Consider the following 101,382-nt stretch of genomic DNA (forward strand, 5'->3'; position numbering starts at 1 on the left):
AGATGACCCAAGCCAGAAGTTAGGGAGTAAGCAAAAGCAAAGGGGGAGTAGAGTGGGTAGCTATGCACAGAGCCACCCACTCTACTCCCCCTTTTATCATAAAGCTCTCGTTTCAAAAACTTTACATTTTGTAAAGCAGCGCAATACCAAACGAGAGCGAGGTCAGGATCAAACCCACCATGAAGATGGTGTAGCTGATGCGCAGGAGCCGGTATTTACGGGTTAGCACGTCACCGAGGTAGTAGATGTCGGTTACCATGTTGGTGTACAAGGCCTCTTTGTCGCTCATGATCTGGTTCATTCCGGAGTGGAACGAGTCGAGGCTAAGCTTGCTGAAGTTGCCGAAGAAGAGCAGGTTCACGCGGCGGTTGGTGGCAATCTGGGGGCTTTTCTTCAGCCATTTAAAGCTGGTAACGTCGGGCTGCGCGCACAGAATAGCCGTCACGACCGAGCCCAAAGCCGTAGCCAGCAGCAAGCCGATCGGGATGGTAAGCACCGGGTTGTTGACGATGGTGGGGCTGAGTACTCCCGACTTGGTACCGGCCTTGGCCCCGAGGTAAGTAATGATAACCGAAAGCAGCACCGCGTTCAAGCTAATCATCATGTTGGCTTTCTTGTCGGCCATGTCCGAAAGCTTCATGTGGTTGCTGTACATGGTCCGGAACATGGTTTCGACGCCGCGCTTGGGCTCGGCGAACGTACCAGTGGCTTCTTCCTCCTTCTTTTTCTTCTTTTTCTCGGTTTTCTTGAGCAGGTCGCGTTGCTCTTTCACGTTAGCCTTGAACTGCTCCTGGTACCGGGCCTTGGCCGCTGGCGTCAGAAACTTGGCCGACGATAGAAAGTCGAGTTGCGACTCGGCCCATTCCACATTGGAGTAGGTTTTGCCCAGCGTGGTTTCCCACTCGGCACGCAGCAACTCGGCGTTGGCAAAAAACTCCTCGCGGCCCATGCCGCTCATGTCGGCGTCTTTGAGCAACTGTTGCAACTCGGTTTCGCACACTTCGTTGCGGTGCGTGCCCCGAATCGTGTCTTTGATTATTTGAATGCGCGGTTCGGGGTAGCCTTGCTGGCGCAGCCAGTTTTCGGCCAACGCCATACTGCGGTATTCGTGACCGTCGTTAATTTCAATGTAGCCGGTATCGTGAAACCAGGCGGCCAGCAACAGCGCCTCCTGGTCGGGGGTGTCCAGGCCTGAGTCTTCGCCGAGGGTGCGCGCCTCTTTCACTACCGAAATAGTATGCTTCAGAGAATGATAAACGAGCTGAGGTGGAAGCTTCTCTTCCATCAGCTTGGTGACAAAGGCTTTCGCCTGCTTTAATATTTCAGATCGTTCGGCCTTAGCCGGTTGGAGCGTTATAGTAGGTTCCATTTCAAGGGCGGGGAGTGAGCGGCGGTAACGGGGCAGCAGCCCTAACCGACTTTGAACGCGAATTGTACATGGAGGTTTTTATACGGTTATCTCAACCGTGCATCATACGTTTGCGTAGGGCAGGCATTCCTGGCTTGCTGAAGCCTGTCCTGAGGCAGCCGTTTCAGTAAGTTACTCGTATTTCTGATAACTGCGCCCGCTAGTGCTTGGTTTATGCACTAAGCTCTAAGCTTGCATTCTTTCTCCATTGCCTCTATATGAAGCGTTTTTTCTTGTCTTGTGGTTTGGTCTGGATGCTGGGCAGTGCCACTGCATGGGCTCAAAAACCCACGCAGACCCCACATCCTGTCCGTCCCAACTATACCAGGGGTGCTGAAAACTGGAAATCAAAAACACCGCCCGACAGTTCCCGAATTACGTATTCGGTGTTTTTGATTGGGGATGTCGGCAAGCCCGAGTCCTCGGAGAAAGGTGGCGAGCCTTCTCTCAACTTCATGCGCAAGCAGCTGCTGGCGGCCGGCGCAAAAAGCACGGCCATCTACCTCGGCGATAATATCTACGAAAACGGCATGCCCGAAGAAGGCGCCTCCGACCGCAAGGAATCCGAGCGCCGCATCGTCGATCAGCTGAACGTGCTGCGCAACTACGACGGCGAGAAGTATATGATACCCGGCAACCACGACTGGAAGCAGGGCAAGAACGGCGGCGTAGAGCAAGTGAACCGCGAGCAGCGCTTCGTGGAAAACTTCATGACCAACGATTCGGTGGCCTTCTCCTATACCGGCGACTTTTTTATTCCGCGCAATGCGTGTCCGGGACCGTTCGAGGTGCGCTTGCAGGATAATCTGGTGATGATTGCCATCAACTCGCAGTGGTTTTTGCAGGGTGAAGGCGAGCGGCCCTACGGCGCCAACAGCGGCTGCGGCGTAGCCAACGAAACCGACTTCTTCACGCAGCTGGAAGACATTATTGAGCGCAACAAAGACAAGAATATTATGGTGATTGGCCACCATCCTATTCAGTCCGACGGTATTCACGGCGGCTACTTCACTGTGGCCGACCACCTGTTCCCGCTGTCGATTGTCGCGAAATACGCGTTTATTCCGCTGCCCGTTATCGGGTCGGTGTATCCGTTTGCACGCAAGTATGGCGGCGTAAGCCAGGATATTCCGCACCCGCTCTACCAAGCCTATAAAAAGGGGCTGGAAGACATTTTTGCCAAGCACCCCAACATCATCTACGCCTCGGGGCACGAGCACAACCTGCAGTACTTCCGCATGCCCACTTACCACCAGATAGTGAGTGGGTCGGGTTGCAAAACGCAGCACACCCGCAGCGGCAACGGCGCCAGAGCCACCTTCTCGGACAAGGAAAAAGGCTTGGCGCGGGTGAATTACTACGACGACGGCCAAGTCTGGGTGGAGTACTGGATTCCGAATAACCGCGGCGAAACGGCCCGCCTCGTGTACCGCACGCCGCTGTATGCGCAGCCCGTAGCTGCCACCGAAGCCGCGCCGGTAGTCCCGGCCGGGCCGCGCCCCAACTTCAAGGACAGCACCATCACGCTGGCTATCAACAAGCGCTACGCCGACCGCAGCAAGCTGCACCTTGCCTTGTTTGGCGACCATTACCGCCAGGAGTGGGCCACGCCCGTGAAGTTTCCCGTGCTCGACTTAGCCACCGAGCAAGGCGGCCTTACGCCCTACAAGATTGGCGGCGGCAAGCAAACAGCTTCGCTGAAAGTGCGCAACGAGGAAGGCCGCAACTTCACCATTCGTAGCCTCAACAAAGACCCCTCGGCGGTGTTGCCCGAAGCCTTGCGCTCCGGGGCGGCGGCCGATATTCTGCAAGACCAGATTTCGGCGCAGCATCCGTACGGCTCTATTGTTGTACCGCCGCTGGCGACGGCTGCCGGCATTCTGCACACCAACCCTGAGTTGCGCTACATTCCGCAAGACCCCCTGCTCGGGCAGTACCTCGACCGTTTCTCGAACACGCCCGGCGCTATCGAAGAAGATGCCAAAGACGACCAAAGCAACGTGGCCTCCCTTGGCAATGCCGAGAACCTGGTGGGTACCGACAAAGTGTTTGAGCGCCTCGTAGACGACAACGACAACCAGGTTAACGAGAAGGCCTTTGCCCGCTCGCGCCTCTTCGATATGTGGATTGGCGACTGGGACCGGCACGAAGACCAGTGGCGCTGGGCCGAGAAAAAAGACAAGGAAGGTGACCGGACATTTACGGCCGTGCCCGAAGACCGGGACATTGCCTTCTTTAAGGGCGACGGGCTATTTCCGTACCTGGCCTCGCGCAAGTGGGCCATCCGCAACTTCCAAAACTTTGGGGCCGACTACGCCGACTGGAAAGGCCTGAACCTGACGGCCCTCAGCAACGACCGGGTGTACTTGGCTTCCGTTACGAAAGAGCAGTGGGTGAAACAGGCGCAGGAGTTGAAAGCGTCCCTCACCGACGACGTGATTGAAAAGGCGTTCCGGCAGCGGTGGCCCAAGCAGATCTACGACCTGCACGGCCCCGAAATAGTAGCCAAGCTGAAAAGCCGCCGCGACCTGCTGCCCGAAGTAGCCGCCGACTACTACGAAATGCTTAGCAAGGTGACGGAGGTGAAAGGCTCCAGCAAGCGCGAAAAATTTGTGGTGGAGCGCCTGGCCGACGACAAGACGCGGGTAACCGTTCAGAAAATAACCAAGGAAGGTGAACTAGGCAAGAAGCTCTTCGACCGCACCTTCGACAACAAAGTAACCAAGGAGCTGCGCCTCTATGGGTTCGAGGGCAACGACATCTACGACGTGAAAGGCGACGTGAAGCGCGGCACGAAACTGCGCATCATTGCCGGTACCGACAAAGATTCGATTACCGACCACTCCAACGTGGCCGGCTTCCGCCACTATACCCACGTGTACGACGCCGATACCGGCAACGTGATAACGCCCGGCAAAGACACCCGCCTGCGCACCGAACCAGGCATCGACGTGAGCCGCTACGACGTGCACACCCGCTCCGACCGCAAAGACTACACCCTCAACTACTTTGGCCCAACGGCCTACTTCGGCTACAACATCGACGACCGCCTGTTTATAGGGGGCGGCGCGGTGTATCGGACCTACGGTTTTCGCAAAGAGCCATATTCCTCTGAGCAGAGCTTGGCAGCCAACTACTCGCCTTCGCAAAGCGCTTACAACGTGCGCTACCTAGGGCACTTTGTGGATGTGATTGGCAAGTACGATTTGCGCGTGAATGCGCAGCTCTACGGGCCGCAGCTGCTCTACAACTACTTTGGCTTAGGCAACGATACCCGCAATATTCTGGCTGGCACCGATGACGACCGCAACCGCGACATAAACCAGACCTATCGGGTGCGCTTCTCGCGGCTGTATGTGTCGCCGATGCTGGAGCGGGATGTCTTTAGCTTCCTCAAGTTTGGTATCGGTCCGCAGTACGACCAGTTTCGGGTATCGTCGGACCAGATTGGTAGCGAAATAGCAAATAGCCTCGATGCCGACGGCAATGGCCAGCCCGGCACCACCTCCGCCGGCATTCGCGCCTCCGACTTTCAGTTGAACCGTTACGTAGGGGGCCGGGCGTATTTGAACATCGATGCCGCCTCGTCGCCCAAGAATCCGCGGATTGGCTTGCGCTGGTACAACTCGGTGGAATACAACAAGCAAATCAACGCCGAGAAGCTGACCTACGGGCGGCTGGCTTCGGAATTCCGCTTCTATCTGAGCCCCAACTTCCCGTTCCAATTAACTTGGGCCGGGCGCATCGGCGCGAGTCGCAACCTCGGCGACTATCGTTTCTACCAGGCCAACACCCTGGGTGGTACCACCAACTTGCGTGGCTACCGTCGCACGCGCTATTCGGGCCGGTCAAGTACGTATGCCAACGCCGAGGTGCGTATCCAGCTCTTCGAGTTCAACGCCTATCTGCTGCCCGGTAAGTTTGGTATCATGGGCCTGGCCGACGCGGCGCGGGTGTACTCGCGCTACGACATCAAAACGGGCCTCGATGCCTACCACACGGCATATGGTGGTGGCGTGTGGGTTGATATTCTCAAGCAAGCCGTCATCAACGTAACGTACTCACGAGGTGAAGAAAACCTGGTGTTCATAGGGTTCGACTTCTTGTTCTAATAAGGATGCGAAAAGCGGAGTGCGGAATTGGAGTCACCGGATTTCTGCACTCCGCTTCACACGTTCTGGTCTTGGTCTTCGTTTAGCGTTTCACTACCTGTTGAACGCTAAATTGCCCAAAGATCTTAATCAGGAAAAGCACCAGTCGGGTCAGACTAGCTTCTTCCTTTCGTAGAAATGCAGCGGCCTGCTGCAGCGCAAGGAACGGCTGGTTGAAAGCAGCCTTTTTGCCGCATCATGCGTTAACACTAAACAGCGCGGAGTTTTCAATTTTCCACCTTGGAGCGTATGTCCTTTACTCTAACATTTCGGGCTCAGTTGGGGCGCAAAGTCGCTTTTATTGGGTTTGGCGGCATGCTGCTCACTGTACCACCAGCGGTGGCGCAAGTAACGCCACCCGCTTCGCCCACGCCGGTGTTTCCGGCCCCAGCTCCGGCGCCCACCGACACCCTGGCCGCCGACCAAGTAGGGCGCGACCAGGAGTTTGCCACGCCTTCGGTCGTGAATCAGGGGCCGAGCAAAGGCATCATTTTTCACTACGAACGAATGCCGCGCTTCGGCGTGGCATCGACGGCTAAGGTGGCAAACTTGCCTAACTATTCGGCCGATGCCGAAAAGAATGCCCGACTTATTTTTAAAGGGTATGTGCCCATGCTCAACCGCCCCCACTTGAAGCTGATTCTGGGCTTCAACTACGAGCGGGAAGAGTTTGAATTCCACAACGCTCCCACCACCTACGAACTTTACGACAACATCGAGGACAAAGGCCTCAAAACAGTAGGGGCGCAGCTCGCCGTTATTCGGCCGGTAAATGCGGTGAACTGGTACATCTTCCGGATCAAAGGCGAGCTAAGCGGCGACTATACCTCAAGCGAGCTGAACGTAAAAGACTACCTGCGGGTATCGTCGGAGTTTTTGTACGGCTGGAAGCGCAGCCCCGAGTTTTCGTGGGGAGTGGGTGTGCAGTTTGGCTACACGTTTGGCCGGTTCAGCCCGTATCCGGCCATCCTCTACAACCGCACCTTCAATTCGCGCTGGGGTCTGGAAGCCATTTTCCCGGCCCGCGTAGCTGCTCGCTACAACGTCTCGCCTCGCTCCATCCTGACGGCTGGCTACACCGTCGACGGGTATAACTACATTATCAAGCTGCGGGACCCACTGGAGCGGCGGCTGGGAAACGGCCAGCTAGAGCCCGGTATCAAGCCCCTTCGTACGCTGGAGCTTCGCGAAACGGAAGTGAAGCTACGGGGTCGTTGGGAGCGGGAGTTGTATGACTTCATCTGGCTAGGCGTGGAAGGTGGCTACCGCTACAACTACGCCTTCGACGCCTTCGACCGCACCAACAAAGACCGGGAGAAAATTATCGATAGCCAATTCGACTGGGCTCCGTACGCCAGCCTCGAAATCTTTATCGTACCCACCAAAGGGCTGCTTGGCCTCTTCGGCGTTGGTCGGTAGAAAGCAAATGCGCTCAAGGGCTGACTGAAAACTAGCCAGCAACTGTCCTTTCAACGCAGGAGGAATCTGAGGCTAACTCGTTCAATGAGTAAGCCAGATTCCTCCTGCGTCGGAATGACAGTTTCTAGTTGGGTAAAATCGACTGTTGCTGTTTCCAATAAATTTCAGAGAGGCTTGCCTGATGCAGGGGCGAAAGCGCAGCCTTGCGTTTAAGTGTCTACTGGAGTTTAGTCGTTCGTCATTGCAACGCAAGGCTGCATCTTCATCAGGCAGGTTCCAACAGATTTTCAACCTTACTCTTGAGCAGGCTTCGGCTTGCTGCGTTTGCGGCTTAGTTTCTTCAGGTACGCATACGTTTCGTTCTGGGATCTTACGCGGGGTGCGTCGGGGTTTTCCGCCCCAATGAAGTTGTTTTGCCAGTCCCTGGATTTCACGTTGTCGTGGCGCTGGAGGTCGAGCAGGTGGCGGATTTCGGCGCGCAGGTCTTCCTGAAAAATAGGGAAGGCAACCTCCACCCGGCGGTCCAGGTTACGGGCCATCCAGTCGGAAGAGGCCACGTAGATATGCTCTTTGCCCCCGTTGCCGAACACGTAGATGCGGGCATGTTCGAGGTATCGGTCTACTATACCTTGCTGGCTGATGTTGGTGCTTTGGCCTTCCAAGTTGGGTATGAGGCAGGATATTCCCCGAATCAGTAGTTCCACCCGCACGCCGGCTTCACTGGCATCGTAGAGCTTCAGAATCATGCGCTCGTCCTGCAAGGCATTCAACTTCAGAATGATATAAGCATCCTTGCCTTGCTTGGCAAGCTTTATCTCGTGGTCGATTAAGGCATTGAGTTGCTCTCGTAGCTCGAACGGTGCCACCAGCAAGTGCTTGAAGCTGCCGGCCTTGTTCTGGCGGTCGTAGAAGTAGCGGAATACCTCAGCCACTTCGCTGGTCAGGCGCGGGTCGACGGTGAACAGGCCGTGGTCGGCGTAAATCTTGCTGGTGTTTTCGTTGAAGTTGCCGGTGCTCAAGTAGGCGTAGAGGCGGTTGTGGCCTTCTTCGGCGCGGGTTATGAGGGCGAGCTTGCTGTGTACTTTCAGCTCGGGAATCCCGTAGATGACATTGGCGCCGGCTTTTTGCAGCTTCTCGGCCCAGTACATGTTGCTTTCCTCGTCGAAGCGGGCTTTTAGCTCCACTACCACCGTTACCTGCTTGCCGTGCTTCACCGCTTTCAGTAGGGCTTTGGCTACCTCGCTCTTGCTGGAAACCCGGTAAAGCGTGATGCTGATGCCACTAACCAGCGGATCGTTAGCGGCTTCGAGTAGGAAGCGGGTGACGTAGTCGAACGACTGGTAGGGCAAGCTTAGCAGATGGTCGCGCTCGGCAATGGCCGGCAGCATGGGTCCGGTGCGGGGTAGCGTGGGGTGAGGTAGGGGCGGATGCTCCTCGTACACCAAGTGGTTTAAACCCAAATCAGGGAAGCCGAAAAAGTCGCGGAAGTTGTGGTAGCGGCTGCCCTCTACCAGTTCTTCGGCGCTGATGCCGGTTTTCTGCATCAAGGCGCGCATCGCTTCTTTGGGCATCGCCGGGTCGTAGAGCAGGCGGGCGGGGTAGCCAGTTTCGCGCTTCTGCAAGCTGCTCTTGATCTTCGCCATCAAGTTGCCCGACACTTCCTCCTGAATATCCAACTCCGCGTCGCGGGAGAGCTTAATAGAGTGTACTTGCAGCTTGTTGAACTTCGGAAACAGCGTGTGGGCGCAGCACCGCACCACATCGTCCAGAAACATCACGTAACGTTCCTCGCCCTGGCTAGGCAAGACCACAAAGCGGCTACCGTGCCGCTTGACGGGCAGCTCCATCACCAACACCCGCTCGTCGGCAGTGGGTTTTTTCTTTTTGGCGCCGCCTTCCGTTGGCTCGGTAAGGTAAAACGTGAGGTAAACGGTTTGGTCTTTCAGGAACAGGTGGTGCAGGTTGTCGTCGAGGATGACCGGCGAGAGAAGGTCCTGCACGTGCTGCTCGAAATATTGATGCACCCACTGCCGCTGCTCGTCGCTTAGGTCGTGCTCTGATATCAGGTGAATGTGCTGCTCGCGCAAAGCGGGTTGCAGGCTGTTGCGAAACGTTTCGCCGAACTCCTGCTGCTGGCGCCGCACTTCTTCCAGTAGCTCCTTGAGCTGCGCGGTGGGGTCGTCGGCGAGCTTGGCGCGGGTTTTCTTTTTAAGCTTCACCAGCCGCCGCAGCGTGGCCACGCGCACCTTGAAGTACTCGTCGAGGTTGCTGGAGAAGATAGCCATGAACTTGAGGCGCTCTAATAGCGGAACCTCAGGGTTCTGCGCTTCCTGCAGCACACGGCGGTTAAAGGCCAGCCAACTCAATTCCCGATTTAGCAGCACTGGTTTTTCAGCGGCTTTCTTTTCGATTTTTTCCATGATCAAGAAAAACCATCACGTACAAGAGCGTCCTCCTTTATCTGGTGTCCCGAAGCAAACTCTTCCTACTGATCGGCGCTCAGTGCTGGCGGGCGTTGTCGCTCTCGAACAGCTGCTTACCCATTGGTTGGAAGTAGCTTAGTCTGCTCGGCGAAGCTGCAACAATTGTGCTCTTTACGTGGTAATCGGCAATTTGAATTGACTTTTCAGTTGTTATTCACCTAATCTGCCGGCTTATTCGATTTCGCGCGGCTTGTCGCGCGGTCGGTCGAAGAAGTAAAACTCGGTGTTCGACTGATCTAGCTCAACCCATTTATGCACGTTAACGTGCAGGCACACAATACCCGCCGTAGGCATCTCCTCGTGCAGGGCCCCCGGCGAGAGCAAGTTGGCGAAGTCGGAAATCGTGTTGTTGTGCCCTACCAGAAGTACCGAGTTAGCTTTGTCGGGGCAGGAGCGCACCACGTCCAGCAAAGTGTGCACATCGGCATGATAAATCTCGGGGCGCACCACAATTTGCTCGTGGGAGTAGTTCAGTTCTTTGGCCACCAAAGCGGCCGTCGTGAGGGCCCGCACTGCCGCCGAGGAAAGCAGCAAGTCGAGCTGGATATTACGTTTGGCCAACGCCTGGCCCATGCGGGGTGCGTCTTCGCGGCCCCGGCCATTGAGGGGGCGTTGCTCATCCGTTAGGTCTTCGAAGCTCCAGCTGGATTTGGCGTGGCGCATCAGGTATAGGCTTTTCATGCGGGCAGGGTAAGATATAACTCGGAAGCAGGCCTCTTTACTATGAGGTTTGCAAAATGGTTATTTTAGGCGTGGAGCACAACAAAGAAGCTAATTCTAGTTGGTTGTTTATCGGCCCATAAAAAGCAGCGGGAACCAAGCCAACGCATTCCTGCACCAGGCGATAGTGCGGACCTAACCAAGGAATAAACTCCTGGTTAAGAGGCGTTTGGAGGACGCACAAATAGAAAAGCCCGCCAGATAGGCGGGCTTTTCAGGTAGGTGAACGAGGAAAATGGTGGGTGCTAAAAACCGGCTATGCTGCAACACAGTTCAGTTCTGGCAGTGAGTAAGCTAATCTTTCTGGAAACGTTGACGGATTGTTTGCTGGCCGTCCGACATAACCACTTGGTACAGCCCCTGGGGCAAGCTGGCCACTGTTACACGGCCTTGCCCGTCGTAGCGGGCTTGCTTCATTTCGTAGCCACTGAGGTCATATACTTTCACGCTCCAAGTAGTGGCTTGCTTCTCCGGTACCGACACGTTCAGGGTTTGGGTAGCGGGGTTAGGATAAAGGCGAACTTGCGCTTGGCTAGCCGTAGCCAACTGGCGTGGCGCCGTGGCGCCCGGCGAACTTAGCAGCGAAGCACGGCTGCCGCCGGCGCCAAACACGGCGTTCATCCGGGCAGACTGGCCCACCGAAAACATGTACATGCACGCATCGTCGGTGTAGTCCATGTAGTTCATCGACATATCACCTTGGTTGTTGCAGGTAACGTGTGGGTATGTAGGGCAGCCGTAGTTGCTGGTTTGCTGGGTAGGCGTATCGTTTACAAGGTCGTTGCCGCAGGAGGCGTCGCCCCAAATGTGGCGCAGGTTCAGCCAGTGCCCCACTTCATGAGTAGCGGTCCGCCCTTTATCATAAGGAATTGCCGAGCCACCAGGCAGCGACGAATACAGCACTACTACCCCGTCGGTTTTGGCGGTGCCGCCCGGAAACTGCGCGTAGCCAAGTAGCCCGCCACCTAAGTTGCACACCCACAAATTGAGGTATTGGCTAGCGGGCCAGGCATCGTCGCCGCCGCGCTTCGAGTTCTTCACCGCATCATTGGTGCTGAACGACGATACTTTGGTTTGCACGTGCAGGATACCCCCCGTCGAAGCTCCCGTCGGATCTTGCTGCGCGAGAGCAAATTGGATGTTGGTGTTGGCCGCCAAGCCTGCAAAAGCTGACGGAACCAAATTGGCATCGGAATTAGCTTTAGCGAAGTCTTTGTTTAATACGTCGATCTGGGCTCTTACTTGCGTGTCGCTCACGTTCTGAGCCGCAGTGTTGTAGAGCACATGCACTACTACCGGAATAGTAACAACGCCTCCTACTGCCCCCTTCCCTTTAGCCGCCAGATTAGCTTCAAAAGCTCTAGTTTGCTCTTCTACCGCAGCCATGCGCTTAGCCAGGGAGGGGTCGGCAGCCATTTGTGCTTTCAGCACCTCCATAGTTGCACATTGCTTGCCTGGGGTAGCCCGCGTATTGTCAAGAGCTAAATTGAAGTTCTGCGCAAAGGCAGAAGAACTCAGACCCATGAAAGAGAGGGCCAATGCGTAGAAAGTTGATTTCATACTCGCGATTTTGTTGGTTTTGGATGGTGGAGGAGGGATAATAGGAGGGAATATATTAAGAATATGTTAATTTATAGTGTATAGGATTGTGATATCTTGAAAAAGATACATAGTGTATCTTTCTATTTGAATAGCAATTGGTTGCTCGGCGGTATGTGTCATGACTGGCAAAGCGCAAATCATTAGTCCATACTTGAGCGCCTCACAGAGCCGGGCAACAACCAACTGCCAGCAAAGCTGCCTTGACGCAAGCAACGCGTCCGCTTCGTCGAATGAGCACAAAAAAGCCCTGGCAATTATGCCAGGGCCAATTAGCACCGCATAGAAGCAAGAGCTACTCGCCATCTACATGATCTATGATTGTGTTGGGGTAACGTTGGTAATGAATTTTGGCCACGTGGCGCGTAATCAAGGCGCGTAGCTCATCGATATTCTCGCGCTCTGTGGCCGAAATGAAAATAACAGGGTCGTGCATTTTAGCCATGTACGTGTCTTGCAGCTGCGCCAGCGTCGGACGGCTGGGCGCGTCTTCATCCTCGTTCATGCCCTCGAAGCCGGCCTCGCGCTCGGTTTCCGTATCGGTGCGGTACTGATCAATCTTATTGAACACCAGCAGCATAGGCTTGTCGGCCGCTTCAATATCCTTGAGCGTTTCGTTCACCACCTCGATCTGGTCTTCGAAGGTGGGATGCGAAATGTCCACGACGTGCACCAGCAAGTCCGCTTCCCTGATTTCGTCGAGGGTGCTCTTGAAGCTTTCGATGAGGCGCGTGGGCAGTTTGCGGATAAACCCGACCGTGTCGGAGAGCAGGAAGGGAATGCTGTCGAAGGAAATCTTGCGCACCGTGGAGTCGACGGTGGCGAAGAGCTTGTTTTCGGCAAACACATCGGAGCGGCTGAGCATGTTCATGATGGTGCTCTTGCCCACGTTGGTATACCCCACCAACGCCACCCGCACTACACCCCCGCGCGACTTGCGCTGGGTATGGCTTTGCTTGTCGAAGTCCTTGAGTTTTTCCTTCAACAGCGCTATCCGGTCACGCACCACGCGCCGGTCAGTCTCGATTTCCGTTTCCCCCGGTCCGCGCTGGCTCACACCACCGCCTCGTTGCCGGCTCAAGTGAGTCCACAAACCCGTCAGGCGGGGCAGCAGGTACTGGTACTGCGCCAGCTCTACCTGGGCCCGCGCGGTAGCCGTCTTGGCTCGCGTGGCAAAGATATCGATGATGAGCAGTGAGCGGTCCACGATTTTCACTTGCAGCTCCGCCTCCAGGTTGCGGAGCTGCGAAGGCGATAAATCATCGTCGAAAATAACCACGCTAATGCCCGCGTGTGTCACGTAGGCCTTGATTTCGGCCAGCTTGCCTTCGCCCACAAACGTGCGGATGTCGGGCTTGTCCAGGCGCTGCACGAAGCGTTTCTTGACTTCGACGCCGGCGGTTTGCGCCAGAAACTCCAGCTCATCCAGATACTCCTGGGTGCGGGCATCGAGTTGGCGTTTGTCGGGTACGGCAACCAGCACGGCAGTTTCTTGCTGCTGGGCGGTGTCGTAAGTGCCCGTGTTTGCGTTACGGGTGGGCTGGTTGCCGCGGGGAGCGTCGGTGGCACCGGGGTGGCGGGTGCTATTGGTTTGCTGGCGCCCGCCGGAGTTAGATTTCTTCGCCATAAATTAAAATGCAGGCAAAAATTGAGAGGAATGAGAGGTGTGGGTTGGGCGAAGCAGGAGAGTTGGCCTCACTTGCCGACGTAAGACTGCCAGTCAGAGCCCGCTCGGCACCTTAAGTTATGGATTATGCCGGGTAGCTGCCACATTGGTGGATGTTCTGGTTTTACGCAGAAGTTGGATGCCCGGATAACAAAGTAAGCAGACAACCGATATTTTGGGGTAGCCGCCTGCCGCCGCGGAAGGCGCCTCGCTGCTGGTAACGGAGGCTCACGCACCGCCTTCAGCGGCGGGCATAAGCGTAATAATGAAATAACATTATAAATACTAGATATAGTCCTATCTTAGGCGCACACCCGGCTTCCCCTTACCACCTCTTGCACATGCTCCCCTGCCCCGGCCTTTAATGGCCCGGCAGCGGCATGTGCTTTTTTGTTTCTTCTGCTTTCTTCTTTTCTATCCCTATGCGCAAACTCTTGCTCTACGCCAGTTTCCTGCTGCTCACCCAATGCTCGAAGTGCAAGGACAACGACCCCACGCCCGAAGCGCAACTCCCACCCGCCACCCAGACCGGGGCCGGCACCTTCGGCTGTCTGCTCAATGGGGAGCCCTGGACGCCCAAGGGTAATGATGGCCGCGAAAACTTCCGTATCACTTACGACCCTGGCTACGCGGGGGGCAGCCTCTCAATACGCGCCTACCGCTACCCCGCTCCCAGTAATACTGGACCTCATCAATATATCAATTTGGGCGGTGACCGAATTAGTCAAACGGGTTCTTACCCGCTGGTATTAGTTGGAGATAGAAAGGTCTTCTACACTGACACAGGCAAGACCTTTCCCTGTGATTATTATGGAGAGGTGCCTGATGTAAGTTACCGCCGCGGTACCCTCACCATCACGCGCCTTGACTTGCAAGCCGGCGTCATTTCCGGCACCTTTTCCTTCACGCTTTATAAACCCGGCTGCGACTCCATCAAGGTCACACAGGGACGCTTCGACAAAAGACTGTAAGCCTGCTTTTCCTTCCACCATTATCCTTTATCCCTCTTATCATGAAACATGCGTATCTGTTTACCTTCCTGCTGGCCCTGCTACTAGGCAGGCCCGTTGCCTTGCGCGCCCAGGCCCTCACCGACGACACGCGCCAGCAGCTCGATTATCTTTTTGCCCCGCTCGACAAAACACAGGTGCCTACCGGCTTCCTGATCGAGTACGGCTTGCCGCTGGCCCCGCTCGACCCCTTCAACGGCACGCTCACCGACAGCAGCCTGACCAACCCGGCCGGCTTCCGCTTCCTCTACGCTAGTGCCTACTCGGCCCGTGCCAGCGGCTCTAATCCGCTGCCCACCCTGCAAACCCTTAACGCCCGCGTTGAGGCTGCCACCGCTACGGCCGGCACTGCTATTCCGCTGCTCGTGCAGCGCATCGACTATGCCACCGTCCGGCCCGATGCCTTTGATCTTAACCTGCTCAGCTACCAGAACGGTCAGATTTACGATGTGCCCGAACGAACAAAATCCCCGTATCTGCTTCGCACTCTGTTTGCCGCCGCGCCTGCTCGCGCTACCGCTCCCACCGGCGACGTATCATTCATGTTCCAGCCCGACCTGCACATTCAGAGCGGCGGCGGCACGGTGCAGGCTCTGCGTATCGACTTCGGCGATGGCCGGGGCTACGTGGCTGCCGCCTGGAATCAGCCGGTGACAGCCAGCTACGCCACGGCCGGCACCAAGCGTATCAAGGTGCGCGTAACTTATGCCAGCCAACAGTACACTATCTCCAATTCGACCAGTCCTATCCAGCAAGCCGCTCCGCAGGCCCTGCCCAGCTACGAAAGCCATTTCGATATAGAAGTGGCTCAGCCCGCCGTGGCTTGCACCACCTGCCGCTACGCCGTTCCGGGCTCGGTGATTGACATCGACCCAGTGCCGGGCGTGCATTCCGGGGCCAAGGTATCCATCCGCTACGGCGGCAGTCATACCCAGCTTATCCGCCCTTTTATTGTAGTAGAAGGTTATGACAAGCATTTCATCGCGCCGGCTATCTCGCCCGAAAACTATGACGTTAGCAAGTTCTTAGAGGAAATAGAAATAGCGAACGGCTTCAACTTCCGCGATGCGCTGGACAACACAGGCGAGTACGACTTGGTGTTTATTGACTTCACCAACGGCACGGATGACCTGCTGCGCAACGCGGTTATCTTCGAGGACGTGCTCGACCGAGTGGAAACGCTGAAAGTAGTGAACCCCGCCACCAATCAGCGCGAAGACAACGTGGTTATGGGCATGAGCATGGGCGGCCTGATCAGCCGCTACAAGCTGGCCGAGATAACCAAGGCCGGCCGGCCTACTCACACTCGGCTGCTACTGTTGCAGGATAGCCCCCAGCGCGGTGCCAACGTACCGCTGGGCCTGCAGGCCACCATTCGTCAGGCCAACTTCCCATTAGGTTCGTCTACGACCGCCGACATGATACCGGCCTTAAAGCAAGCGCTACTGCTACTCGACGAGCCTGCCACCCGGCAGATGCTGGTGCATAGGGCTACCGATGCTACCGGCGGTTTCGAGGCCAACAGCTTTCTGGATGGCGCTTACCGGGGCATGGTCACTTTCTCGGCTACGGGTGCCCAGCCCACCTACCGAGTAGTGGCTGCCAGCCAGGGCTCGCAGTGCAACCAAATTTTATTTGGCTCCTACACCGAGCTGTTTCACGCTGACGGGCGGCTATTCCTTTCGCCTTTTCCTTTGATTAGCCGCTACAGCTACGAAACGCAGGTAATCGTTAATGCCCTGCCTTCGGGCGGACAGTCGCGCCGGGTTTCCTATATGCAGTTGAAAAGGCGTCTTCGTTTATTGGGTTTTATTTATAGGTCAACCACCACCAGCGTCTCGTATGCCTGCCCCAGCGGGTTGTTGGCTTGGGATGGGGTGTCCCCGGCCGGTGGTACCGAGCCGGTGAGCGGCACGCCCGGCGGCCTCAACAAGCCCTTCGGGGGTAGTTTTTTAATTTTCTTAGATGCTACGCTCAATGTGGCGGCGGTAGAGCGGTTTAGCTTTGTGCCTACGGCCAGCGGCCTGGATGCGGAAATTATCAATCAGGCCAGCCTGTTCGGCAGCTACAGCAATGGCGTAGCACCAGTGAGCCGCTTGCAGGTTGCCGCTTTTGTCGCGCAGGAATCCTACCAGGCCAACGGCACCACGTACTTCAACCAGCCCACTTAGCTTTCACTGCCCGCAACGGGGAGTGGATGTTCAACGAGATGCAGGACGTCAACAACACGCTGCCTAACCCACAGGATTGCTCCTCGGAGTGCGGCCCGCCACTCGTCATTACGGGACCAACCAGCGCCTGCGGCACCGTCACGTATTCCGCGCCCTCTTTCGCGGGGGCTAGCTACTCCTGGACTACCAGCCCGGCCGGGGCCTTTTCGCCGGCCACCGGCACCGGCCCCACCTTCACTACTACGGCCATCGGCCCGGCCAATGCCCAGGTAGCCGTATCAGTCAATAGCCCTTGTCCGAATACCAGTTTCAACGCCTCGGTGCCCGTCGCGGCCTGTGCCCCGTTCGAGGTGGCCATTACCAATCTGGTGTACACCTCTGCCTGCTTCTCCAGTTCGGGCCGCAACAACAATGCCCAGTGGACCGGGCAGGCCAGCGGTGGCACTGGGCCCTACACCTACAGTTGGTACGTGGACTACGCAGCCAATACGGGCGGTAATTTCCAGGGACAGTTTGCCGGCAGTGGTCCGGTGTTTAGTTTGTGCATGAACAACCGCACCTACGTGACCGTGCAGGTTCGCGCTACCGATGCTACCGGCCAAACGGTCAGCTCGTATGAGTACTACGGCCAGAATCAGGGTCGGGGCACGAACGACGTGCTATACCCCAACCCAGCCGATGGCTATGTAGAAGTAGCCAGTGAAATACCGGATCCAGCCCTACCAACCTTACAGCCGGCTAACGCACAACGTAGCACGCCATCCGAGCCCATACAGGTAACCGTCTACAATGGCCAAGGGCTAGTCGTGCTTCGCTCGAACTCTATCATGGCCGCCAGGCTTCACCTGGATACGCGGGCATGGCAGTCGGGGCTGTATCAGGTGGTAGTGCGTCAGGGTAAAACTCAAACCCGCCGCCAACTCAGCGTACAGTACTGAGAATTTATTGGAATAAACTAAAACTCCAGTCTATGCCCCATCCGGTTTCGTACCGGGTGGGGCATCGATGTTGATTGTATTACATCAACGCAAATAGCCTTACGCGCTGAGTTTGTTGCATGGGCGAACAAATTACTGGCTTTCTACTTCAGCGTCAGGGAGTAAGCTACTATCTGCTGGATCTGGGCGGTGGTAAGCTTGTCTTTGAAGGCGGGCATCTTGCCTAGTCCTTGCATGACCATGTACACGCGGCCAGTGGTATTGAGGTTGCTTTTGCTAAGGTCGTGCGCGCCGTTCAGGCCCAAGCGTCCATTGGCGCCATGACACACCGCGCAGTTTTTAGTGAATAAGGCTTTGCCATCGGCCAGTACGCTTTCCCCGTCATCTTCGGGCTCGGCCGGGGGCGAGGCAATAGCTGCACTGGCGGTAGCGGCTCGCAGGGCATCGGCTTCCGCCTCCGAAAGGCCGGGTTCGTCGTCGGCCAGCGTGTCGACGGGCGGGGCGGCATCGGGTGTGGGCGTGGTTTCGGGGCGGCCTAGGGGAACAGCGGCGGTAGAGCGGGTGGGGCGGCGTAAGGTAAGGCTACCGGCATCGGCCACCCCGTACAGGTACAAAAGGCCTAGTAGCATACAGGCCACGCCTGGCTTGTACTGGCGGCGCATGGCGGCAATAGCCAACGGCAACAGCACCAAAGTCAGAACGAGCTCCACCCATAGCCAGCGAGGAGCCGCGCCCGGGTACTGCGCCACCAGCCATATTCCCGACCCTAAAATAAGTAACCCCAGGAGCGAATCGACGATGCGGGTACGGGCGCGCAACTTGCCTAAAGCCTCGTGGCGACTCAGAAACAGGAGGGCGGCTTTGGTGGCGTAGAACACTAAAAAGGCAAGTATTGCCAACAGGTGCAGGCGTAGAAGCAAAGTGGAAAATGACACGGACGGCAACTAAGTAACTGAGCGATTAAGTGAACCAACAAGAAGGAAACAAAGGTAAGGCCGTAAAAAGCCACGCAAAAGGCTGATTTATTCTATCAGAACGGTAGTCTTTTCAACTACCTAGATGCCGTCGGAAGGTTACTGTTCATTTCCTGCCAGCCTCGTGCCTCCTGCCCTGCCTATCTTTGCTAGCTAATAACAACTCACTCATTCACTCCGTCACTCATTCCCTTCCGTGCGCGTTGCCATCGTTATCAATACCTCTTGGAATATCTGGAATTTTCGGCGCAGCTTGGTAAAAGCGTTGCAGGCGGCCGGTCATGAAGTGCTAGCCATTGCGCCCCCCGATGCTTACTCTGAGCGCCTGGAAACCGAGCTAGGCTGCCGTTATGTCCCTATCCTGATGGAGAACAAGGGCACTAACCCGGTAAAGGACGCCCAGCTCACGCGCCGTTTCTACGGCATCTACCGGCGCGAACGGCCCGACGTGGTACTGCACTATACCATCAAGCCCAACATCTATGGGGCGTTGGCCGCCCGGTTAGCGGGCGTTCCTAGCATCAACAACGTGTCGGGTTTGGGGACGGTGTTTTTGGTGCCCAACTTCGTGAGCAAGGTGGCCTTGCAGCTCTACCGCTACGCCTTTCGGTTTCCCCGCAAGGTGTTTTTCCAGAACGGCGACGACCAGGCGCTATTTCTGCAGCATGGGCTGGTACGCCAGGCAATAACCGACGTGCTGCCCGGCTCCGGGGTTGATGTTAAGCGCTTTCAACCGGCCGCCGAGTTCAAGCGCCAAGAGCCGTTTGTGTTTCTGATGATTGCGCGGGTGCTCTACGAGAAAGGCGTCGAAGAATATTTCGAGGCCGCCCGGCTGGTGCGGGAGGCGGTGCCCGGCACGCGGGTGCAGCTGCTAGGCGGAGTCGATGAGTCGGGTGGGGTAGGGGTGAAACGGGCGGTATTCGAGTTGTGGCTCACGGCCGGCCATATCGAGTACCTCGGTACCACCGACGACGTGGCTGCTTACATCCGGCAAGCCGATTGCGTGGTGCTGCCATCTTACCGCGAAGGCACACCCAAAACCTTGCTCGAAGCCGCCGCTATGGGCAAACCCATTGTCACGACCAACGTGCCCGGCTGCCGCGAAACTGTAGAAGATGGCCAGAACGGCTTGCTGTGCGCAGTCCGCAACGCGCCCGATCTGGCCAACAAAATGCTGCACATTCTCGAGCTTCCTAATGCCGAGCTAGAAGCCATGGGCCGTGCTGGCCGGCGCCTCGCCGAATCGAAGTTCGATGAGCAGATTGTACTTGACAAGTACCTAACCGAAGTTGCTGGTATAGCTCCCAAGCGCCGTTAGGGTCGACTAAACGCTTTACCTTGCTTCTTCAAACAACTCCTAGAATCTCTGGACAGTAAACTATATACATGGAAATTAAGCAGCATGCCTTGGCGGGCGTCGTAGAATTTATTCCCCGGGTCTTTGGTGACGCTCGTGGTGTTTTCTTTGAATCATTCAGCGCCCGAGTATTTGAGTTGGCCGGAGTTCAACACGAGTGGGTACAGGACAACCAATCTAGTTCGACGCGTGGGGTACTACGCGGCTTGCACTTTCAGCGGCCTCCTCATGCTCAGGCTAAGCTTGTGCGCGTAGCCCAAGGGCGGGCCCTCGACGTTATCGTGGATCTGCGTCGTGATTCAAGCACGTATGGGCAGCATTTGGCAGTGGAACTGGATGCGCAGCGTTACAATATGCTGTATGTACCCATCGGGTTTGCACACGGGTTTGTGGCCCTCGAGGACCACACGCTCTTCTTGTACAAGTGCTCGGACTACTATCAGCCAAGCGCGGAAGGCGGCCTCCGTTGGGATGACCCTTCCCTTAACATCAATTGGGGCATAGACAAGCCAAACGTATCCGACAAAGACCAGGTACTTCCGCTACTCGAAGAGTTTGATAGTCCCTTCTGAGCACGGACTTTCGCGGATTATTCCGCGAAAATCCGTGCTCATTAGAGCAATTCCAGCAAAGTTTCCAGGCCCATGCCGCGGGAGCCTTTGACAAGAACCTGGCAATCCTGTAGTGCCTTGGTTTGTAGCCAATTGGCTGCTTCGGCTTTGGTAGCGAAGTAATGATTGTGGCTGCGGCTGCTGCCGCAAACGTTGTGGGCGTGCGCCATTTCGGGGCCTATGAGCACAATTTCGCTTAAAGGCAGCTCGGCCAGCAGGTTACCAAGGGCTGTATGTTCGGCAGCGCTTTCCTCGCCTAATTCAAACATGTCACCTAACACCACCACTTTGGTGCTGCGGCGGCTGCCAGGACGAGTAGCGAAGCTGCGCAAGGCGGCACTCATACTGCTGGGGTTGGCATTGTAAGCGTCCAGTATTACCTCGTTGCGGCCCGTATCAACAAGCTGTGAGCGGTTGTTGGTAGGGGCATAAGAGGCTAGGGCATCGGCAATGTCGGCGGTTGGCACACCAAAGTATTGGCCAACCGCAGCGGCGGCAGCTAGATTAGGAAAATTGTAGTCGCCGGTGATGCGGGCCTCAAGCAAGGTGCCATCCGTTAGGCGGAACGTCACGTTTGGTATAGGGCTGACCAAAGTGGCCGGATATGTATCGGCGGTGCCGGGGTAGGTTACCCGTTGGGGGACCATAGCCGCCAGTTCTACCAGTCTAGCATCCAGAGTGTTAACAAAGGCAGTGCCGTTTGTGGCAGCTAAGAAGCGGAACAGTTCGGCTTTGCCTTGCGCAATGCCTTCCTGACCGCCGAATCCTTCCAGATGGGCCTTGCCGATGTTGGTAATCAAGCCGTGCGTGGGTTCGGCAATGTTGCTGAGTAGCTCGATTTCGCCCCGGTGGTTGGCGCCCATTTCTACAATGGCAAGCTCATGCTCCTCGGGCCGGATGCTAAGCAGGGTGAGGGGCACACCAATGTGGTTGTTGAGGTTGCCGCGCGTGTATTGCACCCGAAAGCGCCGGCTCAGTACGGCGTGAATCAGCTCCTTGGTAGTGGTTTTTCCGTTCGAGCCAGTGATGCCCAAGACGGGGATGTTCAGCTGCCGCCGATGGTGACGGGCCAAGTCCTGGAGGGTACGTAGCGGGTCGGGTGCGTACGTGTACAACTCGGGATGCTGAGTTGCCAGGGCGGCATCGTCTACTACGGCGTGGCGGGCTCCGCTGGCCAGGGCCTGGGGGGCGAAGTCGGCCCCGCGGAAGGTGGGGCCGTTCAGGGCGAAGAACAGCGTATCGGTCTGGGCCTGCCGCGAATCGGTGCTGACGGAAGCACAGGCGCGGAATTGGTCGTAGAGGGCTGCTATGTCCTGCATGATTATTGTAGTAACTTAAAGCTAAATTGTTGTGTTATCCTGGAAAGGTCTGGTTCGCTCTATGATGTTACGCCCTATTCTCTTGCTTTTTGTGCTGTGCAGTTGGCTGACCAGTCGTTCGGCTTTGGCGCAATCTACTGCGTTTGGCTTCGAACTACGGTCAGTGGCAAAAGTAGTGCAAGGCACTGATACCCTGCGTAACGCCTGGGCAGGCGGCCTCGACTCACCCCAATTTTCCAGCATCGACCTAAATGCCGATGGTCAGCAGGACCTCTTCATCTTCGACCGGCGCCTGCGGCGGGTCCTTACCTATCTGAACGTGGCAGCGGCCGGTGGCGGCCGGCAGTGGCAGTATGCTCCCAATTATGAAGTGCTGTTCCCGGCTGGTATGCACAACTGGGCTTTGCTGCGCGACTACGACTGCGACGGCCGACCCGACCTGTTTACCAACGGCGACAGTGAAGTCGATGTTCAAGTGTTCCGGAATGTGGTTGGCCCCGGCGGCCTGCCTACGTTTCAGCCCATTACCTCCCTGCTAACGGCCCTGGTAGGTAGTACGCCCGTCAACATCAATACGGGCGTCAATATGCCTACTATTGAGGATGTTAACGGTGACGGGCGGCTCGATATTCTGATTTATGATTGGGACAACGACAAATTCGTTACCTATTATCAGAACATCAGTTCGGGTACGTGCGGCGGGCTGCAGTTCCGGCTCGTAACCGACAGTTGGGGCAATATTCAGTCTTGCTTAAGTAGCTGCGGCTCGTACAGCTTTTCGGCTACCACCTTGTGCCGGCCGGGGGGCGTGCAGCATTCGTCGGGCAGCAACATATTGGCCATCGATTTAGATGCAGACGGCGACAAAGACCTGGTTGTGGGCCGCGATTATTGTACCGAGCTGGTCGCCATCACCAACCAAGGCACTCCTCAACAGGAGGCTATGACAGCTAGCAGCCTCATTAGTAATTTCCCGACCGGTACTACCCCCGTGCGCATCGCCAACTTTCCGGCGGCGTATAACTTGGATGTCAACTTCGATGGCCGTCCCGATCTGCTGGCTGCGCCCAACCTTTTCGATAACCTGGACACCGTAGAAACTCGCCGGTCGGTGTGGTTTTACGAGAATGCGGGCACCGGAGCCGCGCCTAATTTTCAGTTTCGGCAGCCAGATTTCCTGCAGAGCGACATGATAGAAGCGGGCTCGCAAGCCGCGCCCGCCTTCCTGGATGTAGATGCCGACGGGCTCAAGGATATGCTGGTGGCCGGCACTCGGCGCGACGCCCCCGGTGGTTTCTTCGTGGCCAGCGTGGCCTACTATCGCAATGTAGGCACAGCCTCGCGCGCCATCTACAAGCTCGTCACGACAGATTACCTCAACTTATCAGCCAAGAAATTTGGCTTGCTGCGGCCTATTATCGTCGACCTCAACCGCGACGGGGCACTCGATTTAGCTTGCATTGGCTATTATGCCATCGGCCGGAGCAGCTTCCTAGGCTTCTACCTCAACCAGGCCGCGGCCGGGCAGGCACCTAGCTTCAACACGGCCACCATGCGCTACATCAGCAATGTGCCGAACAGCCAATACGACGCGGCCACTTTCTTCGATGTCGATAACGATGGCTACGTGGATCTGCTCTACGGCACCAACTCCAACCGCACCGATTTGCCTGGCCAGAGCTTGCGCTACTACCGCAACAACGGCAGCAGCACGCTCGAAGCAGCGTTTGTGGTCGCCAACTCCGACTACGGCCAGATTCGCTCAGCCGGCAACACCCGCCCGGTTAACCTGTATCCGCTGGTAGCCGACTTCGACCGTGATGGCACCCCCGACTTGCTCACGGTGGACGCGGCCGGGACCGTCCGGCTGTTCAGCAATCTACGCGGCCAGAGCAGCATTTTCCTCGATCGTACGAATCTGTTTTACAACACAGCCCGCGCCACCTACGACAACGCCCAACTAGGAATCCGCGACCAAAACCACTTCACCTTGGCGGCCAACGATGTAAACGGCGACGGGGGGTTGGAGCTGTTTATTGGAATGGAAAGCGGCGGCGTACTAGCTGCCGCGCCGCGCAACCAAGTGCTTGGTATTAAAGGGGCCGCCGCTTCAACTCTGCCAATCAGTCTCTACCCAAACCCGGCCACTACCACCACTACCGTAGAAGCGTCCCGTCCTGTCCGTCTGACTTTGCTCGACCTCACCGGCCGCACTGTACGCACCAGCCCGGCACCAGCCCGCCGCCACGAACTCGACCTACGCGGCCTGGCTGCGGGCCTTTATATGGTGCGCTGCGAAACAGCCGATGGGCAGTTGGGTATGCAGCGGCTGGTAGTGAAATAGTGATTTAGCCACTTAGCGAGTTGGCCGTTCGGCTGGCATGAATGGCTAACTCCCTATCGCGCTACCAACTGCGTTAGCTCGAAGGAGTCAGCGTCTTGCAGGGCCGGGAACCGTTCGCGAAAGGCTTCTAGGTCGGCGCGGCGGAGGGCGCGGGTGATGCCGGTTTCCTGGTTGCCCACTTCCACCAAGTATTCGCCGCGCATGTCGAGCAGAGCTGAGTCGCCGGCGTAAGCTAGGCTGTTTCCGTCGATGCCCACGCAATTCACGCCCATGGTGTAGGCCAGGTTTTCAATGGCGCGGGCGCGGAGCAAGGTCATCCAGGCGGTGCGGCGGGCGGCGGGCCAATTGGCTACGTACAGCAGTAGGTCGTAGGGTTGCGAGTTGGAGTTACGGCTCCAAACCGGAAAACGCAGGTCGTAGCACACTAGGGGGCAGATGCGCCAGCCGCGCCATTCCTCCATCAGCCGCTCGGTGCCGGCCGTGTAGGTGTGGTGTTCGTTGGCCATCGTAAACAAGTGGCGCTTATTGTAGTAGCTCAGGCTGCCATCGGGCCGGACCCATAGCAGGCGGTTATAGTAGTTGCCTTCCTCTTTAATGATAATGCTGCCCGTAACCACGGCGTTGCGGGCCGCTGCTATGTCGCGGAGCCAAGCTACGGTGGGGCCATCCATGGGTTCAGCTAGCGTAGCCGCATCCATGCTAAAGCCAGTCGTGAACATTTCAGGCAATACAATCAGGTCGGTAGCAACGGATATTTCGTGGATATGCCGACGCAGTTCGGTGCGGTTGGCTGCCGGGTCGTGCCACTGCAAGGAAGCCTGTACGAAAGAAACAGTTAAATCAGACACGGTAGTGAGACAATAGGTAGGTGGGTGAGAGGGAGCGGCATAACTATCTAGAAATATAAGATGGTCGAAAACAGATAGTAGTATAACCCGGAAAATAATTTCTGGTCGATTAGCACGTAACTAGGTGGCCGAACCCCGCCAGTTGATGGCAGTTGCTTGGGTAACGAATACAGCGTCAACTGATTGCCTGGCCTGTAAGCGCCCGGTTATAGCTCCCGCAGCCGAGCCGCGGCGGCGCGCAGGGTTGCTTCCTGCTTGGCAAAGCAAAAACGAATCAGCCCCTCGTCGTGGCTGTTGTGGTAGAAGGCCGAAACGGGCACCACCGCCACGCCGGCTTCCCGGGTTAGCCGTTGGGCAAAAGCTACACCGGTTTCCGTGGCGGAGATGCGGGCGTAGCGAGCCAGCTGGAAGTAGCCGCCAGCCGCCGGCAGCAGCTCGAAGCGCGATTCGGCCAGCAACGCCCGAAACAAGTCGCGCTTGGGTTGGTAGAAGGCGGGTAGCTCCTGGTCGTGGGTGGGATTGGCTTCGAGCACATCCGCTAAGGCGTGCTGCGTGGGGGTGCTCACGGCAAACGTTAGGAACTGATGCACCCGGCGCAACTCGGTGGTGAGGGCAGGGGGCGCTACGCAGTAGCCCACCTTCCAGCCGGTGGCATGATACGTTTTGCCGAACGACGAGAGCACAAAAGCCCGTTCTCGCAGGGCTGGGTGTTGCAGCACGCTACGGTGCGGGATGCCGTCAAACACCATGTGTTCGTATACTTCGTCGCTGAGCACCAGGGTGTTAGTATTGGTTAGCAGCGCGGTTAAGGCTTCCAGATCTTCGGCGGTTAGTACGGCGCCACTCGGGTTGTGCGGCGAGTTGAGCATAACCAGGCGCGTACGGGGCGTGAGGGCGGCTTGCACCCGGTTCCAGTCGGGCCGGAACGTGGGGGCGTCAAGAGGAACGTACACGGGTACCCCGCCTTGCAGCCGAATTGCGGGGCCGTAGAGGTCGTAAGCTGGTTCGAGCACCAGTACTTCGTCGCCGGGGTGCACAACGGCGGCGAGCACGGCGTACAGCGCCTCGGTAGCGCCGCAAGTAACAGTGATTTCCGTGGCCGCGTCGGGAGCAGGCACTCCGTACACCCGCGCCGTTTTGCGCGCTATGGCTTCGCGCAGCCGGGGCAGGCCAGGCATGGGGGCATATTGGTGGTGGCCGGATGTGTTGGCATGGCGGGCCAGTGCCGCTTGCAGGTCCTGCGGCGGGTCGTAGTCGGGGAAGCCTTGGGCCAGGTTGATGGCTCCGCACTCTTGGGCGAGCTGTGTCATCACCGAGAAAATGCTGGTGCCGACATCGGGCAGTTTAGAATGAATAGTAGGCAGCGCCATAAAAGGAAGCAAGTGAAAAGAGGTCCAAAATACAGACTGGCGACGGAGAACTCGCTAAGGTTATTTGCAAAGCAAGACGCTACATTTCAAGCTTCCAGCCAAGAAGTAGTTGATGCGACACACAAAAAAGCCCTGCCAAGGTAGTTGACAGGGCTTTTCACCAGGAAGGACAGCTCACCAAGACCGGCTTAGCCCTTACGTTGGTAAGGAAAGCGCTTGGAGGCATTGCGCATCAGGGCGTTGGTGAGGTTCTGCGCGTTGTTGGTGATGATGGGGCCCCCGCCGCCTGAAAGGTTGCAGTCGTATTTCCAGAGCAACTGACCGTCCTGCTGGTCGTGGATACTCAGAGAGGCCGTTACCTCATCCGACGGTACATACAGGGGCGTCAGGATATTAATGGCGACGGCGGCCGCTAGCGGCAGCGGCTTGCTCAGCAGCATTTGCCCCGACAGTACGGCATCGACGCCGAGCAGGCGGGCAGCTTCTTCGCGTGGCATCTGGCGCAGGTCGTCGTAGCTCAGGCCAGCTTCCCGCAGCAGCACGTTGGTTTTGCTGATGTCCTGAAACCGCACGGTATAGCGGTTTTTGCTTTCGCGTTGCAGTAAGTAGCTGTAGATGCTGTTCTGAATGGCAGCGGCAGCTTGTTGCTCCTGTTCAGCCAGGTTCGGGTTGGGGGGCAAGGCGCGGCCAAACGTAGGAGCCGGCTTGATATGGATATCGAAAGGCAGGATGGCCACCAGTTTGTGACGGGGCAACACAGTTTCACGGAAGTTGCGGGCTACGTACACCCGAGGGGAACAGGCGGCAAGGCAGAGCAGCAGCAGGAAAGGGAAAAGCTTTTTCATGGCAGTTAGTGGAAAAGAAGGAAGGAATAGCAAGACACAAAGCCTCACTATAATAGAAGCCGGTCCGCCCCCGAAAGGACGCCGCACGCTACTTATCTTGTCTTCCGGCCAGAAGCTGAAAAGCTATTTTGCAAACCCGGTGCCGATTTTTATAGAAGAGTTCCTTCCAGACAATATTTTAATTTAAAAATACTATAAAGCTCTGGTTTCTAATAAGATAAAAATTGCATCTACTCTTTGATTCGGGCATAAAACTACAAGCAGACTGCCGCCGCAACTTAGGCACGCCCAGAAGCAGCCTGAAACTATACCCGTTGCATCGGTAAATACACCCGGAAAGTAGCTCCTTCATTAACAGTGCTTTCCACTTCTACCCGGCCGCCCGCCTGCTGCACAATGCGGTTGACGAGGTAAAGGCCCATGCCGGAGCCTTCCACATGGTCGTGGAAGCGGCGAAACAGCTGAAACAGCTGACCCCGGAAGCGTACCAGGTCGATGCCGATACCATTGTCTTGCACAACCAACAGCAGCTGACCATCGTGCAAGCGGCTGCTTAAATGAATGCAAGGCACGCGGCCGGGAGCAGCGTATTTAAGGGCATTGCTAACCAGGTTGTAGAGTACACTTTGCAGGTTAGACCGCACGAATTCCACCACCGGCACCACCTCGAAGTTAGTGGATACCTGCGCGCCGCTAGCCGTCAGCTGATCCTGAATGCTTGCCAGCACTTCGGTGGTTAAAGTGGCTAGCTCAATAGGTTCGGTCGGCAGGTACTGGCGCTGCTTCTGCACCAGCTCCGACAGGTCGCCAATCGTACCGTTGATTTGTTGCAGGGCCCGCTCGAACATGCCCACCAGCTTCACGGCGTCCGGGTCGCGGAAGTGGGCCGTGCGCGTGAGTTCCTGAAAGATGCCCGCCATGTTGTTGATGGGCTGCTTCAGGTCGTGGGAAGTGGTGTACACAAAGTTGTCGAGGCTGGCGTTGGTGCGGAGTAGCTCGGCATTTTGCGTTTGCAGCAGCTCCCGCAGCTCCCGTTCCTCGTGAATGTCGGTGTCGGTGCCGTACCAGCACACCACCCGGCCCGCGGTGTTAAACTCGGGTACGCCGCGGCTTAGCTGCCAGCGGTACTGCCCGTCGTGCCGGCGCAGCCGAAACTCGTAGCTCCAGCTATGACCAGCCGCCAGCGCCGCTTCGTACAGCGGGTAAACGGCAGGTAGGTCATCGGGGTGCACGAAGTGATGCCAAATGTCGGTGATGGGAGCGGCGGGGTCGTGGCCGGTGAAAGCGTACCACTGTGGACTCGCGTACAGTGCCTGCCCCGCCGCGTCGTTGATAAACGTTATCACCGGCAACGACTCCGTCATGAGGCGAACTTGCTCGTTGCGGCGGCTGATTTGCGCTTGCAGGGCTTCCGACTTCTGGCGGTTGCGCACCTGCTCGGTCACGTCCAGAATAAAAGCCAGTATTCCTCGCACCTGCTGCAACTCGTCGTACAGGGGCTGGAAGGTGAACGTGACGTGATACTGCCGAAGCGCCGTACCAGCCGGGTCTTGCATAGCAACGAGCGTTTCAAAACCTTGCTGGGGCTGGCCCGTGGTGTACACGCTGTCGAGTAGGGCCACCATGCCTTGCTCCTCTAGTTCGGGCAGCAAGGCGGCTAAGGGCTGGCCTACCTGGGTGCGGCCGCCTACAAAAGTGGTGTAGCTGGCGTTGAAGAACGTGAGGCGGTGCTCGGGGCCTTCCAGCGTGGCAATAGCCGCCGGCGCCTGGCTGAAAATCTCCAGCAACTGCCGGTCTTTTTCCTCCAGCCGCTCCCGGATGCGCCGCTGATCATCGATATCGGTGTTGGTGCCTACCCAAAGCAGAATGCTGCCATCGAAGCGCCGGATTGGTACGCCACGGGCCAGAAACCAGCGGTACTGCCCGTCGTGGCTGCGCCAGCGGTGCTCGGTTTCGAAGGTGCTGCCTTGCTCTATGGCCACCTGCCAGCCTTGCACCGTCGCCGCCAGATCGTCGGGGTGCAGGTAGTGGTGCCAGCCGGAGTTGCGTAGCTCGTCGAGCGTGGCGCCGGTGTAGTCAAACCACCGCTGATTGTAGTAGAACACCAGTCCGTTGGCCCTCGACAGCCAAGCCATCTGGGGCAATGCCTCCAGCGCCTGTCGAAACTCCCGGTCTTGGTGGCGCACCTCTTCCAGTAGCTTAGTGGTCCGCTGCTTGGCCCGTACCTGCTCGGTCACATCGATGCCGAATACCAGAATGCCTTGCGTACGGTTGTTTTCATCGAGCAAGGGCTGGAATACGCCGTTGAAAAACCACTCCTGCTGGCCTTTCAGCGGCGCCGAAGACTGAAACGGCACTTCGTGCAGCACGTACGGCTCCCCGGTGCGGTACACTTCATCAATTAGCGCAATGAACCCCTGGTTTACTAGCTCGGGGGCCACCTGAGCAGCGGGCATACCCAACCGGACCTGACCGTTGAAAAGCTGCTGGCCTCGCTCGTTTACGTAGCGGTACACGTGGTTAGGGCCGGTGAGGGTAGCAATGTAGGCGGGCACCTGGCTCAGGATCTGCTGTAGCTGCTGATCTTTCTCTTCCAGCAGCTGGCGGGTCTGTTTCTGATGGTCGATGTCGGTGCTGGTGCCAAACCACCGGACGATGGTGCCGGCGGCATCGCGCTGGGGCAGAGCCTGGCTGAAAAACCACCGGAAAACCCCATCACAGCCCCGAAACCGAAACTCTGCTTCGTAGGCTTCGCCAGTGGTCAGGGAGTGGCGCCAGCGCTTCCGCACCCGTTCCTGGTCGTCGGGATGGGTCATGGCCAACCACAAACCGGGTATGCTGGCATCGGCTATGGTGTAGCCAGTGTAGGCCATCCAGCGCGCATTAAAGTACTCGTACCGGCCAGCCGCATTCGCTATCCACACAAGCTGCGGAATGAAATCCGCCAAAAAACGAAATTGCTCCTGCGGCAGGCGAGGCTCGGCGCTCAGCGACTGAGCCGGAATAGTAGCCGGGGCCGGCGTCTGTTTCTGCAGCTGGCACAGCAGGTAGCGCACCGGCGCCTCGGGCGCCGACCGCACCGGCGTCAGCAAGAGGTACCAGTTGTGAACAGGCTGCGCCTGGTGGGCTGGCAAATGCGGTAAAACCACCGGCAACAGGTAAGGAGCGGTAGAAACCTGAAGCGCTGCCAAAGCAGCTTCCCAACCCGCCAAATCCGTTTCGTCTCCGAATACCTCGGGTGCCGCTCGGCCCAATAAAAGGGCTTCTCCCAAAATAGCCTGACTTGCTGCATTGGCCGCTACCACCGTAAGGTCGTGCGGATGCAAAGCCAAACAAGGTGTTGGCAGTGCATCAAAAAGCAGTTGAAAATCAGGTAAATCAATCATTAGGCAGTATACCTGCTGCTAGTGGTTAACCCGCGCCGGCAATCCAAGGTAAGGCTCTGGCTGGAACTTCGCTACTGGTTGAGGAAGAGTTGAAAGTCGCTTGTCCGGAATGTTCAACTTGAATTATGAACACTAGCTGAAGCTGTGGCAATCGAGGAAATGAACAAGGTAATTGCTTACATAACAAGCAACTTTCAGCAGTGAACCAGCTAAAAACAAAAGCCGATCCTGTCGAGGAATCGGCTCTTGTTTTTAGCTGGTTCGTTGGAGTGCAGCAGAAACGAATTGCTGCGTTGCTTACAGGGGAGTCTTGAGCAACTGCGGATAAGCTTTCCGGAACTTCATCACCTTCGGTACCGACACTGACTGCACATAAGGATTGTCGGGGTGCAGGCGGAAATAGCCCTGGTGGTAGCCTTCGGCGGGCCAGAACTTAGTGAAGGGCGCAACCTGCGTCACAATGGGATTGGGGTAGTGCTTCGAGGCATTTACGCGCTTGATGGTCGCCTCAATCAACTGCTTTTCTTGCGGCGTACGATAAAAGGCCACGGAGCGGTATTGCGTACCGGCATCGGGGCCTTGGCGGTTAAGGGTGGTGGGGTCGTGGCCGGCCAGGAAAAACACGTCAAGCAACTGCTGGTAGCTGATTTGCTTGGAGTCGTAGTACACCTCGAAACTTTCGGCGTGGCCGGTCTGGCCGCTGCCTACTTGCTCGTAGGTGGGGTTTTGCTCTTTTCCGCCCGCGTAGCCCGATACCACGTATTTCACGCCGCGTAATTCTTCAAATATTTCCTCGGTACACCAGAAGCACCCGCCGGCGAAGGTGGCTACCGCCAACCCATTTGCTTGGGCGGCAGTAGGCAAACCACCTGCCGTAGAACGCGCAAGGGCTTGGGCGTCGGCAGAGCGCTGCTGCCCGCAGGCCATGACAAAGAGCAGCAAGCAAATCAAACAAGACTTCAGTTTCAACAAAGACATTTCAATAAATAAAAGCGTGGGAAACTCGACGGCAGATGTACGCAAATCAGCGCCTGTCGGACGTTATGAGTTGAATATGCTGTAAAACAATAATCGGGCGCTAAAGTCGCCTGTAACTGAAACTTTTGCATGAACGGCTGAGGATAGGATTCTCTTCTACATTTGCACTCTTTCCCGCTCTCACTCACCTTACTGCAACTCCCTGGTTATGGCCCAACAAGTACTTTTCCAGACTTCTTACGTTACCATCATCTACGATTACAACCAGGAGTGGCTCTACGTGGACTGGACCGGTGAGCAGACGCTGGAAACAGTACAAACGGGCTGTTTACAAATGCTGGAGTGTCTGCGCGACGAAAGGTGCCACAAGGTGCTCAACGACAACACCCGCGTAACGAGCATGTGGTCGGATGCGGCGGAGTGGGGCGGGCACGTTTGGTTTCCGGCTATGGCCGATGCCGGCTTGCAGTATTTCGCCTGGGTTTATTCACCTAATGTGTACAGCCGCCTCTCTACCGATCTAACCCTGCAACACACAACTCGCCCCCTGATTCTAACTTTCGACAGCTTGGAAACGGCCTCGGCGTGGCTGAAGCAAATGTAGAAGCCTCAACAGTAACAACTCATGCTAATTTCATCTTACTCAGATATATAAACTCTTTTATTAAAATTGCGTATCTTTTATATGTTCTAATTTTTATTGAATATGTCAAAACCACCTCTCGTTCCGTCTGGTGCTTCCTACGCTGATCCTCGGGTCAGAGAAAAGGTGGCAGCTTGGATGAAGGAATTTCATCATGAGCAGATAACCGCCATCGGGAGCAACGAAATGCTACGCGTCTACTGTCAAGCCCTCAACAATTGGGTGCTCAACCCAACCACCGAATCGCACGACATTGAGCTTTTGATAGACGAAATTTGCCACACGGCCCGTCTGGAAGGCTCAGACAACTGAAAGCCGAATGCAGGATTACAGCAAAAAAGCTGTCCTGCATTCGGCTTTCGCTTTTGCAATGCGCTAATCTTCAGCGCAAAACGTACGAAGGGCTGCCAAGCCTGGGTGCTGCCGTTGCGAGTGAAGCCGGCAGTCACTCACCTTTCACGTAAGAACAGTATTTGGAGTGCTATGCTACTAGCAGCGTCAGGTGAAGTGTAGGCTTCATACTATAGCTTCCGGCAGGTTTTAGCATTGTATGAAACCTGGTTGACTTGCTGCCTAAGCTCATTTCACTTGTTCAGACAAGCTACTAATCAGGCTAATGAAGCGGAATTTCTGGAAATGCAAGAGGGAGACAGGTCCTTACGTCCTGTGAAACAGGACGGAGACGGGTAGTACGCAAAAAAGCAAGCTTACCTGCGGCAGTAGTACCACCCCCGGGCCAAGCGGCCCGACACGCGTCTGATTTGCATACTAAAATATTAATGGAATGCCAAAAGGGCTCTTTAACAAACGCATTTATAAGCAGATATGCAAATATTTGCCAGGGTATTCCATTGGTATAGAGTATAAATTAGGTTATAATTAATAGAATTTTATAGTTAAATAGCAGGTCTTGAGGTAATTCGATATTCCAACTAAATCATATAATTTTTGACAGGGCAGTAGTACTATATACAATAGAGTAGAGCAGTATACTGCCGTTCCTCACGAGAATAAGAGTATTTTCAATTGCCACAGTACCAATGTGCAGCAATAAGTCTATCTTGTCTGTCCGTCGGAATGGGCACCTTTTACGGTTAAGACAAGTTGGCCCTTTACTGTCCTGTAACTTGAACTGTACCTCCACCCTTATGAAAATACATCAGCTTGCTCTTCTGATGGCTGCTAGCAGCCCACTATTCGCCACGCCATGTGCCGCCGGAGACAACCCGACGGGTACCTCGTCGGTTACCGTTATAGTGTCGGCTTTGGCTTCTACTAAATCAGTGGTAAAGCTGTATTTCTATAATGTGCGCGACAAGTTTTTGCAGCACGGCGGCTACACCTTCATGCGGGTAATTCAGCCGGGTGGGCAGCAGCAAGTAACCTTGCCCATCAACCTGCCCAACGGGGAGTGGGCCGTGGCTATTACCCAAGACACCAACAACAACGATAAGCTCGACAAGAACTTTGTAGGCATTCCAACCGAGCCCTACGCCTTTTCCAACAACGTGCGTCCCAAGCTGTCGGCACCGGATTTCAACGACTGCAAATTTGTAGTTAGTGGCCCCAAGGTGGTAAACATCGTGCTCAACAAGTAGGCTGAAACTGGCAGCGTTTGCAGCTGGCTATGCCATTCAAAATAACAACAGTTCGAAGCCCGTTCCGCATCCGTGGGACGGGCTTCGGTTTTATATAGCAAGCTGACTGCCCATCAATGAATACTGCTTATTGGCGAGGCTGTTAGCGGAATGTGGCCTAACTTTTCGCCCTTGTTTCCTTCCCATTTCAACCAGATGCGCACGTTTCTGCTGGCTGCTTTCGCAACGCTAACTTTTCCGATGGTCGGTGGTGCCCAAAGCCTGCCTATCCTCGACCAAAATCCGCCTTCCTTGCACTGGCAGCAAGTGCAGACGCCGCATTTTCGGGTGCTGTACCCAACGGGCTTTGAAGCCGCCGCGCAGCGTACAGCCCAACGGCTAGAGCAGGTGCACGGCCCCGGCGCCGCCACCCTGGGGGTAAAGCCGCGTCCTATTTCAGTTGTGCTCCAAACCCGCACGAGCGTCAGCAACGGGTTCGTGACCTTTCTGCCGCGCCACGCCGAATTCTACGCCACGCCCGAGCAAGGCATGGGGCTGGGCACCAACGATTGGCTCGACCAGCTGGTAGTACACGAGTATCGGCACGTGGGGCAGTTCGAGAAAGGGCGGCAGGGCATTGGCCGTCTGCTCGGCCCGCTACTCGGCGACGGGGCCCTAGGCGTGTCGGCAGTGGGCTTGCCGCAGTGGTTTTTCGAGGGTGATGCCGTGGGCACCGAAACAGCGCTTACGCGCAGTGGCCGGGGCCGCATTCCGGAGTTTGGAGTAGGTATGCGGGCCAACCGGCTGGGCGGCCTGCGCTACAACTACCAAAAGGCCGCCAACGGCTCCTTGCGCGACTACGTGCCCGACTGGTATGTGCTCGGCTACTACCTGACCTCTTACGCCAAAACCCACTACGGCGCCGACGTGTGGGACCGGGTGCTAACCCGCTACAACCGATTCCCTTTTTATCCTTTCTCGTTTTCCAACAGTCTGCGCCGCACCACCGGCCTGCGGGTAGAACAGCTCTACACCCGCACTATGACCAACCTCGATTCGACGTGGCAAGCGCAGCAGCGTGAACTGCAGCTGACGGAGGCGCGGGAGCTGACCGGGCAGTATAAGGGCCGGGTGTACACGCAGTACCAGTGCCCGCAATACGTCAACGATAGCACCGTAGTGGCCCTCAAAACCGGCCTCGGCGACATAGCGCAGCTGGTGCTGCTTTCCACCAAAACAGGGAAAGAGCGGAAGCTGCATGTGTTGGGGCCGCTAAATCTGCCGGAAATGCTGTCGGTGGGCGGGGGCAAAGTGGTGTGGCCCGAGTATCGGTTTGATGCCCGCTGGCGGCAACGCGTGTATTCCGAGTTGAAGGTGCTCGACCTGGCAACCGGCCAGGTAGCGCGGATAAGTCGGCACCACCGCTACACCGCCGCGTCCCTCTCGCCCGATGGGACGCGGCTAGTTGCCATGGAAACGGATTCCAGCTACCACCATGCTTTGTCGGTGCTCGATGCCCGGACCGGCGCGGTGCTTGCCACGCTGCCCAACCCGCAAAACGATTTCTACCAGCAGCCGCACTGGACGCCCGACGGGCAGCGCATTGTGACGGTGACGCTCAAGCCTACCGGCAAAACCTTGGAGCTACTGGACCCTGCTACCGGGGCCGCGCGACAACTGTTGCCCGTGGCCAACGTGAACGTAAGCAACCCGCAACCCTGGGGCGAGTACGTACTTTACAACTCACCCCAGTCGGGCATCGACAATGTGTACGCCGTGCACACCAGCACCGGCCAAACGTACCAGGTAACTTCCCGGCCGCTGGGCGCCTACCACGCGGCACCAGCGCCGGACGGGCAGCACCTAGCTTTCCACGATTACCGCGCCACAGGGGCCCGCGTGGTGGAAATGCCACTCACTCCTGCTGCCTGGCGTGCTATACCAGCGGCCACTACGGCCACGCCTGGCCCCTACGCGACGGAACTAACGGCCCAAGAACCAGGAGCCGCTGTTTTGCTGCCGTTGCTGGCTGGCACGGCCCCTGCCGATACGGCGCGCCGGTATCCTACGCGGCCTTACTCGGTGCTGCGCAATGCGTTCAATGTGTTCGGCTGGGGCGTGGTGCAAAACCCGAACGGCAACAGTGTTAGCTTGGGTGTCCGCTCGCAGGATGTGTTGAGCACCACCCAAGCCATTACCGGGGTCACCTACGACCAAACCGAACGCACCGGCGCCGTCTTTGGCGGCTTCAGCTACCAGGGCCAGTACCCGGTGCTGGACGCCGATATCACCTACGGCGGCCGCAATGCCGCCCGCTACATCGACCGCGCCCGCAACCAACCGCTCGACAGCCTTCGACGCGACCAGTGGCGCTACACCCGCCTGACCGCCGGCCTGCGCCTGCCCCTCACGCTCACCCGCTCGAAATACCTGGAGGCCCTGACGCTAAGCAGCTATTACCTGCACGAGCGGCTGTATGACTATGACTTGCCGCGCCGTTTGCCCACCGAGCCAAGCCCCAACAGGCCCGTACACGCCGTGCAAACCACGCTCAGCTATGCGCGCCAGCTGCGGCTCAGTGCCCGTGACGTGGCTCCCCGCTGGGGCGGCTCGTTGCTACTGACCTCTCGCCTTACGCCCTTCGGTACCGGCCTGGAGGCCCGGCAGTGGGCGGGCCAGGGCAGTTTGTACCTGCCGGGGCTGGCCAAGCACCACGCACTGCGGCTGCGCGCTGGCTACCAATGGCAGCAGCAGCGCCAGTACCAGTTTGCGGCGGCCGTTTCGTTTCCGCGCGGCGAAGGCTACGTTAGCTTTGATAGGCTGCGCGCCGCTTCTCTGGATTACTACCTGCCGCTGGCGTACATGCACTGGTCGGTGGGGCGCTGGCTGTACGTGCAGCGGATCAGGGCCAACGGATTTCTGGATGTGGCGCAGGGCCGCAGCGTGGGTATTTCCGGCGAACGGGACTACCGCAACGTGGGCCTCGATACGTCGGTGCTGTTCAACGTGCTGCGGCTGCGCACCCCGCTCGAAGCCGGCGTGCGGGTGGTGCTGAACACCTACACGCGAAACCTGATTATTGAGCCGCTGGCTTTCAGTATACGGCTCTAAAGCCCGCTTGCAGTTTGCCGGGAAGATGCTGTGGGGTAACTGGATTTGTGCTGCGGCGAGTATCCGTCGATTCAATGGTGCAAACCATCGATTTAGGCGTGATGCGGTGAGGAGAGTAAGCGAAATTCAACCATCGAATTAGCCACACCACGAGCAGCCCTTGCACCCTTGTTTATGGAAAGAAAACACTTTCTCAAAAGCTTACTAGTAGGCGTAATCTCCACGCCAGCTCTGCTTTCCGCCTGCGGCAAAGAGTCGGAAGAGGCTACGCCTGCTACAGGCTCAACCGGCACCGGTACCGGCGGCACAGGCTCGGGCACTTGCACCGTAGCTCCCACCGAAACCGTAGGTCCGTTCCCGACCAAAGCACCGGCTTCTTACGTGCGCAGCAACATTGTTGATGGCAAAATGGGCCACCCGTTGACTGCAAAGATTACCATCAAAAACAGCAGCAACAACTGCGCCGTGCTGTCGGGGGCTCTAGTGGATATCTGGCACTGCGACGCCGAGGGCAGCTACTCGGAGTATGGCGGCAACGGCATGCAAGCCACCAACTACCAGGCCGTACACTTCCTGCGCGGCCGGCAAATCACCGATGCCAACGGCCTGGTTACGTTCACCACCATCTTCCCGGGCTGGTACAACGGCCGGGCCACGCACATTCACGTGCACATCTACAGCGCCAGCGGCACTTCGCTGAAAGTAACGCAGATTGCCTTCCCCGAAGGTGCCGGCACGGCGCTGGCTGCCGTCAACGGCTACGGCAAAGGCTTGAGCGGCTACACCTACAACAAGAGCGACAGTGTGTTCAGCGACGATACCACCGGCGTGGAAATAGCCACCGTCACCGGCAGCACCTCCGCTGGCTTCGAGCTGACGATGACCCTGAATGTTGCGGTATAAAGCAGGTGGGCAGTCGGCGTAAGAATCTGTCCAAACAAGCTGTCCTTCCGACGCAGGAGGAATCTGAATGGTGTCGTTGAGCCAGCTAACTCAGATTCCTCCTGCGTCGGAAGGACAGCCTGTGTTTAGGTAGTTTTTAAGTGGTTGATATTGGGGCAAAATGATGTTGATTCACAACGAACCATTCTTTATCCAATAACCTGTTACCCACTACTTAAGGAGCAAGAACTTCATGGGGCCGCCGGCGGCATAAGGCTCCTGTTTTGTTTTCAATTCTGGCAGTCTATAGTTGTATGAAGCAGACACCGGGCAAGATCTTTCTGGCCGACCAACGTGGACTCGTCGAAACCAGCACATTCCGTCGTTACAGCACCTTCAATTTTGGTGCTTATGCGCACGAACACAAGCAGCCTTTCGGAAGCCTTTATGCGGTGAACGAAGAAACGCTAGGCAGTGGGCAGCAATTGAAATTTACTGCCGAACAGGCCTCCTATATTCTGTTGATTCCCGTGACGGGCGACGTGCTCGTAACCAGCTCAGTTGGCCAGACCCACCTTGGGGTAGAGCAAATGCAACTGCTGACGGTGCCGGCCAATGCCATCATACAACTAACCAACCCATACGAAACAGAGCTGGTTACTTTTCTGCATTTCTGGCTGGAAGCCGGAGATGCTGTGGCTGCTCTTGAATGCCAAACGTTTGATTTTCAGTTGTCAGCAACTGAAAATCAGCTGGCAGCCGTAGTGTCTAGCCCTACAGCCGGGCAGGCGCTGCCGTTTATTGTGAGCCTCGGGCGGTTTGCAGGGCGGGAGGAAGTGAATTACCGGCTTGAAAAGGACGCGTCGTTGTTTGCTTTCGTGCTGGGTGGTGCCTTTGAAGTGGAAGGCAGGCTACTGCACGAAAAAGATGGCTTGGCGCTGTGGGACACCGAAGAAGTGGAGCTGGAAGCGCTGAGTAATAACGCCCTGGTTGTGGTCGTCGAGTTAGCCAAGCAACTGGTGCCGCTTGGCTCTTCCCAAACATAAAAGCGTATTGCACTGCCTGGTGGTGCTGCTAAGAAGAACGGTCCTGCTTGATCTAGCGTCCGCGTAGGTGCAGCATCTCGCTCGTGTGGTAAAATCAGCTACTTCCAACGGCTTACAAACTGGTCAAACGTTTCGCGGTAACTGTCGCTGACGGGGATGGTTTCGGTACCGATATGCACCGTGCCCCGACCGATGGAGGCAATGTGGTTGAGGCCTACAATGTAGGAGCGATGGATGCGCATGAACTGCCGCGGCGGTAACCGTTCTTCCAGCGTTTTCAGGCTGGTTAAGGAAAGTAAAGGGCGCGGTTCACTTTGCCGGTACACTTTTACGTAGTCCTTGAGCCCTTCAATGTAGAGAATGTCGTGGAAGGGGACCCGTACTAGCTGATACTCCACCTTCAGGTAGAGATAGTCGTCGGGCGCTTCGGCGGGCTCGGCCGGAGCAGCCGGCGGATTTGCCGGCTGGCTGAGTTCCGCGTACGACTTGGCTTTGTTGGCTACGCGCAAAAACTCCTCGTAGGTGAAGGGCTTGAGTAGATAATCCAGCGCATCCACCTTGTAGCCTTCGAGCGCATACTGGTTGAAAGCCGTGGTGAACACCACCCGCGGACCAGGCTGGCCCGGTTCCCTGACCAGCACGCGGGCTAGTTCTAGTCCGTTGAGGTCGGGCATTTGAATATCCAGAAACAGCAAATCGACCGGCGTGCTTTGCTGCTGTAAGCCGCGTAAGGCCGCCACTGCGCTGCCGTAGCTGCCGACCAGGTTCAGAAACGGCGTTTGTTCAATAAATCGGCCAACCAACTTCAGGGCCAGCGGCTCGTCGTCAACGGCAATGCAATTGAGCTTCATGACTGAAGGGTGAGAGTGAGGTGCACGTAGTATTCGTGTTCGGGCGTGAGTTCGGTTACGGCCAGGGTGTGGCGGCCGGGGTAAAGCAGCTCCAACCGACGGAGGGTGTTGGCCAGCCCGATCCCCGAATTCTCGTCCAGCGCCAGCGGGCGGCCAGGGAAAACCGAATTGCGCACCTCCACCTCGAGGGTGTGAGGGGTAGGCTGCCGTACCGAAATGCGAATGCGACTAGGGGCCAAGGCGCTAACCCCGTGCTTGAAGGCGTTTTCAATGAAAGTAAGCAGGATCATGGGCGCAATCGGGACCTCGTGCACTACGGCCGGCGTCTCATACTCCACTTGAATATTGTCGGTGAGGCGCAGTTGCATCAGGTCGATGTAGTCGCGCACGAAGAGTAGCTCCTGGCTGAGCGGGGCCGTGGCGTGTTGGGTGTCGTAGAGCACATACCGCATCATGCGCGACAAGCGGTGGATGGCCTCGCGGGCCTGGTCGCCGTCGAGCAGCGTGAGAGCGTAGATGTTGTTGAGGGTATTGAAGAAGAAGTGCGGGTTGATCTGCGCTTTCAGCCAGGAGAGCTCCGTCGAGAGCTTTTCCTGCTCCAGCGCCTGCCGGATTTCCACTTCCCGCTGCCCGCGCTGCACGGCGGCGACACTTGTGCCTAATCCTAAAACCAACAACGTAGAAAACAGTACTGCCGGGTTCAGCCAATTATGACGCCTACCCCGTGGCCCGCCCCTACGTCCACCGATTCCAGGTGGAGGGCCGGGCGAGCGGAACACCGAGCTAGGTAAGGAAAAATTTCCGCTGGCTGTTGAACTGTGGTAGCGGTTTTCCAGCGCATCCTGTACTTGCTCGTAGGGCAGAGCCACCCCAACGGCCATTACCACTACGAGCAGCACGTAGCTTAGTAGCCGCCTTCTGTACAGCAGCTGCGGCACTGCCCAATAGATGTTCAAGTAAAACACCCCCAACGACGCAACAAAAAGCCCCGCTTGCAGCGAGTAAAACTGCTTTTGCGGAAGCCACCCGCCTGGCTGCAACGCGAGCAGCAACGCGAGCAGCATCCAGGTGAGGGCATGAAGCAATAAAGGCTGAGCTTGGCGAGAAGTAAAAAGAGACATGCAGCAGCGGTAGATAAGCACGTCAAAGGTATAGGCCCGTGCTTCATGCACGAATACCTAATCGGCCAGCACCGCACAAGTATATACCGGCGGGTGCCGTGGATCGTTGGGTTGATGAGCTAGCGTGCTCAGCGCTACAACTTCCGAAACGGGTGCCGACCGGTGGCCAGTCGTTCGGCCAACTCCACCGCCCGGCGTGCCCGGGTTTCCGCTTGCTTGGCACTGCCTACGTGCTGCGCCATAGCCCGTCGGTGGCTGGCAGAACACTCATTGAACCTCGTTTCGGCTTCGGGCCACGCGGCCAAGGCTTCTGCTAGCTCCTCGGGCAAATCAACCGCATCTGGGTTGGGGTCGGGGGCCAGGCTAACGCTGACGTGCTGACCTAGCTGGATTCCGGCTGCGCGGCACACGTCTTTGTTGATCATCAGGTAGCGCCCACTGCCGGGTAGCGGTAGCAGCCCTAACCGCACCGGATAATTATTGAGGGTGCCAATTACTCGTTTAACTGTTTTTCCACCTAAGGCGTCCACCACCAAAGGCGGTACCACCACAATTTGCGTGGGCATAAAGCTTGGGCCACCGGGCTCCAGCATCGCCCGGAAAGTGTGGGAAGTTGTCATGCTTTGAATGTAAAAAAGCTCGTTCGATGTTGCGTTGTTACGGACGTTTTCAGGGTGAAGATGCAGCGCGAGGTTTGCGCTTCGCGCGTGTTGTACAGTCATCCACGCTACGGCGTGGGGCAGTTGTTTGATGATGCGCGAAGCTTAGGTTTCGCGCGCTGTAGTCTTCGGCTTTTGTATGTCAATAAGGGTGTTCATGCAGCTTGGCAACCGAATTAAATGGCGCGGTGCCGTATGGCCGCTGCGCGGCCGTCAGTCGGGAGACTGACCCGGTCGGTGGGCAGCTAGTCGCGCCAACTTTGTCGGCTAAGACTGCCGCCAGTGTTACTGATACAGCGGCAGCACAAAGGCTAAGCGGCTGTTTGAGTTACGTGTTGGAAATTACCGAACGGTGTAGAGACGCATCTTTGCGTCTCGTCGTTGAACAAAATCGGCGGGTTGGTGCGGGCACCGAGACGCAAAGATGCGTCTCTACACCGTGCTACTGATACAGTGGCAGCACAAGGGCTTAGGCGTTGGCTAATGCCCGGTCGAGGTGCACGTAGCCGCCATCGACGTGGATGATTTGGCCGGTGGTATGGCTAGAGCAGGGCGACAGCAGAAAAGCAGTGGTATTGGCTATTTCCTCGGCCGTGGTCATGCGGTTTTCCAGCGGAATCTTGTTGGTTATTTCGCGCAGTTTTTCCTCCGGATTGGCCAGCGTCTTGATCCAGGTTTCGTAAGCGGGCGTCCAGCATTCGGCCACCACCACGGCATTCACCCGGATGCCATATTTAAGCAGCTCCACGGCCCATTCGCGGGTCAGGGCGTTGCGCCCCCCGTTGGCGGCGGCGTAGGCCGAGGTGTTGCCCTGGCCCGTTTCGGCGGTCTTGGAAGTGATGTTGAGAATAGCGCCACGCGACTTTTTTAGTTCCGGCAGCGCGTAGTGTGCCATCAAGTAGTAATGCACCATGTTCTTGTGCAGACTCTCCATAAACGCTTGGTAGTTGCCGCTTTCCAGCCCTACACCATCGTTCACACCAGCATTATTGACGAGGCCTTCAATACGCCCAAACTGCGCCACTACGGCTTGTACGGCCCGCTCGCACTCCGCCGGCTCCGATAGCTCGGCCGTCACGTAGCCCGCTTGGCCTCCCGCTGCTTCCACGGCTGCCACCAGCGCTTCGTTGTCGTGGGCGTTGCGGCCTACTACCACCGGAATAGCTCCTTCGGCAGCCAGCACCCGCGAAATGCCTTCGCCAATACCTCTCGCGCCGCCCGTTACAATGATGACTTTGTTGCGCAGTTGTAAGTCCATAACTCCAATACTAGGCAGGTGAGTAAGAAACAACCACGGCGGCAGTGCTAGGCTCCGTGGTTGCATCGTGAAAATGTAGCGGAAATCTGGCGCTTAGCTGTAAGTTAAACTAGCAGCTAAGCGCCAAGCCAATTCCTAATGCTTGAAAACGGTGTAAGCCAACGACAATTGGAATCCACTTCTATTTGAGAGGCACTAGCTCTTGCCGTATGCTTTCAACTCCTGGCGCGAGGTACCAAGGCCATCAATGCCAAGTTCCACCACATCACCGGGCTTCAGGTACACGGGCGGGTTGAAGCCCAAGCCGACCCCGGCCGGGGTACCGGTGGAAATAATGTCGCCGGGCAGCAGCGTCATAAACTGGCTGATGTAGGAAATCAGGAAGGGGATGCGGAAGATCAGGTTGGCCGTGGTGCCGTCCTGCATCATTTGGCCGTTCACGCTTAGCCACAGGCGCAGGTTGTCTACATCGCCTACTTCGTCGGGCGTGGCCAAAAACGGCCCAACTGGCGCAAACGTGTCGCAGCCTTTGCCCTTGTCCCAGGTGCCGCTGCGCTCTAGCTGAAATTCCCGCTCCGATACATCGTTGTGCAGCGTGTAGCCAGCAACATAGTCGAGGGCATCGGCTTCTTCCACATACGAGGCCCGCTTGCCTATTACCACGGCTAGCTCCACTTCCCAATCGGTTTTCACCGAGTTTCGAGGAATAACAATGTCATCATTGGGGCCAACCAGCGCCGTTGTTGATTTAAAGAACAGCACGGGTTCAGGCGGCGGTGTGGCACCAGTTTCGCGGGCGTGGTCGGCGTAGTTGAGGCCTACGCATACAATTTTTGAGGGCCGCGCCACCGGGGGCCCGAGCCGCTCGCTCGCCGCAACAACCGGCAGTTGGTTGGCCTGAGTTTGCACAAATTCCGCTAACCGGCTCAAACCATCTGTAGCAAAGAAAGCCTCGGTATAATCTTCCCCGAAAGCGGATACGTCAACTTGCTGGTTTTCTAGTATCACGCCTGGCTTCTCTTGGCCTGGCTGGCCGTAGCGAATTAGTTTCATGGGGTTGGTTGCTGAGTGTTAGTTGGTGATTGGTGGAGGTTGATGGTTAGTGTTGATTGCTGATGGTTAGTTGTTGATTGCTGAAACTATAGAGGACATTCAATTGAAAGCCGATGGGTTCCTTTAACAATCACCAACCAACAATCAACCTCCACCAATCACCAATCAGTTATTTAGTTTGGTGAAGCCACCATCCAACGGATAGTCGCAGCCGGTTACAAAACCGGCCTCATCAGAGCAGAGGTAGAGCGCCAAAGCTGCCACCTCATCGGGGGTGCCCATGCGCCCAATGGGTTGGCTGCGCGAAAGCTTGTCGAAGATTTCCTGCTCCTGGCCTGCGTAGTTTTTTGTAATGAAGCCATCCACAAACGGCGTGTGCACACGGGCCGGTGAGATACTGTTGCACCGGATATTGTGCGCCAAATAGTCGCGGGCCACCGACAAAGTCATGGCAAAAATGGCGCCCTTGCTCATCGAGTACGCAAATCGGTCGGTGATGCCAACCAGGGCGGCAATGGAGGCCATGTTTACAATCACGCCGCCGCCATTGGCTTTCAGCTGCGGCACGGCCGCGTACAGGCAGTTGTAGGCTCCTTTCACATTCACGTTGTACACCCGGTCGAAGTCTGCCTCCGCGGTGTTTTCCAGGTTGCCAACATGGGCGATACCCGCGTTGTTAACCAGAATAGCAAGCGGCCCGATTTGGTTGAAAACGGCAAGCACCGGCGCTTGTTGGCTGATATCAACGCTGTGCACCGTGGCTTGCCCTCCAACTTCTTGTATCTCGGCCACCACTTGCTCGCCGGCCGCTGCATTCAACTCAACGATGTGCACCTCGGCCCCCTGGCGGGCGAATATCAACGCAATGGCTTTGCCAATACCACTGCCGCCACCCGTAATAACCGCCTTCTTTCCCGATAGATTGAACATAGGCAAGAGTTTATAAGTAATGCACCAGGCCTCAGTAGATAGGCAACAAAGTCATTTCCAACCCCAAGCAAATCAAGGGAACTGCAAAATGATAAACAATGTGGAATACACTCTCCTGCTGTGTCAGGCCTTTTGCGTGTTATTTCATTTTGCTATTCGCGGTTAGTATAGAAAAGAAAGCGTGTATCGGCACCCATCTGGCATTACTAATAGCTATACTGTTTCCAAAAATAAGGCCACGACCTTCAGAGAAGATCGTGGCCCTTAATGAAAAGAGAAAAGAATAAGCGGTGCTGGCTAGTAACCCTCGTTCTGTATCAATGCTGGGTCAGCGCTGATAGCACTCTGTGGAATAGGTAACAGTTCTTTGCCCATGCCAGGCACATACTCGGCTGCCAAGCCAGTACCCGTGCTAGTAGCTGTAGTAGTACCAATGGCCACTCGGATGCCTGTGGGCCGGGTGTTAGCCACATAAGCAGCATCAATAGATTGACGCCAGTTTACGCGTACTGTACCTGATGGAGCAGTGGTATTGGCAGGCGAAGGGCGGAAGAATGAGCGGGTCCATTGCAAGGCATTAGCTGAGGGCGTGCGGTAATACATATACTGCGGCACGTTCTGGTAAGGGGCTTGGGCTCTTGCTATCTTCTCGATGTTGGCTTTCACCTCATTCAACTTTGTTTCAAGTAGGTTCCAGCGCAGCAAGTCGTATTTGCGAATTCCTTCACTTCCGAATTCTAAATACCGTTCGTTAACAATTGTGTTAAAGAAGCTTGCCTTGCTAGCGTTGAAGCCAGCGCCCAGAGTCGATAGTGCTAGCGCACTATTGCCACCGAAAGCGCGGTTACGAACTTCCAGCAGCGCGTTTTGAGCAGCAGGAGTTGGTCCGTTTAGCTCATTATCGGCTTCAGCAAACATGAGCAGTACATCAGCAAACCGGATGATTGGCCAGTTGTAGTCTAGGTAGTTTACCGTACCGGTTACGGGTGGAGAGTGCCAGTCGCGGCGGAACTTACCGTCGGTAATTGCGCTGAGAGCTACACCCGACTGGAAATTGCTTCTTTCGCCAATTTCATACGTTGTGATTGTAACGGCGCGGCGGGTGTCGGTCGAATCGAAGGCGTAGAAGTAAGGTGGGGCAATGGTAACAGCTCCTTGTGTGGAGCCAAAAGTGCCGTTGGCGTTGCGTAGGCGCGGACCGTTGTAGTAGCCAAGTTTACTGCCTGAGGCCACTGTGGCCGTAGACATGCCTACTTGGAACATAATTTCATTTGCCGACTCTGACCGCAATTGGTTGATGCTCATGAAAACCTCCAAGAAGCTGGGGTTTAGTGTGTGCTCGCCACGGTTAGCCATCAAGTCAGCACATTCCTGCCGCGCAATGCGGTAGTAGTCCAGATAGTCGGCTGGACGCTGCATTTGTTTGCCTTTCAGCGAGTAACCGCCCCGAAACAACGCAATGCGAGCCCGCAGAGCCTTTACTGCTCCCTTCGTGATGCGCTCATTGGGTGTAGCCGCTCTCGAGCGCCAAGGCACAAGCTTTTCAGCTAAGAGCAAATCATCGATCAGCTTAGAAAGTGTGGCGTTGCGGTCGGCATTCGGTAGGTTAAAGTCCTGATCTGGAGAAGAAGGGACAAACTGTGCTGGCACATCACCCCAGTTGCGCACTAGTTCAAAGTAGTATTGCGCGCGCAGGGTTAAGGCTTCGCCATGCAGGCGGTGCAAAGATGCTGTGTCCGCTGCTGTACCACCATTGTAAAGCGTCATCTGCGGAATCTGCTGAATACAGATGTTGGTACGCTCCACGCCCTGGTACAACTGGTTCCAAGGGTTGGTAATCTCGGTGTTAGTTGGCAATGAAGTGTAGCGAGCAATGCTACGTCGGGCACCGTCAGCAGCACCTGCCGAACCAATCATTTCATCGGTATCGTAAGGGAAGTACATGCTTAGGCGCGTGCCATATCCTTGGTCGCCGGAGAGAGGGTCGTAAGCTCCAATAATAGCAGCCGTGGCACCGTCTACAGTGCTAAAGGTATAGGCTGTCGTGTTCAGAGCAACGGGCTCCACATCGAGGTAGTCTTTGCAGGAAGACACCAAACCAGTGGCACCAGCTACCGCTACAGCGGTCAGCGCGGCTCGGAAAGAAATGAACGATTTCATATAGAATGCGAGGATGCAGATGGGATTACAAAGACAAGTTCACGCCAAAGAGGAATGCCCGGCTACGCGGATAAGCAGCATAATCAACACCCGGAGTTAGGGGTGAAGAACGACGGGTACTTACCTCCGGGTCATAACCCGTGTATTTAGTGAAGGTGTGAAGGTTGTTTGCCGTCGCGTAGAAGCGTACAGTAGCAATTTTGGCCCGAACTGTCAATGCTTTGGGCAGCGTATAGCCCAGGGTTAGGTTGTTCACGCGTAGAAACGAGCCATCCTCAACAGCCCACGAGTGCATGAAGTAAGCACGAGTAGGCGTCCAGATATCGGCGTTCTGGTTTACTTCACGCAATTCATCTAGGCTGGTAATGAGGCTACCATCGGTTCTGATAGTGCGGTAGCGGTTGCCCATCACATCGAGCACGTTGTTGAATGCTGTATTGGCTGTGTTCGAAGTAAACTCAATCTTGTTGGCGTTGTAGATATCATTGCCAAGAACAAAGTTTAGGAAGATGCTGGCGTCGAAGCTCTTGAAGGTGAACTGCTGGTTGAAGCCACCTACAAGCTTAGGGTTGGCGTTACCAATTACAGTCTGATCATCAGAGTTTATTCTGCCATCACCATTCAAGTCCTTTAGCTTGATCAAGCCCGGCCGGAAGGCGGTTTCACCAATCAGACCTAGGTTGTTGAGTAAAGGCTGATCGGTTCTAGGAGTCCAAGTACCGAGGCCACCAGCCGTAGTAGCCGGAACGTACGCCGTGAAGTCATCAGCGGTGAGGAAACCGTCAGTCACGTAGCCAAACATCTGCCCTACTGGCTGCCCTACCCGCGCTACGAAGTCTTGGTTCAGGGCAGTACCAGCCCATCCAGAAGCAATACCTGAGATTTCACTTAGCCCGTCACCGAGGCTTTCGATACGGCCGCGGTTGAACGAAGTGTTGGCCGTAGCTGTCCAGGTGAACTTGTCGCTCTGAATAATGGTGCCCGTCAGTTGCAATTCTACCCCGCGGTTTGATGTTTCACCGATGTTCTTCAACTGCGAGAGGTAGCCGAGAACAGATGGAATCGGACGGTTAATCAGCAGGTCGCTGGTGGTGTTGTAGTAGGCGTCGGCCGTAAACTGCACGCGGTTGTCGAGCAGCGCCAAGTCAACCCCTACGTTACGGGAGGTAGTTACTTCCCACTTCAAATCCGGGTTGCGCAAGATGTTAGGTGCCGAACCTAACACAATGCTATGATTCAGCGCGTAAGGTGCGCTACCTGCTTGGAACAAATACTCGGTCTGGAAGTCAGCAATACGGTTGTTGCCGGCCTGACCGTAGCTAAGACGCAGCTTCAGATCCGAAACAGCAGGCAACCCTTTAAAGAAGTTCTCACGCGAGATACGCCAAGCTACCGAAGCACCAGGGAAATAGCCCCACTGGTTGCCCTGACGGAATTTAGAAGAGCCGTCGGCCCGGAACGTACCCGTAAACAGGTAGCGGTCGTCGTAGGAATAGGTTACGCGGGTGAAGCCGGAAAGCAAGCGGTAGTCCTGCGGAATACTAGTGCTTGGTAGGACGGGTTGCGAGGTCTGGCCAGCAGGAAGTACTCCTTGGTTGATGTTTGCTAAAGCGCGCTCAGCAGTGATGTCAACGGGTAGGAAGTTGGTTTGAATGTACTGCTGCGTGTTGCGCTGCTGGTATATTTCCTCTCCAAGCAGCAATCCTATGGAATGCATTCCCTTTTCTACGCTGTAGTCCAGAACGTTGGAGTTGTTGAGCGTATTCTGCCTTGCGGTGGTGATAGTGGCGAAAGGCAATTCGGCGTAGCCACCTGAAGCCTGCCGGATGGTAGGCGAGTACCGACCATTGAAAGTTCTTAGGTTGGTATTCGTAATGTCGAAGCCCGCCGTGGTGCGGAATACCAACCCTTTTGCTAGATCCAGCGAGGCATTAGCGCCAACATTTACGGTCTGTCCCCGGTCATTGCGATACTCGTTGTCGATGGCAACGATGGGACTAACAAGCGAGGAAGTAGCGAAGAATTCTGGGTCAAACGTACTTGGGTCGGGCACGTCACCATTCGCCCTGAGAGCCAACATTGGCTGATACTGCACGGCATTTCGAAGGCGCGAGGTGGTATTGGAACCACTGCTTGAAGTACCGGCTCCATTGGTGCCTTGGTCATTAAAGCGCACGTTCAAGCCGAGACGTAGCTTCTCCGTCGCCTTGGTGTCGAACCGAAAATTTATAAGGTTACGGACATAGTCGGAGCCGCGCTGAATACCATCTTCTTCATTGCGGGTTAAGCTGAGCGCATAAGTAGTGCCCTTCACCCCGCCTGCTATCGATACGTTGTGCGTCTGCTGAAAAGCGTCCCGTCCGAATGCCTCATCCTGCCAGTCAACAAAAGGGGCATTGCGTGCCCGCAATAGTGTATCACTGGCAAAGTTGCTGCTGCCAAATAAAGATTTGAAGGTTGGCAGTCCACCCGCTGCATTACCAATGAGCCGTGACCGTTCGTACTGATAGTTTAAGTAATCGTCAGGTTTCAGGACATCCAGCTTTTTAGTAATACGGCGGAAACCGGCAAAACCGTTGTAGCTAACTACTGTGCGACCTTCAAGGCCCTTTTTAGTAGTGATAATTACTACCCCGTTGGCCCCACGTGCACCATAGATGGCGGTAGCAGAAGCATCCTTCAGAACGTCGACAGAAGCAATATCCTGAGGGGCAATGACACTCAGCGCGTTTTCAATCTGAATACCGTCTACTACGTACAGCGGCGAGTTGTCCTGCGTTACAGAGCCTCCGCCCCGCACGCGCACCTGAACGTTCAAGTTGCCTGGCGTTCCTTCGGCACTAGTAAGCTGCACACCAGCTAAACGACCAGTTAGCGCTTCAGCCGCTGAGTTGACGGGAATATCCTTAATCTGCTGCGCGCTCACCGACGATACCGAGCCAGTCACATCACGGCGTTGTACCGCCTGATAGCCGATGACCACAACGTCACTCAGTGTCTGAGTATCTTCTACCAGCGTTACGCTTACTTGGGCACGGTCGCCAACAGCTACATCCTGCGATACATAGCCGATGTAGCTAACGCGGATAGTGGGGTTCTTTTCGGTGGCGGGCACTGCTAGCAGGAAAGTACCGTCGCTGTTGGTAGAGGCCCCAACCGTGGTGCCTTTCACCACCACCGTTACCCCCGGCAACCCTTCGCCTTTCTCTGATTTTACAACCCCGGAAATGCTCCGTTGCTGCTGAGCCCACGCTGTAGATGCCGCACTAATCATCAGCGGCCACAGCAGTAGTTGTTTTTTCATGGTTGTTGATATAACCGTGGGAAATTTGAAAACATGTTTGAAAGACGCTCGTCAATTGGACTACTAGCTATTCGTATAAGGCTTCTATGAGAAGCCAGCAGCCCTCGCATACCCCTCAGATGAACCAGTAGCAGAATTTGGATTGTCAGCTTATTGATTGACTCACTAATTTTAATAGGATGCCACTGATTTAAGAAGATGGGGCGGTCCTTTTATTTATGCAATCGTTACCGGGAACGTTCTCACATCAATTAGTAAATACGCTTTTCCTTAGTTTCTCTTACCTCGTCGTGCCTGTTCTGTAAATATAGAAGTGGTTAAGAAAAAACACGGGTATCGCGCCTCAATTGAATTATTCTACTATATACCAGTTCTTACATGACAGATGCCGCTACAGTAGGCCCATTGTTTGCTGATAACCGCTCTTACTTGCTGCGCACAACTTAAGTGCGAATGTAGATTTGCGTTTGGCGCACGCAACTACTCTCGGGGTAGGCGCCACTATGACATACTTACTCTTGGGACCAAGAAACGAGGGCCGCTATGCGCACAAACAGCAGCCTTTTTCGATATAATTTCAGCTTCTCATTTGTTGGCAACAGCGCCTCAGTAGCTCACTGAACGAGCACTTTCTTTGGGGCTGATAACGAGCCTAAACTTTGATTCCGGCTGATTTCGCCCCAACTTGCCTGAGCTGTAGGTCCACATACGGCTTCTCACCCAGGAACCCACTCATGCTCAAAATCAACAAACAGGACGCTCTCGATTACCACGCTCAAAATCCCGCCGGCAAGATTGAAGTAGTCCCCACCAAGCCCGTCAGCACGCAGCTTGACCTGGCGCTGGCTTACTCGCCGGGGGTTGCCGAGCCCTGCTTGGCTATTGCCGCCAACAAAGATGATGTCTATAAATACACGGCCAAGGGCAACCTAGTAGCCGTTATCAGCAACGGTACGGCCGTACTGGGGCTAGGTAATATTGGTCCTGAGGCTTCCAAGCCTGTTATGGAAGGCAAGGGCGTGCTGTTCAAGAAGTTTGCCGGTATCGACTGCTTCGATATTGAAATCGATGCCACCGACCCCGACGAGTTTATCCGCATTGTAAAATCTCTGGAGCCCACGTTTGGTGGCATCAACTTAGAGGATATCAAGGCCCCCGAGTGCTTCCGCATCGAGACGGAGCTGCGCGAGAAGATGAACATTCCGCTCATGCACGACGACCAGCACGGGACGGCCATTATTACCTCGGCCGCCTTGCTGAACGCGTTAGAACTGGTTGAAAAAGACATCAGCAAAATCAAGGTGGTGGTCAGTGGTGCCGGAGCAGCGGCCGTATCGTGCTTGCGGTTGTACCTGGCTCTGGGCTTGCAGCTGAAAAACGTGGTGGTGTTCGACAAAGACGGTATCATCAACGAGGCCCGTACTGATCTGGCGCCGTTGCAAATGCACTTTGCTACCTCGCGCTCCATCAGCACCATGGCCGAGGCCATGGAGGATGCCGACGTGTTCCTGGGCCTTTCGGCGGCCAACGTGCTGCCCGCCGAGCTGCTGTTGCGCATGGCCGACAACCCTATTGTGTTTGCACTGGCCAACCCCAACCCGGAAATTGGCTATGAGCTGGCCATGGCTACTCGTCCCGATATCATCATGGCGACGGGTCGCTCCGACCATCCCAACCAGGTTAACAACGTACTCGGCTTTCCTTATATATTCCGGGGGGCGCTCGATGTCCGGGCCACCGAAATCAACGAAGCCATGAAGCTGGCCGCCGTACAGGCCCTGGCCGAGTTAGCCAAAGAGCCCGTACCCGACATGGTGAACCGCGCCTACGGTGACAACACCCTGGCTTTCGGCCGTACCTACCTAATTCCGAAGCCCCTGGACCCACGCCTGATTACGGCCATCAGCCCGGCCGTAGCGCGCGCCGCTATGGAGAGCGGAGTGGCCCGCCGCGCCGTCGAAGACTGGACGGCCTACGAAGATGAGCTGCGCGGCCGGTTGGGCGTGAACCAGAAGCTGATGAACCGCATTACGTCGGCGGCCCGCACCAATCCTAAGCGCGTGGTATTCGCCGAAGCCGACACCTACAAGATTCTGAAAGCCGCTACCATCCTGCACGACGAGGGTATTGCCAAGCCGATTCTACTAGGACCGCGCGAGAAGCTGGCGGCCATTGCGCAGGCCAACAACCTCGACTTGACAGGTTGCGAAATCATTGATATTCTGGAAGAAGACCAGCAACGTGCCGAGTATGCCGAGCTGCTTTACCGTAAGCGGCAGCGCCGGGGCGTCACGCTCTATGAAAGCCGCCGCCTGATGCGCGAGCGGAACTACTACGGCGCGATGATGCTGGAAACCGGGGCCGCCGACGCCTTCATTACCGGCCTCACCAAAGACTACAGCAAAAGCATTTCGCCGGCGCTGCGCGTGATTGGCGTGGAAGACGGAGTGAAGCGCGTCGCTTCGATGTACATCATTCAGCACAAGAAAGGCCCGTACTTCTTTGCCGATACCACCGTCAACATCGACCCTACTGCCGAGGAAATGGTTGACATTATCGGGCTTACGGCGCAAGCTGTACGGTTTTTTGGCACCGAGCCGCGGGTAGCCGTCATCAGCTACTCCAACTTCGGCTCCAACCCCGGTGAGCTGCCCGACAAGGCCCGTCGCGCCACCGAACTAGCCAAAGCCCGTTACCCCGACCTGATTTTGGACGGTGAGATGCAAGCCAACACGGCCCTCAACCCGCAATTGCTGCAAGAGCAATATCCCTTCTCGGTGCTGGCTGAACAGGGCGGTGCCAACACGCTCATTTTCCCCAACGTGATTAGCGGCAACATTGCCTACAAAGTACTCCAGGAAATTGGAGGCGCCGAGGTAATTGGGCCAGTGCTGATGGGAATGCGCAAGCCGGTACACATTCTGCAGCTTGGCGCCTCGGTGCGTGAAATCGTGAATATGGCGGCCATTGCCGTCGTTGATGCACAGCAGGTCTGACCTCAACTAAAGGAAGCGAAGAGGCTGTAGATGTCCAATTTATTTAGTTTAAAATGCCAGTATTTTTGGGATAGAAAACGCAACTTTCGGCGTTTCACTTATCACTTCTTACTTTATTTCCTGACCGCATGATTGCCTACATCGAAGGCCTACTCGCTTATAAAGATCATGCCCAAGCCATTCTCGACGTGCAGGGCATTGGATATGAAATCAAGATTTCGCTGGCTACTTACGGTAAGCTTCCGGCGGAAGGCGAAAAAGCCAAGCTCTACACGTTTCAGCACATCAAAGAGGATGCGCATACGCTCTACGGCTTCCTAGACCCCAATGAGCGGGCGTTGTTTCTGCACCTGATTTCGGTGTCGGGCATTGGGCCAGGCACGGGCATTGTGATGGTGAGTAGCATGAGCGTAGGTGAAATTCGCCATGCTATCATCAACGAGGATGTGCGGGCTATCCAGAGTATTAAGGGCGTGGGACCTAAAACGGCGCAACGCGTCATTATCGATTTGCGCGACCGGTTACGCAAAGATGAATTGTTGGCCAAAGCCGGCGTAGATACCGTTCCGTTGGCCCGGACGCACAATACCAACCGCAGCGAAGCGTTGTCAGCTTTAGTAACGTTGGGCTTTGCCCGGTCGGCTGCCGAAAAGAACTTGGATCAGATTCAAAACAAGCACGGTAACGACCTGAGCGTGGAGGAATTGATTAAGTTTGCTCTTAAGTCGAATTAGCGTTTTTAGGCTGCCAGTATCTATTTTCATTTGTAACACTTGAACTCCGGTAAGAAGTCCCTCACCGCCTCCGTGGTTGTTGTCGTGTCGTTGTTGGCCTGGTGGTCGCGAGCCGAGTCGATGGGAGATTCCACTTTTGCCATGCGGCAATTGTGGGCTTCCTGGCTACCAGGCGTTGCTACCCAAGGAGCAATGCCGTGGCTGATGCCTACGCCGGACACTCCGCGCGTCGTCGTGCCCGACACCAGCCGCTACCGTCCTAGTCGCCGGCCCAGAGTGGCACCGGCCGACCGGGTTGGTACTCCGTTTTCGCCCCAGCGGCGTCAGTCGCCGCTGATCCTGGGTTTGCCTTCCAATATCAAGCCGCAAGTCACCCCCGACGACAGCCTAGAGTATTTCGATGTCGAAGAGCGGGTAGGGCAGGAGTTCAACTTCCGCGACCCTAGCCGCCTCAGCTTCAAAGAATACTCGGAGTGGCAGCAACGTCAGGCTATACGAGACTACTTCCGAAATCGTTCGGCGGGTGGTGTCACCGGCGACTCTAGTACGGCCAATGTGCGCCGCCTTATCCCTAAAATTTACCTCGGCCCCATGGCCGACCGTATTTTTGGGGGGAGCTACGTTGATATCCGGCCAGCTGGCGCCGTGACTTTGCGCATGGGTGCCCGCTTCAACCGCAACCAAAATCCTACGCTCACACTGCGTCAGCAGCGCGTCGGCGATTTTCAGTACGACCAGAACCTGAATCTGAACCTAACCGGGCAGATCGGGGAAAAGCTGCGCCTAACGTTCAACTACGATACCAAGGCGGCGTTCGAGTTCGATAACAACATGAAGCTCGACTACACGGGCTTCGACACCGACATTATCCGCAAAATAGACCTTGGCAACGTCAGCTTGCCCCTCAACAACTCGCTGATTCAGGGCGGGCAAAACCTGTTTGGGGTAAAAACGCAGCTCCAATTCGGGCGCCTGGCCGTGACGGCCGTGGCCAGCAACCTGCGGGGCCAGGCCGACGAGGTGCGGGTGCAAAACGGCGGCCAGAGCCGGCAGTTTGAGCTCAAGGCCAGCCAGTACGAGCGGGACCGGCACTTCTTCCTAAGCCAGTTTTTCCGCGACCGGTACGACCAGGCGCTGAAAAACTTGCCTACCGTTCAGAGCGGCATTGAAATCCGGCGTCTGGAGGTGTATATCACCAACGATAACCGCCAGACTGACAACCTGCGCAACGTAGTGGCGCTGATGGACTTAGGTGAGCCGCGTCGCGTGTACCGCCAAGGCTTCTTGCTACCTAGTCCGCCCACTACGGCCAGCAACACCAGCAACACCGAGTTCAGTGCAATAACTGCTGGTGGCAGCACGGCCCGGGGTGAACTGACCGTCGATAATTTCCTGAGTACACTAACTCCGAACAAGCCGGCCTTAGCTAAGAACGTAGACTTCGAACACGTGCGGGCCCGCAAGCTCGACTCCCGCGAGTACACGTTTAACGCGCAGCTGGGCTACCTCTCCCTGAACACGTCGCTGTTGCCGGAGCAGGTATTGAGCGTAAGCTACGAGTACCTCTACAACGGCAGGACCTACAAAGTAGGGGAACTGGTAGACGACTATTCCAACGTGGGCCAGGACCAGGTTATCTTCATGAAGATGCTGAAGTCCACCAATCCGTCGGTGGGCTTGGTCAACCTGAACGACCCTACCATCAATACCCCGCGGTACAATACTAATTCGGCCACCAACAACCCCAACCTGCTCACGCGGAACCTGCCGACCTGGGACCTGATGATGAAGAACGTGTACTCGTTGAATGCTTCGCAGCTCAACCGGGACAACTTTCAGCTGCAAATCATCTATAAAGACGACCAAACGGGAGTAGACATTGTTTCGCTCAAGGAAGGGGTAAAAATTGTTAACCGGCCGCTGATTGAGGTGCTCAACCTCGACAACGTCAACCCCAACAACGACCGTAATCCTGACGGTAACTTCGACTACTTCCCCGGCATCACCATCGACCCGGAGCTAGGCAAAATCATCTTCCCGGTGGTAGAGCCCTTTGGTAGTTACTTGCGTACTCAGTTTGACACGGTAACCGTCGACGAGCGGCCTTTAATTCAGCGGTACGTGTATCAGGAGCTGTACCAGCAAGTACAGAGCGATGCGCAGCAGCGGCAGGAAAAAGACAAGTTTCTAATCCGCGGCCGGTTCCAGGCTACGGCCACCAACGAAATCAGCTTGCCCGGCCTGGGCATTGCGCAAGGTTCGGTGCGGGTGTACGCCGGGTCGGTGCTGCTCACCGAAGGAACCGACTATCAGGTATTCTACGACCAGGCGATGGTCAAAGTCCTGAATCCGGCCTACCTGAACTCGGCCAACGAGCTGCGCATCGAATTCGAGAAAAATGCCGTGGTGCAGGTGCAGCCGCGCCGGCTGCTCGGCGTCCGGATGGACTATCGCCTCAGCCAGGATGTCAACTTCGGGGCTACCGTTTTGCAGCTGCGCGAAAACCAGGCCCCCGGCATCAACCGGGTGAACATCGGCGACGAGCCCGGCAACAACACCATCTACGGTTTCGACGTGAACATGCGGCGCGACTCGCGGGCCCTCACCAAGTATCTGGACATGCTGCCGCTGATTTCCACTAAGGAACCCTCGTCGGTGGCGTTCAGTGGCGAGTTTGCGCAGTTGCTACCCGGTAAGTCCAAGCTCGGCAACGGGGAAAACGGGGTGTCGTATCTCGACGATTTCGAGAATGCCCGCACGCCGTACACCTTGGGCGGCGTAAACTCGGCGGTGGCCTGGCGCCTGGGCGCAACGCCCCGCACCTTCCCCAACTTCGATGCTACGGCAAACAACACGGCAGGGTATCAGCGGGCGAAGCTGGCTTGGTACACCATCGACCAAACCTACTATACCGGCGGTACCAACCGGCCCAATAACATCGGAGCGGCCGACATCAGAAATCACTATATCCGGGGAGTTCAGCGCACCGAAATATTCCCCAACCGCGACGTGGGGGCCGTCAACAATGCCTACGAGTATACGTTTGACCTCGCCTATTACCCCAAAGAGCGAGGCCAGTACAACTATAACCCAACGTTGGGCCTGCCCGAAACCAATTTCGGCGCTATCTCACGCGAGATTACCTTCGATACCGACTTCGACAATGCCAACGTCGAGTATCTGGAGTTTTGGATGATGGACCCCTTTATCAGTGGGGAGAATGCGAGAATAGATGACGGCGTAAACCCGGCCTTCAATGCAGATCAGAACCAGGGCGGTAAACTGCTGATCAACCTGGGCTCGGTGTCGGAAGACGTGTTGCGTGACGGCCAGTACGAGTTCGAGAACGGCCTACCGACCACCAATGACCCCACCGACATAGACCAAAGCAGCCGCCCGACGCCTTGGGGAAGAGTATCCCGGCAACAGTTCCTGACGGACGCCTTTAGCAGCGCCGGCCGCAACCAGCAGGATGTTGGTATCGATGGTTTAGACGACACCGAGGAATCCACCTTTTTCGGGGCCGCTTTCGGGGCTGACCCATCATCCGACAACTTCCGCCACCACCTCGACCCCTTCTACGAGCAGAACGATGTGAAGATTTTGGGTCGTTACAAGCAATACAACGGCCTGGATGGAAATTCCCGGGAAAACAGCCAGCTCAGCTCTACTGCCTTCCCCGACAAGGAAGACCTAAACCGTGACAACGTTATTTCCGATACCGAGCGCTATTTCGAATACGAACTAGACCTGCGGCAAGGCCAACTTGCGGTGGGTAGCAACTACATCGTCGACAAGGTTACGAACAACAACAACATCACCGGCGAGCAGGTATCGTGGTACCAGGTCCGGATTCCGATTCGGTCTTACACGCGCGTACAAGGTCCTGCTGACGGGGGCCTGCCAAGCTTTAAATCCATCCGGTTTATGCGCCTGGTAATGACGGAGTGGAAAGATCCGGTGGTGTTGCGAATGGTGCAGCCGCAGTTCATTGCCAACCAGTGGCGCCGCTACCTGGGGCCAATTTCCGACCCTAATGTGCCGTGCGTTAACTGCGGCGAAACTGCTGCGGCTTTCAACATCAGCACCGTAAGCCTGGAAGAAAACGGCGGCAGCAGCGACCAGGAAGCTGTGCCATACGTGCTGCCTCCTGGTATTGCCCGAGACAAGGAATATGGTTCCAGCACCGTGAATCGCCAGCAGAACGAGCAGAGCCTGCGTCTGTGCGTGGAAGGTCTGCGCGACGGTTTCGGGCAGGCGGCTTATAAAAATCTGAGCTTAAACCTAGTGCGCTACAAAAAGCTGCGCATGTTCCTGCACGCGCAGAGCGAGGATAATTCAGTGCGCGACGGACAAGTGGAAGCCTTCGTTCGCCTCGGTACCGACTACAACCAGAACTACTACGAGTACCGCAAGCCCTTGGTCATAACGCCTAATGGCACGGTAAGAACCAGAACTGACCTGATCTGGCCCGATGAGAACGTGGTGGATATCGATCTGCAACGCTTCATCGACGCCAAAGCCGAGCGCAACCGGTTGGTAAACGAAGGAACAGCCACCTACACCGGTACATTCATAGTAAACAACCCCGACGGTTCTAGTATCAGGGTGGTGGGCAACCCCGACATCAGCTCGGTGCAGGGCGCCATGATTGGTATTTTCAACCCCGCCAATGACGACCGCGCCAAGTCGGTGTGCTTGTGGGCCGATGAGCTGCGGGTATTTGATTTCGACCGGCAAAACGGCTGGGCTGCTACTGCGCGCTTCAACACCAAGCTGGCCGACCTTGCCAACATCACGGCCACGGGCAGCTATACGTCGGTTGGGTTTGGCGGCTTGCAAGACAAGCTTCAGCAACGCTCCCTCGATGAAATCACGCGGGGCGACGTTAACGCCACCGTAGCAGTAGAGAAGTTTTTCCCCGAGAAGCTCGGCCTCCGGGTGCCCGTGCTGGTACAAGCCGGCTACGAAAGCCGCGCCCCCCAATACGACCCGCTCGACCCCGATACCAAGCTCGACCAGTCGTTGCGCAAATTTAAGGATGACGCCGACCGGGCTGCCTATCGCAAAGAGGTTATCGACCAAACCAACAGCCGGAGTATTAGCGTGCTAAACGTGCGCAAGGAGCGCACCAACACCGAGCGCAAACCCAAGCCCTACGATGTCGAGAACCTGGCGCTCAGCTATTCTTATACCGAGCGCACCCACACCGATATCAATACCGACCGGGACTATACGCGCTCCTACAACGGCGCGCTGGCGTACGTGTATCAGAATACGCCCAAGGTGTATACGCCCCTGGCGAAAGTGAAGGCGCTCGACTCCCCGTACCTGAAGTTTTTGCAGGAAGTGAACTTCACGCCGTTGCCTACCCGCTTCTCGTTCCGCGCCGACATCGACCGGCGCTACAACGAGCGGTTCTTGCAGCGTGCCCTCACACCCGGTTCCATACCGGTAATAGCAGGCCCCGGTATTTTCCAGAAGTCGTTTTATTTCAACCGCATTTATGACCTGCAATGGGCGCTTACCAAGGCCCTGACCTTTGACTACACGGCCAACAACCGCGCCGTGGTAGACGAAGGCATTGGCAGCACAATCGACGGCTCGGACATTGCCCGGCAAAACCGGGAGCAGCTCCGCGAAAACCTGTTCCGCCGCGGTGGGCGCACCACCAACTTCAACCAAACCGTCGCCCTGACCTACCGGCTACCCCTCGACAAGTTCCCGCTCACCGACTGGCTGTCGGCCGATACGCGCTATGCGGCCAACTACACCTGGCAAGCAGCTTCTACGGCCTTGCGGGCGCCTAATCCGCAGCTGATCAACGGCATACCCGACCCAAACGACACTACTACCGTGCCTTTGAACCTTGGTAACACCATTCAAAACAACGGCGAGTTAAGTGCCAACGGCAAAATTGATTTGGTGAAGCTCTACAACAAGGTGCGCTTCCTCAACATCATCAACAACGCTCCGCCGCCCGGCCAGGCCAACAAAGCAGGTGCCCGAGGCGCATTAGCCCCCGGCGTGGTGCGCCGCCCCGGCGATGCGCAAGCCGGAGCTGCGCCCGCCGATACGGCCAAGGGGCCTGAGCTGCGTTTCCTGAAAGCGGTGCTTCGCTCCCTGATGACGGCCCGCTCGTTGAACTTCACCTATACTCGCAGCAACGGCACCCTGCTGCCGGGCTATTTGCCTCGTACCCGGTTCTTCGGCCTTAACAGTGACTGGGACGCGCCGGGGGTGCCGTTCCTATTGGGCAAGCAGTATGACTTGAATGAGCTATTCGAGCGCACAAATTCTCGTGGCTGGTACACTGACCGAAGTGATCTGCTCAACACGCCCCTTAGCTCTCTGCTGACCAGCAATCTTGTGTACCGCACCGCGCTGGAGCCATTCCGCGACTTCAATATTCAAGTGGAGGGCCGGACGCAAAAGGTGCAAAATCGCGAAGTATTTTACCGGACGCTGGTGAACGACACTACCCTGTTGCCGCTGCCAGAAGGCCCTACCCCCAGCAACCCGCTTGGGTCGGGCTCGTTCAGCGTCTCCATTGTTACTATTCAAACTTTGTTCGGCGACTTATCCAAAGAAGGAACCGTTTCCAAGTCCTTCGACCGATTCTTGCGTAATCGGCAATTCGTGCAGCAACAGTTGCAGGCAACTGCCCCATTAGATAATAATGTTCTCCAAGGATCCTACGGCTACAATTCGCAAGATGTGCTGATTCCTGCTTTCTTGGACGCCTATCGTGGCAAGTCGTCGGATGGGTACAAGGCCAAGAAGTTCAATCCATTTGCCCAGCTACCTATTCCCAACTGGCGCGTCGATTACAACGGCTTGGCGGAAATACCTTTCATGAAGCGCTACTTCCGCTCTATCTCTCTTACGCACGCGTATTCTTCGGTGTACAATGTGGCCAGCTACACCACGGCTACAGGCTACACCTCGGTGCCACAAGGGTTTAGTACCTTAGTTAATGCATCAGGCCAGTACATACCCTATTACGTGCTTGGGCAGGTAAGCATTGCTGAGCGTCTGACACCACTCATTGGGGTTAATTTCCAGACGCTGGAGAAGATAACCGGCCGCTTGGAATTCCGGACTGAGCGGGCCGTGGGCCTCAACACCACCAACGCGCAGGTTACGGAACTGCGCACGCAGGAACTGGTAATTGGCTTTGGTTACGCTACCAACCGCCTAAAACTCCCCTTCCGGGTAGGTGGGGAGCAGAAAGTGCTGAAGAACGAGTTAACTGCCCGTCTCGACCTAAGTATTCGGGACAACGTGACTATTCAGCGCACCATTGAGGATGTGGTTAACCCAGCCTACTTACCCAATGGCGACGTTAACCCCGCAGTGGAAACTAATCTTGGCCGTTCGTACAGCCTACCAACTAATGGTACCAAACAGCTTCAGCTCCGGCCCACCATCGACTATATACTCAACCAGCGCCTGAATCTGCAGTTCTTCTTCACGCGCACCGTTACCAAGCCTCGCGCAGGGCTTTCCTACGAGAATTCCACCACTGAAGGGGGCATACAGCTACGCTACAGCCTATCGCAGTAGATAATTTGGTGACTGAGTGATTCAGTGCATTTGTTGTTCAATCCGCGCATATTGCGCCAGACAAGCAGCAAACGCACTGAATTACTCGGTCACTAAATCACCATTTCACCGTACTTTTGAAGTGCCGCGCTAGGCGGCTATCTTTTCCTTCCAACCAGTTCTTATGAATCTTCCTGCCAACCTCAAATACACAAAAGAGCACGAATGGATCCGCGTAGAAGGTGGCGTTGCCTACATCGGCATCACCGACCACGCCCAGAAAGAGCTCGGCGATATTGTATATGTCGATATTGATACCCTCGACAAAGAGGTTGCTCAGGATGAGGTGTTCGGTACGGTGGAAGCTGTAAAAACAGTATCCGATCTGTTTAGCCCCATCTCCGGAACTGTGCTGGAAGTGAACAGCCACCTGGAAGGAAGCCCAGAAGCCGTAAACTCCGACCCCTATGGGGAAGGCTGGATGGTGAAGATATCCATTGCTAATCCGGCCGAGCTAGACGCTTTATTGTCAGCTGAGACGTATGGTGAGCTGGTAGGTGCCTAAGCAACTTATTCGTGTCGACTAGGGTAGTAACCGCGCCGCCCACGCCCCGTGGCCGTCCTTTGGTGGGCTTGCCGCTGGCGTGGGCGGCGCTGGTTTTGGGCCTTACGCTTACGCCGGCTGAGGACATGCCGGAGCTGCCACCGTGGGAGCTTATCTCTTTTGATACGGCTGCCCACGCTTTCGTTTTCGGGGTGTTAGCTGTGTTGGCGATTTTCTCGGTGCGTCGGCAGCAGGCATGGCCACAACTGCGTCGGTGGGGCTATCAGGCAGTCTTCTGTGGCAGTATAGCATTCGGTCTGCTAATTGAGCTTCTGCAAACGGTTATGCATATGGGCCGCCACGGCGAGTGGTCTGATGCTCTTAGTGATGGCATTGGCGTCGGAGCGGGCCTGCTGTTGGCTTACGCTACGCGCCGGTGGTGGGAGTAAAGCAAGGCTCTTTTCTAGCCTTAATTCCTGGGAGTGGCCTGCGTAGCTACTAACAAGCTTGCGTATGGCTGGTACATTAGCCAATGAGCAACTTCAACTACGCAGCCAGAAGAAAGTCAAGCACGCCCGTTCTCTATATCCGTGCTTCAATACAAAGCCTGAGTACTTCCAGCCTTTTCCGCCAGCCTCAGGCGGCGGTGCTGGCCGTAGTGCTACTTGGGTTGGTGGGCTCGTCGACCCCAGCAGCAGGGCAGGATATGCCCCGCGTACGCCGCACAATTCAAGACCTAACGGCACCTAGTATGCAGGGCCGTGGTTACGTGCGCCGGGGCGACCAAAAAGCGGCCGAATATATACGTCGCCGTTTTCGTCGGCTTTATCTGCAGGAACTGTCCCCTAACTACACGCAATCTTTCCAACTCGATGTAAATACCTTTCCGGGTGAGCTGAAGCTGAAAATTGATTCTAGCTTGGGTATGCTGCACTTACCAATATTCGGTGGCTACCACCGGTTGCAACCTGGCTTAGACTTTATCGCGGCCCCTGGTTCGGGAGCTGGTCGTGTTGGTGGCTCCTTTTCTGCCGCCGCTGTTATACCACTCGACACCACTGTTTTTTCTGATTCCTCAACTCAGCAGCGTATTTTACACCGGCCGTGGAATGGAAACGGTATAGTAGTAAATGCCCGCCATGCGCGTCAGCTTAGTACGTTGCCCGCGCCGTTGCGCCAGCACCTCGATTCAGCCGCTTTTATGCTGACTGTTGTGCCCAAGCTCACCGCGTCGCTAACGAACCAGCAGGACCGGCAAATAAAGCTTGACATACTCGAGTCAGCGTGGCTTAAATCGACTAAACATTCCTCTTCTGCAACTTCTGCATCGGTGCCAACCTATGTTGCGTTGCGTGTTGATGCCAAGCTAGAGCAGAAGTATCAAACCCAAAATGTGGTAGGATATGTACCTGGCCAGATTCATCCCGACTCGTTTCTGGTTGTAACCGCTCATTACGATCATCTTGGAACCATGGGACGGCGCACGTACTTTCCGGGTGCCAACGACAACGCCAGTGGCACAGCTATGCTACTGGAACTGGCTGCGTACTATGCCCGCCCTGAAAACAAGCCCGCTTACTCTGTGGTGTTTATCGCCTTCGGAGCCGAAGAAGCAGGTTTGGTAGGTTCTACCTACTTTGTGAGCAACCCCCTGATACCGCTTGAGCGTATTCGATTTTTAGTGAATCTAGATCTGTTAGGCACCGGTTCCGAAGGAGTGACCGTTGTAAACGGGCGTGAGCTGCCGGTCCCGTTTCAACTGCTCCAACGCCTCAATGAAACCAGTAAAGCAGTACCAAGCTTAGCGGCTCGGGGGCGTGCTGCCAATTCCGACCACTTTCCATTTTCCGAGCGCGGCGTTCCAACCTTTTTCCTGTACACCCGTGGCGGTATCACCGCCTATCACGACGTGCAAGACCGCGCCGAAACACTGCCCCTGACAGCTTTCGCTAACGTCTTCGGGCTCATCCGCAGCTTCCTTGACTCGCTTGGTGCTCGTTGAAATTCAAGCAACTGATGTTAGCACAGACTTCGAATACAAGTTATTATATGACTGCTTGTCGGGGTAAGTAAAACTATGATAGCAGTGTCTCCCATCAAAAGCAAACAGCCCCCAAATCAAGTTTTGACTTGGGGGCTGTTTGCTTTTGATGGGAGTAGAAGAACGATATAATCTCTATTCGTTCGTTCTGAAAGAACCCATTATTTGTTTGGCCACTGTTTCCCACTCTGGCTTCTGGCGGTCGGCGCAGGTAAAGGTGCACATGAGGAGCTTGCCTTCTACATCGGTGAAAAAGATAAGCTGATATACCTCGTGACCAAGCTCAGGCTTCATCAACTCAAGGTAACCTACTTTACGGCCACTTACCTCTTTGATACCGTTGCCGAACCACTTAGCTTCTTTAAACTGCTTGGCATAGGTTTTATAGAAGTTGACGGCATATATATCGATCATGTCCTGATCGGCGGTGTTGTCCGTGTAGGTAAAGGCTAAGCTAGCCTCTTTGCTGTTCGTGTAAATTACACTCGGACGGCTCTGAGCCCGAGCGTAGTTGAAGTCCATTTGCTGTTCGCTCATGACCTCAAACCCTTTCGGAATCAAAATTTCAACTCGCTCGCTTAGTACGCGCTTTTTAATCAACTCTATTTCAGCGTAAGGACGAAAGGCCGTCAATACAAGCAAGAGGCAAAGCGTAAATGGTAATAGTACTACTTTTTTCATGATAATTGATTGAAAAAAGATGAAAATCAACTTTGGGTTTAACTCGAATGCCAAACTATCTATCTGTTTGGAGAACACAATTTACGAACGATTTTTCGACTTGCAAGAAAGAGTTTATAAATAGTTTTCGGAAGTAGGACCGATAAAGCTGAAAATCGTCGATTTAAGCAAATTAAGCGAGATTATTAAATTCTTATGTATCGAGTGAAGAGTAAATATTTTTATCAATATGCAGGGAAAATCTAAAAGCGAATTTAAATATTAACATTATACATTTTATTGATAAAGTTCAAGTATAGCCACTTAAGCTTTCAGTTGCACTCAAAGAATATTATTGACTTGTTCCTTTATTTTTTCCAATTCCTCTTTCATACCAACTACTAAGTGTTGTACAATAGAGTCGTTGGCCTTTGATCCGATTGTGTTGATTTCGCGACCAATTTCCTGTGAAATAAAAGCTAATTTCTTGCCAGTAGGTTCTGGCAGATATACAGTTTCGGTGAAATAGTGCAAATGGCTGACTAACCGTACTTTTTCCTCGGCGATATCTAGTTTCTCTATATAGTATATAAGCTCTTGTTCGAAGCGAACTTGGTTGAATTGCTCGCTACTAGCCAGGTCAGCCAGATGAGCGCGTAGCCGTTCCCGCACTTGCTCTACTCGGTTAGGATCATGGCGTTCAATTTCCGCTAGTTGGATCCGTATACTATCTAGGTATCCTAAAATCTCGGTGGTTAAGGTTTGACCCTCCGTGCGGCGAAACTCGTTGGTACGGTCTAGTGCCTCCTGTACCAAAGGCAAGAGCTCATCCCAACCTATTTCGTCTTCCTGCTCAGGTAGCGCTACTCCTTCGGCCGGCAGGCGCATGCTGCCTGGTAGTGCCTTGGCAATGCTTGCTAGGATATCAAGCGGAGCTCCTGTACGGTTGCTAAGATCTACTAGTTCCTGATAAGCAGCGGCTAGGGCGGCTTGGTTGATTATGCCTGTTTGGCTGCTGGTAGCTCGTGCCCGAGTGAAATCAAAATTTAAGTTCACTTTGCCACGCACCAAGCTTCTGGTCACCAGATTCCGGATTTCTAGTTCTCGGTCTTGTAGAAAGCGAGGCAAGCGTAGCGTCAAATCCAAAGATTTGGAATTCAAGGATTTAATCTCGACGGTAGCAGAGTAAGAGTCGGTGTCACGGTGGGCAACACCGTAACCAGTCATGGATTGAAGCATGGGTAGAAAAGGTAAAAAGGCCGCAAAAGTAGTGTTTTCTTTCAGGTTCAGAGGCGCTTAAGAGACGCGTAACATAAGGGTAATCTGCGCGCAATCTTGGCGTAATAGGAGCCCGGTAATTTTGTGACGCCAACGAAAATTCACTGTATGCGTCATCTTTTCCTCCTGTTTTTAGGCCTGTTGTTTAGCACGCTAACAATGGCCCAACAAGGCTCTATCGTCGGCAAGGTTACCGATAAAAAAACCGGTGATGGTGTAATTGGAGCCACCGTCATTGTAACGGGTACCGTGCAGGCCGCCCCTGTTGATGTCGAGGGTAACTACGAATTGAAACTCGATCCGGGTTCCTACAATATTACGATAACCTACATCGGCTATAAGCCGCTGACTTTTACGGGTATTACCGTAGCGGCGGGCAACAAAACAACGCTAAATGGGGTGATGGAGGAAAGTGCTACCTCATTGAAAGACGTAGTAGTAACGGGCCAGAAGCAAACTGGTACCGAGGTAGCTCTGATCCAAGACCTCAAGAAAAGCGAGGTGGTGGTAAGTGGCATGAGTAGTGACCAGATTGTGAAAACCCTTGACCGAGACGCGGCCGAGGTAGTAAAACGCATTCCGGGCGTAACCGTTCAGAACAACAACTTCATCGTTATCCGGGGGTTAGCTGAGCGCTACAATACCGTGCTACTTAACGATGCCCTAACGCCCTCGGCTGAAACGGATACTCGCTCCTTCTCATTCGATATTCTGCCTAGCTCCGCCATTGATAGAATTCTGATTTTCAAATCCGGCTCACCGGAGTTGCCAGGCGAATTTGGTGGTGGCGTGGTGAAGGTGTATACCAAGAATAGCGTGCTGGAAAACACAACCAGCCTCACGGTATCGGGGTGGGCCCGGTCCACCAACACGTTCAAGAGCGGCTACTTGCAGTCCAACCACAGCTCCACTGACTTTCTGGGCTTCGACAACGGGCAGCGCGAGCTGCCCGGCGTGCTGGCCGGGTTAAGTGGCCAAGGCTCGACCACTAATGCCGACCAACTGCAGGAAGCGCAGGGGAAATTGCGGAACGAGTTTCTGCCGCGTAGCTCGATGTCGCGGCCCGACCTGCGTATCTCACTGGGCGTCAACCGTAAATTTGAAGTGGGGAGCGTGTATGTCAGCAACGTAACCTCGCTTTCGTATGCCAACACGCAGGAGCAGAACACCTCTATTCGCCAGCGCTTTACGGCGTATAATCCGCAGATGCCGGATCAGATACCAGGCAAATTTTTCAACTACGTTGACAACCGTAATCTGTCGGCGGTGCGCCTGGGCATTATTCACAACTACCAAGCCCGCATCAACGACCGAAACCGGGTGGAGTTTCGCAACTTCTTCAACCAGTACGGCACCGACGAGGTAGTGAACCGCAAAGGCGAAAACTTCGATGATGGCGAGCGGAACGACTACTCGCTCCATTATCAGAGCCGTACCATCTACTCGGGGCAGCTGGGCGGCAACCACGAGGTAGGCCCGGCCAACCGCACCACCCTGACTTGGGCGGGCGGTTATAACTACGTATTCCGCGACGAGCCTGATTACCGCCAGAACCAACAAACCCGCCTGCTGGTAGCTGGCAAGCCCGGCGACTTGAATCCGGCGCCGTTTCAGGTGGCCATCAACAACGTGCCCACTACCAGCGCCCGCTACTATGCTACGCTGAAGGAAAACACCTACATGGCTAGCGGGCAGGTGGAGCGGCGCTTTCATGGCCGCGACACGCTCAGCGTGAACCAGTACAAGCTGCGCCTCGGGTTTTATGCCGAGGACAAAGAGCGAAACTATGATAGCCGCTACTTCAATTATGCCCGTGGCAGCTCCCGTACCTTCGACCAGAGTATTGCCGAGCAGCCACTGGAAACGATTTTCAGCGCCGATAACCTGAATGCAACCACTGGGTTTGTGTTGCGCGAGGGTACGCAGCCCCAGGACCGCTACACTGGTAAGAACCGGCTTGCCGCTGCGTACTTAAGCGGGGTGGCACCGCTCTCTGAACAGTTCAACCTAACGGGTGGTGTGCGCGTAGAGTATAACCGGAAGACCTTGCGCTCGGGAATCAGCCAGGGCGAGGACACCTATAAAGAAGAGCGCACGTTTGTGCTGCCCTCGCTAAACGCGACTTATAATATCAATGAGCGTCACTTGCTTCGGGCTGGGGTGAGTGAGTCGGTGAACCGGCCAGAATTTAGAGAGGTTGCTGATTATCAGTACTATGATTTCTCAAACAACTTTTTCGTTATTGGTTCAAATTCGTTGCGCACGGCCCGGATCTATAACGCCGACCTCCGCTACGAGTTTTACCCAACCCGCTCGGAAATGCTTTCTTTCGGGCTGTTTGGTAAAAGGTTCATTGATGCCATCGAGCAGGTAACCCGTTCCACTACCGGTTCTGAGTTGACGCTCACCTACCAGAATGCCGACAAGGCCTACGATGTAGGCGTGGAAGTGGAAGCCCGGAAGTCTTTGCTGGATATGACGGAAAATGCGTTTTTGCAGCGTATCTCCTTTGTGGTCAACGCCTCCTTTATCCGCAGCCGCGTAGACCTGGATACCACCCTGGCTGACAACAAGAACTTCGCCCTTACCAACCGCCCACTGCAAGGGCAGTCGCCGTACGTGGTTAATCTAGGAACATTCTACCAGGACGATGAAAACCATTGGCAGATATCGGTGCAATACAACGTCATTGGGCCACGCATTGCTTTCGTGGGCGACCAGAACCAAAACTACTCGGTGATTGAGTTGCCCCGGCACATTGTGGACTTGGCTGTGACCAAGGGTTTGGGTTCGCACCTAGAGGTGCGGGCAGGCATCCAGAACATCTTCAACCAAGAAGTACGGCAGTATTACGACTTCGATCGTAACGGCAAAATCAATGGTATTGAGGATGGCGCCGCCTTTGCCCGCTACAAGCGCGGCACCTACTCTACGCTAGGGCTGACGTACCGGTTGTAGGCGGCCGAATTGAGGTAACAGTTTCTTAACAGAAAACAGGCAGAAACGTAACGTCGGGCATTCGTTGCAGACGTAACCAAGGACGGACTTTTACGGCGTATTCTCCACCATTCATTCCCTCACTTCCACCACATGAAAAAGATTGTACTTCCCGTTATGTTCGCACTGGCTGTGGCGGCTTCATCCGGGTCGGTGCAGGCTCAAACGGCTTGCCCGTCCACAGCTTCCAACGTTATTTCGGTGGGTACTGGCACCCCCGACAAGACCACCGGCTTCCAGATTACCACCAATACCACTTGGACCCGCAACAATATCTACCTGCTCAATGGGGTGGTGTTCGTGAACGACGGGGTTACGCTGACTATCGAGTCAGGCACGATTATCAAAGGCGACCTGAACAACCAGGGCGCCCTCGTTATCCGGCAGGGAGGCAAGCTGAACGCTATTGGCACGCCCACCCAGCCTATCGTCTTCACTTCCAACCAGCCGGCCGGCATGCGGGCTCCTGGCGACTGGGGTGGTATCATTATTTGCGGTCGTGCGCCGGTGAACTTGCCCGGGAACCCCACCATCGAGGGCGGCGTCAATGCCACTTTCGGTGGTACCAACCCCGCCGACAACTCGGGTACGCTGCAGTATGTGCGGATTGAGTATCCTGGGGTGGCCTTCGCGGTAAACAACGAAATCAATGGTTTGACGCTGGGCGGCGTGGGCCATGGCACCACCATCGACCACATTCAGGTATCGGGTTCCGGCGACGACTCGTTTGAGTGGTTTGGCGGTACGGTGAATGCCAAGTACCTAATTGGCCTAGCCGGCACCGACGACGACTTCGACACCGACAACGGCTACTCGGGCCGGGTACAGTATGGTATCTCGATTCGGGACCCCCGCCGCGGCGACATTGCCACCGGGGGCGTATCCAACGGGTTTGAGAGCGACAACGACGCCACGGGCACCACGAACATGCCCCAGACGTCGGCGGTATTTACCAACATGACCGTGCTGATGCCAACCACGCCCACTCAGGCTTCGCCGTTCAACAACGCCGATGGGGCCCTGATCCGGCGCAACTCGGCCCAGAGCATTTTCAACTCGGTGTTCGCCGGCCGGCCTTTCGGGCTGGAGCTGAACAGCAACTCGGTTAACCTGACCACGGCCAACGCAGCCAGCGGCTCGCTGGTGTTTGTCAACAACGTGCTGGCCGGCTACACAGCGCCGGGTCGGGCGGGCCGCACAACAAGCAATAGCGGCGCCACGGCGGGGTTCAGTATCAATGCCTTCGTAGGCGGCAATGGCAACGACACCACCCGCACGGTAGCGGCCCTGGGGCTGAACGGTGACAATTTTGCCTTTGGCGGCAGCGCCGGCAATCCACAACTCACTCCCTACTTCGCGTTGCCAGCTAATTCTATCCTGAATACGGGGGCCTCCTTTGCCAATGCTAAGCTGACCGGCACTGGCAATGGCGGAGTCAATAGCACCTTTGATGTAGTGACTTACCGCGGTGCATTTGGTGCTACTAACTGGGCTACTGGCTGGACTAACTTTAATCCCCAGATTACGTGCTACAACGTGCCAGGTTCCGTATTGGCTAACAAGAAAGCCGATGAGCAGGTGCAGGGCTTAAGCGTGGCACCGAACCCAACAGAAGGTGCCGCCAAACTCACATTTGAGTTGAAGCGCGCTAGCGCTGTATCGGTGCGCGTGCTGGACGTGACGGGCCGTGTCGTGGCAGTAGTGCGCGACGGGCAGAGACTAAGCACGGGCGTGCAGAGCGTCGAGTTGCCGGCTTCGCTGCAAGCGGGCTTGTACGTAGCCTCCGTAACAACGGGCGAAACCACGCAGGCCGTGCGCTTTGTAGTAACGAAATAAGTTTTCAGACTTAATGCTTGAGAAGCCTGCCTCTAATGGGGCAGGCTTTTCTATGTTTGTGGTAGAGCTCTTCAATCTTGCCAGTAAAGGCTGTAAACGGCAAGGGCAACAAACCAGATTGCGCCGTTTTTGGAACTTGGCCGAAATGATTTTGCAAGCTCATTAGAAACTTACTTTACTACCGCTTGCATGAAGCTTCGCGTGCTGCATTTGCCTAAGTGGTACCCCAACCGCTACGACAACCAGGACGGGGACTTTGTGGCCCGGCATATAGCGGCTATTGCGCAGACTTCAAGCGCTGACAACACGTTGCAAAGTGCCGTAGTTTTTGCTGCCGTAGCGCGAGGGCCGCTTCCTGCCCTGATTGATACCGAAGTAGATCTGGATGGTTCGGTTCCTACGTGGCGATACTATTATCGTGCGCGTTTTACAGGCCTGAACTCGCTCGACCGGCTAATAAAGCTGTTCCTGTGGCTGATCTGTGTCGGGCGCGGGGTGCGGGCGGTGCGTCGGCATTGGGGCGGAGCGCAACCCGATGTTGTGCACGCGCACATCATGTTGCGCACCGCTATGCTGGCGTGGTGGTTGAAGTGGCGTTACCAGATTCCTTATTTGATTACCGAACACTGGACTGTATTCCTGCCCGCAAGTACGCAGCAGTTAGGATGGTTGCGAAGACGAGTAGCAACCTTATTGGTGCGCCAAGCTGCCGCCTTCACCCCCGTGTCCGACGACTTGCGCCGTGCGCTGGCGCGGCTCGGGGGTACCAACACACGTACGGTTGTCATTCCGAATGCAGTGGATACCGACCTGTTCCATTTGCCTAACGAGCTGCAAGTGCGCTATGGGTTGTTGAATGTGGCCGCTTTCAATGAGCAGGCTAAAAACCTGAGCGGTGTTCTGCGGACGGTGGCTCAGCTACGGGCAAAGCATTCTGCGCTAGATTTTCGCCTGCGCATTGCCGGCTATGGTGCCGCCGAAAAACAACTACACCAACTTGCCACCGACTTGGGGCTGCTGGCTGATGGCACAGTAACGTTTTTGGGCAAACTAACCTCGGCGGAAGTAGCGGAAGAAATGCGTCGAGCTAAGGCGTTCGTATTGTTTTCCAATTACGAAAACCTGCCTTGTGTGCTCATCGAAGCGCAGGCGAGCGGTTTGCCAGCGGTGGCCACCCGTGTGAACGGCGTGCCTGAGTTATTGCCCGAAGACGGGTCGAGGGGTTTGCTTGTGCCTGCTGGAGACGAAGAGGCTTTAGCTAAGGCCCTGCTGACAGTGCTGCAAGCTCCGCGCGGTCGTTTTGATGCGCAAGCATTGCGGGCAGCTGCTACTGCGCAGTTTAGCTATCCAGCCGTAGGGGCCGCCTTCTGGCGCGTGTATCAACAAATCAAAAGGTGAGCTATTATTTACAGCAACAGTTACTTGGTCTTGGAGCTTAATTAGAGACGGAAACTCTCTACGCCTTATTACAAGGATCAGCCACCTTGCTTGTGGCTGATTGCTGTATGCACTTTGAACTGCTGTACCTTGCTTGAGGCTTTCTATTTTTCGTTGCCACCTATGCTTCGTCGTATCATCCACAATTTCACTACCCGCTTGGCTACGGCACTGCTGAGCTTCGTGGTAGTGTGGCTGACAGCGCGTTATTTGGGAGCAGCGGGCAGAGGAGCAGTAAGCTTGTTTGTAACCGATTGCGCAGCGCTGCTGCTCTTTATTGGGTTGCTGGGAGGTTCATCGCTGATTTACTTGGCACCTCGCCGCAACTTATGGCATTTGCTGTTGCCTGCTTACGCCTGGGCGCTTGCCGTATGCTTAGCTGGTACCGGCGTGGTGGCACTGGTGCGCGAGGTAGCCCCCACTTATCTCGGCCATTTATTGGGCTTGGCGCTGTTGCAGGCTTTCTTTTCTATTAATACGTCTTTACTGCTTGGTCGACGGCGAGAAGCCACTTACAATGGGCTTTTGGTGGCGCAAGTAACCCTGTTGGCTGGGGCACTGCTGGTGGCTTTTGTTGGTTTGCACTGGCAGCTGGTTTCGGTCTACTACTATGCCACCTATTTGGCTTATGGTTTATCGTTGGTGGCAAGTTTTTGGGCCTTAGCTCAATTGCCTGACCGGCCAAGTGGTGGGCGGCGGCTGTGGGCCACCATGCGCGAGCTAGGGCGCCACAGCCGGGGGGCGCATTTCTCTAACATCCTAGCTTTTGCTAACTATCGGCTCAGTTACTACTTCGTGGCTCATTTTGCTGATGCGCGGGCCGTTGGTGTTCTATCGGTGGGAGTGGCATTGACGGAGGCGGTCTGGTTGATTCCGCGGAGTACCGCCTTGGTGCAGTACGTTGATCTTGTGCATGCCAAGAAAGAGGCTGCGCCGGCAGCAACTTTGCCAGTATCGCGCCTGGCAGTGCTAGGTACTGCCGGGGGCATAGGGTTTCTGGCTTTGCTCCCGCCCGCCGTACTAACAGCGGTATTCGGGCCAGAATTCGGCGCAGCCCATTCCGTAATTCTCTTTTTAGCGCCAGGAGGCGTGGTGATGGCGCTCCAGATTTTATGCAGTAGCTATTTTGCCGGATTAGCCCGTTACCGTATCAACAATGCCGCTTCCGTGTTCGGGTTGCTGGTAACGCTAGCGGCCTGTACGTTGTTGATTCCTCGTTTTGGTATTCACGGAGCGGCATTGGCTAGCACCTTATCCTACTTGGTGTCCACCGCTTTTTTGCTTTATCACTTTTATCGTGCTACCGGCGCTGCGCCCTGGGCGTTTCTGCCAGGCTCTGTCGATCTGACGTATCTCTGGGGAGTTGCCCGGCGTAAGACGTAACAGCTGCTATATTAATCGTTTAGTTTGTAGCAAAGACCATACAAGGCCACGAGTCTAAAGCCTGATGTGCGTTTGGCGGCTAACTCAATAGGGGTGGATTTAGCTAGGTTAAGATGCAGGATTCTGCCTGATAGTAATTGTTACCTCGAAAGAAGGGCTAGGATCAGCCAGCGGATTAGCTCCATAGGAAGGGAGAGGAATCGGAGAGTATAAAGCGCATAGCGTATTCTCTACCTGCACAAGGTGGCCGGGCGCAGTGGCCGGTAGCCCATCCAGAATACCACTTAGCACCTCCCAGCGCGGTTGGCCTGGTTGTCGGCTGGCATCGTGCCAAACTACCACTGTGGCAGGACCAACCAAATGCTCGAATACGCGGCGTGTATCGGTGCGTACCGCTTCGTAACGATGGTCACCATCAATAAATACCACGTCGAAGTGCCCTAACGATGCCAAGTCGAAGGTGGCAGAGTTGCCGTGTAGATGCGTGATGTTTGCCAGGGGGCGCGAAAAAAAGCCGTGCAACTCGATATACCGTTCGCTTAACCCCATGGCTCGCATTTCGGCTGCCGAGAGGTTGAGTGTATGAACCGAGGCGGCCACTTCGGCCACATTAGCGGCACTCTCCCCGCGCCAGGTTCCAACCTCGAAGTAACGGCAGCTTGCTGCGCGGCCTGCTACGGCGCGAAGCAACAACAAATCGGTGGGAAGGGAGCCCCCATCACGAAATGCAAAGGGCCGTACCGTTCGGTCCGCGGCTGTCAGGAAGTACGAGAGCGGTACTATTGGCAGGCCGGCAGGCGTCAAACTGTGCGTGTTATGATTGAGTACTTGCTGCTGCCAGACAGTTTCATCGGCAGCCAGCACATGGTTGAGGAGCCACGGGTTGCGAGCAAGGCGAGCAAGACCCCGGAGGGCTTTTTGGAAGCGGGTAGTAAGCACAAGCCAAAAGTACAGCAGCAGCAGCTAAACCTATCGTGGTATGCAAGCTGACCTTGCGCGTTCATCACTTACTATCAACTGCTAGTCCAAGGCAAGTATAGTACACCGTTACTGCCATCAACGCAAAAAGCGCACTGCTCTCTTATGGTTGAATTGCTGCTAAGAGAAGGCTATTGGGGTAGGCAAATCAGAGCATAATTCACTGTACAATGTCTATATTCTGGTACTTAATTATGTTAAATAGAGAGCTGTTCTGCTATCGATCATGATCTGCTAGATATCTAATTAATTATTGATTATTCGTGATAGCCATGAAGCTGTCTTTGTTCTTGTAGATCCGTTTTATATGCTTTATCTAAGTAAAGCGTTTTTATAAATCAAGCAGAGATGCCTGTATGATAAGAATAAGTCAAAATACACGTTTGCTCATCTTTAAAGGTAAATGACAAAATAACTTTGTGTAGACGGAGTAGGTATTTTGTCTTAAATAACCAGTAAAGGGCTTATAATCTATAATAACACTAAATTTATGGTATTATATCAAGTAAGATAAAAGAAGATTATATCGGTTTAGTGTAATGCTTATTGATTTTTAACAAGTAGTTATTGTTGGTTATTGTACTATAAGATAAGTTTAATTCAATTTTTGCTGATTTTATAGATTTTGTGCAAATGCCTGTATACCTTCCTCTCAGGATGCTAGATAGAATAGCACTGTGTTGAGGATTCAAAGTTGTTTTCAGGCCCTTTAAAACTTTTGTATGCAAGTTTTTATCCACTTACGTACTCGGTGCTACAGCAAATTTTGCGCTGCAGCGGACACTCAGAAAAAACTATTGCTGACGGCGTGTTTATTGGTTCTCGCTGTTGTCACTCGAGCTCAGACTCTGACTCTCCCAATCGAAGTTCTAGGTGCGCAAGGCGTCATCCAGACTGTAAGTGTAACAGTACCATCAGGCAGCACAGCCACTAACCTGTGGTTGCAAGCCAACAACCTCTCATATGATGATAAAGCCAGCGTCCGCATCAACAACAACGCTTGGATTAATCTCAATAACACCACCTGCGACGTTGCAGAGCCAAGCAAGAGCTACGGCGGTATCGGCGGTGGGCACAACACAATCAAGCTTAAACTGGCGCTGCCAGCTGGTACCGTGCTCAATGGTTCCAACCAGATTAGCTTCCGCTTCAATCAGTCAGATGGCGTAACCATTGGTTATCGTATCATTAAACTGAACTTCTTGAATGCTGCCGGAACGCGTCTGATGCCTGCTAGTTCCTTTGCCGACGAAAACCCTGCTACTTGGCAGGCTCCTCGTTCCAGCCCCTCCGATATTAGCACTGGCGAGCAGCTTTGGAGAAACGCTTCCCTTAACGAGTCTTACTTGCCTAACGCCCGCGTACTGCAAGCCAAGTGCAGCGACTGCCACGCCCAGGATGGACGGGACCTAAAGTACTTCAACTATTCTAACCGTTCTATTATTGAGCGGGCTAAGTACCACGGCCTAAGCGTAACGCAAGCCGAGCAAATTGCTTCTTATATTCGCAGCCTCACGGCGCCGGCGCCGGCTACCGCTCGGCCCTGGAATCCTCCCTACCAGCCTGGCCCCGGCCAAGACTCCCGGCCACTAGTAGAATGGTCAGCGGGTGCTGGCATTGATGCCGTGCTCGACTCCGATGCCGAGACACTGCCCTACATTTTCCCGAACGGAGTGAACGAGGCTGCTGTAGCAACCACTGCTACGCTCAACATCCGGGAAATTCCAGTAGCAATGCAGTTTCTGGACTGGAAACACTGGTTGCCTATCGTGCATCCTAAAGATGCCTGGGGCACCGACTTCACCAACTCCAACCTGTACAAGATGTACAACGGGCAGGGTAGCGGCAACACCACCATGAATCTGCGCCAGAGCTTGGCCTCCGGAAACCAGCCTTACCGGTTAGCAGAAGCGTACATGCCCGGTATGCAAGTTGACATGGCCAACTGGCAGCATGAGCGGAACATGTTCCTAATGCCGCGCGTAGCCAACGGTACAAACTGGAATCGGGAGCACGCAATAAAAGTGTATTCAACGGCCCTGTGGCAGACGGTTAAGTTTTGGGAATTGATGCAGGAGTTCAACCTGGAAGGCATGGGTCCTGCACTATATGGCAGCAAGAGCGAAGCCCGCACGTGGCCTGGTTTGTTGCGTCACGTATTCGAAACGTCGCCGCAGCGCTTGAATATTCCGTTTGGCCGCAACGATTTGTCGCACAATAACAAGGCGGTAAACAATGTGTACGCTTCCAACGTGTGGTATCACACGCAAATGGTGCTAACCAGCGGCAACCGCCGGGGCAACGGTTTTTATCCAGTGGACTGGGGCTACTTGTACGGTCTGGTTAAGGACCTGAGCATGGCAAGCAACGACCGTGTTTCGGAACTGTCCCGCATGCTGCTGATTGTAGTAAAAGCCGCTCAGCAAGCAGATAATGGACATGGTCCGGACAATCCTTTTGAAGGCTGGAACCTGATGCGTAACCATGCGCCAAGCGTCCTCATAGAAGATATTCAGGAGAATCTTTGGGAGCATGTAACGCCTGCCATGAAGAAAAATATTCTGGAGGCCTACCTGCGCGCCTGGTTCACAAAGAGCCGTTCGTATCCTGCCTCTCGGTATGCACGTGGCTTCGACCCCTTCGAAGCTTCGCCTACCAACTACGTGCCGGTTATTCCACCGGCTGGTGCTGGCAACTCCGCCGACAAAGTATGGTATATGATTCCGCAGATGCGGCGGGCGGGCGTTGATTGTGCCCTGCTCAATGACATTGCGGACTGGGCCAAAGTTATGTGGCCAGCTGGTAACTGGGCTTCGCTGAAGGTAACCAACTGCGCTCCTCAAGTAGTGCTGCGCAACCCTGAAAACCCCGCCCACACTCTTTCCGGCTTGGAGTATGGCTACTACGAAGGGACCTTCAACACCTTACCTAACTTCGCTGCGCTAACCCCTACCCGTTCAGGTGTTGCCTCTGAAATCAGTTTCGCTCCCACCTTGCGGCGCAACGACTTTGCCCTGCGCTTCCAAGGGTTCATCGACGTTCCTACCGACGGTCTGTATCAGTTCCTAAGCGCTTCTGACGACGGTTCCCAAATCTATATCGGCTCGCAACTGGTTGTCGACAACAACGGTGCGCACGGCTTAGACGAGAAAACTGGCACCATTGGGTTGAAAGCGGGTAAACATGCTATAACGGTGGCCTACTTCGACCATGGCGGCGACAGAATAATGAACATCCGGTATGGCGGCCCAAACAACCTCAGAGGCAACATTCCCGCTAGCAGTTTGTCGCGCCTCAACCCAAATCCGCCTTTGTCGGCAAAAAGCGCAACAGCCGTGGAAATCAGCTTGTACCCAAACCCGGCTCGCGCTGAAGTGAATTTGAAAGTGCCTAGCCGCAACGCAAGCTACCGGGTACTCGACCAGCTAGGTCGGTCGGTGTTGCAGGGTACTGCCACCAATGGTGCTGCCGTAATCAACGTAGCGAATCTGGCTGCTGGCCTTTACCACATGGAAGTAACAACGCCAGAAGGTCGTAGCGTAAGCAAGTTTGTTAAGCAGAACTAAACTCTTACCAATTTTAAGAAAAGCCGCTTCCTGTTTGGAGGCGGCTTTTTTGCTTTGAAACAGCAGCCAACGGGAGTTGCTTTTTGGAAAATAAAACGCTGGCAACTATTTTAAAGCCAAAGATTTGGCTGCTTTCGTCGAGGAGCTTTATTCCTTGAAACCTGCAGCCAGTAAAGCGTTGGCAGCAGCAAACCGAAATCGAAAATAATCTTGGGTAAGTCGGCAGCCTTTTTCAGCGCCAGCTTGTCTGCCTGGTATTCCCTGCCACGATTATGGGAGCGAAAAAATCCTGCATGCCGGCTTCTTCCGACCTCGACGCCCTGCTTGCCCGCTGCTCCCGCCGCGAACCAGCCGCTCAGCGGGCGTTGTACGCTCGTTATGCTGGCCGCATGCTCGGAGTAGCTCGTCGGTACGCACGCACCTTGCCGGAAGCTGAAGACATTTTGCAGGATGCCTTCGTGAAGGTTTTTACTTATTTAAGCGAGTTTCGAGCAGAAGGCACGCTCGAAGGCTGGATACGGCGAATTGTTGTGACCACGGCTATCAACCATTGGCAAAGTGGCCGTATGCGCCGCCAAACGCAAGGCGCCTCGCTCGACGACATAGCCGATCCGCCAGCTGCTGATGCTTCGGCTCTCGACCAATTAAACGTGGCAGAGGTGCTGGCCCTGATGGAGCAACTACCCGACGGCTGCCGCCTGGTGTTGCTTTTATATGCTGTCGATGGCTATTCTCACCGCGAAATCAGCGAACTGCTCAACATTCAAGAAAGCACGTCCAAAGCTCAACTCAGTAAAGCCCGCAAACACTTGCTGCAACTCTACCACCGGCAGAATAACTACATCCGACTATGATTCAGGAAACTGAAGATGACCGTTTGGACCAGTCGCTGCGCGACACGTTCAGTGATTTCGACCTGCCGCCTTCCAACCACGTTTGGGCTGGAATAGAAGGCCATTTGTCGGCACTGCCGGGCGCCCCTCGGCCAGTGCCGCTCTTGCTAGTGCTTCCCATCGTAGGCTTGGTGGGAGTAGCAGTCGGGTGGTTACTGCCCCGCCCTGCGGTACTCAGCCCTGCCCCGCAGCCAACTACCGAAGCTGCCGCCAAGACCCGAACAGCTAGCCTGCAAACGCAAGTGCTTGCAAGAGGGGAAACTGCTTATATAATACCTCGGTCCTCAACGGCCGCGCTAGCGTTCGGCTATGCACCTAATTTGGGTAGCAGCCAGGTTAGTAAGTCAACGAGTAGGCCAGCACAAATGCCTGCCTTGGATAAAGGCAAAAGCCGGAAAACTGATTCTCACCCTGTTTCTCACCCCGAGCTGATAGCCTCTGCTAACACGATTACACCCGCCACCGTTTTGCCTTTAAACTTGGCATCTGCAACTGAAGAGTTGTTGCCCTCGCCTATTTATAACGCAGTGCCAGCAGAATTGCCAATTGTAGTACAAACTGCACCCGTGACCGATTCGCAAGCACTTGATATGGCCGTAGCTGCCGTGCCGCCCATTGGTAATAAAGCAGTTGGAATAACTGAATTAAGCTCGAAAGGAGAGGGGCTGCGGGAGCGGCGCCCTGAATATCGGGTGCCTACCCACCGGTTGGCGGAGCGGGGGCGAGGACTGCGGCGGATTCAAAATAACCTTGCCAAGCACTGGCAGCACGTGTTTGGGTCACGTCGGGCCCGTGTAGCCGCCCAACCCGATTTCTAGGAAAAGAGCCTAGTGCGCGCGAACAGATGGGCGATTAACAGAGAAGTTGAAGACCGGATGAGTATTCCCTCAGAAAATAAATGACAGTGGGTGGCAGCCTTTTTTATGGTTGTGCTGTCTAGGGAGGAACAAACTCGAATTTGTTGGAAGTGCTGTCAATTCAACTTACTAATTACCCCGCTTTGCGGGTTTAGATAGTGTATCCTTTATGGCCGTCCTGATACAGTCTCCTACCAGCTTGCCCTTACCCTCACGTGTTGTTGCACCTAGTCGGCCCGAATCATCAGGGCTGTGGCTGCTGACGGCTACTTTGTTTCTGTTGCTGATTGTGGGGCGCATGACCAGCTATACTGGCGTTACGCGCACTGTTAAAAAAAGACCCACCAACAGCATGCTTCTGCCCCCGCAGAGCTTTCAGCTGCCCCTCACGCGTGGTACATTACCGGCTGTTCCTGCGCCAGCAAGTACCTGCTCATCAGTTTTTGTCACGGCGGCCACGCGCTAGCCGCTTTCAGAATGCTGTAATCAACTGATAGGCACCTTGCCAAGAATAGCTTCAATAAGGTCTTGGGTGCGAATCCCATCGGCTTCGGCTTCGTAGGTGAGCAGGATGCGGTGGTTTAGCACGTCGGCTGCGACGTCTTTTATGTCCTCGGGCAGCACATAGTCACGCTCGTCAAAATACGCAACAGCTTTGGCCGCCCGGTGTAGCGCAATACTAGCTCGTGGACTTACCCCAAACTGCACATACTGCTGGAACTGAGGTAGGTCGTAGTCGGTGGGTTTGCGAGTGGCGAATACCAGCTCGATGATGTACTTCTCGAGCGTCTCGGAAATTTGAACCTGATTGATTTGCTGCCGGATGCCAAAGATGTCTTCTTTGGTTAGAATTGGATTGACTTCGCCCACGTAGCTCATGTTGGCCATGCGCCGCATCACTTCCAGCTCGTCGGTTTTTTTCAGATAATCCACAAAAACCTTCATCATAAACCGGTCGACCTGCGCTTCGGGCAAAGGATAGGTTCCTTCTTGCTCGACTGGATTCTGGGTGGCGAGCACCAAAAAGGGCAGATCGAGCGGGTAAGTAGTTTCGCCGATTGTCACTTGCTTTTCCTGCATGGCTTCCAGCAAAGCGCTCTGTACTTTAGCCGGCGAGCGGTTGATTTCATCGGCCAGTACAAGGTTGGAAAAGATGGGGCCTTTCTTCACTTCAAACACCGACTGATTCTGATTGTAAATCATCGTGCCTACCAAGTCGGAAGGCAGCAAGTCGGGAGTGAACTGCACCCGCTGAAAGTTAAGGTGTAGGACCTTCGATAAGGTGCTGATAGTAAGAGTCTTGGCCAGTCCCGGAACTCCCTCCAGCAAGATGTGGCCGCCCGTAAATAAGCCAATCAGCAAGCGGCCTACCATGTAATGCTGGCCCACTACTACCTTTCCTACCTCGGCAAATACCTGTTTAATTTTTTGCTGATAGTCGGGGAGAGAGGTTGTTTCGGACGAAAGCATACGCGGCAAATGAAGAGGAGAGTGGCAATAAAGGTAAAAAATCAGGCGTCTTTGATTAACAGCTACAACCTACGGCAAGAAAGTCCAAGGTGAGGATAAACCCGTAGCTTGTTTACTTCTAAATTCATCTGTCCCAAGCAAATCAGCTACGTCTGTACGATGTAGATGTTATCTTAGGGCTACGCATTGAAGCGCACTGAAAAATCATTTCAACTAGTATGACTACGACCACTGCCACTGCTTTGCCTCCTGCCCGTTCTTTGCGGCGCTTTCTGGTGCTGGCAGTTGTTCTTTACTTGATCTGGTTTTTCACTTATGAATACTGGGTACTGCCGGATGGTCGGCTCAACTCGTTTCTTTCTCAAAACATAGCGGCTGCCTCGGTTGGCCTGTTGCGTATTCTTGGCTTTCCTGCTAGCCTTGACCCTGAGCGTTCTACCCTAGTGATGATGGGGAAGCAGCAGGCGGTGTATGTTGGCGATTATTGCAACGGACTGGTGCTCTACGTATTGTTTATGGGTTTCGTGCTTGCTTATCCTGGGCCGGTGCGACACAAACTCTGGTTTATACCTGTCGGCATTCTATCTATTTATGCTTTGAATGTAATACGCGTAGCCGCACTAGCTATCAACCACTTGTATTCCTATAAAACAGTAGATTTCAACCACCACTACACGTTTACATTTGTAGTGTACGGTTGTATATTCTTGCTCTGGATGCTGTGGGCGCGGCGCTTGGCTCTGCCTGCTACCACGGTTAGGTCGCAAAGCGAAATGGAGCATGCCTGAACTAGCAACACCGCGCCCTGCGGGTTTAAATCGCCTGCGAATTGTAAATGGCTTGGTGCGAGCGGCCGCGGTAGTTGGCTTAGTACTCGTGCTTTTTTATTTAGGTACGTATGATTGGGTGGTATTTGATGTGCTAGATGCGGGCTGGCACAAGCTGCTCAGTAGCCTGAACTTAACCGAGCAATTAGCTGCTTTGCAGCGCGGCGTGAACGGCCAAGTAACCCGACGCAGTTTGCCTACCATGCTTACGTATGGTGTGCTGTATACCAGCGTTTGCTTGCTGTTACTGCGTTTACTACTGCCTCGGGGTGGGCGGCGCATGCGCCGCGCCTTGCTACTGTATGCAGCAGTGTTTGGAGCTTGCACCTTGCTGCTGATAGGAGGAAAACTGGCCGGCGACGCACTGTGGGCCTACCGACTTGGTCGTCGCCTCATCGACTTTGTTGTTTCGCCATTGCCTGTTGCGGTGCTGGTGCCTTTACTGCGCTGGTACACCACGCCGAATGAGTTGCTTAAGCAGTAAGTAGAAGTAAGACGTACTATTGGAGTCAAGCAATCGTAATTGTACTTATCCTTAGTAATAGGAATTGATAAAGCGGCGGCGTGCGCAGAAGGCAGTTGTACTGACCGAGTAAGGGGGGCTGCTTGGCGGCTACGTCGCATAGTTCAGCCAGCCTCTCTGGGATGCCGCTGTAGGGGCGTTACCTTAGTGAAGTTGTAAAAACTGTGCTGCGCTTCTTTATGAAACCATCTGCTTCCTCTATTCCACTCTTCACTGCCGGACAACCAGGGCAGCCTGCTGCTGAGGGGCAAGTGGAGGAGTTGAAGCGGGAGTTAGCAGCTACTCGGCAACGGGAACAGCAACTGCGTGCTCAACGCGATTTTTACGCCGATATTCTTCAAGAGCTGCCCGTTGAAGTAGTGGTGCTGGATCAGCATTTTCGATACGTGTATGCCAACCCGCAGGCCGTACCCGACGAGGAAGCCCGCACTTGGCTGCTTGGCCACACTATATTAGATTATTGCCAGCGCTACCATTTTCCAGTTGAGCTGGCCGAGCAGCGCCGCCGTGTGTTCGATGAGGCTTTGCGGGAGCAGCATTCGGTTACCTGGGAAGATGTCACGCCTTATCCGGAAGGGCCGCGCAGTCACCGGCGCTATTTCAAGCCAATGGCTCGGCCTGCTGGCGAGCCGCCGCTTATGCTCGGCTACGGCCTCGACATCACCGAGCAGCTTGCGGCAGAGGTGCGCAGCCTCCACAACAAAGCAATGACCGACGAGCGTCAAACGCTCATCCAACAGATTACGGATGCCAGCCCGCAAGTTGTTTACGTGCGTGATGCGCAGGGCCAGTTGATCTTCCGCAATCGCGCTTTCAACGAGTTGGCAGCACGTAGTCACCACGTCAGGACGCCGCAGCAGCTTAACCTAACTGAAGCAGTTGAACTGCACCAATGGGAGGCGGCGTACCGGGAGGTTTTGCAGCACCAGCAGCCTGTTTCACGGGAAAGCTCCTGCACCCTAGCTGATGAGAGCGTGCTTTGGTTTCAAATCAGCAAGCTGCCGTTACCGCAGCCCGATGGCACCGTGCACGTACTCACTATTGGCACCGATATCACAGAAATAAAGGAAGCTCGCCAGACGCTGGAGCGCAGCACAGCGCAGTATCGCGACTTGCTGGCCCATACCCAAGCGCTTATTGGCACCCACGACTTACAAGGGCGACTGTTATCAGTTAATCCGGCCATAGAAGAACTAATGGGTTTGCCGGCTGCCGCCATTGTGGGGTGTCACCTCACGCAGGCCGTGCCACCTGAACTGCGGGCAGGCGTGCAGCACTACTTAAGCGAAATTAAAGTCAGCAAGCATAGCCAAGAGGTGATGAAACTTGTCAATCAGCACGACGAACAGCACTACATTCTTTTCAATAATTTCAAAGTGGATGATCCAGGAAAAGAGCCGTACGTGGTAGCTTACGGACAAGTAATTACCGAGCGGGTAGTGGCTGAACGAGAGTTGCGCAGAGCCAAGCGCGAAGCCGAAGCAAACGCGCGGGCCAAAGAAAATTTCTTGGCCAATATGAGCCACGAAATTCGTACGCCCATGAACGGCGTACTTGGTATGGCCAGCCAGTTAGCCAAAACGCCACTTGATGCGCAACAACGGCAATATTTAGATACAATTCTGGCCTCGGGCCGCAACCTATTGGCCGTACTCAACGATGTACTGGATATGGCTAAAATATCGGCAGGCAAGCTGGAGCTCGAACATATCCCGTTCGACCTCAGCAAATCTATTCGCACAGCAGCTCAAACCTTGGCGTACCGGGCAGCCGAAAAAAATCTGATTTTCGATATTCAACCCCTGAGCTTAACGGAGCCTGTGGTGCTCAGCGACCCATATCGGCTCAACCAGGTGTTGCTTAATTTGCTAAGCAATGCCATTAAGTTCACCGAGCAAGGCAGCGTCACGCTTGGCAGCGATTTACTCCGCGAAACGTCCACGGCCGTTACCATTCGGTTCTGGGTGCGCGACACGGGCATTGGGATTCCGGCCGACAAGCAGCAGCAGATTTTCGAGAACTTCACGCAGGCCTATGCCGATACTTCCCGCCGCTTCGGAGGTACCGGGCTTGGCCTGACCATAAGCCGAAGCCTGGTGCAGCAGCTAGGAGGCGAACTAGAATTATCTAGCACGCCGGGGCAGGGTACGTGGTTTGCCTTTACACTTACGTTACCGAAAGCCCCTATTCAGCAGGCGCCGCCGGTGCCCACTCCGCCTGACTACAACCGCCTGCGGGGTACCCGGGTGCTGCTCGCCGAAGACAGCGCTACTAATCGCCAACTCACCACTCTCATTCTTAAAAACTGGGGTATCGCCGTTGACAGTGCGGTGAACGGTCCCGATGCCTTGGCTCTGTTCCAGACCCGTGATTACGACGTGATATTGATGGATATTCAGATGCCCGGCATGAGTGGCATCGAAGTAACCGAAGCTATTCGGCTGAGCCCGGACCCGGCGCGGGCTGATATTCCAATTATTGCGCTGACCGCCAACGCTTTCCGCACAGACCGGGAGCAGTATTTGCAGGCTGGTATGAACGACTGCCTCACCAAGCCATTCGAAGAAGCCGACCTCTACCACAAGTTAGTCGCTCAGCTTTTTCCTGTTGAAAATTCCATTTCGATGCCCGCGCCCCTGGTAGCAATGCCCGCATTAGTTGATAAGGCTCCCTCGGCCGCTCCGCTTTTCGATTTAACTCAACTAGAAAAAAACGCCCACGGCAACCAGGAATTCATGCGCCGCATGATTAACGTGTTTCTTACCGAAATACCAGTGGTAGCTGCTGACTTAACCGACGCTGCGGCGGCCAAAGACTGGCTCGCCTTAATCACATTGGCGCACAAGCTGAAATCTTCCTTGAAATTGTTTCAAGTATCCGCCGCCTTCGACGACCTGCACATTCTGGAAGAACAGCAGGCCTCACCGGATACGCGCCAAGTAGCTGCCCGCCGCCTTAGTGAGTTGTTGGAGCGAGTATGCGCCGCTTTGCAACTAGCCGTGGGTTAGGTAAAAGGTACCTCGTAAGATGGTGTTCACTGAGAAAGTAGGGTTGTGCCTTATAATTGCTTAAAAACGGTTCAGGTTTTTGAAAAAAGCTTCTTGATACGAAACGCCAATGGGTATTTGGTGGCCACCTGCCAGCCGGGCCGTATTGTCCTCAATCGACTCTACATGTTTCATGTTGAGGATATAGGAGCGGTGTACTCGTACGAAATTATCAAAGGATAGCCGCGCCGCAAACGATTTGAGCGTGGTATATACAATGTGCTTCTGGCGTAGCGTCACGATGGTGACGTAGTCGGACAGCGCTTCAATATAGAGGACTTCATCGAAGTTGAGGCGCACCATTCGGTTGTTGACCTTCACAAACAAGTCGGAAGACACTGGGGCCGGCGAGGCAACAGGCTGAATCATTGAGGTAGGTCGCCGTTCTAATACCCGCTGCACCGCTTGGCTGAACCGAGCATAATCGAAAGGCTTAACCAGGTAGTCGGTTACCCGCAGCGCAAACGCATCGACGGCAAAATGCTCGTACGAAGTGGCCAGAATAACTTCGGGTGGGTCGGTGAGGACCCGCAGAAGTTCTAAACCACTGAGGTTCGGCATTTCGACATCCAGAAAAAGCAAGTCCACCTTGTTGCCGGCCCGAAAAAAATTCAGACCCTGTGCCCCATCGTTAAGAGAGGCTACCAGCTGCAAAGACTCTGTCAAGCCTATATAATGCTCCAGCGTAAGCCGGTTCATGGTGTCATCATCAATGACCAAACAAGTAAGTGCCCCTGGGTTGGACATAAGTATAGACAATGTGAAAAAATGCTGAAACTTATAGCTTATCTAGCGAAATATAAGCGTTGTTTATTTGATGAAGTAGTCATACTTACTCGGCATTCATTGAAAAGCTGTTGCAGGCTTCCTACTTGTTCGAGTGCAAAGGTGCTGCTTGCTGTTGGGCAAGCAGAATCTGCTTTCACCAAAGCCGTTGAGGTCGTAGCAACTTCTGCTTGTCCTTCTTCATCCTACCAACTGCTTCTGGCTAAGTGGCAACACTAGCGTAGATACCATACTTGCACGCATAATGTTATAGTCATAAAGCATGAGTTTCGTGCAGTCCGCTGGCTATTTTCATTTCTTGTCGATACGTAAATTAGTTGTTACACAGTTTATTGAAGCACTAGTTTTGGAGTGAAAAATAAGTAGAAACAAGAGTTGGCTAGTAGAATTTGTAGTCGTAGACTTATCAAATCCAGCAAGATTCGGATTGAGGCCCAACACTGCGGAAGGTACTTTTGGTAATACTCTACCAAACCGACTTATGACTCCTGTTCCTCATTCGCAAGCTGATTTAGATTACATCCGAGTGGAGCGGGCCATAGCATTTATTGCGGCGCACTACACCCAACAACCAACTCTGGAGGCTATTGCGGCGCATGTCCATCTAAGCCCGTTCCATTTCAATCGGCTGTTCAGTAAGTGGGCTGCTACCAGTCCGCAGCGGTTTATGCGTTTTCTAACCAAAGAATACGCCAAGCAAGTACTAGCCAAGTCTGGAAACGTGTTGGATGCTACCTACCAAGCAGGTTTGTCCGGAGCTAGCCGCCTGCACGACTTGTTTGTCACGTACGAAGCTATGACTCCGGCGGAATACAAGGACCAAGCCGCTGGCATGCAGATTGTCTATGGCTTCCATGCCACACCTTTCGGCGAGTGTCTGATTAGCCTCACTGAGAGAGGCATCTGTGGTCTTATCCAAGAGGTAAGTGAGCGGGAAATTGCGCTAATGCAGTTGCAAGCACCATGGCCTGGTGCAACGCTGCTACCTAACCCCACTAAAACCGAACCTGTAGCAGCGCAACTATTCCTTCACGTTTCTGATACCAGCAAGCCATTCAACTTATTGCTGAGAGGGACTAATTTTCAGATCAAAGTGTGGGAAGCCTTGTTGCGCATTCCAGCCGGAGCTATGGTTGCCTATCAGGATGTAGCCGCCGCTATCGGACAGCCTAGAGCCGGACAAGCAGTAGGGGGAGCCGTAGGTGCCAACGCTATTGGCTACCTTATTCCCTGTCATCGGGTTATTCAGCAGCACGGCGGCCCAGGCGGCTACCGTTGGGGCACCGCCCGCAAGCAGGCTTTGCTAGGTTGGGAGGCAGCGCACGCCGAACGGTGTTCTAAGTAGACGAATAGCTCCCTATGCAAAGAGTCCCGAGGCTTTTTACACAGACTTTACCAGTAGCAGTTGCTCAAAAGAAGAGTCTGTTGTAATTCTATAAAAGCAAAAAGACTTTCTACGCTATGTAGAAAGCCTTTTAGTACCAGAGACGGGAATCGAACCCGTACGCCTATTCGGCAAGGGATTTTAAGTCCCTCGTGTCTACCTGTTCCACCACTCCGGCTCTTACTTGATTTTTACCTCGGTAATTGAGAGTTTAAGCGTGGCAATTTGGGCACAATAACTGTAAATTCTCAATTCTATGATCGTTATTTATTCCATTTATGCGGTGAAGTTCTAGTGGAATGGGGCATTCAAGCCGCAAGTTATTCCCACAACTCTCACAACTTCTTTCTTTTAACCCTTCACTTATTACACGATTACGCAACCGGTGTGAGGAAGTGTAACTAGAGTTTTCAACTAAAATATTATCCTAAGAAAGTGCTCAGCCGAAGCTTTGATCACGCTCTCCCACATTCCAGCCGCTGCCGGTGAAGTGACTCATATCTGAAGCCAGTGCCGCCTGCTAGGACTAGTCCTAGCCGTTTTGTAACCGTAGCTATCGACAAACACTCGGCTACGATTAGTCGAAATTGCTCATCTGCTACTAAGTACTCATGCAAAAGTAATCGTGTAGTGTTCGGTGCCGATACTGCGAATCAGCTCGGCGACCTGTTGGCGCAGCGTATAGGCTGATGCGTATAGGCGGATGCGTAGGCAGCGGGCGTGAGCCAATAGTGCTTGCAAAAGCGCCAGAGGATTTCAATGCGGTTGAGTTCGGGCGAATAGGGGGCAAAAACAGCAACGTCAGCCCCCGTGCGGCCCCCGTCTCGCGCCGGCCCTGCACCAGCGCCGCCCGGTGTACAGAGGCGTTGTCGAGCACCAATATGGTCGGCTCGTTGAGTTGCTGGCTGAACTCGTCCAGGGCCCCGACGACGAGCTCGGCCGTAAAAGCCGTTTCTGCCATCCAGCCCAGAAAATGCTGGCCCTGGGGGCCACCCGGCCGCCACAGGCCCCACACGGAGTACCCGCCATGGGGCCCGCGCTCGGCCGGGAGCAGGACCGGTGGCTGGCCCCGCACTTGCCAGGCGTAGGGCACGGGGGCGGAGCGCGAGAAGCGGACCTCATCGGCGTAGTACAGCACCAGGTCGCCACGGGCTTCGGCAGCCTGCGGGTCGGCCAGCGGCTGTTGGCCGGCGGCAAAGGCGGGCGCGTTGCGTTGGCCTTTCAGACTGCGGCGCATCCGTTTTCAGCTGTAACCCGCTCGGTGCAGCACCCGCCGCACGGCCCCCGGCCGCAGCCGTACGCCCAGCTCGTGCTCGATCCGGAGCACCAGCTCGCGCAGCTGTTGGCAGGCAGCCCCGCCCCAGGCCACTACTTTTTTTGGGCGTTGGCACTGCGTTTGGGCGGGCGGCCCGAGCGGGCACCTTCGGCCAGCGCGGCCACGCCGCCCGTCTCGAAGCGCGTGAGCCAGGCGCGGACCGTATCGCGGCGGGTTGCGTAGGCCACCGCCAAGTGCTGCAGGCGCAGGCCCCGGTGGTGGCTCAGCACGGCCTGGGCCCGTTTGCGCTGGCGCGGATGCGGCGCGTGCGCCGCGCTGTGTTCGAGCGCCTGCACCTGGGACGGCGTGAGAACTAGGGGAGCGAGTCGTTGCATGGCCCCAAAATACTACTGCATTACTTATGGTAGAGTACCTTAAGCTCTTTATTTTGAATTAGCGTGGCGCAAGCATAAACGAAAATACCCTGCTGTTTAGCAGGGTATTTTCGTTTGGAGCGGGAGACGAGGTTCGAACTCGCGACCTCGACCTTGGCAAGGTCGCGCTCTACCAACTGAGCTACTCTCGCTTGAGTCAGCCACCGTAGTGGCATTTGGTGTGACAAAGGTACTACAGGAAATCTGCTTGTCAAGTGTATGGGGCAAAAAATGTCTGGTTTCCCCTGTGGTTTGAGCGCTTTTTGCTGATTTTCAGGCAGAAATTTTTCCGAAAAACTAGCACACCGAGCAGTGTATTCCTGCTCGGTGTGGTCAATAATGATCAATTCACTAGGCAAGTTCAACCGTGCCGCCCCTACTATCGGACGGCACGGTTGGGGTTTACTTGCTGCCTAGCGCTAACTTCAGCTCGTTTAATTTTAACAGGGCTTCGATAGGGCTCATGGTATTTACATCAAGCACTTGAAGTAGTTCCCGCACCCGTTCCATGGCCGGATCGGCGGGCTCGAACATGCTGAGCTGTAAGCTCGGGCGCGGCGCATTGTGAACAGCCGCCGTAGGCTGCGGCACGGGGCCTCGCTGGCTGGTTGTTGAGCCAGCCGTTGCATTAAGATGTAACACCTTGCCTTCTAGCTGTTCATCAAGGCCATTTAAGACCTCATCGAATTCGGTGGGAGCGTTGGCGTCGAGGCCGGCGCTAGCGCGCTCTTGCTCTAGGTGGTGCATGATTTCGTTGGCGCGTAGTACCACCGAAGTAGGCATACCTGCCATACGAGCCACGTGAATGCCGAAGCTGTGCTCGGAACCACCTTCCTGGAGCTTGCGAAGGAACAGAATGCGGCCGTCGGCTTCGCGCACGGCTACGTTGTAGTTGCGCACGCGCGAGCAGTCCTCGGCCAACTGATTTAGCTCGTGGTAGTGAGTGGCAAACAGCGTTTTGGCGCGGGCCTTAGGGTTGTTGTGCAAGTGCTCGACCAATGCCCATGCAATGCTGATGCCGTCGTAGGTACTGGTGCCGCGCCCAATTTCGTCCATTAGCACCAGGCTGCGGTCCGACAGGTTGTTGAGGATGCTCGCCGTTTCGGTCATCTCCACCATGAAGGTGCTTTCGCCCTTGCTTAGGTTATCGGAGGCACCGACGCGGGTAAAAATCTTGTCGATGATGCCGATGGTGGCCGAGTCGGCGGGCACGAAGGAGCCGATTTGAGCTAGCAGCACGATTAGGGCCGTTTGGCGGAGCAGGGCAGATTTGCCGGCCATATTGGGGCCAGTTATCACAACAATCTGCTGGTTTTCCTGATCGAGGTGAATGTCATTGGGGATATACTGCTCACCAGGGGGCAGCTGCCGCTCAATTACAGGGTGCCGGCCCGCCTTAATTTCCAGCAGCGTACTATCATCGACGGTGGGTTTCACGTAGCGGTACTGCCGGGCCGTGGCAGCAAACGAGGCCAGGCAGTCAGTGATGCCGATGGCGCGCGCATTTTGCTGAATCTGCGTTACGTACTCGGCGGCTGATAGCACTAGGTCGTTGTAGATGTTCTGCTCGATGACGAACAGCCGATCCTCCGCGTGCAGAATCTTTTCCTCGTACACTTTCAACTCCTCGGTGATGTAGCGCTCGGCATTCACCAGCGTCTGCTTCCGAATCCAGGAGGCAGGTACCTTGTCTTTGTGGGCGTTGGTGACTTCGAGGTAGTAGCCGAACACTTTGTTGTAAGCCACTTTCAGGCTGGAAATTCCGGTTTCCTGCACGGCCTTCTGTTGCAGCTGGAACAGGAAGTCCTTGCCCGAAAACGCAATGCCGCGTAGCTCGTCTAGCTCCTTGTCCACGCCATCGTTGAGTACGCCGCCCTGGTTGGTGAGCAGCGGCGCGTCGGATCGGATTTTCAACTGAATTTCCTCGCGCAGTGACGTACAGGAATTAAGCTGATCGGCCATTTTTTGCAGGGCCCTGATGCCCGAAGCCGCCAATTGCTCGCGCATGGGTGCAATAGCTTCGAGGGCGCGGGCTAATTGCAGCAGCTCCCGCGGATTGATGCGACGCACAGCCACCTTCGATATCAGCCGCTCCAAATCGTTGATCTGGCGCAGGTGTTGCAGCAGGCTTTCTAGCAGCTCGGGCGTCTGGAGCAGGGCTTCTACGGTGTCGAGGCGGCGCTGAATTTGGGCGGGCTCTTTGAGAGGCAACACCACCCACTTGCGTAGCAGACGGGCGCCCATGGGCGTTACGGTTTGGTCGAGAATGTCGATGAGGGGCACGCCGCCGGGGTGTTGGGCGTGCACCAGCTCCAGGTTGCGCACCGTAAACCGGTCGAGCCACACGTACTTGTCTTCCTCCAGACGGCCAATGCTGCCGATGTGTCCGACGTCGGTGTGCTTGGTTTCGGCGAGGTAGTGCAGAATGCAGCCGGCGGCCGTAATGCCTTCGCGCAGGGAATCAATGCCGTAGCCTTTCAGCGAAGTGGTGTTGAAGTGGCGCGTAAGGGTTTCGTGGCCGTAATCGAAGCCGAAAACCCACTCGTCTAAGGCATAATGGCAATAGTCGGGACCAAAGTGCGCTTCGAATTCCTGGCGGCTTTTCTTGCAGAACAGCACTTCGGCCGGCTGGAAATTTTGCAGCAGCTTGCCTAAGTAGTCGATTGTGCCTTGCGCCACCAAAAACTCGCCGGTGCTGATGTCGAGGAAGCTGATGCCCGCTTCCTGCTTGCCGAAATGGATGGCGCAGAGGTAGTTGTTGGAGCGGCGTTCCAGTACGTTGTCGTGCAGACTAAGACCGGGCGTAACCAACTCGGTGATGCCGCGCTTAACGAGGCCTTTGGCTAGCTTGGGGTCTTCGAGCTGGTCGCAAATAGCTACGCGTTGCCCGGCGCGCACCAGCTTGGGCAGGTAGTTGTCGAGGGCGTGATGCGGAAAGCCAGCTAGGGCTACTTCTGAGGAAGTACCCGCCCCGCGCTTGGTAAGCGTAATGTCCAGGATACGGGAGGCCGTTACGGCATCCTCGCCGAAGGTTTCGTAGAAGTCGCCAACCCGGAACAAGAGCACCGCGCCTGGGTGCTGCTGCTTGAGCTGGTAGTATTGCTTCATGAGCGGGGTGTCGGCCACGGGAGCGGGGCCAAGCGAGCCGTGCATGCGGACAGGCTTCTTATCGGGGGCGGCGGTACTTGTTTTCACTGAGGCAGCATGTAGCGCGAAGCTCCAGCTTCGCGCATCGTTGAGCAGACGGTGCGGAGTATCGTTGCCGTGGCGACGAGCATCGGCGCGCGAAGCTGGAGCTTCGCGCTGCCTTTATAAGATTCGAGTAGCCAACACCAGCCACCTACGGGCGCGTTCCTACCTTTGCACGCATGCGCAAACTATCGATGGAAGAGCTGAACCGGCTGACGGTGGCAGACTTCAAAAATACACGAAAATTCCCCCTCACCCTAGTGCTCGACAACGTGCGCAGCCTGCACAATGTAGGGGCTGCCTTCCGCACCGCTGATGCATTTGCCATTGAAAAAATATGGCTTTGCGGCATCACGGGTCGGCCCCCACAGCGTGAAATTACCAAGACGGCCCTGGGTTCCACGGAGTCAGTGGTGTGGGAGTACGCTGCTACTACCCTGGAGGCGCTCCAGCAACTGAAGGCGGCGGGCTACGTGCTGGTAGCCGTTGAGCAAACGACGGGGAGTCAGCTGTTGCCCGCTTTTCAGCCGGACCCGGCACGGCCTTACGCGCTGGTGATGGGCAATGAAGTGTTCGGGGTAGAAGATGAGGTACTGGCTTTCTGCAACGTGGCAGTGGAAATTCCGCAGTTTGGGACCAAGCACTCGTTGAACGTGAGCGTGGCAGCCGGTGTGGTGCTGTGGGATTTTCTGAGTAAGCTCGGCTGGACCATGGGACGAGAGGCGTAGCTGGTATGGGCGCGGGTTAGGCGCGAGATTCTTCAGCAAACGGGTGTCGATTAGAGCCAGCTGATTTTGGTGGCATCAGCAAGTAAGATGCTTAGGCGTACCTCTGCATGATTGTTGATAGGCTACCGGATCAGCACGTGAGAGGCTTCACTAAATAGAATTTATGAGGAGGTTGGAAGGCTGAAAAACCTTCTACATAGAGTACTAGCAGTTCTTAAAAAATTTATTTGTTCTTGTTGTCTTACAATACATCCAAACCGGTCTGATTTTTTCGTACTTAGAGTACTAGCTCGTCTATTTATTGCTCCTTACATGTTATCCTTTACCCGACCCGATGCGGCGTTGCTGGCCTTACGACCAGCCGTGGCTACGGCGCCTGCCAGTGGCGATGCCACGTCCGGCGACTTTCTGCACCACACTTTGCGACCTGTTCTTAAGCTGCAAAATGAGCTACTGCTAGCCGTAGTAGCGGATTTTGTGCGCGACCACCATGTTCCCTTAGCAACTGCTTCAGCTGCCGACCAACAGCGCCTGCTAACCGAATTGCTGACCCGTAACGTGAAGCTGCGCTATACAGTGATAGGGCTGATAAGCGGACTGTTTACCGGCGCTGAACTAGCCTTCTATCGGGAGCACCGCTCCGAACTGAACCGTCGGTTGCTGGAGTTGGCGGTGCGCCGGGTGCAAGACCAGGTGGAAACAGTCGTAAAACTGAGCGTAGTATGACAACTTACTACGCCGTGTTAGGAATAAGCGAGCAAGCTACTCCCGACGATATTCGTCGGGCTTATCGGCGTTTGGTCTTACTCACGCACCCCGACCGCACCCCCGACCCCGCGGCTCATCAGCGTTTCCTGGCCGTAAACGAAGCCTATGAAGCGCTAAATGAGCCCTCTCGCCGCTACTTCTACGACACGCAGCTGCGAGAAATTCGAAACCGGGTTCGGCCCTTGCAGTCGGCACCGCCGCCCACTGCCGCTCGGACGCCCCGGCGACCACCCCCGCCGCCCATCTGGCGCCGCCGTAGTTATGCCCCCAAAAAACTCAACTTCCCGGCGTATGCCCGCACGGCCCGGCGTTGGGGAAAGTGGTTGGCCGTGCTACCAGCACTAATCCTGTTCGACTTTTTTGTTTTGCGGCACTATGTTACCACCGATTTCGTCAGTATCGGCGCTTCTCGCGACGGAACCGGTCGTTTATACAATTGGGTTGTCACCTCGCACGGAGAGTTCAACACAGCCGCTGAAATTCCGCTCGACACGTCGGGCTTCCGCGTGCAGACGTCCTGGCTTTTCAAGTTTATTCACGAAGCGTATTTGCCCGACGGCACGGCTTTACCCTTGCACAGCGCCTTTGGCAGCTTGCTTGGGTTCACCGTATTGCTGCTCTTGTTGGCCGCTGCCACCCAACTCAAGCATCTATCCGATGCAGCCCGCGTGAACGTAACCATTGTCGCGGCTGTCGTCGGGGTTATCCTGCTGCTGATGGTGCTGAGTTAGGAGTTTAGCTCAAAAACAGCAACGCCCACAACAAAAGTTGTGGGCGTTGCTGTTGAAATTAAAGCCTATATGGGGTTAGTCGTATTGCGATTCGCGCAAGTGAATGGGCGGTGCTTTCTTGCGCAAGCGCATGTTGAGCAGCTCGACCACCAGCGAGAAAGCCATAGCGAAATAAATGTAGCCCTTTTCGATTTCCTTGTGGAAAGACTCCATCACGAGCATTACCCCAATCATAATCAGGAAGGAGAGCGCCAGCATTTTGATGGTGGGGTTGCGGTTCACAAAATCAGCCACCAAGCCTGAGAAAGCCAGCATCACGCCCATCGACAGGATAACGGCCATAATCATAATCAGCACGTTATCGACCAGGCCCACGGCGGTAAGAATAGAGTCGAAGCTGAAGACAATGTCGATGAGGATGATTTGGAAGATGATGCTGCCCATCGACACGTTGCTTTTGCCCTCGTTATGCATGTCTTCTTCCTCGCCCTGCAGCTTGGTGTGAATTTCGGTGGTGCTCTTGCCAATCAGAAACAGGCCGCCGCCGAGTAAAATTATGTCGCGGCCCGTGACGCCGAACGGCTCTTCCAGCCACGGCAGGTTGAGGGTAAAGAGAGACGACTTCAGCCCCACAATCCAGGAGATACTCAGCAGCAGCCCAATACGGAAGAGCAGCGCCAGCAGTAGCCCGATGGTCCGGCCCCGGGCCTGCCGCTCGCTCGGCAACCGGTTGACGATAATGGAAATGAAGATGATGTTGTCGATTCCCAACACAATTTCCATGAAGGTCAGCGTGAGCAAGCTTACCCAGGTCTGCGGGTTAGAGAATACCGAAAAGTCGAAATGCATGTTTTTTTAATTATGAATCATGAATTCTGAATTCTGGATTGGTTGTAAGGCCATTCGCGTAATTCACAATTCATAATTCAGAATTCATAATTGAGAATTAGCTCTTCATGTTCACGAACTGCAGGGGCTGGCCGATGTCGGTGCGGCGTAGCAGCGCAATAACGGCTTGCAGGTCATCTATTTTCTTGGCCGTCACGCGCACTTGGTCGTCCTGCATTTGGGCTTCCACTTTCAGCTTGGCATCTTTGATGGCTTTAACGATTTTGCGGCCCGCCTCCTTATCGACCCCGGCCCGCACCTTGATGGTTTTCTTGACCAGGTTGCCGCTCGGCTGTTCTTCGGCCGTGAAGTCGAGGGCCGTGCCATCAATACCTTGCTTCACGATGCGAGTCAGCAAAATATCTTCTAATGCCTTGACGCGCATAGAGTTTTCGGAGCTCAGCAGGATGGTGTTCGCCTTTTTGTCGAGGTCCATACCGCCTTTGGTATCACGCAAGTCGTAGCGGGTTTGGAGTTCTTTCTTGGCTGTGTTCACCGCATTTTCTAAGGTCTGCGGGTCTACTTTGCTCACGATATCAAAAGATGCCATGGAATGGAATGTTAAGGAAAATTGGAAGGCTGTACGCCAAACCGACCCGCCGGTTTGGGCGGGGCAAAGGTAGGAAGTTGGTGTACGAATATGATGAGCAAGCAACTAGATGATTTGCTGGCCCCAGCAGTAAGCCTGCAGTGCAAAGCTAGGGCTTCGCGTATGGAGACGGTGAAGTAAGCTAGTATTGTGCGCGCACAACTCTGAAAAAAGCGAAACAAGCTTCCCTACAAAGAGTATTACTAATTCTACAACCGTATACCAGCCAAACGAGGTACTACTGCTTCATTAGCTTCGCCTTTTATGAAAGTTCGCTCCCCCCGCACTCCCGCTGAGTGGGCCGCTTACTACCAGCTGCGTTACGAGGTATTGCGTCAGCCCTGGCAGCAGCCTGCCGGCTCGGAGCGGGTACCCGAAGACGAGGACCCCGCAACCGTACACGCACTCCGCCTCATCCCCGATGGTACGGCCATTGGCGTGGCTATGCTACAGTCGGCGGAGCAGGCTCGAGGGCAGGTGCGCTTTATGGCCGTAGCGCCGGCTTGGCAAGGCCACGGAATTGGGCGTGAGCTACTGCAGTATCTGGAAGAAGCCGGGCGCCGCCTTGGCTATATCGAAATCAAACTACACGCCCGCGAAGCCGCCGTGCCGTTTTATACCCGGCAAGGCTACGTGTTGGAAGCACCATCGCACACCTTGTTTGGCAGCATCCCCCACTTCCTGATGACCAAACAGCTAGACGGGTGATCAGTTACGAGTTGTGAGTTGCCGGTTGCCAGTTATTAGATAAGCATCAAATTGGCAACTCATAACTGGCAACCGGCAACTCACAACTCGTAACTCAAAACGACTCCCGGCCGCGAAACAGGTCCCAGTAGAGCCGGAAGTCGCCGAGCAACGAGAGCCAAGGGTGCTGAAAGGTAGCGGGACGGTTGTGCTCTACAAAGAAGTGGCCTATCCAAGCAAACCCGTAGGCCGCCACTACGCCAGCCAGAACAAGGATTGGCCGCTGCCATACCGTTGCCAGCACCAAGGCCAGCAGGAAAAGCGTGGTACCGATGAAATGTAGAATTCGGGTGCCGCGGCGGCTATGTTCGCGTAGGTAGCGAGGGTAGAATTCCGAGAAGGTGAGGGGCGGAGCAGACATGGGGTGTAGATAAGCGGGAGGGAAGCAACGGAAGATACTTCTTTGCCAGGAAAGTCGGTCGCGGTTCAAGTACTAGCCGTTACCTTCGACTTAACTGTCTGCTGAGCGGGTAGGCGCAAGTCGTGCCCGTGCAACGCGCCGGTTTTCCTTATTGATTTGATTCCGCGTTCTTGCTTTATGGAACAACTCCCTGATGTGGCCACGTTGGTAGCCATTTACAACCAGATCAATAACTACGGCCGCGTCAATGGCATGGACCTCACGGTGCCACGGCCGGGAGAGGTGGTGTACACCATGACTGTTCGGGACGAGCATTTATCGTCGCCGGGGACTTGCCACGGAGGAGTGGTGGCGGGCCTGATGGATGCGGCGCTAGGAGCGGCGGCCCTGTCCCTGGCCTTCACCGCCGGCGAGCTGGTCTCGACGGTGGAGTTCAAGATCAACTACCTGCACCCTGTGCATCTGCACGACCACCTCGTAGCTCGCGCCACCGTGGAACACAGCGGCAAAACTTTGGTCGTGAGTAGCGCCTTCATCAGCTGCCCCACCCGCAACGACCTAGTAGTAGCCCGTGGTATGGGCACCTTCAACCGCTACCCCGCCGATAAACGAGATTTTCACCTGCTGCTTTTCCCAGAGGAATAAGAAGGTGACAGGTGACTAGGTGACTAGGTGATTAGGAGAGAAGGAAGGAGCGGTAAGTAACAGTTTAAAGGATGGGACAGAAGTTAGGTGATTGAAGAAGGCAGCGAGCCTGTGATTGCCTTGCCTAGCACTTGTTCTCCCATCATCTCCTTGATTACACGCAAAAAGCCGCCGGGGACACCGGCGGCTTTTCATAAGCAAAACTGAAGCTGGAAACTAGAGACGATCCGACGAGTCAGCGGACTGGGTTTCGCTGTGCTCTTCGTCGTACTCGTCGCCTTCTTCCATCTGCGGCGGCTCTACTTTGCGCACGTTGCGGGCGCAATCTTCGTCGCGGTGGTTGCGGCCAACGGTGAACTCCACCCAGTCGCCTTCGCGCAGCTCGTTGAAGTCACCCTCCGACATGTCGGCGTAGCTAAAGAACAGGTTGTTTGGTGGCATAACCACAAAGCCGAAGCCGTTCTTCAGGTTCTTGATGGTGCTGATGCCCACGGTGCCAACCGGACCAGCAGCCGTGGGCCCGGTAGGGCGTACAGGCTTGGCGGGAGCAGGGAAAGCCACGGGCTCGGGCGTATTCACGAACATGGTCTCGATCAGCTCGTCACCGTCGGCCAGACCCTGGTCGATGATTTCGTGCATTTGCACGGGGTAAGTGGCTTGCTCGAGCAGGTGCTGCGAGGCGCGAGTTACGCGGGCTTCGCCTTTGAAGTCAACGTATTTGAAGTCCCAGTTCAGCAGCATCACGCGGGTGCCGATGGTGTTGAGCTTCTTGATGAGGGGGGCATAATCGGAGTCGCCGGCGATGAGCACGACTACGTCGTAGCTCTTGTGCAGGGTCAGCTCTAAGGCTTCTAACGACAGCCACACGTCGATGCCTTTTTCCTGCAGGCGGCCGTCGCGCGTCTTCAGGGGCATGTAGTGCGTGGCGATACCCATGTTCATGAGGATATCGTCGAGCAAACGGTCATGGAATAATCGATCTTTATCGCGGGCTTCGGTGGCCGAGAGGCGGCCGCGGAAGAAATGAGCATCTATAACTCGGCTTAAGCGAAGATCTACGTCTTCTTCTTCTGCTACTTGATGGCGAATAAACTCATGTAGTCCTTCCAAGCTAATACGAGCCTTGCGGTCATGCTGGAAGTAGTAGTAATCACTGATCTTCAGGAAATAATTGCCGTCGTAGAAGACGCCGATCCGAATCAGAGGGCTATTTATCTGGTTCATACTGTGAAAAAGGGTTGAGGGTAAGCAAGAGGTGCGGAGATATAAGAGCGGGTAATGAAGTGCAATAAAATTCAGGATTTCTACAAAACCAGGTCAAAGGTACGAAGCTTATGAACTCGGTTGGTAGTCAGCAAGGCTATTTGCAATGAGTATCACTTCGTTAGGAACAGATCATTTAAAAATCTGCGCGAAAGAGAGTCAATGAAAGATAAAATGAGCTTCTATTGAGTGAAGAGAAGATGAACGTAAAAGAAGACGTAGCCCCGGAACGGGTTCCATTAGATGGCTAGTCATAAACTCTGAACTATAGCATCACTACTCGAAGCAAGTGTAATATTATAAAAAATATATTCTACATAGTATAGATGGACAGGGTAAATTAATGGACCAGTGCCGGAAAAAAAACTCCTTGCTAGCCAAGCATATAGGTTGTGCTAGAGCGCGAATTTATTGGAGTAATATGGTTACTACAAATAATCCCCAAATCTTGAATACCGACCCGCCGCTATTGCTGAGTAAGCAAATGGCACTACAGCAGCAGTTGAAGTCAGCAGCTAGTTAACTTCTGTTACTAGTACAGTGCAACAAAATTAGCGCTACGTACAAATGACAACAACGGTACCTACATAGTTGCAAAATGACGCACTTATTATGGTCGACCTAAGAATATAGTTTTTTGAAGGTAAGATCCAGTGAACAGCATCTTATAAATTAAAAACTCATTTTGCCTATAACAAGGCTAAGCACCAGCAAACCATAGCCGGTGCAGATACCTACTTCCAGCAAATTGCCACTAGTGGAGCCAGTACGGATAAGCGGAATTTTCAGTGAAGTATCGGTGAGTGGCATAAACCATTTGACGCCAGCCTTGGTGAGCGTATCGGCGAGGAGGTGGGAAACGTAGCCACCACCGGCAAACAGCGCCACGCCGTGCCAGCCGAGACTTTGGTTGGCCAGATGCCCGATGTAGGTCCAGAGGCCAGCCGCCCAGATGGTGTGGGTCCAGGAGCGGTGGGAGGTGAACGGGGCAACGGCCACAAACAACCCCAGCATGCTCAGCCAGACGTAGCCGGTATAGAGACCCGCCATAACAGTGCATAGGCCGGTGAACAGCAAAGCCAGCTTACGTGCCGAGCCGCCTTGCATGGCCGCGCCCAGCAGCCCAAACGCCAGCGCGGCCGTGAAGCCCATGCGCCGGTCGGGGCCGGGGGGCTCCATGAAATGGGTGTAGAGCGCGAGGCCGGCGGCCACTATCACAAAAGCCCAGCGCACATAGTTCTGAGCGAAACCAAGCCGCTTGCTCAGGCGGGATTCGGGGTGGTCGAGGTCAGGGGCCAGGGCCGAAAAGCCGGCGAGGGCAATACCGGCCGGCGAGAATTTAACGCCGGTTACGAGGCCGCCAATGGCAACGCCCGTGATGAGACCGATGGCTAGGTGAGAAGATCCGCGCAAGGTAAATTACAATAGTAAGTATAGAAGAGGATAATAACCCTATGCATAGCAAGAGTACAATAGTAGGTATTTCTACCGCTAAATGAATAAGGTTTTCGATATAAGAGGTGCTATTATTTGTTAAAGCTTGCGCTTTTACTGTTGAGCTTATGTTTAAGTGCTTCTATGCTTGTTCTGCAGAACTCGTATTCCACTTGCCAAGACAGTTGTCAAGGCCGGAGCTGGACTGACGGTGAACTATTCAGAAGCCATCTGAACCGTCATCATATGTTTGTGGTGGCACCCCTTTGGGCCAGGCCGCAGTTCGTCATTGGTCGAGAAGACCGTTCAGCATGCTGGCACCCGTTGGGCCGCCGGCCCGTGAGCCCGGACAGTTCAGTGGTCGTCATAGGCCGGA

General features: G+C 55.1%; 70 protein-coding genes and 2 tRNA genes. 37 read left to right on the forward strand and 35 right to left on the reverse strand.

The window, feature by feature from the left end:
- Positions 1 to 121: 121 nt before the first annotated feature.
- Positions 122 to 1,369 carry a Pycsar system effector family protein gene (locus tag VF639_RS19020; RefSeq protein WP_331147521.1) on the reverse strand — a complete coding sequence of 416 codons (1,248 nt, stop codon included), beginning with the start codon at positions 1,367 to 1,369 and terminating at the stop codon, positions 122 to 124.
- Positions 1,370 to 1,626: 257 nt separating this feature from the next.
- On the opposite strand from VF639_RS19020, the gene VF639_RS19025 reads away from it, so the two are divergent.
- On the forward strand, positions 1,627 to 5,520 hold the full coding sequence (locus tag VF639_RS19025) for a metallophosphoesterase (protein ID WP_331147522.1): 3,894 nt from the start codon (positions 1,627 to 1,629) through the stop codon (positions 5,518 to 5,520).
- Positions 5,521 to 5,808: 288 nt separating this feature from the next.
- Positions 5,809 to 6,978 carry a DUF6268 family outer membrane beta-barrel protein gene (locus VF639_RS19030; RefSeq protein WP_331147523.1) on the forward strand — a complete coding sequence of 390 codons (1,170 nt, stop codon included), beginning with the start codon at positions 5,809 to 5,811 and terminating at the stop codon, positions 6,976 to 6,978.
- A gap of 293 nt (positions 6,979 to 7,271) precedes the next feature.
- On the opposite strand, the gene ppk1 is transcribed toward VF639_RS19030, so the two are convergent.
- The 4 genes from ppk1 to hflX all read right to left on the reverse strand — a co-directional run bounded on the left by ppk1 (position 7,272) and on the right by hflX (position 13,407).
- Positions 7,272 to 9,398, reverse strand: a complete 2,127-nt coding sequence (gene ppk1, locus VF639_RS19035) for a polyphosphate kinase 1 (RefSeq protein WP_331147524.1) — start codon at positions 9,396 to 9,398, stop codon at positions 7,272 to 7,274.
- A 234-nt stretch (positions 9,399 to 9,632) separates the two neighbouring features.
- The gene (locus VF639_RS19040; RefSeq protein WP_331147525.1) at positions 9,633 to 10,142 is read right to left on the reverse strand and encodes a SixA phosphatase family protein; all 510 of its coding nucleotides are present in this window, start codon (positions 10,140 to 10,142) and stop codon (positions 9,633 to 9,635) included.
- Between the two features lie 333 nt (positions 10,143 to 10,475).
- A complete protein-coding gene (locus VF639_RS19045) occupies positions 10,476 to 11,741 on the reverse strand; it encodes a M43 family zinc metalloprotease (protein WP_331147526.1) in 1,266 nt (421 codons plus the stop codon).
- A 334-nt stretch (positions 11,742 to 12,075) separates the two neighbouring features.
- On the reverse strand, positions 12,076 to 13,407 hold the full coding sequence (hflX, locus tag VF639_RS19050) for a GTPase HflX (protein ID WP_331147527.1): 1,332 nt from the start codon (positions 13,405 to 13,407) through the stop codon (positions 12,076 to 12,078).
- Positions 13,408 to 13,868: 461 nt separating this feature from the next.
- On the opposite strand from hflX, the gene VF639_RS19055 reads away from it, so the two are divergent.
- The 3 genes from VF639_RS19055 to VF639_RS19065 are packed head-to-tail and all read left to right on the forward strand — an operon-like array spanning position 13,869 to position 17,565.
- The gene (locus tag VF639_RS19055) at positions 13,869 to 14,417 is read left to right on the forward strand and encodes a Riean_0653 family protein (protein WP_331147528.1); all 549 of its coding nucleotides are present in this window, start codon (positions 13,869 to 13,871) and stop codon (positions 14,415 to 14,417) included.
- A gap of 41 nt (positions 14,418 to 14,458) precedes the next feature.
- Positions 14,459 to 16,627: a hypothetical protein gene (locus tag VF639_RS19060; RefSeq protein ID WP_331147529.1), complete on the forward strand. Its 2,169-nt coding sequence runs from the start codon at positions 14,459 to 14,461 to the stop codon at positions 16,625 to 16,627.
- A gap of 26 nt (positions 16,628 to 16,653) precedes the next feature.
- The gene (locus VF639_RS19065; RefSeq protein ID WP_331147530.1) at positions 16,654 to 17,565 is read left to right on the forward strand and encodes a T9SS type A sorting domain-containing protein; all 912 of its coding nucleotides are present in this window, start codon (positions 16,654 to 16,656) and stop codon (positions 17,563 to 17,565) included.
- Positions 17,566 to 17,708: 143 nt separating this feature from the next.
- On the opposite strand, the gene VF639_RS19070 is transcribed toward VF639_RS19065, so the two are convergent.
- Positions 17,709 to 18,464, reverse strand: coding sequence for a c-type cytochrome (locus tag VF639_RS19070; RefSeq protein ID WP_331147531.1), 756 nt, complete (start codon positions 18,462 to 18,464; stop codon positions 17,709 to 17,711).
- Positions 18,465 to 18,735: 271 nt separating this feature from the next.
- Between VF639_RS19070 and VF639_RS19075 the strand changes: the two genes are divergently transcribed.
- Both VF639_RS19075 and rfbC read left to right on the forward strand, forming a co-directional pair.
- On the forward strand, positions 18,736 to 19,857 hold the full coding sequence (locus tag VF639_RS19075) for a glycosyltransferase family 4 protein (RefSeq protein ID WP_331147532.1): 1,122 nt from the start codon (positions 18,736 to 18,738) through the stop codon (positions 19,855 to 19,857).
- A 68-nt stretch (positions 19,858 to 19,925) separates the two neighbouring features.
- On the forward strand, positions 19,926 to 20,468 hold the full coding sequence (gene rfbC / locus VF639_RS19080; protein WP_331147533.1) for a dTDP-4-dehydrorhamnose 3,5-epimerase: 543 nt from the start codon (positions 19,926 to 19,928) through the stop codon (positions 20,466 to 20,468).
- 41 nt (positions 20,469 to 20,509) lie between these two features.
- Here the strand turns inward: rfbC and VF639_RS19085 are convergent, their stop codons facing one another.
- Entirely contained in the window at positions 20,510 to 21,826 is a 1,317-nt protein-coding gene (locus tag VF639_RS19085; protein WP_331147534.1) for a UDP-N-acetylmuramoyl-tripeptide--D-alanyl-D-alanine ligase, read from the reverse strand.
- Between the two features lie 61 nt (positions 21,827 to 21,887).
- Here VF639_RS19085 and VF639_RS19090 point away from each other — a divergent pair, with 61 nt between their 5' ends.
- Entirely contained in the window at positions 21,888 to 24,170 is a 2,283-nt protein-coding gene (locus VF639_RS19090; RefSeq protein WP_331147535.1) for a T9SS type A sorting domain-containing protein, read from the forward strand.
- A 53-nt stretch (positions 24,171 to 24,223) separates the two neighbouring features.
- Here VF639_RS19090 and VF639_RS19095 read toward each other — a convergent pair whose 3' ends face one another.
- From VF639_RS19095 to msrA, 5 genes are all read right to left on the reverse strand, one after another.
- Positions 24,224 to 25,018, reverse strand: coding sequence for an amidohydrolase (locus VF639_RS19095; protein WP_331147536.1), 795 nt, complete (start codon positions 25,016 to 25,018; stop codon positions 24,224 to 24,226).
- Between the two features lie 206 nt (positions 25,019 to 25,224).
- Positions 25,225 to 26,388 (reverse strand): methionine aminotransferase, encoded by a 1,164-nt coding sequence (locus VF639_RS19100; RefSeq protein ID WP_331147537.1) that lies wholly within the window; start codon positions 26,386 to 26,388, stop codon positions 25,225 to 25,227.
- Between the two features lie 188 nt (positions 26,389 to 26,576).
- A complete protein-coding gene (locus VF639_RS19105; protein WP_331147538.1) occupies positions 26,577 to 27,233 on the reverse strand; it encodes a hypothetical protein in 657 nt (218 codons plus the stop codon).
- 305 nt (positions 27,234 to 27,538) lie between these two features.
- Positions 27,539 to 30,619, reverse strand: a complete 3,081-nt coding sequence (locus VF639_RS19110) for a PAS domain-containing protein (protein ID WP_331147539.1) — start codon at positions 30,617 to 30,619, stop codon at positions 27,539 to 27,541.
- 297 nt (positions 30,620 to 30,916) lie between these two features.
- A complete protein-coding gene (gene msrA / locus VF639_RS19115; protein WP_331147540.1) occupies positions 30,917 to 31,597 on the reverse strand; it encodes a peptide-methionine (S)-S-oxide reductase MsrA in 681 nt (226 codons plus the stop codon).
- A gap of 208 nt (positions 31,598 to 31,805) precedes the next feature.
- On the opposite strand from msrA, the gene VF639_RS19120 reads away from it, so the two are divergent.
- The 6 genes from VF639_RS19120 to VF639_RS19145 all read left to right on the forward strand — a co-directional run bounded on the left by VF639_RS19120 (position 31,806) and on the right by VF639_RS19145 (position 38,856).
- Positions 31,806 to 32,201 (forward strand): hypothetical protein, encoded by a 396-nt coding sequence (locus tag VF639_RS19120; RefSeq protein ID WP_331147541.1) that lies wholly within the window; start codon positions 31,806 to 31,808, stop codon positions 32,199 to 32,201.
- 102 nt (positions 32,202 to 32,303) lie between these two features.
- On the forward strand, positions 32,304 to 32,552 hold the full coding sequence (locus tag VF639_RS19125; RefSeq protein ID WP_331147542.1) for a hypothetical protein: 249 nt from the start codon (positions 32,304 to 32,306) through the stop codon (positions 32,550 to 32,552).
- A gap of 836 nt (positions 32,553 to 33,388) precedes the next feature.
- Positions 33,389 to 33,838 carry a DUF2141 domain-containing protein gene (locus VF639_RS19130; RefSeq protein WP_331147543.1) on the forward strand — a complete coding sequence of 150 codons (450 nt, stop codon included), beginning with the start codon at positions 33,389 to 33,391 and terminating at the stop codon, positions 33,836 to 33,838.
- 171 nt (positions 33,839 to 34,009) lie between these two features.
- A complete protein-coding gene (locus VF639_RS19135) occupies positions 34,010 to 36,928 on the forward strand; it encodes a TolB family protein (RefSeq protein ID WP_331147544.1) in 2,919 nt (972 codons plus the stop codon).
- Positions 36,929 to 37,102: 174 nt separating this feature from the next.
- The gene (locus VF639_RS19140) at positions 37,103 to 37,831 is read left to right on the forward strand and encodes a dioxygenase family protein (protein ID WP_331147545.1); all 729 of its coding nucleotides are present in this window, start codon (positions 37,103 to 37,105) and stop codon (positions 37,829 to 37,831) included.
- A gap of 293 nt (positions 37,832 to 38,124) precedes the next feature.
- Positions 38,125 to 38,856: a pirin family protein gene (locus VF639_RS19145; protein WP_331147546.1), complete on the forward strand. Its 732-nt coding sequence runs from the start codon at positions 38,125 to 38,127 to the stop codon at positions 38,854 to 38,856.
- A gap of 98 nt (positions 38,857 to 38,954) precedes the next feature.
- Here the strand turns inward: VF639_RS19145 and VF639_RS19150 are convergent, their stop codons facing one another.
- From VF639_RS19150 to VF639_RS19185, 8 genes are all read right to left on the reverse strand, one after another.
- A complete protein-coding gene (locus VF639_RS19150) occupies positions 38,955 to 39,707 on the reverse strand; it encodes a LytR/AlgR family response regulator transcription factor (protein WP_331147547.1) in 753 nt (250 codons plus the stop codon).
- The gene (locus VF639_RS19155; protein ID WP_331147548.1) at positions 39,704 to 40,828 is read right to left on the reverse strand and encodes a sensor histidine kinase; all 1,125 of its coding nucleotides are present in this window, start codon (positions 40,826 to 40,828) and stop codon (positions 39,704 to 39,706) included. The genes VF639_RS19150 and VF639_RS19155 overlap by 4 nt, the downstream gene beginning before the upstream one ends.
- 134 nt (positions 40,829 to 40,962) lie before the next feature.
- On the reverse strand, positions 40,963 to 41,448 hold the full coding sequence (locus tag VF639_RS19160) for a YdeI/OmpD-associated family protein (RefSeq protein WP_331147549.1): 486 nt from the start codon (positions 41,446 to 41,448) through the stop codon (positions 40,963 to 40,965).
- Positions 41,449 to 41,956: 508 nt separating this feature from the next.
- Positions 41,957 to 42,745, reverse strand: coding sequence for an L-fucose dehydrogenase (locus VF639_RS19165; RefSeq protein ID WP_331147550.1), 789 nt, complete (start codon positions 42,743 to 42,745; stop codon positions 41,957 to 41,959).
- Between the two features lie 195 nt (positions 42,746 to 42,940).
- Positions 42,941 to 43,798 (reverse strand): fumarylacetoacetate hydrolase family protein, encoded by an 858-nt coding sequence (locus VF639_RS19170; RefSeq protein ID WP_331147551.1) that lies wholly within the window; start codon positions 43,796 to 43,798, stop codon positions 42,941 to 42,943.
- A 165-nt stretch (positions 43,799 to 43,963) separates the two neighbouring features.
- A complete protein-coding gene (locus tag VF639_RS19175; protein WP_331147552.1) occupies positions 43,964 to 44,728 on the reverse strand; it encodes an SDR family NAD(P)-dependent oxidoreductase in 765 nt (254 codons plus the stop codon).
- A gap of 297 nt (positions 44,729 to 45,025) precedes the next feature.
- Entirely contained in the window at positions 45,026 to 46,888 is a 1,863-nt protein-coding gene (locus VF639_RS19180) for a RagB/SusD family nutrient uptake outer membrane protein (protein ID WP_331147553.1), read from the reverse strand.
- A gap of 25 nt (positions 46,889 to 46,913) precedes the next feature.
- On the reverse strand, positions 46,914 to 50,192 hold the full coding sequence (locus VF639_RS19185; RefSeq protein ID WP_331147554.1) for a SusC/RagA family TonB-linked outer membrane protein: 3,279 nt from the start codon (positions 50,190 to 50,192) through the stop codon (positions 46,914 to 46,916).
- Positions 50,193 to 50,926: 734 nt separating this feature from the next.
- On the opposite strand from VF639_RS19185, the gene VF639_RS19190 reads away from it, so the two are divergent.
- The 6 genes from VF639_RS19190 (at position 50,927) to VF639_RS19215 (ending at position 64,013) form a co-directional block, all read left to right on the forward strand.
- On the forward strand, positions 50,927 to 53,188 hold the full coding sequence (locus tag VF639_RS19190) for an NADP-dependent malic enzyme (protein WP_331147555.1): 2,262 nt from the start codon (positions 50,927 to 50,929) through the stop codon (positions 53,186 to 53,188).
- 128 nt (positions 53,189 to 53,316) lie between these two features.
- Positions 53,317 to 53,922 (forward strand): Holliday junction branch migration protein RuvA, encoded by a 606-nt coding sequence (gene ruvA / locus VF639_RS19195; protein WP_331147556.1) that lies wholly within the window; start codon positions 53,317 to 53,319, stop codon positions 53,920 to 53,922.
- 39 nt (positions 53,923 to 53,961) lie between these two features.
- A complete protein-coding gene (gene sov, locus VF639_RS19200) occupies positions 53,962 to 61,488 on the forward strand; it encodes a T9SS outer membrane translocon Sov/SprA (protein WP_331147557.1) in 7,527 nt (2,508 codons plus the stop codon).
- Positions 61,489 to 61,651: 163 nt separating this feature from the next.
- Positions 61,652 to 62,032: a glycine cleavage system protein GcvH gene (gene gcvH, locus VF639_RS19205; RefSeq protein WP_331147558.1), complete on the forward strand. Its 381-nt coding sequence runs from the start codon at positions 61,652 to 61,654 to the stop codon at positions 62,030 to 62,032.
- An 11-nt stretch (positions 62,033 to 62,043) separates the two neighbouring features.
- Positions 62,044 to 62,460, forward strand: coding sequence for a VanZ family protein (locus tag VF639_RS19210; protein ID WP_331147559.1), 417 nt, complete (start codon positions 62,044 to 62,046; stop codon positions 62,458 to 62,460).
- Between the two features lie 83 nt (positions 62,461 to 62,543).
- Entirely contained in the window at positions 62,544 to 64,013 is a 1,470-nt protein-coding gene (locus VF639_RS19215) for a M28 family metallopeptidase (protein ID WP_331147560.1), read from the forward strand.
- Positions 64,014 to 64,187: 174 nt separating this feature from the next.
- Here the strand turns inward: VF639_RS19215 and VF639_RS19220 are convergent, their stop codons facing one another.
- Both VF639_RS19220 and VF639_RS19225 read right to left on the reverse strand, forming a co-directional pair.
- Positions 64,188 to 64,733 carry a hypothetical protein gene (locus VF639_RS19220; protein WP_331147561.1) on the reverse strand — a complete coding sequence of 182 codons (546 nt, stop codon included), beginning with the start codon at positions 64,731 to 64,733 and terminating at the stop codon, positions 64,188 to 64,190.
- 321 nt (positions 64,734 to 65,054) lie between these two features.
- Positions 65,055 to 65,951, reverse strand: coding sequence for a YicC/YloC family endoribonuclease (locus VF639_RS19225; protein WP_331147562.1), 897 nt, complete (start codon positions 65,949 to 65,951; stop codon positions 65,055 to 65,057).
- Between the two features lie 147 nt (positions 65,952 to 66,098).
- Here VF639_RS19225 and VF639_RS19230 point away from each other — a divergent pair, with 147 nt between their 5' ends.
- The 4 genes from VF639_RS19230 to VF639_RS19245 all read left to right on the forward strand — a co-directional run bounded on the left by VF639_RS19230 (position 66,099) and on the right by VF639_RS19245 (position 73,643).
- Positions 66,099 to 68,948: a TonB-dependent receptor gene (locus VF639_RS19230; protein ID WP_331147563.1), complete on the forward strand. Its 2,850-nt coding sequence runs from the start codon at positions 66,099 to 66,101 to the stop codon at positions 68,946 to 68,948.
- A 132-nt stretch (positions 68,949 to 69,080) separates the two neighbouring features.
- A complete protein-coding gene (locus VF639_RS19235) occupies positions 69,081 to 70,823 on the forward strand; it encodes a T9SS type A sorting domain-containing protein (protein WP_331147564.1) in 1,743 nt (580 codons plus the stop codon).
- Between the two features lie 189 nt (positions 70,824 to 71,012).
- The gene (locus VF639_RS19240) at positions 71,013 to 72,221 is read left to right on the forward strand and encodes a glycosyltransferase (RefSeq protein WP_331147565.1); all 1,209 of its coding nucleotides are present in this window, start codon (positions 71,013 to 71,015) and stop codon (positions 72,219 to 72,221) included.
- 162 nt (positions 72,222 to 72,383) lie between these two features.
- Complete coding sequence (locus VF639_RS19245) at positions 72,384 to 73,643, forward strand: lipopolysaccharide biosynthesis protein (protein WP_331147566.1); 1,260 nt, start codon at positions 72,384 to 72,386, stop codon at positions 73,641 to 73,643.
- A gap of 108 nt (positions 73,644 to 73,751) precedes the next feature.
- On the opposite strand, the gene VF639_RS19250 is transcribed toward VF639_RS19245, so the two are convergent.
- Entirely contained in the window at positions 73,752 to 74,582 is an 831-nt protein-coding gene (locus VF639_RS19250; RefSeq protein WP_331147567.1) for a class I SAM-dependent methyltransferase, read from the reverse strand.
- A 980-nt stretch (positions 74,583 to 75,562) separates the two neighbouring features.
- On the opposite strand from VF639_RS19250, the gene VF639_RS19255 reads away from it, so the two are divergent.
- From VF639_RS19255 to VF639_RS19270, 4 genes are all read left to right on the forward strand, one after another.
- Positions 75,563 to 78,187 (forward strand): PA14 domain-containing protein, encoded by a 2,625-nt coding sequence (locus VF639_RS19255; protein WP_331147568.1) that lies wholly within the window; start codon positions 75,563 to 75,565, stop codon positions 78,185 to 78,187.
- Between the two features lie 293 nt (positions 78,188 to 78,480).
- Positions 78,481 to 79,041 (forward strand): RNA polymerase sigma factor, encoded by a 561-nt coding sequence (locus VF639_RS19260; RefSeq protein ID WP_331147569.1) that lies wholly within the window; start codon positions 78,481 to 78,483, stop codon positions 79,039 to 79,041.
- Entirely contained in the window at positions 79,038 to 79,898 is an 861-nt protein-coding gene (locus VF639_RS19265; protein WP_331147570.1) for a hypothetical protein, read from the forward strand. The genes VF639_RS19260 and VF639_RS19265 overlap by 4 nt, the downstream gene beginning before the upstream one ends.
- A gap of 238 nt (positions 79,899 to 80,136) precedes the next feature.
- Positions 80,137 to 80,403 carry a hypothetical protein gene (locus VF639_RS19270; RefSeq protein WP_331147571.1) on the forward strand — a complete coding sequence of 89 codons (267 nt, stop codon included), beginning with the start codon at positions 80,137 to 80,139 and terminating at the stop codon, positions 80,401 to 80,403.
- A gap of 20 nt (positions 80,404 to 80,423) precedes the next feature.
- On the opposite strand, the gene VF639_RS19275 is transcribed toward VF639_RS19270, so the two are convergent.
- Entirely contained in the window at positions 80,424 to 81,407 is a 984-nt protein-coding gene (locus VF639_RS19275) for an AAA family ATPase (RefSeq protein WP_331147572.1), read from the reverse strand.
- 218 nt (positions 81,408 to 81,625) lie between these two features.
- Between VF639_RS19275 and xrtX the strand changes: the two genes are divergently transcribed.
- From xrtX to VF639_RS19290, 3 genes are all read left to right on the forward strand, one after another.
- The gene (gene xrtX, locus VF639_RS19280) at positions 81,626 to 82,195 is read left to right on the forward strand and encodes an exosortase X (RefSeq protein WP_331147573.1); all 570 of its coding nucleotides are present in this window, start codon (positions 81,626 to 81,628) and stop codon (positions 82,193 to 82,195) included.
- Positions 82,188 to 82,718, forward strand: a complete 531-nt coding sequence (locus VF639_RS19285) for an XrtX-associated membrane protein (protein WP_331147574.1) — start codon at positions 82,188 to 82,190, stop codon at positions 82,716 to 82,718. Before xrtX ends, VF639_RS19285 begins: the two co-directional genes overlap by 8 nt.
- A gap of 218 nt (positions 82,719 to 82,936) precedes the next feature.
- On the forward strand, positions 82,937 to 85,765 hold the full coding sequence (locus VF639_RS19290; protein ID WP_331147575.1) for a PAS domain-containing protein: 2,829 nt from the start codon (positions 82,937 to 82,939) through the stop codon (positions 85,763 to 85,765).
- A gap of 60 nt (positions 85,766 to 85,825) precedes the next feature.
- On the opposite strand, the gene VF639_RS19295 is transcribed toward VF639_RS19290, so the two are convergent.
- Positions 85,826 to 86,551 (reverse strand): LytR/AlgR family response regulator transcription factor, encoded by a 726-nt coding sequence (locus VF639_RS19295; RefSeq protein ID WP_331147576.1) that lies wholly within the window; start codon positions 86,549 to 86,551, stop codon positions 85,826 to 85,828.
- A 520-nt stretch (positions 86,552 to 87,071) separates the two neighbouring features.
- On the opposite strand from VF639_RS19295, the gene VF639_RS19300 reads away from it, so the two are divergent.
- A complete protein-coding gene (locus VF639_RS19300; RefSeq protein WP_331147577.1) occupies positions 87,072 to 87,935 on the forward strand; it encodes a bifunctional transcriptional activator/DNA repair enzyme AdaA in 864 nt (287 codons plus the stop codon).
- A gap of 134 nt (positions 87,936 to 88,069) precedes the next feature.
- Here VF639_RS19300 and VF639_RS19305 read toward each other — a convergent pair.
- The 5 genes from VF639_RS19305 to mutS form a co-directional block, all read right to left on the reverse strand.
- A tRNA-Leu gene (locus tag VF639_RS19305) sits at positions 88,070 to 88,152 on the reverse strand.
- Between the two features lie 423 nt (positions 88,153 to 88,575).
- Positions 88,576 to 89,211: a transposase gene (locus VF639_RS19310; RefSeq protein WP_331147578.1), complete on the reverse strand. Its 636-nt coding sequence runs from the start codon at positions 89,209 to 89,211 to the stop codon at positions 88,576 to 88,578.
- A gap of 131 nt (positions 89,212 to 89,342) precedes the next feature.
- Positions 89,343 to 89,624, reverse strand: coding sequence for a helix-turn-helix domain-containing protein (locus VF639_RS19315; protein ID WP_331147579.1), 282 nt, complete (start codon positions 89,622 to 89,624; stop codon positions 89,343 to 89,345).
- 115 nt (positions 89,625 to 89,739) lie between these two features.
- A tRNA-Gly gene (locus tag VF639_RS19320) sits at positions 89,740 to 89,815 on the reverse strand.
- Positions 89,816 to 90,065: 250 nt separating this feature from the next.
- Positions 90,066 to 92,816, reverse strand: coding sequence for a DNA mismatch repair protein MutS (gene mutS / locus VF639_RS19325; RefSeq protein ID WP_331147590.1), 2,751 nt, complete (start codon positions 92,814 to 92,816; stop codon positions 90,066 to 90,068).
- Positions 92,817 to 93,031: 215 nt separating this feature from the next.
- Between mutS and VF639_RS19330 the strand changes: the two genes are divergently transcribed.
- The 3 genes from VF639_RS19330 (at position 93,032) to VF639_RS19340 (ending at position 95,079) form a co-directional block, all read left to right on the forward strand.
- Positions 93,032 to 93,580: an RNA methyltransferase gene (locus tag VF639_RS19330; RefSeq protein ID WP_331147580.1), complete on the forward strand. Its 549-nt coding sequence runs from the start codon at positions 93,032 to 93,034 to the stop codon at positions 93,578 to 93,580.
- A gap of 312 nt (positions 93,581 to 93,892) precedes the next feature.
- Complete coding sequence (locus VF639_RS19335; protein WP_331147581.1) at positions 93,893 to 94,306, forward strand: hypothetical protein; 414 nt, start codon at positions 93,893 to 93,895, stop codon at positions 94,304 to 94,306.
- Entirely contained in the window at positions 94,303 to 95,079 is a 777-nt protein-coding gene (locus tag VF639_RS19340; RefSeq protein ID WP_331147582.1) for a J domain-containing protein, read from the forward strand. The genes VF639_RS19335 and VF639_RS19340 overlap by 4 nt, the downstream gene beginning before the upstream one ends.
- Before the next feature lie 75 nt (positions 95,080 to 95,154).
- On the opposite strand, the gene VF639_RS19345 is transcribed toward VF639_RS19340, so the two are convergent.
- On the reverse strand, positions 95,155 to 95,928 hold the full coding sequence (locus VF639_RS19345) for a TerC family protein (RefSeq protein WP_331147583.1): 774 nt from the start codon (positions 95,926 to 95,928) through the stop codon (positions 95,155 to 95,157).
- Between the two features lie 97 nt (positions 95,929 to 96,025).
- Complete coding sequence (locus VF639_RS19350; RefSeq protein WP_331147584.1) at positions 96,026 to 96,517, reverse strand: YajQ family cyclic di-GMP-binding protein; 492 nt, start codon at positions 96,515 to 96,517, stop codon at positions 96,026 to 96,028.
- A 303-nt stretch (positions 96,518 to 96,820) separates the two neighbouring features.
- On the opposite strand from VF639_RS19350, the gene VF639_RS19355 reads away from it, so the two are divergent.
- Complete coding sequence (locus tag VF639_RS19355) at positions 96,821 to 97,264, forward strand: GNAT family N-acetyltransferase (RefSeq protein ID WP_331147585.1); 444 nt, start codon at positions 96,821 to 96,823, stop codon at positions 97,262 to 97,264.
- Between the two features lie 94 nt (positions 97,265 to 97,358).
- Here the strand turns inward: VF639_RS19355 and VF639_RS19360 are convergent, their stop codons facing one another.
- Positions 97,359 to 97,664: an Mpo1-like protein gene (locus VF639_RS19360; RefSeq protein ID WP_331147586.1), complete on the reverse strand. Its 306-nt coding sequence runs from the start codon at positions 97,662 to 97,664 to the stop codon at positions 97,359 to 97,361.
- Between the two features lie 177 nt (positions 97,665 to 97,841).
- Here VF639_RS19360 and VF639_RS19365 point away from each other — a divergent pair, with 177 nt between their 5' ends.
- Entirely contained in the window at positions 97,842 to 98,309 is a 468-nt protein-coding gene (locus VF639_RS19365) for a PaaI family thioesterase (protein WP_331147587.1), read from the forward strand.
- 216 nt (positions 98,310 to 98,525) lie between these two features.
- On the opposite strand, the gene VF639_RS19370 is transcribed toward VF639_RS19365, so the two are convergent.
- Both VF639_RS19370 and VF639_RS19375 read right to left on the reverse strand, forming a co-directional pair.
- Entirely contained in the window at positions 98,526 to 99,533 is a 1,008-nt protein-coding gene (locus VF639_RS19370; protein ID WP_331147588.1) for an NYN domain-containing protein, read from the reverse strand.
- Positions 99,534 to 100,244: 711 nt separating this feature from the next.
- Complete coding sequence (locus VF639_RS19375; protein ID WP_331147589.1) at positions 100,245 to 100,985, reverse strand: metal-dependent hydrolase; 741 nt, start codon at positions 100,983 to 100,985, stop codon at positions 100,245 to 100,247.
- Positions 100,986 to 101,382: the final 397 nt, after the last annotated feature.

The organism is Hymenobacter sp. (assembly GCF_036387835.1).
Taxonomy (GTDB): domain Bacteria; phylum Bacteroidota; class Bacteroidia; order Cytophagales; family Hymenobacteraceae; genus Hymenobacter.

Coding starts and splice junctions, on each gene's coding strand:
- VF639_RS19045 (WP_331147526.1), bottom strand. CDS start 11,741: ATGAAATCAACTTTCTACGCATTGGCCCTCTCTTTCATGGGTCTGAGT.
- VF639_RS19335 (WP_331147581.1), top strand. CDS start 93,893: ATGTTATCCTTTACCCGACCCGATGCGGCGTTGCTGGCCTTACGACCA.
- xrtX (WP_331147573.1), top strand. CDS start 81,626: ATGACTACGACCACTGCCACTGCTTTGCCTCCTGCCCGTTCTTTGCGG.
- ppk1 (WP_331147524.1), bottom strand. CDS start 9,398: ATGGAAAAAATCGAAAAGAAAGCCGCTGAAAAACCAGTGCTGCTAAAT.
- VF639_RS19150 (WP_331147547.1), bottom strand. CDS start 39,707: ATGAAGCTCAATTGCATTGCCGTTGACGACGAGCCGCTGGCCCTGAAG.
- VF639_RS19090 (WP_331147535.1), top strand. CDS start 21,888: ATGATGTTACGCCCTATTCTCTTGCTTTTTGTGCTGTGCAGTTGGCTG.
- VF639_RS19170 (WP_331147551.1), bottom strand. CDS start 43,798: ATGAAACTAATTCGCTACGGCCAGCCAGGCCAAGAGAAGCCAGGCGTG.
- VF639_RS19340 (WP_331147582.1), top strand. CDS start 94,303: ATGACAACTTACTACGCCGTGTTAGGAATAAGCGAGCAAGCTACTCCC.
- VF639_RS19235 (WP_331147564.1), top strand. CDS start 69,081: ATGAAAAAGATTGTACTTCCCGTTATGTTCGCACTGGCTGTGGCGGCT.
- VF639_RS19140 (WP_331147545.1), top strand. CDS start 37,103: ATGGAAAGAAAACACTTTCTCAAAAGCTTACTAGTAGGCGTAATCTCC.
- VF639_RS19110 (WP_331147539.1), bottom strand. CDS start 30,619: ATGATTGATTTACCTGATTTTCAACTGCTTTTTGATGCACTGCCAACA.
- VF639_RS19130 (WP_331147543.1), top strand. CDS start 33,389: ATGAAAATACATCAGCTTGCTCTTCTGATGGCTGCTAGCAGCCCACTA.
- VF639_RS19285 (WP_331147574.1), top strand. CDS start 82,188: ATGCCTGAACTAGCAACACCGCGCCCTGCGGGTTTAAATCGCCTGCGA.
- VF639_RS19040 (WP_331147525.1), bottom strand. CDS start 10,142: ATGAAAAGCCTATACCTGATGCGCCACGCCAAATCCAGCTGGAGCTTC.
- hflX (WP_331147527.1), bottom strand. CDS start 13,407: ATGGCGAAGAAATCTAACTCCGGCGGGCGCCAGCAAACCAATAGCACC.
- VF639_RS19300 (WP_331147577.1), top strand. CDS start 87,072: ATGACTCCTGTTCCTCATTCGCAAGCTGATTTAGATTACATCCGAGTG.
- VF639_RS19240 (WP_331147565.1), top strand. CDS start 71,013: ATGAAGCTTCGCGTGCTGCATTTGCCTAAGTGGTACCCCAACCGCTAC.
- VF639_RS19310 (WP_331147578.1), bottom strand. CDS start 89,211: ATGCGCCGCAGTCTGAAAGGCCAACGCAACGCGCCCGCCTTTGCCGCC.
- msrA (WP_331147540.1), bottom strand. CDS start 31,597: ATGTCTTTGTTGAAACTGAAGTCTTGTTTGATTTGCTTGCTGCTCTTT.
- VF639_RS19370 (WP_331147588.1), bottom strand. CDS start 99,533: ATGAACCAGATAAATAGCCCTCTGATTCGGATCGGCGTCTTCTACGAC.
- gcvH (WP_331147558.1), top strand. CDS start 61,652: ATGAATCTTCCTGCCAACCTCAAATACACAAAAGAGCACGAATGGATC.
- VF639_RS19030 (WP_331147523.1), top strand. CDS start 5,809: ATGTCCTTTACTCTAACATTTCGGGCTCAGTTGGGGCGCAAAGTCGCT.
- VF639_RS19025 (WP_331147522.1), top strand. CDS start 1,627: ATGAAGCGTTTTTTCTTGTCTTGTGGTTTGGTCTGGATGCTGGGCAGT.
- VF639_RS19245 (WP_331147566.1), top strand. CDS start 72,384: ATGCTTCGTCGTATCATCCACAATTTCACTACCCGCTTGGCTACGGCA.
- VF639_RS19275 (WP_331147572.1), bottom strand. CDS start 81,407: ATGCTTTCGTCCGAAACAACCTCTCTCCCCGACTATCAGCAAAAAATT.
- VF639_RS19105 (WP_331147538.1), bottom strand. CDS start 27,233: ATGAAAAAGCTTTTCCCTTTCCTGCTGCTGCTCTGCCTTGCCGCCTGT.
- VF639_RS19260 (WP_331147569.1), top strand. CDS start 78,481: ATGCCGGCTTCTTCCGACCTCGACGCCCTGCTTGCCCGCTGCTCCCGC.
- VF639_RS19330 (WP_331147580.1), top strand. CDS start 93,032: ATGCGCAAACTATCGATGGAAGAGCTGAACCGGCTGACGGTGGCAGAC.
- VF639_RS19315 (WP_331147579.1), bottom strand. CDS start 89,624: ATGCAACGACTCGCTCCCCTAGTTCTCACGCCGTCCCAGGTGCAGGCG.
- VF639_RS19055 (WP_331147528.1), top strand. CDS start 13,869: ATGCGCAAACTCTTGCTCTACGCCAGTTTCCTGCTGCTCACCCAATGC.
- VF639_RS19175 (WP_331147552.1), bottom strand. CDS start 44,728: ATGTTCAATCTATCGGGAAAGAAGGCGGTTATTACGGGTGGCGGCAGT.
- VF639_RS19085 (WP_331147534.1), bottom strand. CDS start 21,826: ATGCAGGACATAGCAGCCCTCTACGACCAATTCCGCGCCTGTGCTTCC.
- VF639_RS19155 (WP_331147548.1), bottom strand. CDS start 40,828: ATGTCTCTTTTTACTTCTCGCCAAGCTCAGCCTTTATTGCTTCATGCC.
- VF639_RS19185 (WP_331147554.1), bottom strand. CDS start 50,192: ATGAAAAAACAACTACTGCTGTGGCCGCTGATGATTAGTGCGGCATCT.
- VF639_RS19145 (WP_331147546.1), top strand. CDS start 38,125: ATGAAGCAGACACCGGGCAAGATCTTTCTGGCCGACCAACGTGGACTC.
- VF639_RS19215 (WP_331147560.1), top strand. CDS start 62,544: ATGAGCAACTTCAACTACGCAGCCAGAAGAAAGTCAAGCACGCCCGTT.
- VF639_RS19165 (WP_331147550.1), bottom strand. CDS start 42,745: ATGGACTTACAACTGCGCAACAAAGTCATCATTGTAACGGGCGGCGCG.
- VF639_RS19190 (WP_331147555.1), top strand. CDS start 50,927: ATGCTCAAAATCAACAAACAGGACGCTCTCGATTACCACGCTCAAAAT.
- VF639_RS19365 (WP_331147587.1), top strand. CDS start 97,842: ATGGAACAACTCCCTGATGTGGCCACGTTGGTAGCCATTTACAACCAG.
- VF639_RS19345 (WP_331147583.1), bottom strand. CDS start 95,928: ATGCATTTCGACTTTTCGGTATTCTCTAACCCGCAGACCTGGGTAAGC.
- VF639_RS19225 (WP_331147562.1), bottom strand. CDS start 65,951: ATGCTTCAATCCATGACTGGTTACGGTGTTGCCCACCGTGACACCGAC.
- VF639_RS19220 (WP_331147561.1), bottom strand. CDS start 64,733: ATGAAAAAAGTAGTACTATTACCATTTACGCTTTGCCTCTTGCTTGTA.
- ruvA (WP_331147556.1), top strand. CDS start 53,317: ATGATTGCCTACATCGAAGGCCTACTCGCTTATAAAGATCATGCCCAA.
- VF639_RS19350 (WP_331147584.1), bottom strand. CDS start 96,517: ATGGCATCTTTTGATATCGTGAGCAAAGTAGACCCGCAGACCTTAGAA.
- VF639_RS19060 (WP_331147529.1), top strand. CDS start 14,459: ATGAAACATGCGTATCTGTTTACCTTCCTGCTGGCCCTGCTACTAGGC.
- VF639_RS19360 (WP_331147586.1), bottom strand. CDS start 97,664: ATGTCTGCTCCGCCCCTCACCTTCTCGGAATTCTACCCTCGCTACCTA.
- mutS (WP_331147590.1), bottom strand. CDS start 92,816: ATGCACGGCTCGCTTGGCCCCGCTCCCGTGGCCGACACCCCGCTCATG.
- VF639_RS19295 (WP_331147576.1), bottom strand. CDS start 86,551: ATGTCCAACCCAGGGGCACTTACTTGTTTGGTCATTGATGATGACACC.
- VF639_RS19125 (WP_331147542.1), top strand. CDS start 32,304: ATGTCAAAACCACCTCTCGTTCCGTCTGGTGCTTCCTACGCTGATCCT.
- VF639_RS19355 (WP_331147585.1), top strand. CDS start 96,821: ATGAAAGTTCGCTCCCCCCGCACTCCCGCTGAGTGGGCCGCTTACTAC.
- rfbC (WP_331147533.1), top strand. CDS start 19,926: ATGGAAATTAAGCAGCATGCCTTGGCGGGCGTCGTAGAATTTATTCCC.
- VF639_RS19265 (WP_331147570.1), top strand. CDS start 79,038: ATGATTCAGGAAACTGAAGATGACCGTTTGGACCAGTCGCTGCGCGAC.
- VF639_RS19065 (WP_331147530.1), top strand. CDS start 16,654: ATGTTCAACGAGATGCAGGACGTCAACAACACGCTGCCTAACCCACAG.
- VF639_RS19180 (WP_331147553.1), bottom strand. CDS start 46,888: ATGAAATCGTTCATTTCTTTCCGAGCCGCGCTGACCGCTGTAGCGGTA.
- VF639_RS19290 (WP_331147575.1), top strand. CDS start 82,937: ATGAAACCATCTGCTTCCTCTATTCCACTCTTCACTGCCGGACAACCA.
- VF639_RS19160 (WP_331147549.1), bottom strand. CDS start 41,448: ATGACAACTTCCCACACTTTCCGGGCGATGCTGGAGCCCGGTGGCCCA.
- VF639_RS19120 (WP_331147541.1), top strand. CDS start 31,806: ATGGCCCAACAAGTACTTTTCCAGACTTCTTACGTTACCATCATCTAC.
- VF639_RS19100 (WP_331147537.1), bottom strand. CDS start 26,388: ATGGCGCTGCCTACTATTCATTCTAAACTGCCCGATGTCGGCACCAGC.
- VF639_RS19020 (WP_331147521.1), bottom strand. CDS start 1,369: ATGGAACCTACTATAACGCTCCAACCGGCTAAGGCCGAACGATCTGAA.
- VF639_RS19230 (WP_331147563.1), top strand. CDS start 66,099: ATGCGTCATCTTTTCCTCCTGTTTTTAGGCCTGTTGTTTAGCACGCTA.